Below are 115,343 nucleotides of genomic sequence, written 5' to 3'. Positions count from 1 at the left end.
TATCAACTCATCAGGATAGTGTTGTTTTTATCGTTAATAAACTAGATTTATTACCAAAGAAATATCACGCTGAAAATACAAACCATTTTGTAGAACAAACTTTAATGCATCATGGTTTTAAACATCCAAAAATTATTTATTCTTCAATCAAAAACAATTCTAGTATTAAACGAATTTTTAGTTTAATCAAAGACTATAACAAAGAAAAAAAGAAAACTATTTTTTTCGGTAAAAGTAATGTTGGTAAATCTAGCATCATTAATCATATTCTGAAAAATAACAAAGTTGAAATGCATCTTACCACTAATGCAAAAACAAACACTACCCTTAATATCAACAAAATTACCGTCGATCGTTGTCAAATTTTAGACTGTCCTGGAATTGTTTATAAGGACAATATCCTTAATTATGTTAATCCTAAGGATGTTGAACATTTAATTGCGAACGACATTAAAGTTAGTAATTATCAAATTGAAAAAGACCAATCCATTATGGTTTCTGGACTTCTTGCTGTGTCATTTAAAGAAGGAACCCCGACAACTTTCAGTTTCTATCTAAATCGAAATGTTGACATAAAAAGAGTTAAGAGTGTTAACTTAATGAAAAACTTTGAAAAGAGAAACTCTATTTTTAAATACAATTATCAAAAAGACATTGAGTTTACAACAACCGAAATAACCCTTGACGAGTCTAAAAAACATAATATCTCATTAAACGGTCTTGGTATGATTTCAATCAGTCCAGGAGCGAGTCTTATTATTATTCACCATCCAAAAAACATTAACATAAAACTAAATGCTTATGCCATCATCTAAACGATTTTTAAAAAAGAAAGTCATCCTTTTTCCTGGGATGTTTGATATGGTACATAGTGCTCATCTTGAAATGGCAAATGATGCACTTCGCTACATACATGCAAAAAACTGTATTTTTATCCTTTCAAACCACAAATTTTTTCGTCAACCAAAAAAATACGAAACTGAAGTTGAAAACTTCATTGAGATGAAAAAAAATGAAGTAGCACCACTTAACGATCGAAAAAAAATGCTCCACCTTGCTCTTTCAAATAAAAAGGTCTTCAAAGTTTCAACAATCGAAAAGAAAATGAATTTCAATTATACGATTGATACTATTAACTACTTTACTCGTCGTTATCAAAATATTGAATTTTATATGATTATCGGTCAAGACCAAATGGAATCTTTTCATAAATGGAAAGATTATCAAACAATTTTAGAAAAAGTTAAAATCATTTGTTATCAACGAAAACAAGAATGTTTTGTTTGTCATCAAACAATGTGTCATTGTTCATCTTTTCTCTATGAAAACCATAAGATTATTTATCGTAACTTAAAGAATTACCAGATATCATCAACTAATATTAAAAATAACTTTAACGGTAAATACCTTAATAAAAAGGTGTTTAAATACATTATTGAAAATGGACTTTATGCTGTCTATCTCCTTTACAAACATAATGTAAATCTAGGAAAAGGACGAACCCATTTTAGTCGTCTTGATCGTGTATATCACGGTTTTCGTGTTGGTTCTTATGCTCAAATGCTCGCTTCCATCCATTGTCCTAGATTAAAGAAGAAAGCATATGTCGCTGGTCTTTATCACGACCTTTTTAAGTCGTATGACGAAGAACAAACTAACTACTTCTATCAAAAATGAAATATTGAAAAATACATTACTGATGTTCCATCCTACAGGGTCTTGCACGGGTATCTAGCTAGCCACTATCTTGTTAACTATTTCAATTTGAAGGATCAAGAAATAATCAACGCAATTAAGAATCACACTATTCCGAATATGGAAAATCCTAGTATGCTTGACCAAATCTTATTCGTTGCTGACAAACTAGAGTGTAAACGAAATGTGGATGATTTCGAAAACATCAAAGATTTACGCATCCTTAGTAAAATTGATTTAAACTCCACTTATAATGAAATAGTAGCTTGTTTAAAGAAAAAGGATTTTAGTTAATATGATTGGAATGGTTGTCGCACTAAAAAGTGAAATTAAAAATTTTTTCGAAAATAAAATAAAGTCCAAAAAATTTTATAAAGAGGGTGGGATTGACTTTTATCTTTTTAAGGTAAAGTATTACGATAGGGAGCAAAAAGTTGTACTTTGTTTTAGTGATGTTGGTAAGGTCAATGCAGCCCATGCAACTTCCATTATGATTAATACTTTTAAACCTTTCATCATTCTAAATGTTGGTTCGTCATGTTCAATCAAAAAGGATGATCAACCACTTACCCTGTACTTAATTGAACAAACCAAATATCTCGATGTTGATGTCTCTGCATTCGGTTATGAACTCAACCAGGTACCACGTCAACCAACTATTTTTTGATGTCAAAAAGATGTCTTTTCTTTCGTTGACCCAATCTTAAAAAACTCTGGTGTTATTTTAAAATATGGGAATGTTGGAACTATTGACAAATTTATCCACAAGGATAATATTAGTAATCTTCCCTGTACTAAAAATATTGATTTAATCGATATGGAACTAGCTAGCATTGCTCAGGTTTGTCACAAAATGAACACCGGTTTTGTTAGTCTAAAAATGGTGTCTGACACAATTTATAACGATGAGAAAAGTTCTGATCAGTTTAACCAAAATATGGATGCTATTAATAAATGATTTGAGAACCATTTATTTAGCATTATTGAGGCCATCTCCGTATACAAAAATAAATTAAATTAAAACCTTATTTTATATTAACCGCTCCAGGAGCGGTTTTTTTATAGTTATCTTTAACAATTCTTAAACGAAACTTCTTCGCACCTATGTGAACAAAGAAAAATAAGAAACGATAAAAAATAATTAAGATAACAAAGGTTATCTCAAAAGTTATAAGTCAACTATATTTAAATTTGTAATATCTGTTCTTTTTTTCATCAAAACTTCTTTTGATATATCCGATTTATCAATGCCTATAACATACCTCTTTTTATTTATTCCAGCCAATAAAAAACTAGATGAACCACAAAAACAATCCATAATAATTGAATTTTCATTAGATGATTGCTCTACTATCATTGATAACATATCTAAATTTTTCTCGGTAGGATATATCGGATTCTGTGGGTCTTTAAAATTCATCCATATATCTTGCATTTTTTTTCCTTTATGCTCATCAGAGAACTTTTTTATTCTTGGAACACCATTTTTAGACCACTCTATTAAACCTTCATCGTCTAACTTATCAAGTTCTTTAGGACTACACCTCCAATGTCTCCCTTTTGGAGCTAACATCCCTTTCCAAACGCCACCGGTTTCTCCGTTTTTTGTTTCTCCCGGAGCATGACAAGGTACAGTGTTATATCTTCTTCCATTTTCATCAATCTTTGGAAATTTTTTTAATATTTCTTCATCACTTAAAGGAATAGTTATATTGTTGAATATGTTGTTTTGTGATTTCTTTGAATAGATATAAATAACATCTTTCTCATTTCCAAAAGCTCTTCGCTTAAAGTTTTTAGGGTTTGATTTTACTCTAGTAATATCATTTACAAAATTTTCCATTCCAAATATTTCATCAAGTATTAGTTTTATATAATGCCCTAATTTACAATCAATATGAAAATATAATGTACCTCTATCACTAAGTAATCTTTTTATTAAAATTAATCTTTCTCTTATAAATTCTAAATAATCACTTAATGACATTTTATCACTGTATGCTAAACTATCATTTTTAGATGAACTAATAGTTGATACCTTATCTTCATTATAGTAAAAATTAGAATTAGTGTTAAAAGGTGGATCGATATATACCAAGTCTATTTTATTTTCAAAGTCGTTTAATAACATAATCATAGAGTCAAAGTTATCTCCACTAATATATAATCCTTTTTCTTCTCCTTTAGAAATACTTTTTAACTCTAATTTTTTAAACTCAATAATTTTATCAATTTCCTCTAAGGACTTTTTATCCTTATAATCTAAAAACATATTATTTCCTCGCTAAATTGAATATAAGTAATCTCTTAGCAATACAGCAGATACTATTACTTCATCATTTGAAAAATCATTGCAGATACTACTATACATTTTATTTTTTGTTTTTATATACAATACTCCATCTAAAATTGAAATCACTTTAACATTATGTTCAGTATCTCTTAATGGTTCTTTCATTGTAGCAACTGCATCAGCAAATTGTGCATTTTGGTGTCCACCAAAATCTGTCAAAAATTTAGCTTCCCCTAAGATATAAGTATTGTTGAATTTAGCCATAAAATCTAAACCTTTATTTCTATCATATCCTAAAAATTCATTAGCAAAATTTTTCATACTTGCATCAGAACCATTGAAAACTATATTCTCTGTACTGCTGACAAACTCTTCTGTAGAAGTTGTTACTTTACAACCTAATGCACCCGTATCTATCCAATTTTTAAACATTGGACCTATTTGTCTATTTGTTTCTTTTGGCTCAGTTGTTTTATCAAAAATTTCATCAAGCCCTAATTCATATAATATTCCTGTTATTCTATTTACAGTATTTGGATTTCTATCTATAGCATTTTTATCTCTCTTTAAATATGCTACATAAGAATCTTTAATTGGAAAAATTTCTTGTGTCAATAAAACATTTAATAAATTTTTTGAATCTCTATTTTCAAAATAATGTTTAATATCTCTTATATCTTTTTCTTTTAGTTCTCTCCTTAAGTTGACAGACATAGGATATATCCTAAAAAGTAAATCCAAATAATTTCTTTGATTTGCCAAATCTATACTTTTTTTGTCCAAATATTCATACTTTAATTCTCATTTATTATCTCTATAATTTCTTCAATATTACAATTCAATGATTCACAAATTTTCGTAATATTCTTTAAAGATATATATTCATTCTTACCCATATTCGCAATACAATTAGTTGTTAAATTTGCTTTTTCTAGTAAATCTTTTTTCTTCATTTTTCTTGTTTTTAAAAGATTCCATAATGGTTCATATGATATGTTCATACCTTCCTCTTTCTACTTTTAACTTAACCTATTAAAACAAAAAAATTGAGTTTCCTCAAGTTTCGTTATCTTCTTATAATTCATCAAATATATCATTTAATAAGCTACAAGGACTATTCAAAAATTTTGTGTATATCATATCTAGTACTTTTTCATCATCAATTCCTTTTTCTATACTTACTATTGCCTTTACATAGTTTTCATAATCTTGCTTTTCTAATTCTTGTAATGTTTCTTTATACTGTTGCCATTTCATATTGTTTTTTCTCCTTTTCTTTTAGTTCTGATAACTTTATTCCACTTTTCTTTAGTGTTTTTAATTTCTCTTGTTTTAATTGTTCTCTTTTTACCTTGTATCTTTCTTCATATTATTTTTGTTTACCATTGGCTTTTCTTTTTAAATAATTATTGTGTATTTTTATTCTTCGTTCCTCTCTTTTTCTCTCTTCTTCTGCTAGTCTTAGTTTTTCTTCCTCTCTTAGTTCTTCTTGTGGTGGTCTATAATTGCCTATAAAGTTAAAGTAAATATCTACTTGTTGTGGCGATGTTGCTACTCCTGGAGCGACTTTTTTAATAATTTAGTTTTTTACTGCTAAATGTTTAACACAATTTACATTAATCTTTATTTTTATAAATTGTAAAAAACACCTTTTTTAGAATCTAGGTCATTATTACATCGACTCAATAAAACATTAATTTCAAATGTTCCGTTTATTATTTTTATTTTGTTTGTTTTCTGCTTTTAAGTCAAAAAAAAAAAAAAGAGTAAGTAACTTATCTTTTAAATTGTATTTTGCTCAAAAAGAGCATTTTACATAGAATGATGTAAGGTTATAAAAATATGAATGAAACAATGTCTTATTCTTCTACTTTTAACCAAAAGTTAGAAGAAAGCAAAGCAATGGCTAAAAGCATAAAGACCATGATTATCGTTGCTTTCGTATTAGCATGAGTACCGCTTATCGCGATGATTCTAAGTATCATAATCATTGTAAAAGCTGGAACACTTAAAAATACAATAAGCTTCTTACAAATGGAAGGTAGCAATATGGGGGATTCTTCAAAGAGTCTAGGTTTATTTGAATCTATTAATTCTTCAAGTAAAATTAGAACATGAGGAATTCTTCGTTTCTTCTCAATTCCTTTCGTTGGTCTTATTTCTTTCATTATTATTCTTAAAGAATCTAGCAAAATAATGAAGAACCTTGATGCTTACAGAATGATGTAATTTGCCTAAAACCAAATATATTTTCAAAAAAAGACCTACGGGTCTTTTTTTCATTTTAAGAAAAAAACAATAAGTTTAATTATTCCTTAAAATATAATTATTAATTAAAAAGGAATGTAAATGAGTCATAAGTTTAAAAGCATTGAACTTTTTGCAGGAGCTGGTGGTCTTGCTCTTGGACTTGAACAGGCTGGATTTGACCATATCGGTCTTGTTGAGATTGATAAAAATGCAGCTAACACAATCCGAGTTAATCGAAAAAATTGGAATATTTTATGTGAAAACATAGAAAATATTTCAAAGGAAGACTTGGAACAAAAATTCAAAATTGCAAAAGGTGAATTAGATTTGCTTTCAGGTGGTGCTCCTTGCCAAAGTTTTAGCTATGCAGGTAAACGTCTTGGTCTCGAAGATGCTCGTGGTACTCTTTTTTACCACTATGCTATTTTTTTAAAAAAACTACAACCTAAAATGATGTTATTTGAGAATGTTAAAGGTCTTTTATCTCATAATGGTGGTAAAACTTTAAAAATTATTCTTAGTATATTCAAAGAATGCGGATACAAAATTAAATACCAGATATTAAATGCATGAGACTACGGTGTTGCTCAAAAACGTGAACGTTTAATTATTGTTGGTATTAGAAATGATCTTTACATCAATGAATTCATTTTTCCTGAAAAATTAAAGTATAAACCGGTATTAAAAGATATCCTCTCTAATGTTCCAGAAAGTCTAGGGGCTAAATATTCAAAATATAAAGAAGAGATATTTAAATTAGTACCGCAAGGTGGGTACTGAAGGGATATCCCTATGGATATTGCTAAAGAATACATGAAAAGCTGTTGAGATATGCAAGGTGGTCGCACTGGTATTCTTAGACGTCTTAGTATGAACGAACCATCATTAACAGTACTTACAAGTCCTGGAATGAAGCAAACAGACCGATGTCATCCGCTTGAAACAAGACCTTTTACAACAAGGGAAAATGCCCGTATTCAGTCATTTCCCGATGAATGAATCTTTACTGGGACAATAGGATCGATTTATAAACAAATCGGTAATGCCGTACCAGTTAATCTTGCTAAGGAAATAGGTTTAAAAATTATTCAGTATCTGGAGAATTTAAAAAATGATAATAGAATATAATATTCCATTCATAAAACAAGAAGACTTCGAAGCACATGTTAAATCCACGATATCTCAATATAGTCAGTCGCTAAAATGTATTAACTTAAAAAGATTTAATTCTCAACTAATTGATCCTATTAAACTGCTCTTTGATAAAACTATTTTTAATAAAAGTTATGATGAAATCATCAAACTTGAAATCCATAGACAAAGAGATAAAAGTAATAATAATGTAATAGGTTATTTTCACCAAAATCTCTTTAAGTACATTAAAAATTGCACTGTACCAAAAAAAGGATGAGACATCATTTTTAAGAATGACAATCTTACATACTATATAGAGATGAAAAATAAGCACAATACAATGAATAGTTCTTCATCAGCTAAAACATATATAAAAATGCAAAGCCATCTTCTTAATGCAGTAGATAAAAACACAAGTATTTGTTCTCTTGTTGAAGTAATTGCAAAAAGATCTCAAAATATACCTTGAATCGTCTCAATTGACGGAGTTAAACAAACTCCTAATCCTAATCTAAGACGGATTTCTATTGATAAATTTTTTGAACTGGTAACTGGAATAAAAGATGCATTCAAAATTATTTGTATGCAATTACCTAACACTATCGAAAAAATTATTCTTCAAAACCAAAACTTATTAGCAAAGCAAGATACTGTCATCAATGAACTAAAAAATATAGATAATGTGACACTTGTCGCTTTATATAAGCTCGCTTTTGAGACATATGAAGGTTTCTCCTTTAAAATAAAAGAAGAAAATAAAGCAAATGAAAGAGAAGAAACAAAATAAAACTAATCCGAGAGATAAAGCAATCGCTTTTTTTCTAACTCTTAGCATAATGTTATTCATTATCAGTTTTAGCATCTCATTACCAATTTTAATCCGTCCTTTTTATTATTATCATCTTAATAATCTTGATATTAATAGTCTAACTTTTAAGGCAGGTAAACTGGATTATGGTGAGTTAAAAAGAGCATATGACGAACTACTTGATTATTTAACACTCGGTGGTTCATTTAAGATGGGACAGTTAAAATATTCAATTCCGGGAATGGAGCATTTTGTTGATGTTAAAAACTTATTTACCGCTTCATTTACATCGTTAGGAATTTCAAGTGTTCTTTCTTTTAGTTTGATTCTTACCATTAAATTAAAGAAGTATCAGGTTGACATCATAAAAATTGGTTTTATTGCGAGTATTATTCTTTTTCTTATCATAATCATTATCGGGATTCTTGTTTCCATTAACTTTGACCGAGCTTTTGAAGTATTTCATACCATCTTTTTTCCTGGAAAAGATAATTATGATTTTAATGGTAATGTTGATGAAATTATTAAGATTCTACCAACTGAATTTTTCCTAAATGTTTCTATTTTTATTGGAGTATTATTTATTTCGCTATGTCTATTCTTCATTATTTATCAAATCATAAATTATGCTATTAAGAAAAGAAAAGAGTGAAAATTAAAAGACAAAGAAAAGGAAAAAAAAATCTATAATCATCGTTTTTTCAACTATCGTTCTAAACTAATGGTGGAAGAAAAAACAAAATAAAAGTAAAGAAAAAACACCTTCTTTTGTCAGGTGTTTTTATTATTCACATTTTAGTTTTAAGTAAGTCCTAGAGCGACTCTTAGTTATTTAATGAGTCTTGAGTTTTTTGTCAAAGGACATAGTCGATTTTGTCCTTCTTATTAGCATTCGTTAAAGAATCGTTAATTCTCGCGATAATCTTATGTTTATCGATGTATCATTCATATTCTTTAATCCGGTAGGTTGAATATCCCCGATCTTCAAGGAAGTATTGACGATCAATGTCCTCATACATTACCTTAATACTATCATTTGCTTTTCATGTTTCAAGTAGAATTGTTTTCACAACTTCTTTTGTATCCTTTTTAAGGATGGCAAGGTCAATCTTCTTTGTACCAATATTTCAATTTGGGAATACTTGGTATTTATTTGAAAGTTTCTTAGTTAATTCGCTATAAATTTCTTTAACTAGGTCATTATCAAATTCAAGTTGAGTTTGTTCATCAAACCCTTTTAAAGTCTCAGAAAGACTTGATGATTCATTAATTTCATCAATGTATTCAATAAATTTCTTAAAAGTAATAGCATTCGTATTATTATGGTTGCTAACTTGAATTTGATGGCCATAAAGCGATTTAATAACAATTAATTTCGCACGAGCACGTGTGATGGCAACATTAAGACGGTTCGCACCACCTTTCGCATTTAATGGACCAAAATTATTTCGTATAACTCCGGTTGGATTTGGTCCATAAGCGACAGAAAGAATTACAAGATCTCCTTCATTCCCTTGTACATTTTCAAGATTGGTAATGATAATTTCATTACGGTCAATCTTTTCGACAAGTCCTTTTTCATACATATGCAATTGCTCAAGCAATAAGTTTTCAACCAGGGTAGCTTGAACTGCATTAAAAGTTACAACAAGAATTTTGTCGTAATACTTTCAATGGTCAATAATAGTAGCGACTGTTGTTTCAGCTTCAATTGGATTTCCCTTATCTCAAATCCCATTTACATTAATCACTTCAATTCCTTTATCAAAGCATCCTTGACGAGTTGCTAATTCAAGTTTATTGTCATAAATATATTTATTCGAAAATTCAATTAGTTCCTTCGTGTTTGAACGATAGTGATTTCTTAGATGAAACTCATTTCACCAACTAGTTTTCGCTCTTTCAAGTAAACTATCAACCTTATTAAAGTCATCAAGTTCATAATCAGCTTCATCAAGTTTATTAACAAAGAATGATGTTGGTTTTAACTGTTTATCATCACCAGAAACAACTTTGATGTTGCATCGATAGACAACAGGGTAGCTTCGTTCGATTGTCATCTGTGAAGCCTCATCAAAAATTCCGTAATCAAACTCATTTTCCTTAAGTGGAATAAGAGAAGCAACATTATCTGGTCTTGCTACCCAAATTGGAAATAATTTCTTTAATGCATTATAGTATTTGCTGACATACCGACTAACACTAGGTCATGTTTTTGACGAAGCAATACGAAGGGCGTTCGTAATTTCTTCTTTATCCGCTTGTGGCAATTTAGTCAAATATGATCTTAAATTGTTAATGTAACGACGGAAGGTAATTTCTCCTACAACCGATGCACTTCTCATCGATTCCTTGCGAAGTTGACTAACAATGTCTTGTAGCAATCTTCCTTTTGTTTCATTAAAAGTAGGTACCGCTTGAATGATGCTTTCCCAAAGGACAATCATCTTTAATTGTTTAAATTGTTCATTATTAATGAAAGTTGAAACTTGACTCATAATTGGTAATACTTTTTCAAGATCAAATAGGATTAATGGTTCAAGATAGAGTTTTCGTAAGTAAGGAAGAGAAAGTCACGACCATTCACGAATGATTTCCTGCATATTGGGTGTAAAAATATTTTCTAGAGTATACAACTTAGAAAGGAAATTAATATCTTGGTCTAAAAATTCCTTGTAAAGGAATAGTTCATCCATTCTCGGTTTTGAAAGGTAGTTAATGTTTTCGATATAGTCACGGAAAAGCTCAACAATTTCAGTTGCCTCTTTATTTGCTTGACGAATTTCTTTTAATGAAAGTGTGCATTCATCTGATGGATCGTGAGCCGTAATGATGTTTCGTTTCAAGATAAATTCTGCAAATAGAATTTGCTTGTTTTCGGTGTTCTGCACATCATATATTGGAAGGAAAGCGATAATCTTTTCCTTATTACGACGAATAAATTCGTATCATTCATTTTTAACTAGTAGTTTTCGGTGCTTGTTGAAAAAGATTTCACACATCAAAGAAATTTCAATCAATTCCTCAGGTGTTTTACTCGAAAGAGTAAAGTCTTTTTCAATCACTTCCTTACGAAATTTCAAGTAATTACCAATTTTCTCAATAAAAATCTTCTTTTCCTTAAGTGTTTTCTTATTAAAAGTTTCACTTTCACCTAGGTTGTTAACAAGCAGAAATTCATTGTAGTTATTAATTGCTCTTGTCACTTCTTTTTCGTTCATTAAAAATCTAGTAACAATATCGTTATGAACATTGATTTTATTTGTAATTACTCTAAGGTGTTTTAGAATTTCAGCATTACTATATGTATCATTTAGTTTGAACTTGCGAATAAAGGTTGTATAGTTGATATAAGCTTGAAATAAATCTTCGATTTTTAATAAGGTATATTCATTAAAAATAGTAGTAATTTCTTCAAATAGAGTTGAGTGCTTATCCTGACCTTCAAAAAATTGCTTAGGGGTTAACCATTCGTTAATAATTTGCTCTCCTAGACTAGTTTTTACACGATTATATAAGGCATAATCCATCTTATAAATCCCGTCTTGGTAACCTTCAATTTTTCAATGTTTTTCAACCAGTTCGACAAGTTCGTTATTCCAGTCACTATAGTTTTTTAGATACATTGATTCTTCAGGGGTAAACTTGATTGTCTCAAGTTCATTTTTCTTGCTTCCTCCCTTAATTGTTTCTCTATATCATTGTGTCCCAAGAAGGTCATTCAGGTTCGCGATTTTATTGTAGAAATTTTCCTTATTTGATGTGTCATAAACATAAAGAGCAAATTGACTTAATGAACCAATTCGTTCAGTAAGAACATCAAGCGCTGCTCTTTTCTCCGAAACAAGCAAACAAGTTTTTGACTTTAATAAGGTATTAAAAATAATGTTAGCAATCACTTCACTTTTCCCAGTACCTGGAGGACCGTAAATTAAAGTATTCTGATTAAGAGAACTTGCTACTGCATATTTTTGATAGATGTTCAAAGGGTGACCGATTTCAATCACCATTTGTTCTTTAATAACCTTGTCTTCATAAAAGGAAACGGGTTTATTAATTCCGTTTTTTGATTCTGTTTCAAACGGATCAATATCTTGTTCAATAATCTTATGAAGATCCTCTTTTAAGGCTCCACCATCCGGTTCAAAAACACCAAGGATAGAAGAAGGTTCGATTTCAAAATTAGTATAGCGATTTAGGATGTCTTGTTCACTCTCGTTGTTAAAAGGAACAAGTTCATCAGTTGGTAGTGCGATTTCATATCCGACAGTGTTTTCAATATTATTAATCACTTTATTAATATCACTAGTTGAAAGAAGTTCGGTTGCATCAATTTTGATTTCCTGATACATTTTCTTAAGAAAAATTTGCAGTTTTTCATTAACAACTGATTCATCTTGAATCTTCGCAAGATAAAGACGGTTAGCCTCTTCCCGAATTTCAACTTTAAAAAGTGTTAAGGGTGATTTAAAAGCTTCATTTGCAAGTACTTTTCCTTTAATAAAATTAAAGGCAAGATAAAGAGGTCAGACAGTTGTATCATCATAATATGTCTTTGCAAGACGATTAATGGCAATGAATTTCTTCCGAAACAAAAGAAGTTGCTCAATCGCATACTGGATGACCTTCTTTTTGTTATCCTTAAAGTTTTTATTAAGCAGATTAATACGAAATTCATTTAAATTAATCCCATAGGATGTACATACATTAATAAATTGATAAGAGTCGTCAGCTTTCTTTAATTCTTCTTCAAAAAGGTTGACATCCTGATTTGTACTAAGTTCAAGAATCCCGGTTTCGTTATAAACAAAATCAAGTAAGTCTTGCTTGTCAACATACTTAAATAAATCGATGTGTTTAGTTTGACTCAATCTAGTTAAAATCACGGAATCATTCGGATTTAAACTAACTAGGTTCATTAGTTTTTGCTTGATTGCTTTTTTCATATTCATCCTAAAAATTACTAGTAATTATTACCTTAAATCATACAACAAAAAACCACCATACCTTGGATTAACTTTCATATTCAAAAATAAAAAATATTAATTGCACATTAAATAGCATTATTGAAAAATAAACTTTATAATTTACTAATAAGGTTAAATATATAATAAGGTAAGAATCAATGTCGACAAACAATAGTGGTGAACTTGAGATTGAGAAATTAACAAAAACCCTTGTCTCAAAGCACAAAAAAGTTGTGGCTCTGCATGGTGTTAGTGAACAAAACACATACAAGGTTTTTAATGACTTGATCAACCTAATGGATGTTGAAATTCCCGACTGATCAAGTGTCTCAACAGCAAGTGAAGAGCAATGTATCTCAGACATTAAAAACTTTTTGCTTGCGAATGTAAGCATTAAAAATTTCAAGAATCTCCCAGGGGATGGTTTTCTTCTTAATTGATGAAAAAAACGTCGTCTTAAAACGATTATGGGAAAACTTGATGAACTTGAAACGATCCACCAAAATAAGGAGAATAATGTTCGAACTAAGAGTATTTTTCTCCCGATTTTAACCGCTTTCAGTGCTCTTGGAACAACGATTGCCATTCCGCTTATTTCGGTTACTTTGCTTCGTATTGAACCAATTATTGAAGTATGAGGAATTTCTGCTTTCCAAGCAATTATGGGTTTTTGTTTTACCTTAATCTTAATGGTAATTTTTTCAATCTTTGTAACCTTAATCAACAATGTCAAAAATAACAAACGTGATTACATTCTTGTTAATACCGCGAAAACATTAATGGATATTTACAACAATTATTTTACGAATTCAATGAGTAATGCTTACGAAGAAAAAACAACCATCTTTGGTCGGTTTTTCGAACGGAGTAAACTCGTTATAAATAATAATTACGTTTTCTTCTATGACTCGATTGACACTGTTAATAGCAAATATACAAACATCTTAAAGTACTTTAAAGTAATGAACGATATGGATAACACAGTTGTTTTTGATGCTTCAAGTTTTATCTATATTGATGAACGAAAAATCTTCCAAAATGTCTTTGATAACGACAAAACTGAGTTATCAGTTTTTAGTCGCTATAAAACAAAATCAAATGGTCGAAGACTAATGAATTTCATCTTCTATCAACTTTCTTTGATTGCAAATATAAATAGTAAACGTCTACTTGCGAATAGTCCAACTTTTGTTAATGTTCTATATAAATTCCTTGACTATTCAAAGACAAATCAGGAACTTATTTCGCTTCTCCTTGACATCAAAAACCACTGTGAAAAAAGGGAAATGACAACCGATAATGAATCACAACAATACTTCGTCGACTTTTTTAGTCTCCTTGTTTTTAAAGCACTTGATGAAACTGGTTTCGAACACTTATTGAACGATTTAAGTATTTATGGAAGACCGTGCGGTGTCAAAAATAACGAAAATTACATCGCTCTAAAGATTGACCAAATCCTAAATAATAATGTCAACACTTATAAACAGGCCTCTTTTGTTTTTAACCTTCAGGATTTCTTTATTGATAGATCTTCGACTAGTAAAAACATTTATAGTGATTTAACTAAATTAAATAAGTCAATTACTTTTAGTGTTGACAAACAACTTGATAGTATTACTAACTCCCTTCGTGGTAAAGGTTTTAACGTTGCTAATGATGAAGGAGAACAGTTAGGTAATCACTGGTACAACAAAAAATATGTTTCCACTTCTGAAGAAATTATTTATGTAAAAGTACTTGAATTAAACGAAGAAAAAACTTACGTTGATGAACTAAATAAGATTCTTGAGCAAGCTCTTGTTAATCATGTAAAAAATTTAATCATTATTGCTTATAATATTAAAATCATTTTCAGAAACATTAACAATGCTTTTGAAATTGTTAATGAAATTCTATTGTAAAGAGATGAACTATGACAAGCGACGAACGGAAATCATTTCTCAAAAATAATAAACTCATTATTTTTAATCGGATTAGATACTTCTTTTTTGAATGGACAAGTATGAAAGCATATGAAAAAATGCTTGTTCGGGAATCAGTAGTATCTTTTTTCTATCAACTTTCATTAATGGTAGTAGTTGCTTCAACATCCATGCTTTTCATTTTTAATAAGTTTGATCTTTCTTTTAAACTTGATGATATTCAAAAAGATCCTACCTTATTTAATGAAACTACAGTTTATTTTACAAGGTACTTTAAATTCTATTATGGATTTAATTTCATCTTTATGCTTGATTATTTCATTCGTCTTAGTTATGCTGATTATTCTTATAACACCATCTCACGAACGAAAGCTTTTCTACTTGCTCCATTAAGATGAAATAACTTGCTTGATTTAGCTAGTTTCATTATTGTTATTGTTGTTTATAATGTATCAATTAGTCAACACATTAACTTGATTAATGACGATACTTTATCTTTAAATACTCGTCTTATTCACTTCGATAGTCTTGTTTTCGATAAGACAGTTATGGGTGTTTTCCCTGGTGTTATACTTGCTAAGTTACTAGGGTTACATAATAAGATTATCCAATACACAATTATTTCAGGTGAAACGAAATTGTTCACCGAAGTTTTCAAAAGAAGATGGAAAATCCTTCTTTCGTCTTTTATGATTTTATTGACCATTTCCTTCTTTTTTGGTTTCATTTTATTCCGCATTGAACAAGACTACTATAGAGCACATCCCGAAATTCTCATTACGAGTCCGGAAGCAAAACAAAAAACTATTTTTGATACCTTCTGGTATGTTTTTGGAACAATAACAACTATTGCTTATGGTGATATTGTTCCACTCGCTGTTGTAGGTAAAGCATTTAGCATCGTCCTTGGTCTCATCGGGGTAACTTATTTTGGTTTCATTACTTCTCTTTTCGCCTCTGGTATCCTAGCTATTATTGGTGAGCGTCGTGAGCAAAGTGATAATCGTCGTTTAATTGCTTTTAAAAACGAAAACGAACGATTGATGTACGAATTCAGTGAAAAAATTAAAACGGAAATCGTCGCTGAACTTCTTAAACATAACATTGTTAAGGCTGATGACGAAAGCGATATTAAGACTGACTTAAACATTAATAAAGAACATCATCAACGAGTTAAACGTAAACGTAAACTTGCTGATTACTTTAATGAACTTTCCACATCGGTAAAAACTCTTACCAAACCAACCGTAAAAATTATTAAACCGAGAAAAAAGAAATAGTTTAAAATGAAAAAAAGTATTTATATTAACAAATATGATTACATTGGATACTATACAAAACCAAAGCAATCTTGGTTTTTTAGTAATGCTGAAATCAAGAGCAAACTCGCTATTCAGTTAAAAAGATATAAGAGCGAGATTGACGACGAAGATACATTTAATGACGATGACGAATCTAATGAATTCGATTCCCTTTCTTACTACAAAGAATTGAAATTCTACCGTGAACAAGTCAAGGAAAATAAAAATACCGACCAGAATGATCCAAAGATCCTTGAAGGTATCATCCTGGATGAAAAAAGTCGTTCTTTCATTATCGATGAAATGAAAAAGACATACGGAATCACTGAATTCTATGACCTTGAAACAGAAAATACTTTTGATCATTCTTATTTAATGAAAAAAACAAATGATTTGCTTACGAGTCACCCATCAATCATCCTTTTCCAACCGGTCTTCATCACCAATAACTTAATTACTAAACCAGATGCATTTGTAAAAATCGATGACAATAACTACCTTCTTATTGAAACTAAAGGTACAACAACTAGTAAGCGTCAATATTTTTTAGACCTTTATTTTCAATACCGAGTCCTAAGGGATTATCCAATACTTAAAAATAAAAATATTGATTTTAATCTTTGTATTGTAAAGTACGAAAAACTAAAAAAGAATGAAGTTTCTTTTTCATTAACTGAATATTTTAATGTTAAAAAAACTGGTGCAACAGTTAATGAAAAAGTTAAATCCAAGCTAAGTCAAAATTCATCCTTATCAAGTCTTTCACCGCTCGAAGAGGAAAAAGGAAAATTAAAACTGGGGTATATTTCATACCTACAAGTCAATGAAGATGAGCTTATTGATTACAATGTTGACGAACAATTTCTGCCTGGTTTTTCCTTTCTTGAATCATTTACTAACATTGCTTCTTTAGTCAAAGAAATCACTGAAGAATTATCATCAATAAATCAAAATAGATCCCTTAAAAGTTACAAAGAAACTGGTGATTTAATTATATTAACTATTAACCAGTTTGATAATGTAATAAAAGAGTTAACAGCGGTACTTAACGAAACGAGCCGTAACATCTATCAAGGAGAAATGCCACTTGACTTTCATCCTAATTTAAATGATGTCTCCGCCTGAAAAAACTGTGATTTTCTTAAGGAACTAAAGGAAATTTACATCCATCTTGGTTACCAAATTTACCAGTATAGTGGTAAGGTTATTAACCTGAAAAATTACTATAAAAAAAATTATTACCTTAATAAGTATCTCGACATCTTCAAGGAACCTGGCATCTTCAAAGGGGATGCTACAAAAGGAATTGACATCCGACAACTATTTAAAGATAACAAAAGTCTAATCGATAGTACTAATACCACTCGACTTTTTCAGTCAATTAAAAAGAAAAAAGTTTACTTTGACTTTGAAAGTATTAACTCTGCAATTAGGGTCTTTGACTACACTCTTCCCTTTACCCAAATTGTTACCCAAAATAGTTACATTATTGATGATGGTGAAACAAAAACTGAAGATTTTGTTTGTCATAATATGATGTGCGACCCAACAAAAGTAGATGTTTCTTTTTTCAAGGATATCATTGATGCTCTTTACCAAGGTAATGATGCATCCTATATTGTTTATAATGAAACTTTTGAGAAATCGCGACTAAAAGAAATGGCGAAGTATATTAATGAGGTTGAATACATTAAGAAGGTTGAAATCATTAACAAAAATGTGGTTGACCTTGCTAAATTCTTTACGGTTTCATCAAAAGGTTATTATCTTTTCTACCCGGAATTATACGGTTTTTATTCAATTAAAAAGGTTTTACCTTTAATATACAATAAAGATAATTCTGTTTATTTCGAAGCTAAATGTCTCGACTACAAAAAACTTGATGTTAAAAATGGTCTTGAGTGTCAAAATATGACGACAATGCGTTTTTTTAATCAAATGACTGGTGAGCAATGAATCGAGTTTATGAACAATGCAAAAGTATATTGTGAAAACGATGTAAGAGCGATGGTTGCTGTCTATCTTTTCATCGAGAAAGAATTAAAAAAACGAGGTTTAATTAATTAAAAATCCAACCAGAATTGGTTGGATTTTTGCTCGAAATAAAAAAGGTACTGATGCCCAGTACCAATTAGTTTTTCATTTTTAGTTCGTTAATTTTGTTAACGACTTCCTGATGTCGATTAATATCATCAAGAATAAAACCAGCGGAATGAAAGTGTCCACCTCCACCGAAGAAAGAAGCTACTTGTGAAACATCAAACATCTCTTTTGATCTTATTTCACCACGGTAATTTCCGTCTTTTTTCTTTAATAATAAGAAACAAACTCCAGATGAAGAAAAGGATGTAAAGAGTGCAGCAAGCGGACGAGCAATATCGTTAGTGACTAGTTCATTGACAAGTAAAACATCAATTCCATCAATCGTTTTTTTCATGTTTAAGTAACGAAAAATTTGAGTTTTTTCGTCGTCATTTAAACTTAGTTTACGGATTGTATCCTGGTAATTAAGACCATTTTGCATTAAATAAGCCATACAAAGGAAGGTTTGGTCACTGATGTTTCGTTCAACTAAGTTTTCGGTGTCAGTTAAAATAGCAACGGCTAGTGCAGTAATGATTTTAGGATTAACTCTTAAACCGATTTCGTTAATAAGAAGTACAAGCGCCTCACCGGTTGCTGGTCAAAAATCCCCACCAATCCCAAAAAGTCACTCCCCTTCGTTGTGGTGATGGTCAAATTTAATTGACTCTTCTGTTTTTACACGTTGATCGTATATCCGACGCTTTGTTGAAGTATCAACAACAACTTTTAAGGATTGTTGAAAAAAATCATCGGATACAAGACTGATTGGTTCATCAATAAGAAAACTAATGTTTCTTGGATAGTCACCACCAGAAATTTTTACATTTTTATCTTTTAAATTAAGATTAATTAATTCCTGTAAAGCAATCGCCGTTCCAAGCGTATCACCATCTGGTTCAATATGGGTACAAATAGTAATCTTGTCTGCTTTTTGGATAAAGTTCCAGAAGGTATTAAAATCTTTTTTTAATTGGTCATTAATCTTAAACATGATTGAATGTTACCTGTTCATTAAAGTAATGATTAATCGCATACATTTGCGACTTCTTAATTACTTTCTTTAATTTTAACGGAGAAAGATGTTGATCTTTATTATTAAGAATTTTCCACTTCACATTAGCTTTAATTTGAGCGATTTCCGATTTAATCTTTGTTAGGTGGAAGGTATATAACTTATGATAAAGTTCCCTTAAATAAATCACTTTCGAGAGATGGTTAACGGTCATTAAATTACCTTCACGGACAAACTTATCGTAAAGTACATCAAATTTAGCAGCACCATAAGTATTAATGAAATCGAATGTTTTTTTGTGATTATTAAAATCAATGTTTAAAGTACGAGCATAAGCAAGTGCACGGACTCCGTTATGGAACCGAATCAATTTCTTAAATCACACATCTTCTTTAAAGAAGTAGCCATCAAGGATACGTTTTCTTAAAAGTGATGAAATGTATTCAAGAGTGATAAGGAGAACGATGGTAAACAGTAAGTAAGAAGAAAGAATGTTTCAACTATCAGTATCACTTGAATAAATGTTTAATTGAAAACCAAAACGTGATGCCCCAACTGCACCGATTACCGTTGTACTCTTATAGTTAATCTCAATCCGGTAAAGGAAGTGAGACATTACGATTGGGAACACTTCCTTGAAGGTTTCCTTAAACTTAATAAAGACATTGCTTCCCATTGAATCAAGTGATTCAAAGAATTTCTTAGGAATTTTTTCAATCGCCTGTGTTGTAAGTTTTCCCATCATCCCAATGGAGTGAATCCCAAGTGCTAAGGTACCAGCAAAAACAACGGAATCACTCGAAAGTGTTCTAAAGAGAATAGCAAAGGTGAAGGCCGGTATTGCTCTTAAAACAATAATCATTAATTTAAAGATTAGTGAACCCCAACTTGTAATATTAAATGAAGCGAGAATCGCGACCGGAACTGCTAAAACAAGTCCGATTAACGAAGAGACGATAGCAACAGCAAGAGCTTCAAATCCAAGGTGGAACACATTTACTGAATTTTTAGGATCAAAGACCGACCAGTCAGGACTAAAGAATAATTTAATTCCACTTTTAAAGAAGGTGATACTTGCCTTATTAGCAAGTTGGAACTTAATTTGGAAAAAAGCAGCAATAGCCAGAGCAGTTATCCCAATAAAGAGAAAGACTTTTCACAAATAGGTTTTAGGTTTTTGTTTTTTTAGTGCTTTTAGATAATCGTTATAACCTAATTTTTCATCGACCTTAGGGTGTTTAGGAGTTGCTTCAAGAAAGAACTTCTTAATGATGAAATTTAAAATTTCAAGCAATACTACAAAGGTAATTAAAGTTCAAAGGACAATGGTAAGACCTCCAAACTTATCGACCTCTTGGTAGTTATCAACCGACTCACCAATGGTTGGAATACCAACAATAGAAAGGACAGCGGCAAAACGGACAACCATTTCAAAAGAATAAAAACCATATGCGAATATTCTTTTATTCAAATAAGGCATAATGGAATTTTTAAAAGCTACTAATTTCGTATTTCCAAAAGATTGAAGAGCTTGGTAATTTGAAGCATCATATGTATCAAGATCTTCATATAACCACTTAGCCATAATTGATGAAACAAAAATCGCAAGACTAAAAGTCGCCGCTAATTCTTTTGAAACTAGGAAGTTAAAGATAAAAGCAAAGACAATAGGTGGAACAGCACGCACCATTGACATAAAAATTCGCATAGGAATATAAACAATTGGTGTCTTAATAAAATTCTTCGAACAAAGAAGTGCCATTGGAATAGAGAGAACAATTCCAAGGAGTGTACCAAGAATCGAGAAGCTAATTGTACGTCAAAGATAACTAAGAGCATGCTTAAAGGTACCGAGCGGAGTATAATCGACACCAGCGACATTGATAGTCTTAAAATCAAAGAAGTTACCAATGTTCTTTCAGAAAAGATGGTGGCTGTTTGGATTACTCAAATCCGGTTTAACCGCTCATATTACAACACCGAAAATAATAATTCCAAAGAAAAGAGCACTAATGGAAAACCACGGAAATTTTTTTGTTACTTTTTGACCATTAATATCAATGAATTTAGGACGGAAAAAGTTATTAATTTTTTCAAAAAATAATTTACATTTTTCAAGTCGAACATTCGGTAAACGTGGGGGCTTTTTACAAAATGTTTTCATTTTTAATTTTTTCCTCGATATCACGTTGGATAATCTTACGTTTACGTTTTGTTTCAATGAATTGTTCTTCATCAAACTGTTCTAATTGTTCACCGTAGATCTTTTTCAAAATAGCTAGGTTAACTTCTTCTGACCGACCATCAAATACAATTCGTCCTTTTCTTACACCGATAATACGATCTGCATACTGAAGAGCGAGATCGACATGGTGTAGATTCGCAAGGATAGTAATGTTTTCTGATTTGTTAACAAGAAGAAAACCATCCATAACCGCTTTAGCCATAATCGGGTCAAGAGCACCAACTGGTTCATCAGCTAGAATGATTTTAGGGTTTTGTGCAAGGGTTCGTGCTAATGCTACCCGTTGCATTTGACCCCCTGAAAGGTCTTTTGCAAGGTCATATGCATTTTCAAGGATGTTAACCTTAGCAAGAGCACGATATGCAATATCATGATCTTTTTTAGAGTAAAGTCCAAAAAAAGCGCGGAAGGGATTAATAAGCGGAGCACGGGCCGTAAGAATGTTAGCTAAGACTGAAATATTTTCAATCAAATTATACCCTTGAAAAACAATACCAACTTTAGTTCTAAACTTGCGAAGAGCAGAACCTTTTAGTTTATTAACTTCATAGGGACCTACGGATAAAACACCATCAGAGATGGTGTTAATCTTATTTACGGTCTTAAGTAATGTTGTTTTTCCAGCTCCAGAAAGTCCGATGACAGCGACAAACTCACCTTGCTTGATTTTAAGATTAATATCGATTAATCCTTTAGTACCATTTGGATAAGTTTTACTGACATTTTGTCATTCAATCGTTCAATCATCGTTTAATTTTGGGAGAAGATTTTTATCTAAAGACATATATTCTATTTATTTTTTTCAGCTTCGAATGTAGTGAAACCTGTAAAGTGTTTTTGGAATCATGCTTCTGGGAAAGTATATGAAGCAGATGAAGTTTTTGAAGTATATCCGTATGTAATTAAGTTCTTAACTTCACTTCAAGGTAATTTTCAATCGTTACCTTGACTTTCAAGGGCTGCAAGCACTTTAGTCGCAAGTGGACTTCCTTTCTTTACATAAATATAAGAACGGTAGAAACCAACTGGACCAAGTTTTTTCGCATCACCATTCGCTTCAGTAGCAAGTTGGTCAACAACATCCTTCAATACCTTAGGATAACCTTTTGCTTCAGCACTCGGGTTCTTATCCTTAGAAGGATCAACATATAGATTCGCTGACTTTTCACCTTTGCTATTTGTTTGCACATTGAAAGTACGGTAATTGTTCATAGCTTCAACTAACACTTTTTCATCATTAATAGCTGGTGTAAAAGCAGAAGAAGTTGATTTATAAGGGTCGATAATTTGTACAGAACGACCTGCTTGAAGAATGAAGTGTGACTTACCTGCTTTTGTCGCTCATGTATCAGCTGGTAGGAAAGCTACATCAATTGTACCTTGACTTAGATTGCTCGCGGCTTGATCATAACTTGTTGAAACAGTAATTTCAAGGTTAGTTACACCAATCTTATCGAAATATGCTTTCATCTTATTAACAGCTAGTTGCACATTTTTAGGGTCTCCAGAAGGAATAAATTCAATTTTTAACTTCTTACTACCAGCCTTCGGAGTTACTTTATTTTCTTTGATTTCAAGGTAATCTGAACCAGCATCTGGTGTCTTTGAATAAACTTTTTTCTTGTCCCCGTGTGGGTTTGTAGTAATTTCGGCGTTTTTATCATTTAGTGCTGAATAACCTTCTTCATGATTGTAAACACTGAAAGCAGACTTTATTTTCTTCTTTCCCTTGTCTTCAATCTCAACAAGAAGGTCGTCTTCCTTAGTCGCACCTTCCTTCTTTTGGTTTTCATTAGCTACATTAATTGCATCGATGAATAATTTTTGAACTGCATCGATGTCACCTTGTTTTAATGTTTCACGAACTTGAACACCATCGTTCGCAATCACTGCTGTCGCACCAATAACGATTAAATCATCTCTTTGATTTTTACCATAAACAGAACCAGCATCACCTCATGCTCCTGTTACTGTAATTTCTTCTGCAAGTAATTTCTTAATAGCAGCTCCATAGTTCTTAGCATCTACAGCGATTTGACGTTGTTCTGTGCTACTACCATTGTTTGAGCCACCAGAGTTACCTGAACCACCAGAACCTCCGTTATTCTTGTCGCTTTCAGGTCGACAAGCAACAGCTACCGCGGAAATAGATGCACCAATTGCTAATACCGCTAGCGTCGAAAACAATAACTTTTTGTTTAGTTTAAGTTTTTTCATTGATTAATTATCCTTATATTCGCTTACCTAAAAAATGAGCCTATTTTTGCTCTCTATTATTTTAAACAATCAAAGTTTAAATTTAAAAGAAATTAAATATTTTTTTAATTGTTATTAGTTATCCCTTTAAATTTAAAAAAAGAAGATGAATAAAATGAAAAAAAGCAATTTTTTTATCTTTTTAGTTAATTTTCAACAAAAGTCCATGAAATTTAAAGAAAAAAGCTGGGTGAGCAGCTTTTCCTTATCTTTATTTATTAGTTATAATTCCATGTAGGTTTGTCATGCTTAATAAAGCATCACGAATTCCTTGGACACCGAAACCAGAATCTTTGACACCGAAGAATGGTAGAATATCAGGTCCTCGAGAAGAAGATTTATTAATATTTACAGTCCCAACCTCAAGCTTCATTGCTATTTCTTTTGCTTTTTTTACATTCTTTGTAAAAATACTCGCTTGAAGACCATATTCGCTTTGGTTAATTAAATTAATTGCATAATCTAGGTGCGGATACTCGAGAATAGGAAGAATTGGACCGAATGGTTCTTCTCAAGCAACACGCATGTATTGAGTGACATTATCAAGTAACACGGGTGAAAGAATGTTATGATCAAAATCAGTTCTTAATGTAGTAAGGAAAGAGGCATTTTGGTTGAAAGCATCCTGTAATAATTCAATATTGTAGTCCATTGACTTTCTCGAAATAACCGGACCAATATCCGGGTTATCAAGTGGAAGTCCTACCGTTAGTTTTTTAACTTTTTCAGCCATCATTAAAGCAAACTCATGGTGAATTTTCTTATCAACGAAAACTCGTTTAATTGCCGTACAACGTTGACCACTATAACTAAATGCTCCTTTAACAATTTCATCAGTTGCTTTTTCAAGATCAGCATCTTCCATAACAAGAGCAGCATCCTTGCCCCCGAGTTCAAGAACAAGGTTAATCTTACTTGTTTTTGAAGCAATCATATTTCCAACTTTTGGACCACCAGTAAAACTTAATGCTTTTATATGTTTGTTAGTAATTAAATAATCTGAATTTTTTCTTACATCAGTTGTGACACAGTTTACAACACCAGCTGGGTACCCAACATCATGAAGGAAACGAGCAACTTCAAGTGCTACAATACTACCTTGTGTTGCTGGTTTGAAAACAACAGAGTTTCCAGCAACAAGAGCAGGTGCTAATTTTGAAATTAAAAGGTTAAGCGGGTAGTTAAATGGTGAAATACAGCATACAACTCCTACAGGAATTCGGTAGTAGACCGCCTTCTTTCCTTTAATACCAAGTTTTTTCTCATCATAAGTTAATGGGTTAGAAACCATTTCTTGATATTCATTAATTGTTTGTTCAATGTATTCAACAGAACGATCAATTTCGCTTAGTGAATCCTTGTGACTTTTTGCGATTTCACGAACTAAGATTTCAGCTAATTTTTCCCGATGTTCTTTTAGTTTATCCTTGAATTTATTTAGCAAATCAATACGGTAGTCAACTGTCGTATCCTTATATATTAAATAAGCTTTATGAGCACTTTCGTAAATATAATCAAAAGCTTGCTTACCTGAAATATTTGGAATAAGAGCTAAGACTTGATTATTAGACGGATTAATAACCTCAATTGTTTCATCCGTTTTGATTCATTCACCATTAATTAAAGTTTTTAAAGATTGCATATATTCTCCTAACTATAAATATTTTATTAAAGTAAATGCACATTGTATTCTTTTAGGTATTTTTCTCGCTCTTTTTTCGGTCAAACACTGGCTTGGACTTCGCCGATATGACGCTTATTTAGTAAAAACATACATAGACGGCTTTGTCCAATACCACCACCGATACTTTGCGGAAGACAGTCAGCAAGAATTAATTTATAGTAACTATGCTCGTCATTATATTTCACATAATCGTCGTACCTTGTTTGACGAATAAAGACTTCTTTTGTTACTCGAATTCCCATTGAAGAGAGTTCAAGAGCATCATCAATCAGTGGATGGTAGACAATTAAATCACCGTTCAAGTCTCAATCATCATATTCTGGTGACCGGGGAGAGTGAACAATGCCGTCTTGTAAAGGACGACCAATTTGATACACAAAGAAAGCAAGATGCTCTTTCGCAAAAAGTCGTTCTCGTTCACTAGGGGAAACATCTGGATACTTTAAATACAACTCAGTTGTTGAAATAAAGACGAGTTCTTGTGGAAGAATTATCTGATTTGACTTATAAATTTTATTAACTTCGATTTGAGTTTGCCAGATGGCATTATAAATTTTTCTTACAATATTAAAAAGATAGTGAAGACTTCTGTCTTTTTCATCAATCATTAATTCTCAATCTCACTGGTCAACATACAAACTATGAGTATTATCGATTTCATCATCCTTCCGAATCGCATTCATATCAGTGTACAAGCCTTCATACTTGTTAAATCCATAGTTAAGAAGAGCAACTCTTTTTCATTTTGCGAGCGATTGCACAATTTCAAGGTCCATATCTAGATTTTGAGCATAAAAAGACACTGGTTTTTGTTTATGATCAAGAAAGTCATTTAATCCTTCTTCACTTTTAACAAAAAGCGGAGCGGTTACTCTCATTAAGTTAAGCGAATTTGAAAGGTAATGTTGAAATAAATTCTTAATGGTGACAATTGCTTTCTGGGTATTATTAATTGCTTTTTTAATCGATGACATTATGAACTTTTCTTTGTTGTTATTTTTCTCTGGAACTGAACTGTGTAAATCACTGCGCTAGTAATTGCGAAAATAGTTGTGATGTAAAGTGGAAGACTGATAACATGAATAAAATAAAGGTCAATTTGGTTAATATAAACAGGAACCGCAGACGGATTGTTCAGTAAATTAGGGTGTGTAAAACCAAATGGGTTAGCAATGAGAATAATAAAAATGCTAATAAACATTAACACCGTTCTAATTTTACCAATGATGTTCGCACTAACATCGACCTGACGACTTGCTTGGTAAATCCGCAGTGAACTCATATAAACATCCCGCAAGATGTTAATAATAACAAGGTAAGAAATAGCTGAATGGTCAATGGCAAGGACAATTAATACCCCGTTATTCAGGAACTTGTCAGCAATCGGATCGATGATTTTACCAAAAGTGGTAATTACTTTATATTTCCGGGCAATATAACCGTCAAGGAAATCAGTAATAGCTGCTATCAGAAATAAAATAAACGATGTAATTCGAAGAGCAGATACGGTATAAACAAGATGTACAACAACAGGAAATAATGATTTTGTCGTAAAAAATGATATCTGGTAAAAATAACCATAACCAACCGAAAGATAATGGTCAATTAATAAAAAAATGATAATGACAAGAGCAAGAACGATTCGAGTGATGCTAAGACCGTTAGGTACTTTAACTAACCGGTCTTTTGTCATTTTAAAACCACTTCCAGTTGAACGTCGTTCAGCATATGCACCAGTCGTTTTATTTACTTCCATACCATACTCCTTTATACTACGATTACTATATATATTAGTTAGAATATTAAAAAATTAGAAATAAAAAATTTTTTTATTAAAAACCGATTTGTGAGTGACTTCGAGGGAATGGAATGGTATCCTTGATGTTTGAAAGACCACATACATACATCACCAGTCGTTCAAAGCCAATTCCAAACCCACTTGACATATAATATCCATATTTTCTCAAGTCAAGATATCATTGCAAACTTTCTACCGGGAGATTTAAATCCTCGCATCGTGCTTTTAATTTAGAGAAACAAGCTTCCCGTTGACTTCCTCCAACTAACTCACCAATTCCTGGTACAAGAAGGTCGGTCGCGGCTACTGTATCAAGTTCATCATCATTTTGTTTCATATAAAAAGCCTTAATTTGCTTTGGATAATTATAAAGAAAAACTGGTGATTGGTAGTGATGTTCAACAAGGTATCGCTCGTGTTCACTAGCAAGATCTTTACCAAAGAACATTTCCTTGTCTTCGAAATCAAAAAGATTTTGTTCAATAGCGGTAGAAAGGATGTCGACAGCCTCTTGGTATGAGACTCGTTTGAAATCATTAGTAACGACATTTTTTAGACGAGCTAGCAATGTGTTATCGATTTTATCATTAAGGTAAGTGATTTCATCAAGATTATGTTCTAAAACATATGAAATAGAATATTTCACAAGGGCTTCGATGGTGTTTTGAAGACCTGTTAAATCAACAAAACTCATTTCTGGTTCTATCATCCAGAACTCAGCAAGATGACGATTAGTATGTGATTTTTCAGCCCGGAATGTTGGTCCAAAAGTATAAACTTTCCCGAAAGCCTGAGCATATGCTTCAGCATGCAGTTGACCAGTCACTGTTAGATGTGCTTTTTGATTAAAAAATTCAGACCCGTCAATTTTTTCAAGAGTAAATGTTTCCCCAGCCCCTTCAGCATCGTTCGTGGTTAGTAATGGACTTGCGACTCAAAGAAAATCGTTTTTCATCATAAATTCATGAATACTAAAAGCGAGAGCACTTCTTAATCGCATTATTGCTTGAAAAAGGTATGTTCTAGGACGAAGATGAGCTTCGTTTCTTAATGTATCAAGGGTTAATTTAGGATTGTTAATTAAAAAATCTTCATCACTATCTTTAAGTAAACTAATGGAAGTGGCAACGATTTCAAGTGGTTGCGGTTTATCAGGAGTTATCTTAATATTTCCTTTAATTTCAATCGCTGAATAAGTACGATAAGACTTTATTTCATCAAAATTAGGTAGGTTTTCCTTCTTGTAAACAACCTGCAAGTTCTTAAAAACGCTACCATCGTTGATATCGAGAAAACCAAGTTTGTTATTCGCTCGATTATTTTTAACCCAAGCGATAATACAGACTTCTTTTCCATCGTTAAACATTTTGTTTTTTAGAATATCCTTAATCAAGTACATATTTCCCCCTAATAGTAAATAAAACAAGTAAAGGTGACCAATTACTTGTTTTATTTGTAGTGAATTTTTCTTAAATTATTTCTTTTCCTTATTTTGTTCGAAGTTCTCAATCGCACTTTCCTTGTTTAAAAGGGTGTCTTTAACTAAGTTGAAAATCTTCCATCCAGCATCTGACATCGTAGTATTTTTCAGCTTCCGATACTTTACAGTTTCAAGGTTTTTTGCCTTCTTAGGTTTCATTTCTTTTTCTGTCTCAATGATTGTTTCAACCTTCTTTTCGACAATCTTTTCAACTTCAATTGGTTTTTCAACAATCTTTTCAACTTCAACTACTTTTTCAACATAAACTGGTTTTTCAACTTCAACAATCTTCTCAACAACCCGGTTACCACTAACATTTGATGAATCAATTTCAACGACCAAATCAAGCGGATAGTGCTCAACCACATTTTCCACATGTGACTGATTAAGACGATCACAATCATCATCAAATGATGAATTGTCGTAATACAACTCACTAACTCGTCGCTTTAAACGAAGTGCTTTATTACCAAGTTCTTTTAGTTCTTCAAGTTGACTAAGATAAGGATTATATTTAGTTTGTGGTTGCATTTTCCATCCTCAAAACTCTAATAAATAATTAGTAATATTATACATATAAATTGCAATGCATTTACTCAAATACTCCCGAAAATTATTTAGCACTCTTATCAATAAAGTGCTAAAATATTGATAATAGGTTTAATTGGGGGGGTTATTATGGAATTTAAAAATAAAAATGGTAGTATTCTTCAGGAAATTGGTCGAAATATCAACGAAGAAGTAAAAAACGGACAAATTGATCCTATCATTGGACGGGATGCTGAGATAAGAAAAACAATCGAAATCCTAAGTCGAAAACAAAAAAGTAATCCCGTTTTAATTGGAGAACCGGGTGTTGGTAAGACTGCTGTGGTTGAAGGACTTGCGACACGAATCGTCCATCGTGAAGTGCCGAGTAACTTACTTGACAAAGTAATTTATGAGATTTCGATTACATCGTTACTTTCTGGAACGATGTATATGGGAAGTCTCGAAGAGAAAATGCAGAAATTAATCAAAGAAGTTAAGGAAGCAGCAGGTTCAATTATCCTTTTCATTGACGAAATCCATATGATTGTTGGTGCTGGTAAAAATGGTATGAACAACATGGATATTTCAAATATGTTAAAACCGTTGCTAGCTCGCGGAGAATTAAAACTAATTGGTGCAACTACATACGACGAATATTCAAAATATATTGAATCTGATGGAGCACTTGAAAGACGATTAACTAAGGTTATGATTAAGGAACCAAGCGAGCTTGAAACACTTACCATAATGCGTGGTCTAAAAAGTCGATGAGAAACTTACCACGGGATTAAAATTCACGACAGTGCATTAGTCGCTGCAACTAAACTTTCCATTAGATATATTAATGATCGAAATCTGCCTGATAAGGCTATTGATCTAGTTGACCAGGCTGCAGCTAAACTAAAAACAGATATGAATTCAAGTCCTGTTTTCATTGAGGATATTAAGAAAGACCTTGTTCATCTACAAATGGAAAAAATCGCTCTAGAACAAGAAAATGATGAAAAAAGTAAGCAACGGATTCTTGAAATTAAGAAACTCATTAATGAAAAAAATGTGGTTATCGATAAGTATAATGAAGAATTAAAAAAAGAAAAAACGATCATTGATAACTTAAAGAAAAAACGACAAGAACTTGAATTAAAGCGGGAAAAAAGTAACATCCTAATTAACGAAAATAGATACGAAGAAGCCTCTAAAATTCTTTATCTCGACATTCCAAAAATGGAAAGGGAAGTCAGTCTCCTTGAAACTGAATATCAAAGTACTATGAAGGACAAAATTCTATCTGATTCCCTAACAGAAAAAGAAATCGCTACCGTTGTTTCTGAACGGACAGGAGTTCCTGTTGCTAACCTTCTTACAAAGGAAAAAGAAAAACTACTAACACTCGCTAAAAGAATGAAGGAAGAAGTTATTGGTCAGGATGAGGCTATTGATAAAATTGTTGCAGCGGTTCAACGAAGTCGGGCAGGGATTTCAAATCCTGATGCTCCAATCGGTACTTTCCTATTCCTTGGTTCAACCGGTGTCGGAAAAACAATGGTAGCGAAGGTACTTGCGAAGAATCTTTTTGATTCAGAAAAAACATTAATCCGTTTTGATATGTCTGAATTTATGGAAAAACACTCCGTTAGTAAATTAATCGGAACTCCACCTGGGTATGTCGGTTATGAGGAAAAAGGTGCTTTAACAGAAGCAATTAAACGTCAACCTTATTCCATTATTCTTTTTGATGAAATTGAAAAAGCACACAATGATGTATTAAACATTCTCCTTCAAATTCTTGATGAAGGTCGGTTGACTGATAACCATAAAAAAGAGATTAACTTCAAAAACACAATCATTATCATGACAAGCAATATCGGTCATGAAGCGATTCTTGAAAATAATCGGGATAAAGTAATTAAAACTTTAAATAAAACTTTAAAACCAGAACTAATCAACCGGATTAATGATGTCATCATTTTTAACCCTCTTGACAAGGAAGGAATTAACCGGATTATTGCTAACCAGTTGCATACCCTTGTTGAACGAGTAAAGGAAAACGAGTATCTTATTAACTTTAGTGATAAGATTATTAATTACATTAACAGTAATGCATACAGCTATACCTATGGTGCAAGAGCAATAAAACGGTTTATTACTTCAAATATTGAGAACCAATTAGCTCTTCTTATCATTAAGGGGGATTTAAAAAAGGATCACTGGTATCAAATTGACATCGATGAAGAGTCAAGAGAACTCATCGTCAATGACGAAACACTAGTCTAGGACTTAAAAAAATCAAGCATTGTGGCTTGATTTTTTTATCATTTTCCTAAAAAAGAGTAAGTTGTTCACTGTCAGGTAAACCTTCCAGAATGTTTAATTCCCGTAGGTTTTTAATGTCGGTTTTTGTTAACTTAGTCCTTGTGGTTAAATCTTCGATGGTGGTAAACATTTTTGTTTTCCGTGCTTCAACGACACTATTGGCCGTGTTTAGTCCAAGACCTTCAATACTAGTAAAAGGCGGAATAATAGTGTTTGTTTCAAGATCATAAATAAAAGTAGAAGCCTCTGATTTCGAAAGGATAATGTTACTGATTTTAATCCCTCTTGACAGGATTTCAAGAACGATTTCATAAACAGTATACTGGTCATTTTCCTTGACACTAACCTTAACATCCTTCCGGTTTCTCTTCCCACGTATCACTTTACATGTTTCAATAATATGGTTCTTACCTTTATTTATTACATTAAGGTCAAAATAATTTGCTTTGATAGAAAGAATAACACTATAGTATTCGAGTGGATAATAAATTTTATACCACATAAATTTATAAGCATGCATCACATAAGCACAAGCGTGTGCTTTTGGGAACATGTACTTGATCTTATTACATGATTCAATATACCAATCAGGGATGCTATATTCTTTTAAGATTTTGGAGTACTCTGGTTTAATTTTCTTCCCCTTTCTTACATCCTCCATCACACTAAAAGCTACTTTTTTCTCAACATTAAAGTTAAGTAGATAAGTCAGGATGTCATCACGACAGGCAATTACATCGCTAAGTTTTTTGTTCATATTTTTAATTAAACTTTGAGCATTGTTTAACCAAACATTTGTCCCATGGGACAAGCCTGAAATCCGAATTAGGTCAGCGAACGAAGAAGGTTTAGCATCGGTTACCATCCCCCGGACAAATTCTGTCCCAAATTCAGGAATGGTAAGACATCCTGTTACTTCGTTTAGGATGTCATTTCCGTCGATTCCAAAAATACTAATGTCGTTGAAGGCTTCAATTACCTTTTGGTCACCCATCGGCACATTTTTCTCATCAATTCCAGTTAGGTCTTTTAGCATTTTTAAAATGGTGGGATTATCATGTCCTAGAATGTCAAATTTAAGCAAGGAATCGTGCAGAAATTCAAAAGCGAAATGGGTAGTATATCATTTATCAACATCCCGGTTCGCAGGATAGTTAAATGGGCTAAAATCAAAAATTGAATATTCTTCAGGGACAACGATAATTCCACCCGGATGTTGTCCTGTAGTATTTTTTACATCGATGATTCTTATCGCATACTCTTGTATGGTACTTTCACGAATCACTTCTTCTGGTCTTGTTCGTTCGAAATATTTTTTAACAAGACCATAAGCATTCCGTCCTTGAATAGTTGAAATTGTACCAGCACGGAATGAGTGAAGCGGGCCAAACATTTCACGAATAAAATTATGAGCTTTCGGTTGGTATTCTCCACTAAAATTAAGGTCAATATCAGGTACCTTATCCCCATCAAATCCAAGAAAGGTTTCAAAAGGAATGTTATGACCATCTTTGATTAATGGAATATGACATTGACGACATTCTTGGTCAGGGAGGTCATAACCATCATCGTATTCATTCATAAAGCAAAAGTATTTACACTTCGGACATAAATAGTATGGTGGAAGCGGGTTAACATCGGTGATGTCAAGCAGGGTAGCAACAATTGATGAACCAACAGAACCACGAGAACCGACACAGAAACCATCTTCGTTTGACTTCTTAACAAGTAGGTGTGACATTCAATACACAACAGTGAATTTATGAGTAATAATCTTATCAAGTTCATAGGATATCCGCTCCTTGACAAGTGGATTCATATCCTTCCCATAAATTTCATAAGCACGGTTTCAAACATAATCACGTGCTAAGTTGTCAACATTCTTAATCATCGGTGGATAAAGACCCGTCTTAATCGGTTTAATGTCTTCATTAATCGAAGAAAGAACTTCATCCGGGAACCGATAAAGAATATCATTCACCCATTGTTCATTTTTTAGGTAACTTAATTCTTCTTTAATTTCAGTATTCGTTCGAAGATGTAGTTCAGGAAGACCTTTTTCCTTTAAGAATCGGTGCTTTTTACCTTCAAGGCCATCAGTCTTTACAAACACATCATAATATTTCTGTTCATTCTTTTTTAAGTAATGAACATATGATGAGAAAACTACTTTCTTATTCATTTGATAAGCAAGACTTACAAGTTTACTAAAAGATTTTTTGAGAGCATCGTAAGTGATTTTATGACTAGCTACAAGGTGATCAAAAGCATGGATACTCGGAAGAGTAATGAAGTCATAAAATTCCATTTCCTTAATAATATCGGTGTCATCGTTACTAAAAAGGAGGTCAAAAAGAGCACATTCATGAATGGAATTTGTTACAAGAAGATCATTTGTTTTTACTTGATTCACAAAGCTTTTGTTGATTGTTGTTCTTCCGTAATACAAATCAGTATGAGCGAGAGAAACAAGCTCATACATTTTTTTCGTCGCATCGTTATGTTTTATATAAAGATTAATATTATTTCCAAAGCTTCTTTGCTTTAAGCTTTTGGTCTGTAATTTTTCATTTAAATTAATTCACGATGTCAGTCCGAACTTGTCTTCGATGATAACAATCATCTTCTTAAAAACTTCAAAAAGAACCCTTGCATCATAATCAGCACGGTGTGCGATATCATCGTGATACGGGATACTGTATTTCTTACAAACCGCTCCTAGACGGTGTGATTTAAATCCTTCGTTAATTGCTCTTGAAATCAATAAGGTATCAATTGACATATTAGGTAACGGTTTTAATCCGTGCTTTTTCAATCTTGTATTTAGGAAATTAATGTCAAAACTTATCGCATTATGAGCGACTAAGGTATAGTCCTTAATATATTCTATAAACTCAATTAGTACCGTTTTTTCATCATCTTTATCAGCTAACATTTCGTTAGTAATGTTAGTTAAATTAGTGGTTTCTTCGCTTAACGGGATGGTTGGTTTAACGAACCGTTGAAAACTTGAAATTTCCATTCCGCGATGCATAATAATTGCCCCGATTTCAATGACTTCATCGAAGTTAGGGAAAAGTCCTGTTGTTTCAATATCAAAAACAACATAGTATTCATCATCAATCTTTTTATCAATTAGGTTAAGACCGAGAGGAATAACATCTTCAAGCATTTCCATCTCAATTCCATAAATGATTTTGACATCATTGTTTTTGTTTAACTTAACAAGTTCAGGATAACTTTGTACGACACCACGATCTGTAATTCCAATTGCTTTTAATTTTTCCTTGCGAGCAAAAGTAAGGAGTTCATCAAAACCGATAATCGAATCTCCAGCATTCATTTTAGTGTGAAAATTAAGTTCAATCCGGTCTTTATATAAATTTGAAGGTAGGTCTGGAAGTTCATTGATTGAAATAAAATTTTTAATTTTTCCTTTTGGTGTTGTGTTTGACTGACTCCCCTCACTTTCAACTTCGATAATAACTTCAATTTCATAATTTGTGTTGATTTTATTAATCGTTTCAGCTCGCGGACTATCTTTGTAGAGAAAGTAGCTTGTAAGTAGTGTTGATTCATCATCCTTGATGTAAAAAAGATAAAGAATTCCACCGCGAGATTCATTTTTTTCAACATGAAAAACTCGACCCTTAACACGTGCTTGATTCATCGCAACCGAAACATCAATTAGTGGAGAAAGTGGAATTTGGTTTTGGAAACGGTTGAATTGTTGTTTTTGCATTAAGTTCTTTTTTTCAAGTTCACTTTTTTCTTTTAGTTCTTTTTGAAAAATATACGCATCATTATTTGAATCAAGTTCCATTTGCTTGATCATCTTTTTAGTCTTCAATAGCATTTCAGGAGTTTCGTTAATTTTTAAAGTCTCAACCCTTAAACCGAAATTACACAGGACTTCTTTTAATTCATTAATTTTGTTTTTAATGTTGTAAAAAGTGTAATTATCAACAACATTTAACTCAAGCACATCATTAAGTATATTAATATCTTTGAACGAATCAATTGTGATTTTTTTTAATCATTCATAGTCGTCTTGAACACTAAAAACTTCATTTAAAAAAGGGGTAATGTTTTCATTATTAATGACATTTTCACCATAAAAATAACGAAAAGTAAACTGGTTTACTTCTCTTGGTTTTTTCAATTGTTTGAATTGGATGAAGGTTTTTGGATCTAGAACTTGATGAAAAATAAAATTAATTTCTTTTTTCTCATCAAGCACTTTTGTCTGCACTTTTTTTATTTGTTTAATAATCTCATTTTCTTCATTTAGACCAAAAAACAAACAAAGTCTTTTTTGTATCTCTTCCATAAAAACCCCTTTAAAAAGAAAATGTGAAACAAAGTTTCACATATCATTAATTATATTTTTTTAGTTCATCAACTTTATCTAATTTTTCCCAAGGGAAAGCAAGGTGGTCACGCCCAAAGTGACCATAAACAGCTGTCGGAAGGTATTTTGTATCAAGGAGATTAAGAGTGTTAATCATTCCCCTTACACTGAAGTCGAACGTTTTTGTAACCGCATCATAAATTTGATCAACAGGAATATGGTTTGAATTAAAAGTGTTAATGTATATAGCAACGGGTTTGGGACGACCAATGGCATAGGCAATTTGAATTTCACATTCATCAGCTAGACCAGAAGCTACAATGTTTTTAGCAATATATCTTGCGAAATAACTTCCAGATCGATCAACTTTACTCGGGTCCTTACCACTAAAAGCACCACCACCATGGTGAGCAAGACCACCATAAGTATCAACAATGATTTTTCGACCAGTCAAACCAGTATCGCCGATTGGACCACCAATAACAAATCGACCACTTGGATTAATAATGATATCAAAATCGGTATTAAGGTTATGTTTCTTCGCAAGGTCAATCATAATGTTAGTAAGGTCTTTTTCTAACTTTTTCATATCAACATTTTCAATATGTTGTACACTAGTAAGAAAAGTATTAATCTTTGGATTTTGCTTATCTGTATAGTCAATACTTACTTGACTCTTCATATCACTTTTAATGTAAGGAAGAGTCTTATTTTTTCTTTTTTGTTCTAAAATTTCAAGGAATTCGTTGGCAAGCACAACCCCAATTGGAAGATATGAAGGTGTTTCTTTGCATGCATAGCCAAAAACAATCCCTTGGTCACCAGCTCCGATTTCGTCATTTTCCTTAATAACACTTTGGGAAATATCTGGACTTTGGGAATTAACATTACTAATGATGGTAAAATCGTTTTCAGAATAACCAAGTGGTTTAATAATGTCTCATGCAGTTTTAATGACATCAACATAAGCCGATGTTGTAATTTCACCAGCGATGACAATAAGACGATTACAAGCCAAAACCTCGCAAGCGACTTTACTGTTTTTATCCTGACTTAAACAATCATCTAACACAGCATCTGAAATTTGGTCGCAAATTTTATCAGGATGCCCAGCTCCAACCGATTCTGATGTTATTATTTTTTTAAATTCCATATTAAATTAAAATACTCTCCTTACCATATCTATCTAAATAATAAGCATAAATACCTATCATCGCGGCATTATCACCAGTAAATTTCTTGTCTGGTAGATAAAGATTATTATAGTTTTCTTCGGATAACCTTTTTCGAAGAAAACTGTTCGCGGAAACTCCCCCACCAATAATTACATTATGGATATTGTATTTATCGCAATAATAATTAATTTTAGCAATTAGTTCGTTAACAACAGTTTTCTGAAAACTTGAACCAATTGCAATTTGATCAATCTTCTCGTTTTTTTGTTTTTTGTTATGAATGAAATTAATAATGGCTGTTTTAATACCCGAATATGAAAGTTGGTCATCGATTTTATTTTGTTTGCAAAAGATTAAATTCGCTTTTGCATCATCATAATTTTGGTCAATGACGGGTCCACAAGGATACTGGTACCCAAGAGCTCTACCGATTTTATCATAAGCTTCGCCGACAGCATCATCTGATGTTTTGTTTAATTCAGTAATATCATCAAAATCACGAACAAGATAAATGCAACTCTCCCCACCTGAAACAACTAGACCGATTAGCGGAAAAGTAATTTTTTGAGATAGTAAAGCACTAAAAATATGAGCATGAAGGTGGTTGATTGGAATTGGTTTTGTGTCAAGAAGACAAGCAAGAGTAAAAGCAAAAATCTTTCCAACATGAAGTCCGCCAGGTAAACCAGGACAAGCTGTATATGCAACTTTTTTAATGTCAAACAAATCAATTCCAGCCTGTCCTAGAGCGGTTTTAAGTGCTGGAACAATATTTTTTTCATGCATTCGACTTGCGACTTCAGGAACAACTCCACCGTGCTCTTTCATTAGATCAGAACTTGATGCGATAATATGTGCTTTTAATTCATTACCAAGGAAAATGGCAATCGAAGTTTCATCGCAACTACTCTCAATGCTAAGTAAATAATCCTTCATTAAACACTCTCTTTTAGATTATCGTTTTCATCAAGTAAGTTAGATTCTTTTAAAATCTCATAGCATCCTAAATCAATTTCGTCATTCTTCATTTTTTCAGGAGCAAAATAATTTCAACAACGAAGACATTTCTTGTAGTTCGCATTTACGACTTTAGTTTGGTCCCCATAAGTAACTTCAGCAACCATAAATCATTGCTTTAATAATGAAGGATAAAGTTTTAATTGATCATTAGTTAACATTTTTTCCGCGATGGTTAAATGAGCCTCATTATTTGTATTAATAACTCCGTTTTTTCTCGCTTCTTCAAGAACAGCATTAATCTCATCCTTAATTGAGAAAAAATTATCAAGCATTGATAATTCCTTATTTATAAAAGGAAAATCAGTGTCAGTATTAAAGAAATCTTCTTGACGAATCGACTCTTTCTTATCCTTAATCATAGTAAATGCTTGATATGCCTCTTCTGTAGAATGTGGGATAATAGGAGTTAAAGCAACTAGAAAATTTTTTAAAACAAAATAGACGGCTGTTTGGATTTGCTTACGGACAATGTCATCCTTATTAAGGCAATACATACTATCTTTAATGTACTCAAAATATCACGAACTCAAGTCTTGAGTGAATTTATTAATTAATTTAATAACATCATTGAACTTGTAAGATTCATATTTTTTGTTTATCTCAAGAAGGACACTCCGGGCATGATTTACAATGTAATAATCTTCATTTCTTAAGTTAATTTGGAAATCATTGTTAACATCAAAACCATCAAGGATGGAAAGTGAATACTTAATTAAAGTATTTCGCAGTTTTCGATACATATCAGATACTTGTTTTAGATGTTCATCACTAATCCTAACATCAGCCTGGTAGTCACTAATGGCAATTCACAGTCGAAGGATGTCAGCACCGTATTTCGAAACGACTTCTTGTGGATCAGTCACATTTCCTTTTGATTTCGACATCTTATTACCGTTTTTATCAAGAACCATACCATGAGCTACAAGTGTCTTGTATGGAGATTGACGATGAAGAATACACCCGGTAATAATACTTGAATTAAATCATCCCCGATATTGGTCATAACCTTCAAGATAGAGATCGGTAGGATAAGGAAGATTATGACGTTTTAAAATTGAGTATGAACTACCTGAATCAAACCACACATCCATAATGTCTTTTTCTTTAAAATATTTCTTACCATCATTCTTATATTGTGGAAGAAGAAAGAAAGAAACATCTTCTTTATATCAGCTTTCAATCCCATTTTTATCTAGTAATTCGATAGTGTGTCTTAATTGTTCATCATTATTAATCGGCTGCTTATTTTCATCAAAAATAATTGGAATTGGAACTCCCCAATTTCTTTGTCGTGAAATACATCATTCCTTCCGATTTGAGACCATCTCACGTATATGGTTCAACGATGCTTTATTTGGAGATGTAACATCATTTTCAAGGGAATTTAAAATGGTCGGTAGGGCATTAATAACACTCACAAATCACTGCAAGGTTGCTCGATACATTAAAGGTTTCTTGGTTCTTCAGTCATGTGCTACACTGTGGGTGATAGTTTCGTAATGAAGCAAATTATGGTTAGTTTTTAATTGATCAATAATTCCTTCATTAGCATCGGTATAAAAAACACCAACTAAATGAGGAAGAGCGACATTTTCGTTGAACCGGCCATAATCATCGATATTAACAATTGCATTAATCCCATATTTCTTGCAGGCATAATAGTCATCAAGACCAAAGCCAGGAGCATTATGAACAAGTCCAGTACCGTCGTTTGTAGAAACATATTCAGCAAGGATGATCGGATTCTCAAATTGATTAATCGGTGAGTGATAAATTACTCCTTCAAGCTCTTTCGGTGAGTAAACTTTACCCTTACGATAATCCTTAATTTCGACTTTTTCCATTACCTTATCAACAAGATTTTTCGCAATCACTAGTTGTTCATCAGCAAGTTCAACAAGTTGATAGTCTACATCTGGATTAATCGCAATTGCCTGGTTCGCAAGCAGGGTCCAAGGAGTTGTCGTTCAAATTACAAAACAAGTTTTTTTATTATTAAAAAGTGCAGTGTATTTGACATACATTTTAACAAAAATAGCAGGAGAAACTGCATCACCATATTCAATTTCGCTCTCAGCTAGAGCGGTTTGTGAACTTCATGATCAGTAAACTGGTTTAAAATCTTGATAGACATATTTTTGTTTATACATCGTTTCAAATAATTTAAGTTGATCAATCATAAAGTTATGGTCAAGAGTTAAATAAATATCACGGAAATCACTAAACATACCAAGACGCATAAATTGCTTCATTTGGATGTCCTTCTGTGTTCTTGCATATTCTTCACACTTCATTCACTGTTCAGGAACTGATAGGTCTTTTAGCTTAATCTTCTTCATTAATGCAACTTCAATCGGAAGACCATGTGTATCTCATCCTGGAATATATGGTGCATAATGTTGATTCATATTGAAATATGAAATAATAAAATCCTTCAGAATCTTGTTTAGGGCATGACCAATATGAATGCTACCGTTCGCATAAGGTGGCCCGTCGTGTAGCACAAAAGGTTTTTTATCCCGGTTTTTTGCAAGCACTTTTTGGTAAATATCATTAGTTAGTCAAAACTCTTGAACCTTAGGTTCATTAATTGCCAAATTAGCTTTCATACTAAAGCTTGTCTTTGGCATATTTAAAGTTTTTTTATAATCATTCATATTTCATCCTAAAATCTATATTAAAAATGATAACTGCACATCGCAATTATCATAGTATAAATATTAATATTATTATATTAAATAATATATAAGACAGGAAACGAATATGGAATTAAATTATGTGTTAATTGCAATGACTATCCTTTTCGCTTCCTTAATCGCTTTTTTTAACACTTATTTTAAAAGAACCAGACGGTTTAAATACCGATGAATTACAAAAAATCATTTTATCAACCTTAAATGAGTAATAAACATTATTATCTGTACCGGTTTTTTAATTTATTTTATAAGTCTTAGATATGTCTATAATGTCAATGATTTTATCCACCTAAAAGGTGGTGTTTACAACATTCCAAGTAACGATGTTGACCTATATTTCCGGTCAGCGACGATTTCAAAAACCTTTCTACTTGATTGATGTCCTTGGATGTCAATCTTAATATGTCTGGTTGGAATCATTGACTTTAAACAGGAAGTGCTCCCGCTTTTCGGATTCGCTGCTTTTGTCTTTGGAATCATTACTATTGTAGGTGGTCTTCTCTTTCAGGAAATAATTGAACGAGAAACCTTCAGTATGTACCTTTTTACAGGGATTGCTCCGAACCGCATATACTTTGCAATGCACTTTTTTATGGTTATTTACGGAATGTATACTTTTACTAATTTAAGAACCGTAAAAAGTCTCTCCCTACTCTTTTTTCATCTTATTTTAATCGGTTATATTATTTATGTAAATGCACTTGGGCATGCTCTAAAAGTAGTAAATAACCTGAGCGGTTTTGCAAGTGGTGACTACTATACTGGAATTTACCAACAGTATAAAACAATTGGTGATTTTTTAGGTCAAAATCCATTAATAAACGGATATATTATTTCGCTATTTGTGTATATTATTCTATTATTAGGTATATATATTCGGTTCAAAATAGCAAAATTAATTAGTAAAAAATTCGATATACATTATTATTAATAGAATTATTTTTATTTGAAATACGAAGAAGGAAATTCAATGTTAAATAAGATAAGTGAGGCTGATGTTGAAAATCTCGGGATAACTAATTTTCCCGAATGAGAGCAGCAACATATCATTCGTGTTATTAATGCTTACATTAAGATTTCTTCTAAAAAGGAATCTTTTCGGATTATTTACGAATTAATTCGTAACCACAATATGCAATTAACAAGATTGATAAGAGTTTTTGGTGTTTCAGTCTCTGGTTATTATAAATGACTTAATGCTCAAAATAGCGATATCGGTCCCATCAAACAAAGAAATAAAGACTTAATTAAAAGTATTTATCACAACAATAACCATCATATTGGATGTCGTAAGATTCAACAAATTCTCGAAACACAATACAACATCAAACTTAACTATAAAACTATAAACCTATACATGAACGAACTTGGTCTTTGTCGGGAATGTGACAAAATCAAGCACCAAAAGAAAAACGAAATACTACACCATCCACATAAAAATAAATGCGGATAAAAGAATCTTTAAATAAACGATTTAATTAACAAATTTAAGGATAAAAAAGTAGGAGAGAAAAATTAACTACTCTCTCCTACTTTTTTCTTATCTTAATTTATTTAAAGAAGTCCAGGACTTCTTTAAAATATTATTCTTCTCTTATCTGTTGTTTCAGTAGATTAATTAACACAGCAACTTCATCAAGTGATTTTAGAGTGCATCCAGAAGCTAAATCGTGACCCCCACCATTAAAATATTTAGCAACATTTCGGACATTGTACTTACTACTTCTAAGACTAGCTTTATACATTCCCTTGGTATCATCAAAATATGTGACAAATCATACTTTAATTTCATTAATGTTATTCATTAAGTAAACCTTATCGGATCAATTTGACACATCAGGGTACTTCTTTTTTGTTTCTTCATCAACAACTATATAACCAACACCGTCTTCTACATGAATTTGGTTGATAAGATAAGCATCAATTTTCACTTCGCTAATATTTCTTTGGTAAAGTTTTAAATAAAGTTTAGTGTGATCAAGACCTTGTGTGATGCATCAACCGGCAAACCCATGGGTTTTTTCAGTCACTTTGTCATAAAAAAAACGGTTACTGTCAGTAGTTGTCCCAACAAAAAGATATTCAAGACACTTAACATCAAAATTGAATGAGCTATTCATTAGAGCTATTCCAAGCATCTCACAAGTAGCAATCGATGATTCATCAATAAACCGTTCCGTAGTGTATTGCTCACACGGAACATGGTGGTCGACTAGTATTGATTTTTTAGCATATGTATGAAGACCGGTATGAACTCTTTCCTCGTTTGCGGTATCAACAATAAGAGCAAGACTATCTGTTACAAATTCTTCCGTTACCTTCTCATCATTAAAGTGGAAAAAGTTTTTATAATCGCTATCGTTTAATTCATCCATTCCAACGATTTTAACTTGTGAAAGATGAGTGTTTAACTTAATGAATCTTGCTAGAAAAAAAGCAGCACCTAATGCATCATGATCAGGATTGATATGGACAAAAATTGAAATTTTATAAAAACCCTCAGTTGCTTGTAGAATCATATCTAACAAATTATCTTTTTTCATTTAACTTTACCTTAGTAATCTCTTTTTTTAATGTGTGATCAATTAAAGTCTCTAACATTAAAAGTTTACTCTCGTAAGCTCTTGCTTTTTCTTTTTTTGGCTTTGTTGCTGGGTTTTTAGGTGCAAACAAACTACATGAGTCATCATATGGTAATATACTTGTCGCATAAGTGTCGTATTTAATTGCTAAATCGATAATTTCTTTTTTATCAAAAGCGATTAATGGCCGAATGACAATGAGATCAGTTAAAACCTCTTCGATGGTCGATAAGCTCTCTATTGTTTGTGAAGCAACTTGACCAATAGCTTCACCTGTTACAAGACAATGTGCCCCTACTCTTTTAGCAAGACGTTCAGCGATGCGGAAAAAGCATCGACGCATTAAAGTAATTTTGTACGACTCATTTTCTATATGAGTTAGCTCATCAAGGATTTTCGTAAAGTTAACAACATAAAGCGAAGCATTACATAAACGATTTTGAATGACAACTTTTTTAGCAAGTTCAATGACCTTATTTAAAGCAAGTTCACTTGTGTGCGGCGGAGTAATAAAAGTAATGAAGTCAATGGACAATCCTCGCTTCATCGCAAGTTTACTCGCAACCGGTGAATCAATTCCACCACTGAGTAAAGAGAGACAATGACCGTTTGAACCAACCGGTAAACCTGATGCACCATCGATTTTTACATTAAAGATAATCGCGTAATCATTTTTAATTTCAACTTTAAGAAGAAGATCTGGATTAAGGACATCAACGGACAAATATGGATGATTCGAAAGAAGATGCGAAGCAATCATCACTTTAAATTCATTTGACGGATGCACAAAGGTCTTATCAGTTCTTTTTACCTCAACCTTAAATGTAATTTTTTCTTTGCCTGCTTCATTTTTAAAACGGTTAACGAAGTCAGATGATGCTTGAAAAATACTCGGTACATCCTTACTAATTTGATAACCGATAACGATTTTAACAATTCCAAAAATTTGTTTAACAATGTCTAACACTGCTTCAAAATCATCCTGGTCAATATTTGTTAAGATGGTTGAATCAAGACGAAAATGATATTCGATGTTATTAAAATCGCTTAGTGCTCGCTTTATATTTGAAATTAACTTATTCGAAAATTCCTTCCTGTTTTTTCCTTTTAAACAAAGTTCACCAAACTTAAGATATAGAATCTTTTGACAATCTACTATTTGTTTATCCATGTATTAAACCATTCTTTATCAGCTTCACTTAATTTCGGGCTTCGACCGGTTATGATGTAATCCTTATACCATTTTTCAGCATACTTGATAACTTGTTCTTCAAATAAAGAACGATTAAGTGTAAAATTAGCAATCACAATTTCTCTTTTTGAAGGATCAAATTGTTCAGGATGCATATAATCATCAACAGTAAGGAATGCAACAGCAAAAATACCCTTGGTAATGTTTCTTAGATAACAATACAAGGCAAGTTGCAGTTGATAGTCCTTCGAGACAACAAGACTTCCATCGGTATTAAATCAAGAATCTCTTTTTTTACCCTTTTCCTTGATCAAGGGATAACCTTTTTCGTCTTTCTGTAGATAAAAAACATAATCGATTTGTTTATGCATAAACTTATCAATGCTTGAAGTTTTAATTTCAAGCATCGGACCTACATTATAGTCAACTTCACCTTGATCATTAATTGGTTCACCATCAGGAATACCACCAAAAATATCGTTCGATTTAAAGATGTCATAATTAATTGATGGTGGGTCATACTGGATATATTTAACCCCGGTCGCTTGTTCAACAAACTCCTTAATTTTTGGTTCAATAATGGTACCAGCTTGACTATAAATTGGATCAAACTCTTCTTTGTAAATACGGGTCATCGCACATCAAGTTCGGACATCTGATGAAAAATCTCCAACATTTAAAATCCCCCCCAGACGACTCCCGGTAATCTTTGGTGGATTAAAGTGTTGTTTGTAACTATCCTTTAATACAATCTGATTATCATCAAGGTAAAAATCAACATTATATTTTTTAATAAATGGCATATTCAATTTATAATTAACTCTAATATATATTAGTAAAAGTTTAACAAAAAAGGTAGTATGCAAATCAATATCTATGACGAACTAAAAGGATACCTTCATTCAGAAAAAATCAACAGTAAACTTTACGAAGAATTTTATGAAGATGATGTCAAAACTAAAATAGAACAAAACATTTTATATATGAACATTGCGATTATTGTTTTTGTGCTATGTGGTTTTGCACTTTTTGGTGGGGGGATTTATTGAAATGTAAAATTAATTGACAAAGAAACTTATCCTTCAACTATTATGATTGTCCTTGGAGTTTTTATCTTTCTCCTTTTTGTCCTTCCGTTAATTATTTATACCGTCAAAAACAATAATTACTTAAAGCGATGTCGAATCAATGTTGAAAAAGACATAGTTTCCTTTAAATATTTGAGAATGATTTCTAATTATTCAAAAAGTTTGCAAATAATCAATAAAGAAATCATTAAAAATGATGAATCGGTACTCTTTAAACTTCTTTACCAAAAAGAATCTTTAACCTTGAAGTATACACAGCATAGTGTATTACTCTTAAACGAAGATGGTAAGGAGATTAAGAGACTGAACAAAGAACAAAACATCACTTTAATTCCAAGAATTAAGATGAAATTTTTCGATGGGATAAGTAAATTTCTCATCGAGGACTACCTAGATCGTTATGGTCTTTTTCTTAAAAATTTAGCAAAAGAAATTTACGATGATCTTTATTCACTAATGAAATAGGAAGCTTTTATGGAACTAAACAACTTAATGAAAGAACTTTCTGCAAGACAACTCGCTATTCTTAATGCCATTGTTAATGAATACACAGAAACAGCAACACCAATTTCATCCCTTCTCCTTGTCCAAAAGTACTTTACTAACCTTTCAACAGCAACAATTAGAAACGAAATGGCTTTCCTTGAGAAAATGAACCTCATCGAAAAACCACATACAAGTGCTGGACGAGTTCCATCAATTCTTGGTTACCAAATTTATAACCTACAGAAACTAAGTGTTCCAATTGAAATAAGTGTTAAGGAGCGACTTACAAGAATCCTTCATGACCGAAGAAAAAGCATTGATGAAATTATTAACCTATCTCTTCAATTAATTAATGAAACAACAAGTCTTCCGGCTGTCATTACCGAAGACGGTAGCAATGAACTTTTAAAAAGAATTGATTTAATTCAGACCGGACCGCTTTCCGCTCTTATTATTATTGTTAGCTCATCAAATCGAGTGATACAACATCTGATCACTCTTGATCCTAAAATTAAATTTAACGATTTAGTTACTTGCATCAATGTTCTTGATGAGCGTCTTATTGACACTCCATTAAAGGAAGTTATTAAGAAACTTGATTTAATAAAAGACTTAATCAAAAATAAAATTTACCAATATGAATATTTCATGAGCGAAATTGTTAATAAAATTTTCTCTTATTATGAAGAGCGCAAAAACAATGTACAAACAGTTGGTGTAAAGTATCTTGTTAAGCATAATGAATTCCGCGACCAAGATAAATTAACTGAGCTCTTAAATTTACTTGAAAATACTTCAATTTGAGAACAAATTGCTCTTGAAAAAAAGTTAACTGGTAAGACTACAATAACATACGGCAGCGAGATTGGGAGCGAAAATCTTGCAATAGCAAGTACAACAATTAAGTTACCGACAATTAACAAACAAATCGCTATCGTTGGTCCAACTAGAATGAACTACAGTAAAATCAAAGCATTACTTGACTTTCTGAAGAAAGAGATCGAAATCATTTTTGGTACTAACAAAAATGAGTAATTTAGTTAAAATAAGACAATTTCAGTGGATAGTTTTTTTAATTTTTTATAATTAAATTACTAGGAAAAAATAGTAAAATAATTCAATTACATTACATAATATATGAAAAAAAACATCCCATACGAACAGTTAAGGTACTATAAACACACCAATCCTGATTTAACGAAAATCCAGAATCTCGACAATTTAAAAGAAGATGACCAAGTGATGGTTCATGCTTATAAATATAACGGATGACTTTATCGATCTTGATCAAACCCGAAGGTTGTTTTTAAGAAGGATGATATGTTCATTCTTTGTTCAACCAATGCTTATGTCATCTCCAGTGAAGAAAAATCAGTAAGATCATTCCCTTCATATAACAAAAAATTGACTTATTGATATTTTTTTAAGGATGAATGATTCAATATCATCGCAACGATTGAAAATAATGGCATTAAACTTTACATTAATGTAGCATCTCCTTTTATATATGAGGAAGGTGCTATTAAATATATTGACTTTGACCTGGACTTTACAATGTCGGTTGATGGTAATTGAAACGAAATTGATATTAATGAATTTATTGAAAATGCTCGTAAGTACAACTACGAAGATGCCTTAATTAAAAAAATAATTTTAACTGAAAAAAAGATTATCCATTGCTTTAAAAATAATTTATTCTCCCCTTTAATTAATAAAGAAAATCTCCTTGAACTACACATGAAATATGGTAGTCCGGAACCGGTTCAGAAACAAGTTTCAAAGCCAACGATAAAGCAAAATGTCAAAGCTAATTTTAAAACGAATCATCATCTAAAAGAAAACCGAAGAAAAAATGAAAAACGAAGAAAAAATCAAAACACAGATCAAGAAGTATTTTAATGATGTAAAAAAGGAAGCGGAAAAAGCCTTTAGTCGTAAGGACTATGGTCTTGCTCATCTCCTTCTTGAGAATGAATTTACAAACCCTTTAATCGATTTAGCGACTTTGGAAGATTTTAAAAATTTTGACAAAGAAATAATTAAAGAAATTGAACTTAATACAATCGATGAAAATGAATCTAATTTAAAAAAGGAAGATTATTACATAAAGATATTTAACCAGGATAAACACATAGTTAACGGTTCAATGCTTGATCTTTTCATCGTTAAATATATTAATGAACTAAATGATGTTGACTTCGCTTTTCTTAATATGATTCTCAAATCAAAAAAAGTAGGAATGCAGGATAAGATGCATGTCGTTGAACTTATTGCGACTAATAACCTTGTTTTTGATCTCCAACTTTATAACCAATATTTAGAACAATCAATGAAGATTGAAATTGCTAAATATAATCGTGGTGGAACTGATAATGTTAATATCATTACCGACCCCAAGATTTATCAAATTAACGAACAACTTGATAACCATTTTCACCAAAATCCATCATTTCTTAATCTATCGAAAGAATTGTTATATCTCTACTATACTTACTTTTTTCCTTTTGATACAGCATATGATGTTTCTAATGTCACAAATGCAATTATTAAATACATTAATGAATGTATGCATATTGAGCAGAAAAACTACACTAAGGAAGAAAAGAAAATTATAAACATCATAGGTAAAATGTACAACGAACTTGAGTAACAAAAAGAAGGGCTTCTAGCTCTTCTTTTTTAGCAACTCGGGATGCATATATTCTGTTGCTTTTTCAACAACTTCTGTCTGGTCGATAAGGTTTGGTTCAGCCTTTGTTGGTTTCGTAATTAATAGGGTAAATGAAGTAAGGATGTTTGAAGGAACAAAGAGAATTTTCTCATTGACATGCAGTTGTGGAAGGTGTAAATCAAAGAAGTAAAATTCGTCAAACATACCAGTATTTACAGGACTAACCTGATTATTCAGAATAGGAATGTGTGAATCATATTGTAAACGATATGTTAGCTTTTTTAGGTCATTTAAACTAGATACATCGCTCTTTTTAACAAAGAAACGAACAATATAAGAAGTAGTTATAATTTTACCGTTTTGTTCAGTATGCTTGAATAATGTGTATTTACTTGCATCAATCTGTGTTTTTTTTCTTACACAACTTGCTAGGGTAACTGGAATAATGATCAGGGAAGAAAGTCCAATTATTGATAGGACTCTTTTTAATGTAATTCGTTTTTTCATAGTCATTAATAAAGTATAACCGAATAATAAGTAACGAAAGAAAAAAAGTGCCCTAGGAGCACTTTTTCCTTCTCACACATTAACTCTATAACTATTTTTTTGATTTTGAATTTTTAAGAGCTTCATAACTTGCATCATCACGAGCATGTTTTCCTTCGATATGTTTACTTCCACGATCTTTCATGTTAAAGAAGTAAGCACCTGTTTCTACCTTAGGTGCATCTAGGTTTTGGTTAACAATTTTATTTGCTATATTAACAACACTTGAAGTAGTTCCAACGAAGGCAAGACCAGCATCATAGAATTCGTCTTTACTACTAATAAAGAAGTTTTTACCCACCTTAGGATTTTCTTTTAACATCTTCGTTAGATTGTAATCGTTTTTCTTATCACCAATACTATTAATAAAGTCAGTAATGGTCTTTTCAAAATTAAGAAGCGAAGCTTTTGAACCATCAAAACCTTCGACCTTACTCGGGTCATATACGAAAGTAACAACATCAACTCCGCTTTCAAAAGCATCAGCAATGTTCTTACCAACAGTTAATTGAGCTTCACCAGAACCTTTTAGTAAAGCCCTTCCACCAAACCATCCGAAGTCATCAACATATTGCTGAATTAATGTTAGGTTCTTCTTAGGTAAAGGGAATTGGTAACCAAGTCCTGGTGTGTATGGATCATCACTTGAAGCATACATAATTGGGAATAATGTTGGAATATAAGCATAGAAGTTCTTAGCAATGAAGTCCTTTTGGTCTTGGGTCTTAATTTCATTAGGGAAGACAGATTTATTACCATTATTAACAACAAGTAATGTTTTACCTTGAACTTTAGAAGCATTTTCCTTTGCTCATTTACTAATATTCTTTCGAGCGATATCAACATTAGCACGAGCAAAAGCTTCAAATGTCGTAAATCCTTTTTGACCACCGACTTCTGCATTCTTAATATTATCAAACTTCGAAGCATCATAAAGTTGGTCAAGCATTTGACCAGCATTGATAAGTGGTTCATAGCGGTCAAGATATCAATTAGGGTTACCAGCAAGTTCAATACTTTTACTCTTTAGATGTGGGTTACCAACTTTATATTTCTGAGTTGGGTCATTTTGATCCGCTCAGAAAAGTCAGTTAGGAAGTAGACGAGCAGGACGTTTACTTAAAATATCAGTACTTCGACTTTGTGCTACTCATCCAAAAACCTTCGGGTCTTGTTTAGTAAAGGATTCATAGTATCCACCAAGACGAGTTGTCGTTGTAAGGATAGTACCGATTTTATTTGTCGTTATGTCGGTTTGACTTGTTTTATCATTTTTGATGTTACCAACTCAAGTCTTCGATTCATCAGCAACAGCCTTTCAGTCGTGAAGGTAAACTGGAACATATTCAACCTTCTTTTGACCGTTACTTTGATATGTATGCTTAATTGCAGCATAGTGCGGAGCGATACCGAAGGCATATGCAATATCCATTTGGTCAATTGATCCTGAGTCTTTAGTTGTCGCAAACTTATTGTGGCCATTTGGATCGGTTACTTGTCTATAGAAATCCTTAGCACGACCTTTACTTAAGAGAGTTTCTGTGTATTCAGGAATTGTTTCGTGTCATTGTTTAGTTGTTAAATCAAGCAATGCTTTTTCCCGTTCGTTTAACTCGCGACGGGTTGGCAATCCGTTTTCTTCAACTTCCTTTGGAAGATCACTTGTTTTATAACCTGGAAAGAAGGTACTTCCTGAACCTGGCTCAAAGTGTTTTTCAACAATTACTTCATCGTTTTGTTTTTTAGAGTCTCCTTTGTTTCCTTGACCACTAGACTCTCCGGTATCATTCTTGTGGCCACCTTTAGAATTACCACCTGTATTACCACTATTAGGACGACAAGCGACAGCGACAGAAGCAATTGCTCCACCAATTGCTAGTGCTCCAAAAGAGAGCATTAATATCTTATTTAATTTTATTTTTTTCATATTTTAAATCTCCTTATGATTTAACAACGACCATTATGATGAAGATCGGAGCTACAAGTAAAGGTGTTAGAAGTGGTGGGTTAAATGGATACGATGTCGCTTTAACCACAATTGTTCCAAGTAGGAACTGACTGAACAACAAAAAGACCGTTGTCAGTAAACCACTAAATAAAGCAGCACGGTTTACACGTAGACCAAAAAGGTTATAAGCAATGTTAGCCGCTGCGATACCAACGAAGAGAATATTACCAGCGAGCGTATAAGCAATTCCTGATAATATCCCTGTTATGATAATTAATTCAAAAGTAACTAGTTTGGTTCTAATACCCAGTTGTCGAGCAACAACGGCATCAGAAAGAAAAATTTTATAAATAGGTGACCGAATAAAGAACCAAATAAGCGATGCACCAAAGAAAACACCAGTAAAAATTCATATATTATCGGTCATATGAGCATAGTGAGCTTCAAGTAATTCATCGATGTATTCGGCTGCACTACGATTTAATTGATCTTGCAGCGAAATCGACAATGTAATCGCAATGAAGTTAACGAACAAACCACAAATAATTAACTTAGCTGGACTAAAGTTCGTTCTTGTACGACCAAAAAAATAAAGAATAATGGTAATAAAGACTGCGAACGGGACGAATATATAAGGTAAATTTCGTGTGAAACTCGCTTGGTTTTCGATACTATCAAAGTTAAAACCAAAAGCAAAGATAACAAGTCCGATTAAGCAGAAGTTACCAACCCCTATCGTCGAGGTGTCAACTAACCGGTTACGGGTAAGTCTTTGAATGATAAAACCACTCACCCCAATACTGAACCCAGTCATAAAGACTTGGACAATCACTTTCGAAATTTCTTTAAATATTGCTTTATAGTTCGGATTTTCAACACCAATCGTGATGAAAGTCATTAACAACGAAAACAAAATGCACAAAAGGATTAAAGCGACCCATCACCATGGTTTCATTCGTTTATTGAAATGAACAAAAAGTCTTTTCATTCTTCCATTTTCAATCAAGTTTATTCCGCGATATAGCGGAGTTTTTATGTTATTCATATAATAAATTCCTCCGCTACCTAATTTTGGTTACCTTTAAAATGGCAATTAGAACTATCGCACTTATGATGGAAATTAGGAAGTTTGGACCAAATTTATATAATTTAAGTAAAAGTAAACTTACTTCAAGTAAGGCAAAAGCAAATACCATTGACATCGCAATCACAAAGCCGGGAGTGTGTTTGTTAAAGACACTTCTTACAATGTTAGGAATAATTAATCCAAGAAGCATAATCGGGTGAGAAATAACAACCGAACAAACGGTCATAATCATCGCAATAACCGATACAACTCAATAAATTGTATTGATTCTAATCCCAAGACTCTTAGCTAGCAAGAAGTCACGCTGCATAATCTTTAATTGCGGAAGCATTGCGAAAAGCCCAATGACACTTACGATAATCATCGTCCCTGATGCAGCAAGGAAGTATCAATTACCTTTGATTGAAAAAGAACCAGAAAAAATAGCACTTGGTTCTACAGTAGTCGGGAAAATAATAACAAGAACTGCTGCAATCGCTGTGATAACAACAGCAATTGCAAACCCAACTAAGACAGGACGGTAGTCACTACCTTCTGTTTTTCGCTTCGCATTTATTGCTCCGTTAATCGCCATAATACATAAGGCGATTCCAAAACCAATTAAGTAAGTTCACGGAACGTTTGGTTTGTTGATTGCCAGATTAGCAAAGAATGCTAGAGTAGCTGCTGGGGTATAACCAAGAGTTGAAGGCGAAGCAATTCGGTTTCTCGTTGTAATTTGAATAGCATAACCAACTGATGGTATCCCAATCGCAAGAAAAATTTTCGCAATCGGATCAAACCAGTAATCAATTAATGTTGCCGGCCTTGTAACCTCTTCTCATGTTCTTCAGTAAGTCGTAATCGATTGACCAGTTTCAAAATCAATTTCCCCTTCACGTTTTTCATACATTACAGTATAGAACAAGGCTCCTATACCAATAAAGATGAAAAGAAGAGTAAATAATCCAACGGAAGTTCACGACGACAGTGCTTTTTTTAAGCGCTTATGAAATGAAGAAAAGGCTTCGGCTATATTTTTCTGACTAGTTAAAGTTTTTTCAACAGTCATTATATTTTCCTCCTTTACCTTATAGTATAGTCTTAAACAGTTAGATGGTTGGGAAAGTACTACCAATAAAAGTAAAATAAAAAAATGCTAAATAAATAAGGTTAAAGAAATAAAAAAGATAACGGTAAATCCGTTATCTAATGAATAGTTTTTTGACTTATTTGATGTTCTATTAATGCTTTTTTATAACCACATAAAAGCTCTTTTAAATGGTTCAAATCCTTAATCTTAATAATATCTGCGATCCGCTTATCGAAGTTAACCTGGATAACCTGATGATAAAGGTCATTACTAAAATCAAGTAGGTAGGCCTCGAGTTGCTTAAACCCGTTTTTAGTTCCGACATAAATCATTGTTTTATATGTCTTATTTTTTATAAGAACACTTCCAAGATAAACTCCATCCTTAACTAAAGTTCCATTTTCATTAAGAATAATGTTTGCAGTAGGAAAATTAATTGTTATCCCGATTTGTTTCCCATAAACTACTTGACCTACAACATAGTAGTGATATTGAAGATGTTGGTTCGCTTTTTCAAGCTCACCATTTCTTAAGTATCCTTTAATTGTTGTAGATGAAATTTGTTGATTAATTTTTTTGATGGTTAGATTTTCACAATGTTGCATGAGAAAAACACTATCTCTTTGGTCATTGCCAAAAGTAAAATTTTCACCAACGATAATATTTTTAAAATTAGTTTTTTGAAGGAAATTACGAATAAAAGTAATTCCATCCCAATTAAGTTTCGATATGTCCCAGACAAGAATTTGAACAACTCCTGGAATCTTTTTTAATTGTCGAACTCGCTCTTCAAGATTGTAAATTTGATAACTCTTTTTTGGAACATTAATAAAGGTCAGAATACTAATCTCATTGTTACTTGGAAAAAGGGATAAATGACCGCAATGAAGTCCATCAAAATATCCCATTATAAGATGAAAGGTATCCTTAATTTTTTTAAAATCACTACTCTTATTAAGATAAACTATCTGGCAAGTCATAAAGTGAGATGCAATCCTTTTTCGTATAAGGTCCGACTTCGGTTCGTTGAAGATAGGTAATGGTTCCAAATGATCCAAGTTCCTTACCAAGGTCAAAAGCAAAAGACCTTACATAAAATCCTTTTGAAACATTTATTTCTATTGTTAATTCCTGTTCCTTCTCATCATAGTTAACAATTTCATAACCATATAGAGAAACTTCTTTAACCGGAATTTCGATTTCCTTATTTTGACGAGCATATTCATATGCTTTACGACCATTAATTTTAACCGCACTATAAATCGGAGGACGTTGTTTAATGTCACCAAGAAAAAAGTTATCTAAAGCATTCCTAATCGCTTCCAGAGTGATTTTTTTGTGATCTGTTTTTATTACCTTTCCCGTAATGTCATAAGAATCAGTTAACAAATTAAACTTAATTCGGGCTCGGTATTTTTTGTCATAATTAAGGCATTGGTTAAGACTTTTTGTCCCATTATTTATCCCTATGATAAGGATGCCAGAAGCAAGAGGATCAAGGGTACCACCGTGACCTATTTTCTTTATACCATAAACACGTTTTAAGATTCGTATGACATCATACGATGAAAGACCAGATGGTTTATAGACAGCAAAAACATTTAAATCAAACATAAACAAATTATAATAATATTTAAATTATAAAAAACAACATAATCAATATGAAATCTGTATTAATAGTAAACAAAAGTTACCAGCATCTCACTAAATTTAATAAGGACACCGTTCACGATTCGGGTGTTTTTACTCACAATGACCGTTATTTAAAAATCGTTCAAACTTCTTTTGATGACCACATTAAAAAGAAAAGCAAGCCGCTTTTTTATTTTATGAAGTGGTGATTTGAAAATACGAATTATAAATTAAATGAGGAGATTTCGACCAAAAAAAGATCGCTTCGCTATATCCTCGTCGAATCTTTCTTCATCATTTGTATTCTTGGTTTAATTTCTTGTATTTTAGCTGGAGTTGCCAAACCTTTTATTGATGCAATCATTAAATCAATTAACCTTACCCTTGGAAAGTTCAAGGGGGATTTAATAGTTAATGGACAAGAAATTGTCAAAGGCTTAACACCTGATGATCTCTCAAACGGAAAGTTTGAGCTCCAAATTCAATATGTCCCGAAAGTTTGAGAATATTCATTTAATTCATCTTCAGTTATCGTCCCCTTAATCTTTACACTTTTCTTTTTCTTTTTCACCTTTATTTATATTTATCGAAGAAAAAAAATTATTCCTAAAACTAATAAAATGAGTGTCGAAGATTTCTTGATTGCAAGAATGAATATGATTAATAGTTTTAAGGGGATTCTAAAAAGAAAAATCAAACTTATCCCTGGGGAAAAATCATTTAATCATCGTCTTATTTTTAATATGAATATCGACTTTAGTTTGCTTCGGATTATGAATTACATTTATTCAGGTTTAACCGAACTTAATGTTGTAATGGTAGTTAATCTTGATAGCGACCAAAAAATTATCGACTTAAAACAAACTTTAAACCAAGATTTTCAGAATTTAGGAATGATAGTGATTGAAGAAGAAAATATGAAAAACTTAAGATCACCATATATGAACGGTTTCTTTAATCAGGATATTGAGTTGCTTAGTCCAATAAAAGAAAACGAACAGAGCGATGCCAATCCTAAGGAACTTCTTATCGTTGAAGAGAAAGAAGACTAAAAAAGAGTTGTCCAACCGGATAACTCTTTTTTGATATTAATCTCTATCGTAGTGAAGAATAATAAGGTGGTTTTTACCATTATTAGCATTGATTGCGGCTTTCAATTCTTCGTAGGTTTTTGAAGCAATAATTTTTTGAAGAAGTGCTGAATCGGTTTTAAATTCCTTGGTTGACCGGTCAATAATTTGATCAGTTAGTTCAAGTCAATCGTTATTTTTAGTAATAAAACTATAACCATTGTAAACAATAGATTCTCATTCACTCGACGTGAATTTAACACTATTCATAATGTTTTTATCAACAACAATATAATACATTAATAGATAGAAAAGTTTCATTGTAAACAAATTATCGTATGTTTCGTTATTTGTACTTATCCCGGCAAGAGCCTTTTCTAACTTATCAAATTGTTCTTTTTCGCTTATATTACCAAAAAAATGATCTTTAAATAGCTTCTTAATCTTCGTTATTTTTTCATCTTGATTATTACTTCCTCAAAATTCATTCATTCGATTAGCAATTCTATCATTATATATTGCTGTATCTGAACTAAAATCAGTGATTTTAACATTAATTTCTTGTTTATTAAATTCTTCATCAAGAATCATATCGAGGAAGGAAGATGGAGATAATTTAAATTGACTTAACTCATCAAGAGTGTTTAGATTAGAGTATTTTATTTGCAGTCTTTCAATAATACCTGTGGTATCAATTCTTTTATACTTTATTATAATACCGTTGATTGTTTCCTTCGTAATTCGTATTAACTCACTTTCGGTTAAGATTGAATCATTATTCAAAAGCATTTTCTTATTTGTTTGATATCCATCACCTAATTGATAAAACTCATTAATAGCAATTGCTTGATTCTTTAATTTGTTATATTTTTCAATTAGCTTTTGCTTTATATTCTTAATTTCAAGCGGAGAAGTGTTCTTTAAATTACCATCATTAATTAAGGAAAGATAGTTTCGATAATAATCATCATTGGATGGATTAAGTAACTGAAAGTATCGCTGACTATCAATAATTTCCTTATGTAAATCAATAATTTCATTGATAATTTGCTTTTCAATAGTACCAAGTGACTGACCATCAGCTTCATCAATTTGCTTACGGTACTTATCATCAAGGAATTTATAAGAATCGATTAGTTTTTTAGATGCTTCCTTTCGATCATTTAAGTTACTAGAAAGCAATTCCTTATCTTTTTCAATTTTCTTTAATTCTTCTTTAAGCTTATTAAGTTGCTCTTCAATTTTCTTTTTTTCGTCTATTTTGTTAGTAACATCATCACTAATCGATGAAAGTTCCTTGATTTTTTGCTGAAGAGCCTTTTCCTTTGATAGTAATGCTTGTTCCTTATTATTTAATTCTTCATTAAACTTACTTGATTTATCACTTGCTTCTTTTAATAGATCGTTATTTTTTTCAGTTAATTGATTAATTAAATGTTCAAGTTCACGATTTTTAATTTCAAGTTCAGTTAAAGCTTCGGTAGAATCACTCTTATTTGAATTACCATTATTTAAATGCTCAAGATTTGCCTTCAACATCAAGTTTCTTTGATGAGTATGGTCGGTATTAGTTCTTGAACCAAAACCAATTGCAAGACCAATTCCAATCCCGGTAAGCGGAAGAAGAACGGAACCTAGAGCAATTAATGTTGTTCTTTTTTTATTATTCATAAAACCTCCGTCCTCATTTCTGTCGAAATAAAAATGATAAATATGTGTAATATTTTATGATAAGGGATTTATGGTTGTTTTATGATGGAAATTTCCTTTTTTTATCAAAAAAACGACAAAAGACAAAATAAGTGAGTAAATTTCTAAAAAAACCTGCTAGCTACTTTTTCGATTTAAACGCTGGTAAATTAACTAATTTGTTATTACGATAAAAAACTTCATTGTAAAAGTAAAGGTCTTTTGCTTGATCAAGCTGATGAAAATCAACCGTTAAAACCTTATTATTCTTTTTAACTGGGATAAAACGAAGGCCAGTATTACTTTTATCTGGGTTTAAAGAAAGACTATGATCATAGTTAAAACTGTTATTAAAAATAGAGTCAAGGTCAAGATAAGCTAGTGAGTAACGATTTTTATTTTCGACAATAAAATTAGTCAAAAAAAGGTTCTTAGGGACTTGATAAAAGGATACAACGATTAAGTCATTGTCAATGAAAAATTGATTATTATATTGTTCTTTGAGGTGTTTTATTGTCTCATTTGCCGTCTCTTGGTCAATATTTTCTTCTTTCTTTAAATTGAGAGAAATCAGAGAATTAAAAGCCTCTTCATTCTTAATAAGATGACCGATAAACGGTTCCTTTTCTACCGTTCTATATAAGTAAAAATAAAGAAGACCTTGTTGGTTATTTGCTACATCTTTTCTTATTGACTGAAAAGTACGGTGGAGATAATCATCTTGATGATTCTTTCCACTAACAAAAATAATAGGTGTAACGATTACACTATAAAGGGATATTCCAGCAACCACTCGGAAGATATTAGCACGAAACTTTTTATGGTTAACATAGGCTTGGTGTTCAGCATTATAAAGTTTAATTGCCATATTAAATTTCTTCTTCAAAGTTCGTAATCACTCACGAGATGTCATCATCATCGTCAGTTTGGTTAATGAACCTTACAAGTCGTTCCTTTTGAGTATCATCAAGTGAAACAAAATCATTGGGAATTAACTTTATTTCAGATGAAAGAATACTAAAACCATTTTTGTCAATAATTTCCCGAGCAATGTTAAATGATGAAGGTTCAGTAAGGATTTCAACGACATCCTCTTGTTCATTAACATCGATTACATTTGCTTCAACCAATAATAAATCAAGAACGATGTCGGTTAAGTTTGGTCGGTCATTCTTAAGTAGAATTTGCCCATACTCATTAAAGTTAATGATGACTGAATTTGGTTTCGCAAGTTGACCATTTAGTTTACTAAAATACCCACGGATATTTGAAATGGTTCGTTGTTCGTTATCAGTTAGCACCTTAATAATGACCGACAAACCATTAGGACCATATCCTTCGTAAGTTAACTCTTTTAGATTATCTTTATCCCGGGTCGCACCATTGATGTTTTTTTCAATTGAATCACGACTTAGGTTGTTGTTTAAAGCACGAGCGATAGCTGCTTTTAACCGGAGATTAGTCTCTGGATTCGTTCCTTGCTTAGCAGCTTGTTTAATTTCCTTCGCACACTTCATCCAAATCTTCGCTTGATTTTGTTGCTTTTTGTTAATTCCTGAGGCAATTAAATGTTTTCTTGGCATACCATTCCCCTATATATTACTGATAAAACTAATCGATTCGTCATTAACGACATTCTCATTAATAAGTATTCTACTTAGAAATTTAATGTCTTGGATGAAAAGATCATTTTGATGATTAAGAAAATGAACTTGAGTTAAATTTTTAAGAAAGCGATTATATCTTCGGTTGTTTGTAATATTGAGATAGTCAATATCATTAATGATTTTATTTTCACTATTTTTATTAATTTTACTTTTGAGTAATTTTAAATTATCAATCCGATTTAAATTCAACTTAAATCCAAGAATTGATTTGAACATTTTCGGAGTAAAAGAAATAAATGCGTCAGTATGGTCACTGTAATTAAATGTAAAAATATATCCCCGCTCAAGATCGTTCATCACAAAGACATCGGTAATTACTTTTGTTGAATGAAAATATGAATTTATTTTAGAAACGATGAACGGTAAGCTGCGACTAAGAAAATAGGAAGGTTTTGACTGACTAAATATAAGACTTTCAAAGTTGCTGTAATCATCATTGATTGTTTCAAAAATAAATTTAGTGTCTTTAATCATTAGGTTCTTGTCGCTAATATTGAAGTTATCAGTAATTCGTTCTGACTTAATACTTTCAATAGTTTTTTTGTTCTCTTCTTCAAATTGCTTAATTTTGTCATCAATTCATCCATCGAGTTCTATGTTCGCAATATGCTTAGCATAAAAATCAATTTTATCCTCGATTTCAGAATCAATCTTAATTTGATCGTTCTTATTAAGAAGTTCTTTAATCTGAAGTCGGTTATTGCTATAACTATTAAAAATTTTACTTAAACTACTGATATCGTTCTCAATTTGACTCTTTAAGTCGTGTTTAATTGGTTGAATGACCGAACAAGAAGCAACGAAAAGACTACCAACAAAAATTGTTGGTAAAATAAGCATCAGTTTTCGTTTAATATTCTTCTTGTTCATATATTATATAGTTTAAATAAAAAACAAACGCTTGTGCGTTTGATTTCAAATTACATAGGGTACTTTAGTTCTTCTTTTTTCTTTTTATAAGGTTTTGCATCCTTAATCATTGTAAAAATTTCATCAACTAAGTCGTGGTTACTATCCCAATGACGCGAGCGTGTCTTACCTTGATATTGACGTCAGTAGGTAATCATAAATAGGAAGTCAGTGTCTTGGTAATTTGATGAATTAGGATATGTGTATCCCCCTCATCAAGTGCTAGTTCCACGGTTACCAAAAATGTATTTTAGGATTAATTTGTCACGACGATTAAATTCATCTTGTTTGGTTCCCCGAACGATGTTAAGAACTCGTTTCTCACCAACAGAAACAAATCCTCACCATAAACTTGAGTCGCTGTTTTGGAAGAATGATTCGTGAGCATATCAAAGAGCGACAATACCAATTCGGATAATTGCCTCAGTGAATGGATTATCACTAATTAAGGTTGGTTTTGTCCCATCTTCTTTCTTAAATTCCTTCTCACTAGTTCACAGTTTTTCAAAGAGTTTTTTAAATTCTTCTTCTTGGTTAACGATCTTTAAGTTCTTGGGATTTGGTTTCTTCTTTGGGTTAAATGATTGGGTAATTGTTTGACTAAAAGGCTGTCCTTCTATACTTAATAAACCTTCAAAAAGTGGATATTTTCCTTCTTTTTTATCCATTGAATTCTTAATCTTAGAATATTCTGCAATTGGTGATTTGCTGAAGATGATGTTGATTAATTTTGTGAAGTTTAAAATATCAATACCTTTTTCATTATGCTTCTTATCAACAAGCAAATCAACTAATTTAAAGTAATTATCAAAATCGCTTAAGCCATAATCATTAATTGCTTTAGTAATTTCAGAAACACCTTTTGTTTCGATTTCTTCAAGACGATATTTTTTAAGGATGGTAAAGATTTCATCGATGAAACCCTTAACGAAGTCAAGTTGTTCATAATTGTCAATGACATCCTTGATAACTCGTCGAACAATTTCAACATCATCGTTGGTTGTATTTTCAAGTTTTAATTTATTGAACAATCCCTTAGCAATTGCATTTGTAACAAAATCATTTTTTATTAATGAAATACCAACAGCAAGGGTTTTGGGTTTAAGGATAGTATCAAATTGCTTTTGATAATAATGATTAATAATATCAAGAATGTTACTCTTTATCGCATCCCCATATTCGTTGTTTTCGTTATTAATTATTTGCTCAATAATGTCATCAAAAATATCTCGAATATCTTGATTTTTAAAGACAAAGTCAAATAACTGACGAACAAATGATTTTGATTCTTCTTCATTGAAACCAATTAGTTTTTCTAACATTGGAACAAGCTTCTTGTTAATGATTTGTTTTAAAACAATAATTGGTTTACTGTCATCAAGTAGATAATGAATGGAATCTTTAACTGTTTTCTTAATTAAATCCTTGATTGAAGAATCCTTTAATTCGTCTGAATTTAAAATTCCTTTTATAATGGCAATTCCGTAAGGTAAAGCATCTTTTTTTGTACCTTCAGCATTTAGGGTTTCATTACCAGAAGAAGCTCCTGGAGCGGTTTCCGTCTTATTTGATGAAGATTCAGGGGTTGAAGTTGATGATACATTATCAACTGTCGATTCTCTTTCATTACCATCACTGACATTAAAGATTGAAGCAAATCACTCATTGTATTTACTCTCAGGAATAAGTTCAATCACAGTCTTAACAAATTGAGTTAATTTCTCTCCATCATAGTGTTTTAGAATCCCAACAAATTTCCCGATTTGGGATGGACTAAACACTTTTTCCTTAATGTTTTTTTCAATAATGTTTGATAAATTCTTGCCTTCTTCATTAGGGTTGTAAGTTCGAATATCTTCTTCAAAGAAAGTCATTAATTGATTAAGCATTTCGTCAGTCGCTTCTAATTGACCAAGATGTTCCATTATTACTTCAACAGGGTAAATTAGTTTCGCTTTTTGTTCAGATGTTATTTCTTCAATATTAAGATAATCACGGAACATCGCAACAAGGAGATCGGTTAGTTTATGACCAAGAATACCGTTCGGTTTAAGAACAAGATCAATCATTTCTTTAATCGTTGTCTTAATTTCATTTTTCTTTGTAAAGAAGAATGTTGAAATAAATTCAATCGTGTTATTAACTGTCTTGTAATCATTTTTATTAAGAAGTAAATCCTTAACTAGTATTGAAAGTAGATTACTTAACTTAGTATAAAGTTCCTTGCTCTCAAAAATACTAGTAATTAATGTTTTAAACTCTTGTTTTAAATCAGCAAAAGCAGCAACGGATTTTGTAATTTGCTCACTCACAGAATCCGCTAATTTGCTAGCAAATTGATGAATAATACCATCTTCTTTTAAATGAACATCAATTAATTTACTTGCTAATAGATTAATAATATTCTTAATCTTATCTGGAGTTTCTTTCTTTAATGAAAGAGTTAGTAATTTTTGAACATACTTAAAAGTATTAGCATTATTTAACTTTTCAGCAAACTGATTAATTTGCATCGCGAAACTAGTTTGTGGAGTAGTTGGTGAAGGTGAAGGCTTCGCTTCTTTCTTAAAGTAGTGGTCAAAATCAAATAAGGTGAAGACGTCAAACAAGAATGATGCATATTCGTCTGCTGATATGTCATCATTTTCAACTAATTTAATTAGTTCAATAAACGATTCATAACCTTCAAAGTCAAATATTTTTTTAACAACAGAAAGGGCATCCTTCATATTTTTAACTTTTAGGAATTCAAGCAAAATTGACGGATTCTTATTATTATCTTGCTTCTTTAAAAGAAGACGAATCTTTTCATCAACCAAAGGAATCTTCGTTAGGTTAGTGACAAACTTTTTAATAAATTCCTTAATGTTAGAAGTTAAATTACCATCAAGTTCGTCGATTGTTCTATTAGGACTAACAAATTTAAAGAGAGCATTTGAAATAGCATCACTTAATCCATCTACATTAGCAACGATATTGATTAACTGTTTCAATATTTTAACTAACTCGTCGCGCTTACTATCAATAACCTTCTGTAAAGCACTTGTCAGGGTGTTTTCTTCTTTTATTTCGTTTGCTTTTGCTATAAATCCATCGACTAAGACAGTAACAAGATTGCCAAATAAATCTTTGTTTTCCTTAATCTTGTCTCCTAGATTGGTAAAAATCGAATCCTTAAGGTCAGTCGCTATACCAACTTGATTAATGAAATCATTAATTGCTGTATTTTCTTTTAACTGACTAACTAAACGGTCAACAAGACTAGTGTTTTCGATAGTTTTTGTAACCACTTTAACAAGGATATTTTTAATCTTTGTTTTATTTTCATCCTTCACTTTTGAACTAAATCGAAGAGCTAATTCCTTAACTAATGGTAGAAGATTCTTCTCAATATCAAATGACGATGAGAAAATTTCAGTTTCATCATCACTGGTTGGTTTAGTGTCATCAACCCGGTTAAAGAAGTGGTTAAAGTCAAGTATACCTATAACACTTAAAATAAAGTTTACGTAATCATCTTCAGTTAAATCATTATTCTCAAATAAGTGAATAAATTGAGCAAAAGATCCGTAATTTTCATAATTGAAAATTCGTTTCACAACTTGAAGAGCAGACTCTTTATCAGTAACTGTTAGGAAATCAAGAATTAGCGAACCCTGTTGTTTATCGTTAGATAATACCTTATTTAGGTTTTCGTCAACTAAAACATTTTGTTCAATATTTTCTAGTAACTTACTAATGAAGTTAGTGATGTTATCCAAGGCTTTAACATCGATTTCTTCTCTATCCTTAACGGGAGATACATAGTGAATAAGAGCCGTTGTAATAAGATTTTTAACTTCATCAATGTTAAAAACAACCTTAATTAAGGATTTAAGATCGTTAATTAAGATGTTTGCTTTTTCATCAAGAATAAGTTGCAGGATTTCTTTTAGAGTCGTCTTACCCTTGATTTCATCTGCATGATTAATAAAACTTTCAACAAGGTTAAAAGGAAGACTTGCGAGAGTCACATTATTTTCAATAATCTTCTTTTCAAGACTCTTGAAAAGTTGATTAATCGAAGTCTCATCGATTCCATAATTAAGAAGAGTATTCTTAATTAACGGAATGTTTTTAACCTTATTAAGACTAAATTCAATTAATGGTTGATATTTAAAGATAACATCGAATAAGTGTTTAGCAACTGCTTTTAATTTCGTTTTTTGGTCATTAGTACTTTGACTAATTCGGTTTGCAATTCCTTTTAATAATGAAGTAATTAATTCTAGAGTGGAATTACTATTTTCTTCTTTTGATTGGTTGATGTTTTTTATTGATGAACTTGAAGAACTGTGAGTATTAATTCAGTCTTCAAGATAGTTAAATGGTAAATACTTAACAACTAAATCAATAAATCGATTAAGGTCATCAGCAGTTAAATCATTAGTTAATAGAAGGTCAATTAACGAAGAGAAATTTTCACCAGATGGGAAAATATCACTTGCTAACTGTTGAATAAAACGGTTGATATCTCCATCATTAAAGAGATGTTCAAGATGAGATGAAAGACTTGTTTTAGCCTTTTCTAAGGTCTTTGTATAAAGTTCTTGTTTAGTAATATTTTTAAAGATTACATCAATAACTTTTTTTAAAAGTAATTGCTCATTCTCTTCAAAGGTTGCTTTAAGCTTATTTGGTAAAAAATCATTTAACAGATAATCAGTGATTAATAAACGAAGTTGATCGTTTTTTAATAACGAATCAACAATTTCCGTTGCCTTACCTATGACTTGGTCATAATGCTTATCAAATAACTTTTTAATAAAACTACCAAAGGTGTCAGCATCAGCTAAAACGCTATCACCATCAAGTGCAATATTAATAATTTCCTTGAGTAAAGTACTAACCTGACCCAGTAAATTATGATCATCAAGGACATAATCAACAAGTTTATTGAGACTCGTATTAACTTTATCTGTCTTCAACTTTTGGTTGATTAGATTAAGGATAAATTGCTTAATTCAAGTTCTTATTTCATTGTGGTAAGTACCACTGGCATTTTGTAATAAAACATCATCAATCAAGGTATGTAAAATTGACTTAATCTTATTTTTCGTCTCTGGTTCTGCTTTAAAAATGTCTGTATAAAGGATTTTAAGAGCACTAAAAACTTGGTCAAAAATCGGTTTAAGGTTTTCTTTAGTTTTACCCTTATTGAAAGTTACATCAAAATCATCAATATATTCTTTGCTATTAACTCTAGGTTCAACCAGGTTAACTCATCAACCTTCAAAAACCTCTACGATTTCTCTTGGATTTGATGGTGTTTTTAGTAATTCAATTAGGAATTTAGTAACGACATTCGTTGACTTTCCATTTTGGTCTTGATTGTTTGAAAAAAGTATGTCAAGGAATGGTTTTAAGTTACCATCAAACAATGCAATGGTATTTTCTTCAGCTGTTAATTTTTCAGCAATCTTTTCAATTAAACCATCAAATGCTTTAACATCTGAGAGATGTTTTAAGTTTTCTTTGAAAACTTTAATGGTTTTCGCTTTTAGGTTTTCTGGAAGTTCGTTAAAAGACTTTGATGGATTAATCAATGGGACAATGATGTTCAGCAAAATGGTTTGAACTTTTTCGTTCGTTAAGACTTCATTAATAATTGATTTAACATAAGCCTTAATTTCAGTTATTGACTCCTTCACTAAAGCAGCGATTACACTCTTTAAATCTGGTTTATCCTTCAATGTTGATGGTGAGTTAAACAAAATAGAAGAAAATTTAAGAAGTAAATTTTCAAGTTCGTTATTCTTCCCGATCACAGTCTTTCTTAAATGACGAATAAATTCAACTTTTTCTTCTTTATTTAATAGGTTAAAACCAAGATAGTTTTGACTTTCAAGACCTACCACGGTCGCTTCATCAATAAAGTTAAGAAGGTCATTAGCATTTAATAGTTTCTTGATGAAGTGGTCAGCAACTTCCTTCATATCAGAAGCTTTTCCTGGGTCACGGTGGAATACTTCGCTATTTGTTAACTTATTAATAATTTGGTAAATTAATTCACCAACATTCACTCTGCTTGCTTTTGAATTAGTGATGATGTTCTGGTCAATCTTTGACTCCAATTCATCAACTTTCTTCTCTTTTAAAATATTAAGGAAGTCTTTTTTTCAGTCAATATGATCAACGACAATGTCAATGATTTGTTTTAGATCATCCTTTGTGATATTAGGTAGGTCGATGATTTCAACAAGTAGTCCTAAGTTCGGGATTGAGCCATAAAGAGCCGATTTTAGTTCATTTGAAAGAATTTTAAGACCAACGGACGGTTCACGAACTAAATGTTTAATACTATTAGAAATAGCAAGAATAACACTGTTTTTTGTTTCTTCAAAAGCCTTTAACTTGGTTAAACCTTTGATGACCTCAAATGATATTTTCTTAATGTGTTTAATGTCATCATCTTTATTATATCCATCCTTAAGTGGGATAAATTCAAGCATAATTCCACTAGCAAGATTAGAAATTTGTTCAACAATTTCAGGTTTATTAACATATTCATTAATTAAATTATCAATAATCCGGTGAACATATCTTCCATCTCCATCAAGGAAGATTTTAGGTAAATCAAGGAATGATTTTTGCTCTGCATACACTTCTGGACGTTCAAAAAGATCATCGATAAAGTTATCGAAAATGACTGTATATTTATCAAGAGAAATAAAGTGCTTAATCGATGTTTTGGTTAGGTTAAAAAGTTCTTTTTGAAACTTTTTTATGACAGCTACATCAGAAGAAAGAATTAAGTCACCAACTTTATTAATTCCATAGTCGGCAATGAAACTAATTAGTTTTTGAATTCCTCTGGCTCCTGCAAATTTATTTAAAGAGTACTTAAATAAATCAGCAATATCCTTCTTCTCAACTTGATCAATTCCTGAACTCTTAATAGCTTTTAGGAAATTACCAAAAATGGAAAAAACATCATTTTTAATTTCGGTCTCAATCGCAACGCGACGACTTCTTGCTCGTCGTTCCTTACTCGTATCAGAACCTTTACTAAATTGTTTAATAAGCGAACCAACATCATTAATTTGGTTATTCAAAAAGTTTCTAACCGAAGGGATATTAAAGATTTCATCAATGATGATTTTCATTTCATCCTTCGTAATATTTTTCTCTTTATAAGTTTTAAAAAAACTCTTAAAGAAACTCTCGCTACCGATGTTAGTTAAATTAAGAATGGTTTCGGTCGCATTAAAAGGTTTCTCATCAAGAAGGTTAAGATAGGTAAATTTCGAAGTTAGTGCGGTATAAAGATTATTTTCAATTTCAAGGACAATTGATGTCTTCGTATTATTATTTGGTTCAAGGAACTTATAAATCAATTGTTTAATGTGATCATTCTTTAAAACACTCTTAAATTCATCGTTTGCGAGAAAACTAAGGACATCATAAACAAGGTCAAAACCTTCCTTCTTAACAAGAAGGGTATTAATGATTTTACTAATCACACTCTTCGTTCTACTTTCATTATCAGAAAGCACCTTGACGATTAAATCGGATAATCCAGTTAGATTAGTGTACTGTTCAGTATGATCAAAAAGAGCATCAAGAGCAATATCGGCAATATCCTGCACAACATTATTTGCTCTAATTTGTTTCATTATATTCGTCACTTTAGTACGAACAAATTCCCTTTTTTCTGTATCAAGATTCGATGTGCTAAAACCAAGGATTAGCGACAATACACTGTCATTGTTAATAACATCATTAACAAAAATCTTTAAGATTTTTTTAATTTGATTTTTGTTTTTCTTAAAGAAAGGTGTTTCTAACATTTCTTTAATAAAACGATATAAATTTTGGTCATTAAGAAGGTTTTTCTTAATTACTTTACCAAGAATGTCACTATTGATTTTTTGAACACCAGGCTTATTATTTTGATCTAGATCAAGTTCATTTAAATCACGTTGAATTCCACCAAGTACATCGTCGATAAAAGAAGTTGAAGCAAAAGCTTCAGCTAATTTATAGAGATTATTGTGACCTTGACTATCGACTGACGAGAGAAATTTACTAATCTCTTCATCGCGGTCAATTCCAAAGGTAGTTAGGACATTAGCGATGAGGCTAAGATAACCATCAAATGATGATTCGTTTGAGACTAATCAGTTTTTAATGACAGAACCAGGTTTTGGAGTGTTTAGAAAAAATTTCTTGATTCTTTCATCTTTCTGCAATGCATTTTCAATCATGAAAAGCGGAGCTAACTTTGGTCCAAGTACCTTAAAAGCAATCTGGGTGTTTGTAAGCGGAGTGTTTGATTGTTGATTAATAAAAACAATTTGTTGCTTATAACTATCAACATCGTTTAAGTAGTAATCCTTCGTTCAAAGCGGACTAATTTCTTCAATTTCTTTTAAGTTTTTGCTCTTATTCTTATCTTGACGGAAAGCCATTTTAAGAATTAGGTCTTGAGCCATTTTCTTATAACCAAGTTGACTCGGGTGAATATCATAGAAGGTGTTTGCATAAAGATCTGGATTATTCACTCAATCAACTTGGTTATAACTATCAATAAAATTAACATTCGAAGAGGATGCAGCATCCTTTATTGCCCCGTTTAGGATAGAGAGAATTTCGTTATTAAATTTACGATTTTCACCTAGTTTAAGAGCATTGTTAATAACATCTCCAAGACGAAGTAGCGGCATTGGATAACTAATTAAGTTAATTGAAACATCAGGATTAATCTTCTTTATTTCATTAACTAGTTTTTCAAGATTAACCTTAATTTGGTTAGCCGCTTCCACTAATGTTTGATGAATGACATTGAATTGTCGAATTCTTTCTTCTTCATTAAAAAAAGTTAAAGTAAGAATCTTTTTAAAGTCAAGATGGTATAGAAAGTCGTTTGCTCCAAGTGTAATGGTAAGAAGGTTTGCATCCTTTAACTTATTCTTAAAACCAACTAAATCTTTTTCGTTAATCGTTTCTCGAGTCAAAGGAGTATTATTTTCATTTAATCCAAAATGAGCAAAATATTGACGAAGTTCATCCTTAAATGGATTCCCATCGGACTGGTCAAGTCTTTGACTAAATTTAAAAAAGTTATATTCTTTGTTTAAAAGATAATCATCATTCGGATTTCCAAGAAGATAGAGTCAATCAGTAACTCGTGAACCTGTTAATCCAAGGTTCGTAAAGTCAGCAAGACGACCCTCTTCAATCGTATTAATATAATTCGCAAGAAAAGACGGAAAGCTTCACCCTGAAACTTTTCCATCCTTAAAATTACCCCTTACATCATACCCAAGAGCACCATCAAAACCTGCGGTAATTGAGTCACCGATCGCAAGGTACTTCACCTTGGTGTGTGGTTGAATTTTAACATGACCAAAATCAAATTGAGCTTGATTGTTACTACTTATCTCAGAATTGTTAATTTGATCATCAATCCCAAGAATATCAACCTGGTCCCCCTTGTCACGTGTGAGTCCAACGAGATCGTTTTGCTCTTTCTTTTTCTTTGTCCCGTAGTAGACAGATGGTGCGATAATCCCAGCGGCCGCTAATATGGTCACAAGTGAAATTGTCGCATTCTTTACTTTTTTATTTTTAATCATCAATGAACTTCCTTCTTGCATTAAGCAATAAAGTCGTTACCATTAAATGGTATGTAAAGGATATCTATATACTATAAGTATATACTCCTTCTAAATTAATATTTAGTACTATATAGTATTAAAATAACGAATAAAAAGCATTCTAAAATGAAAAAACTAGCTATTTATCAAGAAAAAAGTCCTTAAATAGCTAGTATGTCATCAATTTTCAACTAAAAATGTCTTTATCAGAATGATTTTTTCTTTCTTAAATCAAGGTCAAGTTGTTCAAGATCGAAGCATAAGTAACCTTTTGGATGCTTATCAAGATACTTTTGGTGGTACTCTTCTGCACGATAAACATTCTTCAGAAATTCAACTTCCGTGACGATTTTTCTTGTGTAATTTGCTTGGAGTTTCGCTACATATTGATGAACAAAATTAAAATCTTCAATAGTATCAACATATATTCCATTACGGTATTGTGTACCGATATCATTATGCTGAAAATTAAGAGAAAATGGGTTAACTACCTTGAAAAAGCAATAAAGAATGGTCACAAGGGAAACAACTGTATCATCATAGGTAAGAACTACAACTTCAGCATAACCCGTTTCTCCACTACATACATCACGGTAACTTGGATCTGGAGTGTTACCATTCGCATATCCGACATAAGTGTCAATGACACCCTTTAAATTACTATAATATTTTTCAAGACCCCAGAAGCATCCACCTGCAAGGGTTATTCTTTTATTCATTTTATTCTCCTGTATCGGGGTTAAAAATTTCAAAATCAACTTCAGAAAACTGGTTATTGATTTGATCAAAATATATTAAAAATTGGTGTAGAACTTCTTTTATAAACATTGGACGGTTTACATCCAGATAACTAAAGAGAAGACCGTAAAGTAAGTTCGTGTGAAAAGAAGATCAAGTATCAAATTGACTCTTTATGATTGTATAAAATTCCTTTTGAAATTCGAAAACTTCTTTTTCTTCAATGAATCCAAGGTCGTATCCGAGACGGACAAGGAGCATTAACTTACTAATTTCATAAGCATATAAAAAATTCGGATTAATCTTTGTTTGAAGGGTATTTATAAACAAAAATTTAATATCGGTTAGGTGTCGATAGTGGTTCATTTTTATGTACTCATTAAAGTCAGACAGGTTTTTCTCATCAACTTCAATTGATTGGTTAAGGGTTTTAAGGTAGTTTGGATAATCAGAGACAAGAAAAAGACGTGAAACTTCTTTTTCTTCATCCATCATCTTCTTTCTTGGAAGATATTTTTCAAATTCCTCTTTGTTATTAATATGAAAAAACTGGTGAAGGACTTTCATTTTTGTTTTAAAAGAAACAACATTATCAGCATGATCTAAATTAATGCCTGTTGGGTTGAAACCAATGGTGTACGAAATTCAAGAAGTAAGTCCAACACTAAACTCATTTAGTGTTAGTTTTTTAAAATGGTCAGGATTTTTCACATTTGGAAAAAGTTTGCTAATTTCATCATGAACTTCATTAATGATTGCTATGTGTTCCTGTATATTAGGAATTTTTTCTTCAAGGTAGATTTCATTATTGTTTTTCGTTACAGTCATTATTTTTAATTCCTAAGATTGCTAATTCATCGTCATTTATAACATTAGGACACTCAAGCATCATATCAATGCCATTGTTGTTTTTTGGGAAAGCAACAACATCTCTAATGTATTCTGTGTTAATAAGAATCATCATTAAGCGATCAAGACCGAGTGCGATTCCCCCGTGAGGTGGTGCTCCATATTGAAAGGCTTCAAGTAAATATTTAAATTTAATTTTCGCATCATCGACATCCATTCCCATTGTTTTAAACATCCGTTCCTGCACGGCCTGGTCAACAATTCGAATTGAACCCCCACCAACTTCATAACCGTTTAGAACGATGTCATAGTTACGACCGATTGCTTTTTCTGGAGTAAGGTCAAAAGTGGATAGTGACTCAGCAGATGGACTTGTAAAAGGATGGTGCATCGCAAGGTATCGTTTTTGCTCTTCATCATAAACAAACAAAGGCCAATTAACAATTCAAGCAAATTCAAATACGTCTGGTTTAATTAGGTTTAAAATATTAGCTAAATTCACCCGAACTAGTCCTAGAGCGGTTGTAACCATCTCATATGCTCCAGTGATAACAAGAATCGTACCGGTTTTTAACTTATGATGGTTAAAGATGGAAAGAAATTGAAGATGGTCAATATCGTTCTTCATCATTGAACCATCAACGATTTTTTCATTTTCAACCGTCATATAAAAAAGACCCTTTGCTTTTTTATCACGAGCATACTTTGTTAGAATTTCAATTTCTTTTTTAGTTAGTTTTTTATCAACTATTAAATACTTTATGGTGTCGTTATTTTGGAAGGCCTTTTGAAAAATATCAGACTTCATTTTTTGAAATAAAACAGCACCATCATGCAACCTTAAATCAAAACGTAAATCTGGTTTGTCAGAACCATATAAATCAATTGCATCCTTATAGTCAATTCTTCTAAAAGGTAAGTTAAGCTCAATGTTTTTTGTTGACTTAAAGATATCAAACATTAACTCTTCAATCAAGTTTTGAATGGTAATTTCATCGATGAATGACATTTCAATATCGACTTGGGTAAATTCAGGTTGACGATCACTACGTAAGTCTTCATCACGGAAACATTTTGTAATTTGAAAATACTTATCAAAACCAGCCACCATTAATAGTTGTTTAAAGATTTGGGGACTTTGTGGAAGAGCATAAAATTTATGACTACGTGTTGGAACAAGAAAGTCACGGGCTCCTTCTGGTGTTGTTTTAGCAAGTATAGGAGTCTCTGTTTCGATGAAATCTCTTTGGTGCAGAAAATCACGAATAATTTTAGAAACTCGTGATCTAAGATGAAAAGTATTTATGTTATTGATTCTTCTTAAGTCAAGATAGCGGTACTGCATTCTTACATCTTCAGTTGCATCGGTTTCTTCTTCAATAATTAATGGGGTTGTTTTTGCTTTATTTAAAAGTTGAGCACTTTTAATGTTGATTTCGTAGTATCCTGTCAGAAGATTTTCATTAATCGATTTTCGTTTTTGTACAATGCCGGTAATCATAACTACATCTTCACGGTCAAAATCTTGGATAATCGGAAAAACAGGATTATCCTTATTTATGAAGCATTGAACAATTCCGTATCGGTCAAATAAGTCAAAGAAAATTAAATTACCTAACTTACGAATTTTCTTAACTCATCCATAAATCGAAACTTCTGTATTATTTAGATTGACCACATCTTTTGTATATATGCGTGTATTCATCTTTGCTTCCTTAATTGATTTCATCGATATTAACAATTTTTTGTTCTTTCGTTAAATTATCTTTGATTATGACGCTATTTTCCGAAAATTCTTTCGAAGCAAAAATAATAGTATATTTTGCTTTATATGAATCAGCCATTTTAAAGATATTACTCATTTTAAATGATTGGAGATTAATATTAACTCTTTTTCCGTTATTTCTTAATCTTAAACATAGTCCTAGAGCGGGTTCAATGAATTTTGGTTCAAGTGCACCTATGACATAATCGAATGGTTTTTCAAGATTATTTCATTCGGTTTTTTCCTTTAATAACACAATGATTCGTTCAATTCCTAGACCAAATCCAACACCAATTGCATCAGGTCCACCCAATTCCTTAATTAGTGAGTTATAACGTCCTCCGCCAATTAAAGTTGATTGGCCAATAAGTAGGTTTGAAGTTGAAATAAATTCAAAAACTACACCTTCATAATAATCAAGACCACGAACAAGATTCTTATTCACTTTGTACTTAATTCCGTTTTCATCAAGAAGATTTAAAAAGGTATTAAATTCAGTTTTTTCATTTTCATCTAAATAATCATTAATGTTAGGAGCATTCGAAATTAATGATGTTTCGATATCTTTATCATCAAGGATTCGTAACACATTAGAGTTAATTCGTTCTTGATTTAGGGTTGAAAGTTGATCTTTTATCCCATTAAAATATGTTTGCAAATCCTTAATTCACAGAGTTCTTTTTTCTTTAGTTGAAATGTAATTTATTTCAAGCACATAATCATTAATTTTAAGTTTAGAAAGAATACTATTAGCAAGGGCAAGCACTTCAAAATCCATGTAAATAGAATTGACATTCAAGTATTCAACTCCAAATTGATGGAACATTCTTAACCGTCCTTTTTGTGGACGTTCATATCGAAAACAAGGTTCAAAATACATTGTTTTTAACGGATATGAGGTTTTTAAAAGTAACTTATTTTCAATGACCGCACGAAGAACTCCCGCTGTTCCCTCTGGTCTTAACGAAAGAGAACGATCCCCTTTATCTAAGAAGGTATACATTTCTTTATTAACAATATCAGATGTTTCACCACTAGACCTAGTAAAAAGTTCAGTGTGTTCAAAAACAGGTGTTTTAATTAAGTCAAAACCAAATAATTCGCCTGTTTTAAGGAGAATGTCTTCAAGTTTTTTTAATTGAAAGATATCATTCATATATCAATCAAGAGTTCCACGCGGTTTAATATAGCTATTTGACATCTTTTCTTCCTTCAAGAATTTGCTTAATTAAATTAATAAATAATGGATTCACTTTAAGTGGTTTTGAACTATATTGTGGTTCAAATAGAGCTAATGTTTCAAATCAGTGACTATCATTATTAACAATCAAAACTGGAGCATTATTTTCTTTCAACACACTAACAACCTTAAAGTGTTGGTCGTTTTTTAAATAGTCTGGGACAAGCATTTCTCTTGTTTTGAATCGTTCGCTCACGGTTTCATATTGGTAAATAGATCGACTTATACTATCGATATTTTGAATTTTGTAGGCACCGACATAATAGTGGTCAGTACTCTTGTTAATAAAAGGTAGGTTATAGATTGAATCAACTTTCATAAAATCTGTCTTTTTATCAATAGCAAGACGAATTAACGATGAATGACCAAGATAAAGTGTTCGTATTTTATGTTGTTTAATGACATCAACAACTTTTTGAAAATGATTAATCCCTTCCTTAATTGTTGTTTGTGAAGGAAAAATTAAAGCATCAAAACGTATTAATTCATCAACATCAACCTTAGATTCATCGGCAAGAGAAATGTATTCAGCATGTAGATTAGCATCATTCTCAATACATGCAAGAAAAAGCGATTCATAAACGCTTTTATATGCATCAGGAAGTGATGTATAGAGACCGACAATCCCGATTCTTATTTGTTGTTTCTTTTCTTTCTTAATTAGAGATGTAAACTTAATCCATTGATCAAAGTGATTAGTAAGGGGACAAATCCGAAAGTAATCAAAAATCGCATATTGAATTTTTTGCTCATATAAGATGTTTGGAACAAAATAGGTTGATTCAGCATCGTAAGCACAGAAAACATTGTCTTGGACAATACCACACGAAATAGCTAGTTTATCCTTTGTTTGTTGGTCAATTTTATAAGGTAAACGAAGAACAAGCAAATTGCACGAAAGCCCAAGTGAACGAAGGGTTTTAATACTATGCTGAGTTGGTTTCGTTTTAAGTTCACCAATATTCTGAAGGTCTATCAAAGGAGAAACATGAATATTCATGACATTGTTATAACCATAGGTATTTTTAAATTGGTAGATTGCTTCAAAAATAGGTGCGGATTCAATGTCTCCAACCGTTCCCCCAATTTCAACAATAACAAAATTTGGTTTTGTATCAGTGTTACATTTAATAAAATCAATGATTTTATTTGTCACATGTGGAACAATTTGCACCGTCTTTCCGTGAAAGTCGTTTCGACGTTCAGCTTGAAGGATTTGGTGGTAAATCTTACCCATTGTAATTGAGGAGTATTTCTTTAAATCAGTGTCAATGAAACGTTCATATGTTCCAAGGTCGAGGTCAGCTTCCTTCCCGTCACTTGTCACAAAAATTTCACCATGTTCGGACAATGAAAGATTAGTTGGATCAATGTTTAAATAAGGGTCTAGTTTTTGAATCATCACCTTGTATCCATATTCAACAAGGATACGGCCAATACTAGCGGCACAAACTCCTTTGCCAAGTGAAGAATAAACTCCACCGGTAACAAAGATAAACTTTGTGTATTCGTTCTTCTGCATTATATAATCCTCCATTCACTGATTGTGTTTCGCACATTCAATTCAAGAATTGCTCGCTCAAGGTGTTCGAGATCTTTAACATAAATCATAATTAAAGTGTCGTGCATTTTAGTAGCTTTATTCTTTTTAATATCAATTTTAACGATATTTGCCTTGGTTTTGGTCAAAGTTTGAGCCATCTGGTTACCGATTGATTCAGTTCATTTCCCTTTTACAGCAATCATTGCAATAAAAAATCGTGGTCGTTCTTGTAACTTCTTCATGCTTCATTCAATGACGATAATTTTAGCTTTTGAATTTTTTACTTTATGACAATCTGACCGATGGATTTCGACTTTGTTACGAACAATCTTTGCGACAACTGACATCCCAGGTACTTTTGTACAACATTTTGCGATTTCGAAATCAGTAAAAAAAAGATTCTCAAGTCCTTGAAAGTAAGAATTTCTTGTTAATCATTTTCAAGCTTTATTCTTAATTAAGGTAATGGCCTCATTTGAACGCTTCTTGTTCTCACTAAATACTTCATAAACAAGTTTTGAATCAATTTCAGCAATTTTTGTGTTTTCAATGAATTCCCCAATAGAAAGTACATTGAACTCTTTTTTAATTTTTTCTGTGATGTAATCAAGACTAGAAATCTTACCTTCAAGGTAAAATTCAGCATCATGTAGGAAACCAGTTAATGATGATTCCTGGTGTTGCAGGTACTTATCAAGGTGTTCCTTCATAAAGTTTCGAACCACTTCGTTGTTCGAAGCGGTTAATCAACTATTTTTAATCGTTTCGGTGTTATTTTCAGTGTAAGCAATTTTAATCGTATCTCCTGATTCAACATGGGTATCGAAGTGACTTCGTTCACCATTTCGGTAGATAGCAAGGATGTTAAAGAATTTATCCCGATCAAATTTGTAAGCAACATCAAGTAGAGTTGAACCATGTCCGACCGTTATTCATCGGTTATCGTTTAAAACAAGAACATCAAAGATGGTACCCATTGTAACTTCTTTAATTGACTTGATATCTTTTTCGGTTTTATTAATAAAATCACGAAGGAGTAGATTGTTAATGGTAAGACTAATTTCCTTGTTGTTAATGCTACCTTCTTTATATTTTCAGTGAGCAGCAAGACCATTGTTCGCAAAATAATCCATTCTCTGTGTTCTAATCTGGATTTCAGCTAAAGTATCTTCATAAGATATTGTCGTGTGAATAGACTGGTAGAGATTCCATTTAGGAGTTGAAATGTAATCCTTAAAAGTATTAATAATGTAAGTAAAATTAGTATGGATTAACCCAAGAGTGTGATAACACTTATAAACGTCATCAAGGATGACACGAATGGCATAAATATCGTGAATTTGTTTAATTTCATATCCACTTTCATACTTTTTATAGGTACTATAAATTCCTTTAATTCGGCTTTCGACACGTGCTTCAATGTTGTTTGCGGTGAGGATACTTTTAATTCTTCTAAGGATGGCTTCCCAAGTTTTTTGGTTCGTAGTTTGAAGATTATTAATAATGGAACTGGTTTTCTTAAAATTATCTGGATCAAGAATGGCGAATGACATATCAAGCAGAGCTGTTTTCACCTTATACATCCCAAGACGTCCAGCAATGCTAGCATAAATTTCAAGTGTTTCTTTTGCGATTCTTTTTGCTTTTTCCGGTTTAACAAAATTGATGGTCTGCATATTATGGTACCGGTCAGCAATCTTAATAATCATTGCCCTAATATCTTGACTCATCGACATAAATACTTGTATCGAATAATCTTCGACTAACTTTTCGACATCTAAATTTTTTCTTTGTTGTTTACTATAAAGACTTACTTTAGTTACAAACTTAACAAGTTGGTGGACATCCTTACCAAAAGCATTGTAAATCATTTCTTCGCTTGCTTCAGTATCTTCAAGTACGTCATGCAGCATTCCAGCTATTAAAGTATCAACATCCATATCCCATTCAGCTAGAATTCTTGTCGTCGCTATTGGATGAATAATATAAGGTTCACCTGATTTTCTTAATTGATTACCATGTCATTGTTTTGCGAACAAAAAGGCATCATAAAGCCTTTTTATTGCTGAGTCATCATACTTTTTTGTGGTTAATACATTTTCAAGTTCAGTTCAATATTGATTAATAATTTTTTCCATAATTTTTTTGTGTATAAAAGAAAAAACGACTAGTTTCGCTAGTCGTGGGCTTCCCTGATTATTTATTTATCAGTTTCGATTGTCTCAAGGACATATTCAGGTTCATCTTTGTCATTCTCAGGTTCATAGTTAGTTAGACGTACTGTGTCATCAACAGTAATTCCTGCACTAATAATTTCCTTAACCCCTTTAGTAAACACAAATTTAGGGACATTCTTTTCAGGAATAATGACATTTTCACCAGTTTTAGGATTAACCCCTTTACGTTCAGCACGATGTGAAATTTTAAACTTACCAAGATTACCAAAACGAGCTTCCTTACTAGTTGAAAGTTCAAGTAGTAAAAGCGATTCGTAAGTTTCCATAAACTTCTTAGCTTGTTTTTTATCGACTAGGAGCATCTTTGAAAGAGTGTCAATCATTTGTGCTCTGGTTTTAATTGGATGTTTTTCTTTTGACATTGTTGTTTACCTTTAATTTTAGAGAAGTCAAATTAAGACATTTTAATTGCGACAGAAAGAGCTAGTTCAACCATGTTTTTAAAAGTTGTCGCTCTTTCTTCTGGAGAAAGTGCCTCACCGTTTACAAGTGAATCAGAAACTGTTAGTAATGTTGCAGCTTTCTTGTTAAGGATGTGAGCATTAGCGAAAAGTCCGAATGATTCCATGTCAACACAACTTGATTTAGTTCGTTCGATGATGGAAGCTAGACTTTCAGCTCCATTGTTATAGAAAACATCACTCGCATGACAAGTACGAACTTTAACTTCTATCTCTTTTTCCTTAGCTGTTTCTTCAATTAGGTGATTTAATTCAGTCGACGGATAAATCATTCGTGAAGCATCTAGTTTATATCCGATGAGTTCAGCAAAAGTTGAATCAGAATATGAACGTTCAACAAGAATTACATCTCCAACTTTTAAATCATCTTTGTAAGCTCCGGTTGAACCTACACGAATGATGGTCTCAACATCATAAAACTTATAAAGTTCATAAGAGTAAATACCAACTGATGGAATTCCCATTCCGTGTGCCATAACTGAAACTCTTTTTCCTTTATAAAATCCTGTATAGCAAAGCGCTCCTCGAACATCATTTACAAGTAGAGCATCATCAAGAAAAGTTTCCGCAATTCATTTAGCACGAAGGGGGTCTCCGGGCATTAAAACTACTTTTGCTATTTCTTCCTTTTTCGCATGATTGTGTGGTGTCATAATTAACTTCCTTCTTTCTTTAAGTATATTTTAAACAAAAAACTAAAAAGCTACTTTAAAAACTTATCAAGTTTAAAAAACAAAGGTTTTTGGTCAAAAATAAGGAAAATTATTGGTATTTAATATCCATTAATGCTTTTTCATCAAAATTCATTAGGAATGTATAAATTAAATCAAAAGCAGCCTTGACATCATTCATTGAGCATACACCAACAGGGGCATGTAGATAACGTTGGGGAATACTAAAACCGATTGTTAAAGATCCTTCGTCTGCTCCATACTGAAGGTAAGCAGCATCTGTTCCACCACCTTTTGCTACATATTTATAGCAAGGGATGTTGTGTTTCTTCGCAAGGTCTGTTACATAATTAACAAGTTTGATATTGTTAATAATCCCACCATCCATAATTCTAATTGCAACCCCATTATCAAGACTGCAAGGTCCTTCAATTGAATATTCAGTGTCAAAAGATGCTGTGGTATCAATCACAATCGAAACATCAGCATTGTATTTTTTAGCAAGCACCTGTGCTCCGCGACAACCAACTTCTTCTTGGGTAGAACCTGCGAAATAAGTCGCGTTAATGTGTTTTTCGTTGTTTAATTTTTCCATTAAAAGTGAAAGAATGGCAACACTTACTCGGTTATCAACTGCTTTTCCAGCAAGTAAATCCTTGTTGTGAAAATTAACTTCTTGGTTCTTAAAATAAATTTCATTTCCGACAGAAATACTGTTTTTAATTGCCTCTTCTTTATTTTTAAAACCTAGATCAACATACATTTCCTTAACATCATAAGCTTTAGCTCTCTTCTCAGGGTCAAGGATGTGAATTGAAGTATGACCGATGACACCGTCATATGACTCACCCTTATCATTTATTAAAGTAATAGCGGAACCAATAGCAACATTCGGTCAAACTCCTCCTACATTTGTAATTTGTAATTGACCATTATCAAGGATGTTAGTCACAAGGTAACCAACTTCATCCATATGAGTTGCAATTAAGATTCGTGGTCCTTTTGGTTTGTCTTTAAAGCTAAAAGCGATGCTCCCTAGGTTGTCACGCTCATACATTACATTTAAGTTTTTTGCATCATTTTTTAATTCTTCAACAACACGGTCTTCAAACTTCGAAATCCCGTTAATTTTCATATATTTTAATGCTCTTTGTTTTAGTAAATCTTTCATAACTTCTCCTTCTATGAAATTCTTTTATTTTTAAAGGAAATATCCTTAACTGTTTCAATCCCTGGTAGAGATTGTTCCGCGATATAAGTAAGACATGCTGTACCCCCTGATGAAATAAAGTTCATATACTGATCTAAATCAAGAAATTCAGCATGGTTTGAAGTATCAATGTCAGCGAGAATGGTGTAAGCAATGTGTTCTGTTCTCCGTGCAAGTGTCTTCAAAATTTCAGTCGTCCCTTTTGAATAATTCCGGATATTTTCAATCATTCCAAAAGGACCATTAAATAAAATCGTTTTCGCTTTATTAATATGATACCTGATTAATTTAAGTGATCTTGGACCAATATCAAGACCATAAAGTCCATGAAGCCCTTCATCGATTTTTCGGTAAATTCCAGGAGTGTCACTAAAATCGGTGTTGCACTGAAAATCAAAACAAAGTAAAATCTTCTTTTCGTACTTCTCAAGCAAAGCAGAAATATCTTCAATAATCTCTTTATCAACCTTATTAAGACCGACATCATACCCTTGGGCATGGAGAAAGGTAAAAACGATTTGACCACCAATGATAACGAGGTCAGCACGTTGGCAAATAACATCAATAGCCTCGATTTTTTCACCGATTCGCCGTCCACCAAGAAGAGCGAGATAAGGTCTTTTTGGGAGGTCGAGTGCGATGTCAATGTGGTTCGTTTCGTTCATTATAGAGAAACCAATAGCACTATCTTTAGCAAATCGTGCCGTTTGAAAATTCGAAGCTAAGCGACGGTGTGAAATCCCGAAAGCATCTTCAACAAAACAATCTCCTAGACTAGCCCAGAATTTTCCAATGTCCGGATTTGAGAGTCATTCAAGACCAATATATTCGCCATCTTTCCAATCACAATAACGGGTGTTTTCAAGGACAAGGACATCACGTGGTTCCATTTTTGCAACCGCATTAATGACCTTTTTACCCGTGTTCTCTGGAAGAAAAACAACCCGGTTGGCCTTCTTTTGAAGACGGTTTCGAAGAGCATCAGCAACTGGTTTTAAACTATATTTATTGCTAAGGATATCATCGTAAGTTTTAATTTGACCAAAGTGAGAAAGAACGACCACCTTCGCATTCTTATTTAAAAGGTAAAGAAGAGTCGGAAGACTTGCTCTTAAACGCTTATCATTGATTAGTCGACCATTCTCAAAAAGCACATTAAGGTCAAGGTGACAAACGACAGTTTTATTCGCAACATCAAGGTCTCTTAAAATTTTTTTATTTAGATGGTTCATACTTAATACATACTATTATAAGGTAATATTTTTAAAATATTGAGCCCATTAGAAAGAATTTGCTTAACGGTTTTAATTAGGGTGTATCGTTGCTTTGAAAGAGATAGATTATCTAAATCAATGATTTTGCTATCCTGGTAGTATGTGTGAAGCATTGTAGCTAAATCATATAAGTAGTTTGTGATTAAATGGGGTTCAAAATTTTGAGTAGAGTTTACGATAGTATTCTCGTAGTAAGCAATGTGATTCAAGATTGAACGTTCGTGTTTATTCGTAAGAAGAGTCGCACTAAAATCAAGTTCCAGAGCAGTTTTCATTAAAATTTGATGACAACGTGCATGAGCATATTGAACATAATATAAGGGGTTATTGCTATCCTTACGAAGAGCGAGATCAACATCAATCACAACATGACTCTTCATCGAACTACTTCCAAGAAATCATCGCATTGCATCCTTACCAATAATAGCAATAAGATCCTTAATGGTAAGCGAATTACCACTTCTTTTTGATAGTTTAAATTCCTCGTTATTTTTAGTTAATTTCATAACCTGAGCACAAAGAACAATTAAATCTTCCTCTTTGTAACCAAGACAAGCATATGCTGTCTTCATTCTTTTAATATAACCGAGATGATCAGTTCCCCAAATATTAATTAATTGATCAGCATGATATGTTTTTTGCTTGTAATTATGGTAAATAATATCTGGTAGAAAATAAGTAAAGGTTTTATCAGTTTTAATTAAAACACGATCCTTATCGTCACCAAATTTGGTTGTTAATAACCAAAGGGCGCCGTCCTTCATTTCAGTGTGTGGAGCCAAGATTTTAAGGATTTCAGCGACACTCTTTTCATTTACAAGACTTTTCTCTGATGTGTAATGTTCGATGACAGTGTTCATACTTGCTAAATCTTTTTTAATTTCAGTTAGCATATAGTTTGTCGCAAAATCTTTGACAAAACAAGCAACATCCTTGTCAAGGATAAAACCATCATGAGAGACCGATGCATCCTTATATTGATCCTTTACTTGATGATAAAGAGCATCAGCTACATCATAAATTTCCTGACCGTGATAAGCATCGTCAATTAGTTTGACATCACGGCTTGTATACTTCTCAAGGTATCTTACAAGGGTCGAGTAAGCAAGTTTCTCAATTTGGTTACCAGCATCATTGACATAGTACTCAGTAATGACAGTATGACCGTTTAGTTGAAGAAGATTTTTAATCGTATCTCCGTAAATAGCATTAGCAGCATGAGCGATGTGAAGGTGGCCAGTCGGATTAGCTGATACATATTCAAGAACAATCGTTTTGTTTGTTTTTGAAAATTGACCATAATTTTGATTTAGTTCATTTACTTCATTCATTAACGAAGCATAAGTTGAAGAATGAAGATAAAAATTAAGGAAACCAGCACCTTGCACTTCAATTTGCTTGAAATGTGGAAGTAATTGTTCTTTAATGGATGATGCAATTTCAAACGGTTTTATTTTCAACTCTTTCGTTAGAATAAAAGCGATATTTGAATAAAAATCGCCATAGTCAATATTTTTTGCTTTATCAACAATAAATGATGGACAGTACCCGTAAAGGTCAACGACCACTTTCTTGATTTGTTCCTTAATTATTTCTGTCAACATATTTTTCTACCTTAAAGAATATTTTAAATAAAAAAATCAACCGACATGCAGTTGATTTAGCATAATTTAGTTTATTAATAAAGTTATTACTAATAACTACGATATTTACTAGCCTCTTTTGTTTTTTCTTTTTTACGTAGGCCTGGTCTTAAATAGTATTCGTGACGTTTTGAATCACGTTTTGTTTCATTAGAAATACGTTTAAATTTCTTTAACGCTTTTTCTAAATCACCTTCTACAAGGACTCCTCTAGACATTTATTCACCTACTTTTTTAACAAAGTCTTTTTAATTATACTAAATTATTAAGAAATATCTATAAAAAAATGATAGTAAATAGATATCTACCATCGGTATTCAATAAGATCGTCGGTATTCTTAGCTGGTTTCACATTCCATTTAGAGACATCCTGACCGTCAAGAAACATTAGTTCTGGTTTAATTTTTACAGTAATTTCTGTTAACGAATAACCAAGACCAAAGACATCAATTGCTGTTTGGTGTTTCTTAAACTTTCTTATATCTTCAAAAGTTAAATCACTTGCGACAACAATTTTAATGTGTTTACCTTCATTTCGGTCAAGATAATCCCGAATTAATTCGATCAAATAAGGACTCGTTCCAGCTATATCCATATTACGCTTATTATCAATTGCTATCTCAAGACCTTCATCGGTTAGCTCATCAGATAAATCAATTCGTACCGCATAAATGTCCTTAAAGTAATCACGAATATTCTCAAGCTCATTAATTACATTATTGCTAAAATCAATGATCGGGATAAGACGATTCTTTGGAAATTCAGTAAGGAAGGTATGACAAACTGAACTAAGTTCATTACTAAACATCGAAATCATATGGTAGGTCATACTACCACTTACATCAAATTTAGCACCAGAATCTTGAAGAAATTCAACCTGTTTTTCTGTTACAAAATTAGTGATTCCACCAACATATGCCGCATATCCATCATAAGGTTGCAATCGATAGTCATCGACATAATCAACCATAAAAACAATTTTCTGCTCATCATCAATTAAATTAAGTGCTTCGTGAGCATTAGTCGCGACACTGCTTCTTCTTGTAAGGATAGAGCTAATGATAGTAATTAAGTTACCGTAAATTTCATAAGGACCTTCAATTGAAAGTACCATTTCCTTACTTCTTATTACATACCCGTCCGGAACATATTTAATAGTTAGTTGTTTTAGTTCTTTTTTTGAAAGATAAAACTCAAGAAGACGGATTACTTCCATTGTTCCGCATACCATAATATTATTTTTATCATAGTTTAAAAACTGGGTGCAGACAGCGTGGTCGTCGATATACTCTCTCGCAAGAAAAGTTGTTTTTAAATCGTAACTAGGAGTATATCCATCATCAAAAAGTACTTTAGAGAACTTAAAGTCAATATCTTTTGTATTAAATTTCTCGAGTGGCATAGTTATTTATTTAAGTTTTGTTTATTGTCTTGTAAAGTCGGTTGCTTCATACCAAAAGTATTATAAAAAGTTTGACTAAAAACAGCAGCACCTGTTGCGATGACAAGAATTCAGTCACCTGCTTTTAGGACATTAAACTGGTCAGATCCATTAACAAGGAGAATATACTGTTCATTTGGATTTCGTGCTTTAATTTGCTCGTATTCATTAAGAAAAAGGTCGTATTGTGTAGTTGAAAGAATTGTTGATCAGATTCATCCTAGAATGATAAATCCAAAAAGAGCAAACATAAGTGCTTGTCAGATTAATTCTTTTCTTGTTCAATCTTTATTAAAAGTAATGATAAAGATTCGGTAAATCATTAAAGCGAGAGCAATCAGCATTGAAAGACTAGTTCCAATACCAATAATATATTTTGATGACTTAACATCAAAAGATCCAATTAATGAGCATGCGAAGCAAACAAAAACTAAGGCGATAATCACTAAGTTGACTATCTTCTTCATTCGAAAAGAAAGGTTGAATCCTTTTTTGACGGCATTATCCGCCATTTTACCAGCACTATTTTTTTCGACTAGATTTGTGTTGTCTTTTTCCATTACTGAAATATCTCCTTCAACAATTTATTTGGTTTTCAATGATTTAAATTAGATAAGGTTTTTAAATGAAATGAAAGTTCGGTCATGATTAAATGCTTCACCATTTCATCAGTGGCATCAAGGTCGTCTATTAACTTTTCAACATTAATCAATTCGGTTTTAATTTCACTATAATCTTCGATATTATCAACATAAGAACTAGTGACTTTAACCTTAAATTCATTATGATAAATACGATTAAGTTCATTATTAAAAACAACCGGTGGATGCTTATTAATGAGTGTGAGTATTCTAATTAAATATTTGTTTTTCATAAAATTATTAATATTATAATATTGTACATTAAGATTGTTTATATTAATAGTAGAGATTTAATTAACGATGAAATTTGACCCTAAAAATTCTCCGCGTGAGCGTTATTCAAAAACCATAATAGCGGATGAGTTAAAAGACGATGTCAAAATAAAAAATAAAGGCAAGAAAAAGTTGAATTTTCTTGCTAAATTTTTCATCGGTCTTTCCCTTGTTGTGATGTGTAGTCTTACCATCGTGCTACTCGTCTATACTCTAACTGAACTATTCCAGTATGCATAGCAATCGAATCTTTAGTAAGAAAACAAAACATCTTTACTTGCATGTTCCCTTCTGCAATCACATTTGTACATATTGCGACTTTAAGCGAATCCTGCGTAGTAACGACAATAAATCGTTGGTGCAAAATTATTTAGCAAATGTTGTTCGTTATTTTGACAATTTCAACGACGGTCAATTTTCTACTATTTACCTAGGGGGAGGAACCCCGAATTGTTTAACACACGATGAACTAGTTTTTTTGCTTGAGAAATTAAGTGTCAAAGCTGCTTTGGATTGTGAATTTAGCATTGAATGTAATCCGGATTTGATTACACAAGAGCAAATTGATATTTTTAAGAAGTTTCGTGTTAATCGAATTTCGATTGGAGTTCAATCAACAAATAATAGGATTCTTAAACAAATTAATCGAGTCCATACAATTGAAGATGTTTATCGGGCAATTGAGTTGCTCCACAAAAATCAAATTTTTAATCTTAGTCTCGACTTTATTTATAACTTAACAAATTTAACATATAACGATATCGATGATGTTTTTAGACTGGTTGAAAAGTATCAAATTCCACACCTTTCTTTTTATGCCCTTGAAATTAAAAGCGGTTCATTAATGAAAAAAATGGGTATTACCATTGATGTTGAAGAAGAAGAAAATCAATTGCTTTACATTAATCAACAGTTTGCTAAAAAAGGTTATCTCCGTTACGAAGTGTCTAATTTCGCTCGCTCCAAGAGCGACTTTTGTAAACATAACTTAGCTTATTGAAATATGAATGACTATGTCGGTCTTGGTTATGGAGCATATGGATTTGAAAATCAAATATCATACCATTTTGATAAACCACTTGATGAACCAAAATTAGTTATTAACGAAATTAGCAATGAAGAATATTACCAATATATTTTAATGATGGGATTAAGGTTAAATGAAGGAATTAATCTCGAAATTGAACGTAATACAAAAGCTTATCTCTTTTTTAAGGATAAGTTACAAGATGTATACATTGAAAACAACCACTTAAAAGCAGTTGATCTTAATTTACTCCATAATGCATTAATCAATATTTTCTAACTATCGCTTATGGTAAATACTTCCAAGGACAATACCAACAATTAGAATGGTTCCAAAAATAACAAGTAATCATCAGTAATTTCAGACAAACATCATATTAAAAATATACTTGGATTTTGCTTTATCCCAAGTAACTAGAATATAATGATTAAAAAGTTGTTTAAACCGGTTTAATTCGCTTTTTTTCTGATCATTTTTAATTAGAGCAAAAGCATCCTTACTGATTTCCTTGTTTTCTCTTCCTAGGTTTAAAATTTCTAAAAACTTATTCTCATAATCATCTCATTTAGTAAATAGTTTATGGTTATTTTTGACAATAAAACGAGCTAGTTTTTTGTAGGAAAATTGTTCTCCTTCTCTAGTGTAAATGTCTTCAATAATATAAGGAATGACGATAAAAAGAGCACATGCTTGATAGTAAGCATCAATAAGGGGAATGTCTTTTTTTTCTTCTTTTAAAAGTGAATTTAAAGTATCATTTAAAAATTGATATTTAGTGCTAATTGCTTTTATTTTTGCAGTGCTAATAATTTCCCTAAAAGATTTTTTTAAGGTTAGAATTTCTTCTTTTTGAATCTTATAGGTTGATTCGCGGGTGTCAACAGCTCCATTAAAACATAGATCCATAGCCTCATAGAAAGTCAACAAAATTACTCTCAACCGTTTGGTGATGTTCTCTAAGTTAACAATAATTTCTAGCTTTTTATTCATATTAGACCAAATAATATTTACTTAAACGCGATTTTTTAATCCGGTTTATTTTTTTTTTAACTTTTCATACACTGTGTCAATGGGCAACATGTTAGTTTCATCTTTATTTGCCTTAAAAACAAAGCCTACATCCTTGTTGTATTTCGGAATAATATGGATGTGGGTATGAAAAATAATTTGACCCGCCTGAGCATTCGTGTTTGAAAGATAATTAAAACCAGTAATATCAATAAATGTTTCTTCAAGATAAGTTGTCACATTTTTTACAAGTCGCATCATCCCATTTAAATATGTAATGTCAGTTAAACCAACATTCCGATAATGTTTTTTAGGAATAACTAATGTGTGACCATTACTCGCTGGGTTAATATCAAGAAAGGCAATGGCATGTTCATTCTCATCAATAATTTTTGCCGGGATTTGTTTTTTTACTATCTTACAAAATAGACAATCGATTGTTTGTTCAGCGGCCATTTTCCGTTCTCCCTTTTTCTATATTATAACTATTGATAGGAATTTTTTTGTCTTTGTTTAATAACATCCGCTTCAAGTAATTTTCCGTGCTTCTTTAAGTTATTCATTCATAGGGAAATTAAAATGACAACGATTAGTGCGGTTGAGATAAAGAAAATATGGAAGAGCGATTGAATAACGATAGCACCGACAATATACGAACCTTTCAAGTAGTTATCCTTATCTGGTTTAATTCCCATGTTTTGTTCATTCTCATAGATTGCTTCATTAACAATGTTAATTCGTCCCTTGATTCTAATTAATAGGATAAAATTAACAAAACTTGATATCGTGTATAAAATACCACCAAGTACCATTTGGCATATCCCAATAATATTAATAAGGAACGGACCAGAAATATTTTTAATTGAAGGATTAATAACTTCATTTTTAAAAGGAGTAATAACGAAACTATTTAATATTTCTTCAACCTTAGGTGAGATGTAAACAACATTTACTATATCATTACCCTGGTTGCTTGAAATCAAACCATTCTTTACTAAGAAATCGCGAAAGAAATTGTTAACCAAATTTTTATAAAGCAAGGAACTTCCTGTAATCAAAAATAGAACTAAACCAGCTAGAATTAGTAAGGCACCAAAAAGGTAAATAGCACCTGCTGCTTGAATTCCAACAGTGTCTTTTTTTAATCCTAAATAAAATCGTTTATTCATACTATTCTCCAATTGTAAATATCTTAAACTATTTATATGTGAATTTATAAAAAATAATCAAAATGAAGAGTAATATTCCAAAGAATTTTAATAGCACTAAAATCTGTGTTAATCAGAGTCGATTCCTTTCTTTCGTACACGGTGTAAAATCTGTTGATGATGTTAAAAAAATCATAAAAGAATACCGAGTAAAATATTATGATGCTACCCATGTTTGTTATGGTTACTGTATCCTTATCAAGAATGATTTAAGCTACTCTGGGAGCGACGATAACGAACCAAAGAATAGTGCAGTTATCCCTATTTTAAAAGCAATTAAGCAGTTTGATATGGTAAATACCCTAATAATCGTTATAAGGTATTTTGGGACTTCACTACTCGGTAAAAAACTTCTATCAAAAACTTATTATGATGTCTCATTTAAAGTGCTTGAATCACTTGAAAAACAACAAGTAACTAGAATGTATCACTATGAAATTAGTTTCAAAATTAATGACACTAAACTTTACCAAAAAATGATTAATCAAATTAACGAATTTACCATTATTAAAAAGGAATATAAGAGCGATTGTGTAAGAATTGAATTAAGAAGTAAAGACCAAATTAACTTCGATAATGATAAAATAACAATTAGATTGAAAGACTACGGATACTAAAATGACGAATCGTGATATCAACAAATATGTAAACCTAATTGAAAGTAGAAGTAAATATCGTTATTTCCGAGTAACAAAAATTTGTGCTCTATCCTTCGCTTGTATCCTTGTTCTTCTTATTGCTCTTTGTGTTATGAATACCGGGAATCATGGTCTTCTTTGGATTCATCTTGGAACACCAAAGTATGTCAGCATCATCGTTTTTTCCTTAATTGCTTCATTTCTTTTAATTGTGATTATCGTATATGTGCACCTAGTCAAAATGATTAAAAATTATAGCTATTTTTTGTTTTCTCATTATTCACAAAATAACGAGTATATCCTTGACGAAAAAAGAGTCATTAAGTTGCTTCTTTTCCTTAATCAGGTTGAATTTAGAATCGTTGATCTTAACCCAAAAATCATCGATCGGGAATTAAAAAAATACTTCAAGGACAAAGAACAATTCCGGCAATCAAACATAGATTTAACAACTCTTAATTAGTAATTAAGTTGATAATAATAAAGATATTTTTTTCGAAGAAAAAATAATCCTGGAAGCACAAATGCAATCACAACACTATTAAGAATGAAAGATATATAGCTAACAAGGGCATTAAAAGCAAGTGAGAAAGACCAGACTACTTTGTAGTATAAAACTCCTTGGATACTATAACTTAAATGGACACCAATATAAGAGAAAAAAGATAAAGCAATGGTCATTATTACCATAATAATAATCTTAATTTTTTGTCTAAAATCCCTTTTAAAAAGGCTAACATAAAAAATAAGATCAAGAAAAAGCAAAGGGAAAAAAGCGTAGTGCGGCAGAATGTAACCGAAAAAAATCTCTGATGAAAAACCAAAAATAAGCACTACAAAAGGGGTAATGATGAAAAACATTAGTTTGTAATAAAAATTCGGGATAAAGATTAAAGCAAGTGAAAAAACGGCCATCTGCAGTTGTCAACTATACCCATTTAAAAAGTCAAAATACTTTGTAATTGCTCGAGCAATGATAAAAATAGCAATGAACACACCACTTAAAGTTAAGTTAAAAATACTAGTCGAAGGACTCTTGTGAAATGTCTTAAAATAAAGCTTAATGTTTTCTCTCATCATAGTTATTTAATGGTAACTAAAAAAAGGTAACTTTGGATTTATTTTTCTTAAATTTTTTTTAAAAATAAAAAGTTAAATCTGTTATTTCATTTTATAAAAAGATATAAAACCTAAATTTTAAGGCGATGCACCACTTTTAAAAGTATGCAATTTTTTTAAAAAGTAATTAAATTCTCATCTTGGTTAACAACGGTTTTTAATTAGAAAATTAAAGTTTGTCATAAATAGGTAAAATATCATTACAAAAGTCGAATTAGGTAGGAATGGTAAAAATGAAAAATGAGTACGAAGTTGTATCGGATTTTACTCATAAAATAGGACTTAACAATCAAACTGATGGAACTGTTTTTATATATAAAAATAAGGAAAAAATGTCTAAAAAACCTGATGGATATTATTTTCTTGATGGTACTACATTCATCCTTGATGCTAAAGCTGAGGGAAAAAAATTTACCGGACAGTTAGAGGACTATATGAAGCAGGAGGCAAATCCTAACTTTATTGGTTTTAAATATAATGGCAATGTTTTTCAATGCTATGTTAAAGGGAAATTAATAGAACTCGAAACAGAAATAAAGCATGCAAGTTACTATGTAGAAACTTATTTTCCAAATAAGATAACACTTCCTGACGTTGTTAGTAAAAATGCAAAAATATTAGCAAACCGATTTAGAAATAGTGGAATTAACAAACAATATAACGTTCCTTTTATAGGAGCAGTTATGCTTTGTTTTAAATATAAGTACGAAATTAATATCGATAGTAGCACCACCAGTCTACTTAATTCTATTAAAGATGGAATAGAAAAAGTTATTGAAGACGAACCAATTTCAAAGAAGGAAAAAAAGACTTTTTTAAAATCAATTTTCGATGACGATACACTGCAAAGAGCAGATAATAAACATCTTGTTGAAATCGTTAAAATCATTTCTAATACTTATAATTTTATTAATGTTAGTGAACGCAGCGGGAAAGACACAATGAATGCTTTCCTAAAAGTTTTTAGAAGATGAAATTCATCAGATAGCCAAGAAAAGGGGGAAGTCTTTACCCCTGATCATATTGCTGAAGTTATGATTAAATTAATAAATTTAAACCATAACGACACTGTACTAGATCCAACATGTGGTAGTGGAACATTTCTAACTAATGCAATGTTTGAGATGATAAACCAAACTGATGATCTTGATAAGAAGAAAAGAATCAAAGAGAGACAAATAATTGGTATTGAAATCGATTCTTTTAATTCAACTTTAGCTTGCATTAACATGTTACTTCACGGTGATGGTTCATCGCAAATATACAAAGATAGCTGTTTTTCTAAGCTACCTTTAATCAACTCTACTTATAATAAAGTGCTAATGAACCCACCATTTTCACAGTCAACTCCTGAATTAGATTATGTCGAAGCCGCTTTAGATAATTGTCAAAAAGGAGGGTTGGTTGCTTCTATCATTCCCCTAACCGTAATTAGCGAATTAAAAAATCATCAAATTTTAAATAAACATAAAATTAGGTCAATCGTTAAATTAAATCGACAGGTGTTTCTTCCATCTGCCGCTGTTTGGACTGGCATTGTTGTTTTCGAGGCACATTCCCCACATAACAATGAAGATTATATTAAATCATATAATTTTGAAAATGACGGTTATGAACTAAGAAGGGGACAACACGGACGTATTAAAACTAACAATGTTGAATTTAAATTTGACAATTTTAATAATGTCAAAATCACTGATTCTGATTTGTTTTTCTTCGAAAAGAAAAACGGAAAAATAACCTTTACACAAGAAGTTAGAAGTTACTGTTCTTCCCTTTTGCTTAACGGTATTAAGGATGAAATTAAATATAAAATTAATAACGATGTAGAAGGTCTTGATAATAGTAACTGAAAAAGTTTTGAGATAAGAAAAATATTTAAGAATCTTTCTTCTGGTAAAGAAAAAAATAGCATCAATGACGGAAGCGGAACCATTTTTGTTTCAGCTAAAAAGATCAACGAGGGAATTGCTGGATTTAAATCTCACCCAAATAAAGTTTTTAAATGTGACGAAGACAATGTTTTATTAGCTGTCGTGACTCAAGGTGACGGTGGTTCTGGTATTACTTATCCTAAAAGCTATGATTTTTGTGCTTCTAACACAATTAGAGTGCTTGAACCAATTAACTTTAAAATGAATATATATACTGGATTGTTTATTGCTAAGTGCTGTAGTGTTGAATGATATAAAAAATATGGCCACGGAAATGTATGAAATTTTGAAAATGAATTCGTGCGTTTACCTACTGATAATAATGGGAATCCAGATTATAAATTTATGGAGCAATATATAAAGAATATTATGGTTAAGCATTAAGCATAATTATATTCTTTAATATCATATACTACTAATTAAAATCGCTATTTATAAACTAAAAATTAAGTGCATTAAGGTATAAATTAAGTTGATAACATATGGTATATGAAAATAAAGATGGCGGAAAAAGTAAACCATTATTACCCAATTTAGTCGACATTCCATTTCTTAATTAACTTTATAATCTAATGAAGATTTTTCAAGTCGAAGTCAATGCACTATTTGTTGTAAATAACGAAGTGATTGCTCGGTATCTATCTTCATTTCTTCCCTCACCTTTGTGAGTTATTTCTTCATCAAAAGAAAAAATTTTTTGCAGTGTTCTTCTTTCTTTTCATAAACAAGAACATTTTCAATCGTTTTGTTGTATGGTAAAATCATTTAATAAAAGGTTGGATTTCCACCTAAATTTAACATGGGATGAAGTATGGTAATTAAACGAGACTTTTATTTAAATAAAATCATTAGTAAAATGGGGAATAAACGAATAAAAATCATCACCGGAATAAGACGATGTGGTAAGTCGTATCTACTTTTTAACCTATTTAAGGATTACCTAATTTCATCTGGAATAAAAAATGAACAGATAATTAGTATTTCTCTCGATGAAATCGATAATATTGAATACCGAAATCCTTTTAAACTGAACGAGTACATCAAAAATAAATGCAACGATAAAACAAAGCAATATTACATTTTAATTGACGAAATCCAATTAGCAGATAGTATTAAGAATCCATATACCGACAAAGGAGAGCAAATCACTTTCGTTGATGTTTTGCTCGGTTTAATGAAAAACGAAAATCTAGATATTTATGTAACTGGTAGTAATTCACGAATGCTATCTTTTGACATCTTAACCCAGTTTAGAGACCGTGGTGATGAAATCCATATTCTTCCCCTTTGTTTCAAGGAAATTACATCACTTTTTCCTGATAAAGATAAAGCATTTGACTTCTATACAATATATGGTGGAATGCCATATATTTATAATCTTAAAACAGATGAGGAAAAAGGTCGTTATCTTAAAGACTTATTTGCTGAAACTTATATAAAGGATATCCTCGAAAGAAATAAAATCCAAGGCAATGGTATACTACTTGACATCCTAATTAACTTTATTGCTTCATCAATTGGTTCATTAACCAATCCAACTAAACTTGCCTATCGCTTTCTTTCAACCAATAAAATCAAAATCGCATCAAACACCATAAGCAATTATCTTTCTTATTTTAAGGATGCTTATGTTCTTTATCAAGCACACCGTTACGATGTTAAGGGTGGGAGATATTTTAATACACCAAGTAAATTTTATTTTTCTGATATCGGTCTTAGAAATGCAAGACTTAATTTTAGACAAATCGAAATTAACCACATTATGGAAAATATCATTTATAACGAACTAAAAAGGTATGACTACAATGTCGATGTCGGTCTTGTTGAATACGAAAGAAAAGAGGGCGAACAACGAAAAAAGGTGCAACTGGAAGTGGACTTCATTATTAATAAAGGACAAAAAAAGTATTATATTCAATCAGCACTGAATATTGATAATAACGAAAAGAGAGAACAAGAAATTAACTCATTATTAAAAATTAACGATTCATTCAAAAAAATTGTTATCGTTAAGGACAGTATTATTCCAAGGTATGATGAGAACGGTATTCTTTACTTAGGAATCAAAGAATTTCTTCTCGATATTAGTTTAATAGACTTTTAAACTAAAAATTACATCAATGATTATTTTAAGCTTGATTTAGAAAAGAAAAAGACGGTATAGACCGTCTTTAATTTGCTCTTTATTAAATGGGGCGATTAACGGGACTTGAACCCGCGAATACCTGAGTCACAGTCAGGCGTGTTAACCAACTTCACCATAACCGCCAGATTATTTACATATTTATATTATTATAACAAATGTTGGGCATTTGTTTAAGTAAAAACATTAGTTAACTAATTTTTTTAAAATTACAACTAATATATAAAATAACAACTAGTTTTGATAAGACTGAAAGAAAAATAAAAATGAAGAATAAGAAAAATCTAGAACATTTAAAAGCATTATGTGACTTCACTGATAATATCTACATCTCAAAAATGGGCAAGGAATATGTTCAAGCTTTAAATAGTGTTTTTAGTCTAGTCAATAAAAACGATCGTCCTTTTACGATTGAAGAAATACTTGAACAACCTACCCTTCTCGAGTTTTCTTTCGAAGGTAAAATGGACTTTAAATATATTTGCGATTTAAAGGCCAAACCGTTAATGATTATGGATGAAAAACGTGATAATGAAAAGATTATTGCAACTAATTTTGTCAATCAGAACGCAATCAAAATTTTTGAAGAATCATTAGGAGTTGCATATATTATTACAGCATTTATTGATGACACTGATTACATTGTCAAATTCGGTCAAACAAGAACCACATTTAAACTTCGATTAAATTCGTACAATTGCGGAGTTGTTAACAACTGACGAACAGCATCGACAACTAATATTAAGATGCTACAATCTATGGTAACTACTAGATTAACATTCCATCTTTATATTTTCGATTGCAGTGATGAACCATATATCCTTACATGATGTAATGAAACATCAACACCTTTCGCATCACCTAAATCACTCGCTGTAGAAGATATAATGGTGAATAAATTTATAGAACAATTTAAAAAAAGACCGCTTGCTAACATTCAAGCTAATGCTACATCAAAGAATTAATACTTAATTAATGATGTTAGTTTTTCAATTTCCTTTTTTTCTTTCATTTTCAACTTAACATTTTCTCCGTATCTAAGGTGCTTCATTACCATTATGTTATTAAAGTTTCCATATCTAGTAAGATGAACAATTAATTTGTAAACTGGTTGGATAATAATTTCAAGAAAATTTACAGCTTCATTCTTTTTGTTAAAAGCAAAATAACCAACTGATTGAGTAGTATTTACCTTCGTTTTAATGTAAGGAATATAATAAGTTGACAACGGAACAATAATTAACCACTGGTCAAAAATATCTTGTTTAATCTTCGAGTATCTTGTTTTTTTCGCAGTATGAATGGTCTCATATTGAAATTCATTATCTTTGATATCACTAAGTAAATCCTTACGAGTAAAGTTGTGTAAATCACAACGATAAGTAAATTTATTAACTTTATCAGTAATCATTTTAAGAATAATGTCTAAAATAGTTTGGCTAATGTAAAGAGGAATAAATTTTAGTTCTTTAGAAATTGACACATTTTCCTGTATATCTTTAATTAAGTAATTATTAATAACTTTTGTTTTGTTATCAAAAACACCTTTTTGTCAAACAAAGACTGTAAAAGAAGAACCAACACCAGTGAAATACTTCTTAACATCGTTGTCAATAACCAAAAAACTACCATTATTTAAAAGTTTATGTAATGTCTCATTATTATTGTTATATGTCATTCAATTATTAGGTGTGACAAAACAAAGATAGCCGCCATTTTTTAATAAGTCAATCGAATGAAAAATAAATTTATTAGACAAGCTTTGGTTTTTATTTCCTCCTCCAGAGTATGGAGGATTGGCCATAATAAGGTCGTATTGCAAATTAAAATTTTTTGGTAAATTAAAAAAATCACCACAATTAATATTTTTAGGATTCAATAGTTTTTTGCAGTTTTTAAATCTAACTTCATTTAGTTCATTGTAAAAAATATGATCGTTATTTGTTTTAGTCAAACAGTATGCGCCGAAATTGCCATTACCACAGCAAGGATCAAGTATTTTATGATTTTTTCTTTCCCAGAGTTCACTCGGAACATAATCTATCATCTTTTTTACACATAACATTGGTGTTGAAATATCATCGGTTGATTTAAAATGATAAGTTTCCTTATTTAAGTCGTTATAAAAAGAAAAAATTTCGTTCAAACTTTTATTTGCAATATAGTCATAGTTACACTCATAGTTACTCTCATAGTTGTCCTTGTTGATTTGAATATTTTTATTAACCTTTATTTCATTCGTATCGTCAATAATTAAATTTTTACTGAATAAAAAATCATTAATTTTCTTTTTAAGTTTGATGGTAGGGGAAAATTTATGGTTTTCTCATCGATTAATTGTTTCATACTTAACACCAAGGATATTAGCAATATCCTTTTGTGAAAGAAAAAGTTTTTTTCTTAAATTTTTAATAACAACTGAATAATTCATATATGACACTAATATGACATATTATAACTATTTACTGAACCTAATCATCATTAAAAACTTTTTGTAAAACTAAAAACTACTTTTTTAATCGCGACATTTTGTGCTACAAATTTCTTCTCATATTCGGTTTGAACATTGTTAATTAAATTCGGATTATTAATATCCTTATAAAGATCATAGGTTAAATAATGAATGTGATAAGTTTCCTTATCCTCCGTTAAAACATCATTAATTGTATATTCAAACAAACTATCGTTATCAGTCTTAAATTCAATTAGACCATTCTCTTTTAGTAAAGAATGATAAACTTCTAAAAACCTTGGATTAGTAAGACGTTTTTTCGTGTGTCTCTTCTTAGGTCATGGATCACTAAAATTTAAATAAATTTTGTCAATTGATGAAGGGGAGAAGTAAAGTGGTAGTTGTTCTGCATCAAGGGAAAGAAGAAGAATGTTGTTGAGATTTTGTTTTAGTAACTTTTTATATGCAATCAACATTACGGTTGGAAATTTTTCAATTCCGATGTAATTGATATTTGGATTAATCGTTGCTTTTTGAATGATAAAATCACCTTTTCCCATTCCAATCTCAATTTCCAAAACTTTATTTTGATTATTAAATAAACAATTTAAATTGTGGAGTAATGATAAATCATTGATAACATAACGATCCGCTTTTTCAAGCACCGGTTTCGCATTTTTATTGTTTCTTAATCTCATTAATCAAAATCCTTATGTGGTTCAAACTTTAGAAGGTCATTGAATCGATGTTGACGAAGAACTTCATATACAGCAATTGCAACCGTGTTTCCAATATTCATGCTCCGTAGGTTAAAAGACATTGGAACTCGTACTCATCGGTCTTGATAGAGTCTTAAAATATCGTGGTCAATACCTGTTGATTCTTTCCCAAAAACAAGGTAAATATCATTGTCTTTATAATCTGGATATTGAAAATCAGCTGGTGTTCTTGATCCGTATCGAGTATACAAGTAAAGTTGACAAGGACTAATATTATTTTTCATTATAAATTCATCAAAATCGTTATATTGAAAAATACTATTAACATCAAAATGGTTCGCAGAACTTCTTATGAAATCCTTGTCAAAACGGTCTTTATCAAAAATAAATCCGTAAGGACGAATAAGGTGCAGTTTACAATTAAATCCGATAGTAATCCGGGAAATGTTGCCTACATTAAGGACAATTTCTGGTTGAAAAAGGACAACGTGAATCATATTTTATTTTTCGTATTCCTTAATAGATGAGAGAAGAGTTTCCCTCTCCTTTTCATAAGAAGACAATTTATCCTTCTCTTTTTTAATTAAGAAGTCTTTTGCTTTATTAATAAAATTTTGATTAAGAAGAAGAGCATTCGCTCTTTCAATTTCGGCTTCAACAACTTTAAGACGGTCAACTAACCTTTGTTTTAACTCGTCGATATTAATGTTTTTTTCGTAAAATGTCTTAAGTTTAATCCCTTTAAAAATTAGTTCCAGATTGCTATTCTTGATCGGTTCAGTTGTTAAGACCGCATTCACTATTTTCAGTAGTTGATTATAAAGCGAAAGGATGTTATCGTTCATTATTTCATCATCTTTAAAACTAAAAATAAGTTGTACTTTATTACTAATATCCTGTTCTTTTCGTAGAACTCGAATCTTAGTAATAAGTTCCTTCAAGTCAAGCGGAAAACTTGAAACAGGAAGAGTTTGATAAGATGGATATGAGTGAAGAAGAATCGAATCCTTTATCTTAAAAATATTCAAATAAAGTTCTTCTGTAATCATCGGACAGAAGGGATGGAAAAGAATCAACATTTGAAGGAAAACAAATCTGAGAGTAGCTCTCGTTTCCTTTTGATATTGATCATCAAGGTTAAGTATCTTCGTTAGTTCAAGGTAGAATGAGGCAAAATCATCATAAACAAAATCATAGAAAATTTTAGTCGCAACATTAATGTTGTACTTATCAAGATTGTATGAAATGGTCTCGTAAATACTCTGGAAACGATTAAGGATATAAGCATTAATTGGGTGCTTAATCTGATCAAACTGAAATTGATCTTCATTACTCGTATTCTCGTTTACAAAAAGTGCTATGTTGTAGAACTTGTTCATAAAATTAGAAGCACTTCTAATTTTTTCTTCATTGTAATTAAGGTCTTCTCCAATCGTTGATGATGAGTAAAAGAATCAACGCATTGAGTCAAGACCGTGTTGTTCAATGATGTCAAATGGGTCGACTCCATTGTTTAATGATTTTGACATTTTTCGACCAATTGAGTCACGAATTAAACCGTGAATTAAAATATCATTAAATGGTTTTTGTCCTGTCAAATAAACACTAAAGTTAAGCATTCGACTAACTCAGAAGAAAAGAATATCAGAACCAGTCACCATACATTGGTTCGGAAAGTAACGATGAAAGAACTTATCATCCTTCATATATTTACTACAAAATAACGGTCAAATCCCACTTGAGAATCAAGTGTCAAGAACACTCTCATCTTTAATGTAATTTTCGATGTCAGCTGGTGGATTTACACCAACATAAACTTCTTTCGTTACCTTATGATGTCAAGCTGGAATTTCGTGTCCTCACACAAGTTGTCGTGAAATACATCAATCGTCAGTATTCTCAAGGAAGTTAAGAAGTTGAGTATCGAAACGGTTGGGATAAAAATTCGCTTTCTTTTTTTCGTTCTTTTGGATATTGATTGTTTCTTTCTTTAAATTATCCATCTTAATGAATCATTGAGTTGAAAGATACGGTTCAACAACTTCATCAGTTCGTTCACTAAACCCAACCGGTGATACAGTCTCTTCAATCTTAACAATATAGCCATTTGCTTCAAGTTCTTCAACAATATTTTTCCGTGCAACTAATCGATCAAGACCTTTGTACTTACCAGCATATTCATTAAGAGTACCGTCTTCATTCATAATGTTGATGTATTCAAGATGGTGCTTCTTCGCGAGTAAATCATCATTAAAATCGTGCGCTGGAGTGCATTTCATTACTCCTGTACCAAAAGTAATGTCAATGTAGTCATCAAGGATGACCTTCATTCTTTCCCCATTAACTGGGTTGATAAAGATTTTATCGTGGATGTTTTGATAACGCTGATCAGTTGGATTTACAACAAGATATCGATCTCCAAACATTGTTTCAGGTCTTGTTGTTGCGACTATAACGAAGTTTTTTTGATCTTCGGTAAAGTATTTAATATGGTAAAGTTTTTGATTAACATCCTTGTGGATGACTTCAATATTTGAAATTGCTGTCTTAAGTTTAATGTCCCAGTTAACAAGTTTAAGTGCACGGTAAATAAGACCATCATCGTACATTTTGACAAAAATCTTTTTCACTTGATCTCTTACATACTGATCAAGTGTAAAAAGGTAGTGGTGGTAATCAAAAGCAAGACCAATACCTTTAAATTGTTTCTTAATATACTCTTCTTGTTCGTTCTTTCAATTCGAAAGAAGACGAAGGAACTCTTCCTTCGGTAAATCATCTTTTCTTAGGTTCTTTGTTTCCTTTAGCACCTTTTCAAACTTAGTTTGAGTCGCTATCCCAGCATGATCGCTTCCAGGAATAATAAAAGCATCATACCCCTTAAGTTTCTTATAACGAACAAGAAGGTCAGGAAGACTAAAACCATATGCATGACCAATATGAAGGTGACCTGTCACATTCGGTGGGGGAAGAGTAATGACAAAGGGTGGTTTATCACTATCAATATCTGGACTAAAAAGTTTTAGGTTAGTTCAAAGATCCACCTTATTTAAACTCATCTGTTTGTGGTTGTATTTCTTCTCCATTGTTTTCCTTCTCCTTCTTCTTTTTTCTCTTCTTTCACCCGTCAATCAAGGGCAACTTTCTTCATTACTTTCTTAATTAAATCAATATTGACCTTAGTTTTTGTTGAGCAATAAATTAACTGGTCAAGTGAGACATTAAGTGCCTTTGCAATCTTTATTTTATTATTATCAAAATAAGATTTATTAGTTTTATCAATCTTATTTAAGATGACATAATGAAGGTAGTTCTGGTGTTGAAAAAAACGACTCATCTCCTGGTCAATATCGGTGATTACATTAATGTCAACGAGTTGAAAAACCGCAATCAAATTAGGACTCTTGGTCAGGTATGTTTCGATGATTCTTGTTAGTTCATCCTTCTTTTGTTTGTTAACTTTCGCAAACCCGTATCCAGGGAGATCAACTAGTCGAAAGTGGTCAAATTGAAAAAAGTTGATTAATTGTGTTCGACCAGGAGTGTTAGATGTCTTTGCAATATTTGAAGCAGCGAGAGCATTGATCAAGGAAGACTTACCAACATTACTCCGTCCAATAAAACAAATCTCTGGTGTCCTATCGGTATAAAAATGAGTTTCATTCGATGCTGATTTAAGAAATTTCGCCATAATTAAAGAAAAAACGCCGTCAAGCGTTTTTATTTGGTCCCCTTCGTTGCCCGGTGGTAAATTTCATTAACCTGCGCCTCAGTTGGTTTACGACCAACTTGGTTGTAAATCATTCTTATCGTATCCTTTGAAATAGGAGGATTCTTTTTCAATTGCGATTTAAAAAGTTTGACAGCAACAAAATAACCAATCACAAGCCCAGCGATTAAGAATAAAACAATTCCAACAGCAAGACCAATGATGGTAGGTTGAAAGGTGTTTTCAGCATCAGCGATGGCTTCCTGTTTAATTTTCTCGATATCCTCAGCGGCTGCATAGAGAAAAGATGTTACTTGTGAAAATGATAAAAATGACATAATAAACTTCCTTAATATTATTTAATTATAAATGAAAAAAATAACAAGATTTTAAAAAAATTTTTATATAAATTATAATAAATTCTTATATCAGTTAATGAGGTTTGATTTTGAACACCGTAAACAATAATGAAAACAATAAAGGTCTTCATCTCTACAAGACAGACAAGGAAAAAGGTCTGTCGTCTGATGAAGTTTCTTTGAACCAAACTAGGTTTGGTAAGAACAAAATCAAAGAAAAAAAGCGAGAGTCTGGTTTCGTTAAATTCCTAAAACAGTTCCTTGACCCAATGATTTTTCTTTTGATTATCGCTGGTGTTATTACCCTTGTGTTAGTCATTGCATACCCACCAGAGGAGACTATTGAACTTGCGGTTCAATATGCTGAATTTGGGGTAATTATGTTCATTCTTTTCTCAAATACCATCTTCGGTGCTGTCCAGGAGTGTAAAGCAGAAAAAGAAGCAGAAGCTCTTATGAAACTCGCAAGTCCAAAAGCTCGAGTCATAAGAGACGGACAAACAATCATCATAGATAGTGAAGATGTTACCATCGGAGACATAATCGTCATTGAAGCTGGAGACATAATCCCAGCTGATGCACTACTTTTTAATAGTAGTAATCTAGAAATTAACGAATCAATCATAACTGGTGAGAGTACGAATGTCATTAAGGATCACACGAAGGAAGTCGATTTAAACCTTCCCCTTGGCGACCAAATTCAACGAGTTTTTTCCGGTTCTCTTGTTGTTAATGGTACCGGAAGAGCGATTGTGACCGCCATCGGAAACGAAACCCAAGTTGGTTTGATTCAAAAAAGTATTAATGATGTAAAAAATGAAAAAACTCCACTTCAGAAGAAGATTGGAAAACTTTCAAAGATTATTGGTGCTTTTGCAGCTATGCTTTGTATTGCTGTTTTCTTCATTTATATCTTCCTTATCGGAAACGGTGACTGGGGACAGGCTTGACATCCTGCTTTAATTATTGCAATTAGTCTTTCTATTGCTGCTATTCCAGAAGGTCTTGTCGCTGTTATTTCCATTATTCTTAGCTATGGCGCTAAGAAATTAGCAAAACATCATGCTTTAATCAAACACCTACCTGCTGTTGAAACACTTGGTGGTGCAAATGTTATTTGTTCAGATAAAACCGGAACTCTTACTCAAAATAAGATGACCGTTGTTTCTGTTTATCAAAATGGGATGCTAACTGATCTTACAGATACTAGGGCAATTAAATTACTAACCTATGGGTCAATAGACACTAATGTTGGAATTAATATTAATTTAGACAACAATCTTGTTTTTGTAGGTGATCCAACGGAAACATCAATCGTCGAAGCACTATTTAAAAATAACATTGATAAGAGAGATTTAGATATTGAATACCAGCGTCTTCTTGAACTTCCGTTTGATAGTGAACGAAAGTTAATGAGTGTTGTAGTTAAGAAAAACGACCAATACCTTATGATTACCAAAGGGGCTATTGATTCCTTAGAACAAAGGGTCATTTCCGGATTTAATAACGATGTCATCGAAGCTAACCACACATATAGTAATCAAGCTTATCGTGTCCTTGGGGTTGCATACAAAAACTTAACAAAAGATGAAATCAATAATCTATCAACAATCAAAGAAGATAGTCTTTCTTTCCTTGGTCTCATCGCTATTATCGATCCATTAAGAGAAGAGGCTGTCGAAGCTGTCCGAGTCGCTATGGAAGCGGGAATTAAACCTGTTATGATTACCGGAGATCACTTAAATACTGCGGTCGCCATCGGTCGTCAGTTAAATATTCTTGAGAGCAAAGATGAAGCAATTACCGGAGTTGAATTGAACAAACTTAGTGACGAAGAGCTAAATGAAAAAATCGAACATCTTGCGGTTTATGCCCGTGTTAGTCCTTTTGACAAAATCCGTATTGTAAAAGCATGACAAAATAAGAATAAAATTGTCTCAATGACCGGGGATGGAGTAAACGATGCTCCTGCACTTAAACAAGCTGACCTTGGGTGTGCGATGGGGATAACCGGAACTGATGTCAGCAAGAATGCGGCTGACCTTATTCTTACCAATGATAATTTCGCAACCATTGTCCATGCCGTTGATATCGGTCGAAAGGTAATGGACAGCATTAAACGGGTAATTTGTCTTTTATTAACAACCAACTTCGCTGGTCTTATCTCACTCTTTTTTGGAATTTTAATTCTTGGGATAAATCCACACCAAAGTCTTCAAATTTTATGAATCAATGTAATCTCAGAAACATTACCAGGGATTGCGCTCGGTCTTAACTTCAATAGTTCAAACCTAATGAGCAATAAGCCGCTACCAAAAAACGCTCACATCGTCGATTGAAGAATGTGGTTGAAAATTTTATTGCTCGGATTCTTCATCGGGATGACATCAATTCTTCTCTTCTACCTTGGATCAAGTGCACAACTCGCTTTTGATTTCCACAAAATGCGTGAATTATTCAACTCCTTACCATTACTAAAAGAAGCATACAAATTAACACCAACGATTCATCTCAAGGAACAAATTGAACTAATCGAACAGTATGCTCGTGAAGGATCAACCTTATCCTTTATGTTTATGGGATTATCACTATCTTTTAATGCTATTTCCCTTCGAACAAACCATAGTATTATTTACGACAAAATAAAAGAAAGTCGCTTTGTTTACATAAGTTTCATTGTCTCACTTCTTCTCATTGCCTTTGTCACATATACCCCTGTTGTTAATAGCATCTTTAATATGTCACCATATACGATGAAGGAGTATAACTGACTTAATGTCCTTCCTTACATTTTCTTTATCATCCCTGTTTTCTTCTTTGAGTTCCTTAAGCTTAATAAGTATCTAAAACAAAGAAAAACTTTTACTTATAACGGATGAACATACCTTCAATACCAAACTGAAATAAAGAAAATAAAAAAGATGAAAAGAAATCAAAGAGACATTTCTCAGCATGATTTTTTAAACTCGCTCCTTCTTAATAACAAACTAAAATTGAAACTCCTAAAAGAACATTTAGTGTTAAACATTAAATAAAAAAAGTATTTCCTAACTCCTTTTTAAAAGGTGCGGAAATACTTTTTTCTCTATAAAGTTGAGTACTAACTATAATACTTCTCAAAGTAATCTTTTAATTTATCAATCGTTTTCTCTTTTTTCGTTACTCATGGACTTCGTTCCTCACCATCTTTTGCTATACGACTAACTGGTTTAATCACTTTAGTAATATCAGTCCCATACTCATTAAAGGTACCTGACATAAACTGTTTCTCAACGAACTTCTTGGTCTCCTCTTCTCTTAGGTCAAGTTCCTTAACAATCATACTTAGTTCACTTGTTTTTTCTTCAAGTATGAATTTATTTCAGTACTCATAAAGCAAGCTAGCGTCTTCTTCCTTCATAGTGTTAACCTGGTGTAAAAAACGCTCAATCAGATCCTTTTTTGATCGAAGAGAAGGACTTGAATTAATATACATTGGAATAAATAAAGTGATATCAATATTTTCTTGTTTCTCTACTTGTCCCTTCATGATATTAATAATATAGTCTATATTAATGTCGACAGACTTAATTAGTTCAAGCTCAAAAACAACATCATCAATCACACTCTCGCGACCAGGATGTTTTGCTCCCCGATATTTCTGGTGCAATTCAAGGTAAGTACTCTTATAGTCTTGTAGCCTCGAGTCAGGAAGGTATTGGTCGTTCTCAAACTCAATAAACTGTGACAATAAGTTACGGTATCGAAGAATCTCACTAAAGAGTTGGACAAATGCTTTTTCATCCTTCTCCCCGTTTCAATGATAATAAATGTGATCATTGAAACGAAGTCTTAACTCATCAACAAGTTCCTTATACCCTTTAACATAGTGACCAAACTCGTCATGGTAGCCATTATAATAATCATTAAAGTTTCTTAAAACGATAATTGCTGTATCAAGATTATCAGGGTTGGTAAACATTTGAATAGTATTATTAACAATTTCCTCAGATGTGGCAAAACAAACAACATTTCCATTAGACTTAACTTCGTTTAGTATCCGGTTTGTTCGAGACATCGCTTGCAATAAACCGTGATAATTAAGACGTTTGTCTAACCAAAGGGTATTTAATGTGGGTGAGTCAAACCCGGTCAAAAACATATTAACAACAATTGCAAGATCAAGCTGACGTTTCTTTAGTCGTAGACTAAAGTCTTTATAATAACCATTAAAATTTTCACCATTGGTTGAATAAGAAGTGTTAAACATCGAGTTGTAGTCATTAATCGCACCTTGAAGAAAAGCACGATCTGAACTATTCAAATTACTTGTATCTTCGTTATTTTCATCATCAAGAATATCGCAATCATCAACACCTTCGTTTGGTGAATAACTATAAATTAAACCAATCTTAAGTTGTTTACCACTTGGGTTATCCTTCATTTGCTTTCGAAATTCATCGTAATAGAGCTTCGCTGCTTTAATCGAAGAACAAGCTAGGATACTATTAAACCCATTAAGGTCACTCCGCACTTTTTCACCATTATCTATGTTCGTTGTCTTAGACGGACATCCTGCTTTTGTCAATCGGTCATAATCCTTTAGGATAAATTGAACATTTGACTTTATTCTTTGTTCATTCTCCAGGATTTCAAGTGTAATAATATTTGCAACTTCCTTATCCTTGATGTCCTCTTTCACCTTGATGGTATTAACATACTCAATCCGGAATGGAAGGACATTCTCATCCCGGACTGCTTTATCAATCGTATAAGTATGAAGACAAGCTCCGAAGACATCCTTTGTTGTTCGGTAAAGATGTTGGGTTAAAGAAGCATTACTATTTTCATCAAAAATAGGTGTTCCGGTGAAACCAAAAAGCAAATATTTATTAAATGCTTTTTTGGTAATTTTTTTATGGAATTCCCCGAATTGCGAACGGTGACATTCATCAAAAATTAACACAACATTTTTGTTATATACAGGATGATTAGGGTTATTTTCAATAAAGTTATTTAACTTTTGAATGGTTGTTACAATCACCTTTTTGCTAGCATCATTGCTTTCTAGATTCTTCTTTAATTGTTCTTGGTTTCTGCTCCCTAAAACACTATCTTCACAATAACGGTTATACTCCTGCATCGTTTGGTGGTCAAGATCCTTCCGGTCAACAACAAAAAGCACCTTATCAACATCAGGGTTTTCTTGTGCCAGAGTCGATGTCTTAAACGAAGTCAAGGTTTTACCTGACCCAGTTGTGTGTCAAATGTAACCACCTGCATCACGGGTACCTTGAAGACCAGTATTCAAAGATGTCGTAATCTTATTAATAATCTTTTCAGTTGCGACAATCTGGTATGGTCGAAGGACAAGCAGTTTATTTTCTGTTGTTAGAACACAATACTTAATAAGCACATTTAAAATGGTATGACGTGCTAAAAAAGTTGATGCGAAATCAATTAAATCAAAAATCAAATTATTCTTGGTATCAGACCAATACATCGTAAATTTAAAATTATTTGGAGCATTATTAGAAGAACTTACCCCACCTACAAGCGAATTTTTTCGAGTCGTATTTGAATAATATTTAGTATAAGTACCGTTTGAGATTACAAAAATCTGCACATAAGAAAAAAGATGATCAAAAGATTCACGATAACGTGTAATTTGATTAAAAGCTTCCTTTAGATGTACACCTCTTCTTTTTAACTCAATATGAACAAGGGGAATACCATTAACAAGAATCGTCACATCATACCGGTGTGATGTTTTACTATCATCATTAACGGAGCGATATTGGTTAATAATCTGTAAGTAATTATTATGAATATTTTGCTTATCAAGAATCTTAATATTCTTTGTAGTACCATTATCCAAAGTTAAGTTATAGACATAATCTTTCTGAATTTTAAAGGAATAATCAGCTAAGTTCTGATTTTTATTTAATAAGTATGAAGAGAGAAAAGTTTCATATTCAGCTTCACTAAATCGATAATTATTTAAACGTTCAATTTGTTTTCTTAAATTAATCTTTAAATCATCAATATGGTTAATGCTAAGATACTCGTATCCTTGACTAATTAATTGATCAATTAAAGCTTGTTCAAGTTCTCTTTCTGTTTCAAAATGACGATTATTACGAAATGTACTATCACTTTTAAATTCCGCAACAACAGTAGAATAATCATTCCAAGCGAGTGGTGTTTTCTCTTTCATATTAATCCTTTCAATTAGCATTTGAAATCAAATATTTTATTTAAATAATAACTATATTGTAACTTAGAAAAATCAATCAATTTAGGTAACCCATTTTTAAGGTCATTAACAAAGTTATTAAACTTGTCTAAAATAGAAACAATCTGCTTTTGTACTGTGATCGGTGGAACTATGATGTCAAGTTCAAGGACAAGAGACATATCTGGGTGTTTTACACTTGCTCCACGATAACACTCGCTAATAATATCAATCCTATTTAATAAGTAGTAATAAAGAAATTTAAGATTGATTGTAGAAGGGTCAATTAATGTCATAAGAATATTATTGCTATCGATAAAGTAACCTTTATGGTACTTAAGATAAGCCCTTCCCCCGGTTGGAATCGATACAACTTCTCCGTAGTTAATGTTTTTATCACTATCGATATATGTTGTATATCCATCAAATTGACCACTCGAAAGAAGACGAACTGTTCCATTTGTGTCTATTGGATATTGTTTCAATTTTTCATTTTTAATGTGTTTAAAAGGAAAGATAGTTTTTTGCTTATTCTTATCAATTCCTTTAAAACGTCTATCAAAATAAACAAGTTGGTAAAGTTTTTGAACTGTAAAATTATTTTTTATATGATTACTTTTACCGTTTTCTATTGTTATTTCATCTTTAGATAATTTAAATAATAAATCATCAATAAGACTTAGATATTTATTATTTAATAGCCCCCCCCCGCTTGAATTCTTATCAAAGTCTAACAACAGACTTTGATAAGATTCGTACTGTTTCTTTCTTAGATTAATCTCAAGCGGGAGACCAGTGGTGATGTCTTTTGAATAAGTTTCAAGTTGGTCGAGAATAGTAACTATTTTGTTTTGGATAGAAAGGGAAGGAACGGGGATTTTAATGTTTTCAACTACATTGCTCATTAATTTAGAATTAATACTTGATTTATTAACAAGTTTAGGAAAAACGATTTTGGCAACATAGGATAAATACTTTACATTTAAAACTGAAGTGTCCTTAATCTTCAGTATTCCGCAAACATTGGTAACCGAAAACTTGCCATTCCTATAAAACACAGTTCCAGCATAACCATCAGTTGTTCAGGTAACATATTCACCATCAAAATCATAAGTGCTAATCTTTCCAAGAACCCCATCATTTAATGTTTGTGATGAGTAGACTGGGAAAATACCTGGATTTTCTTTGATGTAAGGTTTTGAGTAAACTTTTCCTCGAGTGATATCGCAAAGTTCACCAATTTTATAAAGTCTAACTTCTCTATTAGATAACGAGAGTTGGATAGTTAATTTATTAAGGAGTTCTAGATAGGCATTATTTAATTCCCCCCCCCCCCGCTTGAATTCTTATCAAAGTCTAACAATATATTTTGATAATATTCGTATTGTTTCTTTCTTAGATTAATCTCAAGCGGGAGACCAGTGATGATGTCTTTTGAATAAGTTTCAAGCTGGTCGAGAATAGTAACAATTTTGTTCTGGATGGAAAGGGAAGCAACTGGGATTTCAGTTTCCATTAATTTTTGAAAATGTCTTGCATATTTCCCTGTTTTTTGATAAAAATTCATCAAAGCATAATAAAGAAATTTTGGGTTTATTTTCGTTTCATCGGCTTTTAATACTTTAATACCATCAGCACCTTGAAAAAACGGAAAATCTATGTATTTAAAAATTTCTGTATGATCACCAAAGATAATATATTTAGCTTCTTCAAAATTTCCTGAAATTTCATTAGTATATCCTGAAATATAATTTGCACCTTGGTCTACAACCGGAAAATTACCATTTTTTAAGTATTTGTTTTTTAAGATTTTCTTTTTGGCAGTAATGCATTTTATATAATCAATATCCTTGATCTTTATAAATTCAAAAAACATATTTATATTTTGATCAATAATTGGATTTGGGTAGTTTCCCTCTTCCGGTAAATACTTTAAAATCCGGTCTAAAAGATCAGTATTGTTATCAAAATCAAGGATTTTGTTTAAGTAGTAACTATACTGTTTGTCACGTAGTTCAAGTTCCTTTTCAAGTTCCTTTTCAAGTTCCTTTTCAAGTTCCGTAAATTTATCCAAAATTTCTACTATTTCATTTTGGATGGAAAGAGGAGGAACATTAACCATCATTTCACAAATTTGAGACATATCTGGATGCTGAATTGATGAACCACGAAAACAATTTTGAATAAAATTAATGCTATTAAGAAGGTAATAATAAAGGAATTTTAAATTAAGTTGATTGTTGTCTTTTGAAGACATAAGGATATTTAAACTATCAATAAAATATCCTTTGTGATATTTAATAATGGCTGAACCACCTGAAGGAATGGTGATAATTTCTCCAAAATTAATGTTAGTATCGTCTTCTTTAAAGTTTGTATACCCATCGAATTGACCAGTTGAGAGTAGTCTTACATCACCATCAGGTGTTAGTGGATATTGAGTTAATTCATTTTTGGATATATGTTTATAAGAGAGAATATCTTCTTTTTTTTGATGTTTAAAATCCTTAAACTTTTTATCAAAATTAACTATTTCATATAATTTGAATTTTTGATAATCAAACTTTGTACTTACTAAATTTTTAACTTTTTTCAAAAGTTCTATACTACTCATCTTCTCTACCTTCAAGCATCTCAACAATTTCGTCAATCCTTACTCGAAGGTCATTGATATTCTTCGCAACTTCTTTAAGTTTGCTATTTAAATCATTAATATTAATGTGTTCTTTTTCATCATCGCTTGAAACATAAAGATTAACTGATAAATTAAAATCGTTAGCTTTTATTTCCTCAAGGGAAACATAATGACTAAAATTATCTACATCGTTTTTGTTTCGTACAGCATCGACGATTTTATCGATATTTTTTTGAGTCAGTTTATTTGTTTTTGTTTCTTTGACAAACTCATCTTGAGCATTAATAAAAAAGACACCGGTATCCTTTTTGTTTTTTCTTAGAACAATAATACATGTCGAAATCTCAGTTCCAAAAAAAAGATTAGTTGGAAGTTGAATAACGGTGTCAAGTATATTGATGTTTTCAACAAGATATTTCCGGATTAACTTCTCACTCTTATTAACCCGGTAAAGAGTTCCAGGGAAGGAAACAATAGCAGCTGTTCCAGAAGACGAAAGATGGTTAACCATATGAAGAACGAAAGCAAAGTCGGCATATGATTTAGGAGCAAGCGGTGCGACAGCAAAACGCTCATCATTCGCAAGCAACGGATTGGTATCACCATCCCATTTAATGCTGTAGGGGGGTTCGAAACGATGGCGTCAAATGGTTTTTCATTCATATGTAACGGATTTAATAAGGTGTTACCAAGACGAATATTAAACTTCGAATAATTAATGTCATGAAGGAACATATTAATCCGTGCAAGGTTATATGTTGTCAAGTTAATTTCCTGTCCACTAAAGGATTCCTCAACATTATCTTTACCAAGGATTTTCGCATACTTAAGAAGTAAAGAACCAGAACCGCAGCACGGATCGTACACCTTATTAATTTTCTTCTTATCTCCTTTATTGGGATCATTAAAGTCAATTAAGGTAAGTCTTGCAAGTAGTTCAGAGACCTCTTGTGGGGTAAAAAACTCACCACCTGATTTCCCAGCTCTTGAGGCATACATAGCCATTAGGTATTCGTATGCATCACCAAAGACATCAATCGTATTATCCTTATAGCTTCCAAGTTTTAAATCTGCGATATGGGTAAGAATGTTAAGTAATTTCTTATTTCGCTCGTTAACAGTCGCTCCAAGACGATTATTATTGGTGTCAAGATCACTAAAAAGTCCACGGAAATCCTCTTCCGAAGGAGAACCAATCGCAGATGCTTCAATTTCACGGAAAACTTTATCAAGTGTTTCATTTAGGTTCTCATTTGTTTCACCATTCTTAACTACATTAACGAATAATGAAGACGGTTTGATGAAAAAACCTTTTTCATCAATAATCGAATTGACAAAATCCGAATCTAACACACGACTGTCTTCGATATCTTTGTAATCAAAATCAGTATTTCCAGCCTCGTGTTCTTGGTTATTGATATACTCGGTAATATTTTCTGAAATAAAACGATAAAACAGTGTAACAAGGACATACTGTTTAAAATCTCATCCATCGACAGCGCCACGTAGGGTATCAGCGATTTTTCAAATTTGGTTGTGAAGTTTTGCTCGCTCTTCTTCCTTTTTATTTTCCTTTATAGTTTCCTTTTCCATCCTTACTCCTTCTTATTAGATAAAACTATTTAACCTAGATAATGCATCATACTTAGTTTTTTTATCATTAACTAATATAATCGTATTATATTTATTCTTTTCTTTATCATAAATCAAACCTTTCCATATCAATCAATTATTCATACATAAATAATTGAAGTATCTTTATCAAAGAGATAAAAAATCTTACTTCTAAAGCATTTATTAACCATTAAAAAAGGACATACGATAAAAAGAATCATCCTGGAGACCTTACCTATCTCTTGTCTAGGATGAGAATAACTTCAAATCAAGCTAAAAAATCTTTCTAGGTAAACATAGCATTTACTTTAAGTTTGATTCACTGAAAGGATTCAAAAACTAAAAAGGATGAGAAAAATGTTTCTCATCCTAGACTGTTATTAATAAAAGGAATCTACTATTTTATTTCAATGTCAAAAAGGAACCTTGATGATGAACAGGATTTCGCTTTTTACTATTATGCTTCTTTAATATACTACTTACAATACAATAAACAATCATCGTAAATACAACTGGGGTTATTGAAAGAAGAGTAATAAAGATTTTTCCAACTGAATGTCTTACATACAGCGGTGTTTGATAAACATAAATAGGACTACCAACATATGAAATAATCGTGATAAGATAAATCAAAATAAGAAGGGATAAAATGGTGATTACAAAATAAATTTGATGCTGTTCTTTATATGTGACATAGTTCTTGATCATAAAGGATAGTAATAAAATAGCAATGAAAGCAAAGAAAACAAGATAGTAGTATCCAAGTGGAAAGAATCCCCAATAAGATATTAGTGTAAATTGTGTGTCGGGACTAAATTTCGGATCAATTGTTTTAACTTTTATATCTTTTAGAGCAAGAGAAAGAATTAAGACTAAAACAATATTAATAAAAATTATCTCAAGTGAACATCGTAGCAATTTTTTAATTTTTTCGTTTTGGATCATAAAAAGACTCTTAATTTAATCTTACTTGTAGATTAGAACCAAAGTGGAATCATTGACGATATAATCCCGATACCAAAGGTAGCGGCTATTTTTTTTTCTTATTATGCTCCTTTTAATTATGTTATATCACTAAAAAAATTAATGGTTTAGTTCTTGTAACCATTATTGTAGAAAAAGACAAAACTCCAGTTCCACCTAGCAAGAAGGAATTAGATTCATCAACAAGTAATCAGATTCCCGATGTCGATGATGACTACAAAGACCTTGATGCTGAAGATTTAAACGGTAAACTTGACCTTGAAGATCCTACGGTGGAAACCGAAGAGGATGCTCCTCCACCAACCGATGCTGATGAAAGTAAAACAATTCTTTACATTAGGAAAGTTAAAAAACCGATCATTCGGATAAGAATGAACGGAAAGACGGTTTCACTCCTAAGAATGAAATTTACTAGCCCTATGAAAGTCAAAGGGAAACAGATTAAAATCTCCCTTGTTGAGGAAGCGGAGAAAGACTCGATTGGTGATGTTTCATCCTACACTAGTGATCCAGCTACGGTCAAAGAAGACGGAAGTGTCGACTTTCCTTTTGATACCATGAAAATCCGAGTAACCTATAAGGTCGTTAAACTGGAATGTGTTGATGATCCTAGTATTAATGACCAAATAGATACTGATGAAAATAGTAAATCTATCCAAGCTCCACAGGAAAACCGACCAACCTTCAATACCTTTGATAAGGGTAGAGAAGCGGAGGAAATAACCGCTTCTGATGTGATTACTACTAACATCGTAACTGACTACGGAAAAGACTTTAAACTAAGTCGTCAGTCAGCATCCGGCTCTCGTCCTGGGTTTTACAATACTACTATTTATCTCTATAAAAATGGACGAGAGTTTACCAACTTAAATAAGAACTACCGAGTGACCGTTACCCTAAAACAACGACCAATCGGGAATGATACACGAACATACGAGGCCGAAAGTACGATTGACCGAAAACTGTACAAGGATACCCAGATATCTGGTCTCGTTCATGCGAACGGTGGTGCTCTTGTTAAATGGTACCTTCATAACAAATACGGTTCTTATATTGCGAACGAACGTTGGTTTGATTTAATTGCTGTCACCATCTATAAAATTGATCCGGAGAAAAACATCTTAAACAAGATTAAGACGATTGATTTAAAAGCTGAAGGAATTATTGTAAGAAGTCAAAATTCCCATGCTAACAATGAACACTTCCCTCATGCTTACGATCCCGATGGTGGATACCTAAACCCAACCATCAAGGGTCCACGGGACAACATTACTGATGAACAAATTAACGAAGTACTT

General features: G+C 31.8%; 87 protein-coding genes, 1 tRNA gene and 2 pseudogenes (1 of these 90 running past the window's edge). 27 read left to right on the top strand and 63 right to left on the bottom strand.

The window, feature by feature from the left end; all coding sequences use genetic code 4:
• The 3 genes in view from T416_RS0102525 to mtnN are tightly spaced (at most 1 nt apart) and all read left to right on the top strand, a layout consistent with a single transcriptional unit that may run on beyond the window.
• Window positions 1–815 carry the 3' portion of a GTPase gene (locus tag T416_RS0102525; protein WP_031489248.1) on the top strand. The gene continues 268 nt to the left of window position 1, outside the view, so the window shows 815 of its 1,083 coding nt (coding positions 269–1,083); its start codon lies beyond the left edge, outside the window; its stop codon occupies window positions 813–815.
• Window positions 802–1,989 carry a nicotinate (nicotinamide) nucleotide adenylyltransferase gene (nadD, locus tag T416_RS0102520; RefSeq protein ID WP_169737239.1) on the top strand — a complete coding sequence of 396 codons (1,188 nt, stop codon included), beginning with the start codon at window positions 802–804 and terminating at the stop codon, window positions 1,987–1,989. Before T416_RS0102525 ends, nadD begins: the two co-directional genes overlap by 14 nt.
• A 1-nt stretch (window position 1,990) precedes the next feature.
• Window positions 1,991–2,716 carry a 5'-methylthioadenosine/S-adenosylhomocysteine nucleosidase gene (gene mtnN / locus T416_RS0102515; protein ID WP_031489246.1) on the top strand — a complete coding sequence of 242 codons (726 nt, stop codon included), beginning with the start codon at window positions 1,991–1,993 and terminating at the stop codon, window positions 2,714–2,716.
• Window positions 2,717–2,863: 147 nt separating this feature from the next.
• Here the strand turns inward: mtnN and T416_RS0102510 are convergent, their stop codons facing one another.
• The 4 genes from T416_RS0102510 to T416_RS0102495 form a co-directional block, all read right to left on the bottom strand.
• On the bottom strand, window positions 2,864–3,967 hold the full coding sequence (locus tag T416_RS0102510; protein WP_031489245.1) for a site-specific DNA-methyltransferase: 1,104 nt from the start codon (window positions 3,965–3,967) through the stop codon (window positions 2,864–2,866).
• Between the two features lie 12 nt (window positions 3,968–3,979).
• Entirely contained in the window at window positions 3,980–4,771 is a 792-nt protein-coding gene (locus T416_RS0102505; RefSeq protein ID WP_031489244.1) for a restriction endonuclease, read from the bottom strand.
• A gap of 11 nt (window positions 4,772–4,782) precedes the next feature.
• Entirely contained in the window at window positions 4,783–4,989 is a 207-nt protein-coding gene (locus T416_RS0102500; RefSeq protein ID WP_031489243.1) for a helix-turn-helix domain-containing protein, read from the bottom strand.
• Between the two features lie 73 nt (window positions 4,990–5,062).
• Window positions 5,063–5,245 (bottom strand): hypothetical protein, encoded by a 183-nt coding sequence (locus T416_RS0102495; RefSeq protein ID WP_031489242.1) that lies wholly within the window; start codon window positions 5,243–5,245, stop codon window positions 5,063–5,065.
• Window positions 5,246–5,830: 585 nt separating this feature from the next.
• Between T416_RS0102495 and T416_RS0102485 the strand changes: the two genes are divergently transcribed.
• The 4 genes from T416_RS0102485 to T416_RS0102470 all read left to right on the top strand — a co-directional run bounded on the left by T416_RS0102485 (window position 5,831) and on the right by T416_RS0102470 (window position 8,925).
• A complete protein-coding gene (locus T416_RS0102485; RefSeq protein WP_031489241.1) occupies window positions 5,831–6,217 on the top strand; it encodes a hypothetical protein in 387 nt (128 codons plus the stop codon).
• A 120-nt stretch (window positions 6,218–6,337) separates the two neighbouring features.
• The gene (locus T416_RS0102480; protein WP_031489240.1) at window positions 6,338–7,366 is read left to right on the top strand and encodes a DNA cytosine methyltransferase; all 1,029 of its coding nucleotides are present in this window, start codon (window positions 6,338–6,340) and stop codon (window positions 7,364–7,366) included.
• Entirely contained in the window at window positions 7,350–8,159 is an 810-nt protein-coding gene (locus tag T416_RS0102475; protein ID WP_051675961.1) for an Eco47II family restriction endonuclease, read from the top strand. Before T416_RS0102480 ends, T416_RS0102475 begins: the two co-directional genes overlap by 17 nt.
• Entirely contained in the window at window positions 8,137–8,925 is a 789-nt protein-coding gene (locus T416_RS0102470) for a TIGR01906 family membrane protein (RefSeq protein ID WP_051675959.1), read from the top strand. The genes T416_RS0102475 and T416_RS0102470 overlap by 23 nt, the downstream gene beginning before the upstream one ends.
• Window positions 8,926–9,004: 79 nt before the next feature.
• Here T416_RS0102470 and T416_RS0102465 read toward each other — a convergent pair whose 3' ends face one another.
• Window positions 9,005–13,126, bottom strand: a complete 4,122-nt coding sequence (locus T416_RS0102465) for an AAA domain-containing protein (RefSeq protein ID WP_031489237.1) — start codon at window positions 13,124–13,126, stop codon at window positions 9,005–9,007.
• Between the two features lie 179 nt (window positions 13,127–13,305).
• Here T416_RS0102465 and T416_RS0102460 point away from each other — a divergent pair, with 179 nt between their 5' ends.
• From T416_RS0102460 to T416_RS0102450, 3 genes are read left to right on the top strand one after another with little or no spacing between them, the layout of a single operon-like run.
• Complete coding sequence (locus tag T416_RS0102460) at window positions 13,306–15,051, top strand: hypothetical protein (protein ID WP_031489236.1); 1,746 nt, start codon at window positions 13,306–13,308, stop codon at window positions 15,049–15,051.
• 11 nt (window positions 15,052–15,062) lie between these two features.
• Complete coding sequence (locus T416_RS0102455; protein WP_051675957.1) at window positions 15,063–16,352, top strand: potassium channel family protein; 1,290 nt, start codon at window positions 15,063–15,065, stop codon at window positions 16,350–16,352.
• Between the two features lie 6 nt (window positions 16,353–16,358).
• The gene (locus T416_RS0102450; protein ID WP_031489234.1) at window positions 16,359–18,440 is read left to right on the top strand and encodes a DUF2779 domain-containing protein; all 2,082 of its coding nucleotides are present in this window, start codon (window positions 16,359–16,361) and stop codon (window positions 18,438–18,440) included.
• Window positions 18,441–18,504: 64 nt separating this feature from the next.
• Here the strand turns inward: T416_RS0102450 and T416_RS0102445 are convergent, their stop codons facing one another.
• From T416_RS0102445 to T416_RS03980, 9 genes are all read right to left on the bottom strand, one after another.
• Window positions 18,505–19,449, bottom strand: a complete 945-nt coding sequence (locus tag T416_RS0102445; protein ID WP_031489233.1) for a DHH family phosphoesterase — start codon at window positions 19,447–19,449, stop codon at window positions 18,505–18,507.
• A complete protein-coding gene (locus T416_RS0102440; protein WP_051675955.1) occupies window positions 19,442–21,634 on the bottom strand; it encodes a PhnE/PtxC family ABC transporter permease in 2,193 nt (730 codons plus the stop codon). The genes T416_RS0102445 and T416_RS0102440 overlap by 8 nt, the downstream gene beginning before the upstream one ends.
• A complete protein-coding gene (phnC, locus tag T416_RS0102435; RefSeq protein WP_031489231.1) occupies window positions 21,618–22,499 on the bottom strand; it encodes a phosphonate ABC transporter ATP-binding protein in 882 nt (293 codons plus the stop codon). Before phnC ends, T416_RS0102440 begins: the two co-directional genes overlap by 17 nt.
• Window positions 22,500–22,504: 5 nt before the next feature.
• Window positions 22,505–23,932, bottom strand: a complete 1,428-nt coding sequence (locus tag T416_RS0102430) for a Vmc-like lipoprotein signal peptide domain-containing protein (protein ID WP_051675953.1) — start codon at window positions 23,930–23,932, stop codon at window positions 22,505–22,507.
• A 250-nt stretch (window positions 23,933–24,182) separates the two neighbouring features.
• Window positions 24,183–25,613 carry an aldehyde dehydrogenase family protein gene (locus T416_RS0102425; protein ID WP_031489229.1) on the bottom strand — a complete coding sequence of 477 codons (1,431 nt, stop codon included), beginning with the start codon at window positions 25,611–25,613 and terminating at the stop codon, window positions 24,183–24,185.
• Between the two features lie 26 nt (window positions 25,614–25,639).
• A complete protein-coding gene (locus T416_RS0102420) occupies window positions 25,640–26,629 on the bottom strand; it encodes an aspartate--ammonia ligase (RefSeq protein WP_031489228.1) in 990 nt (329 codons plus the stop codon).
• The gene (pgsA, locus tag T416_RS0102415) at window positions 26,629–27,411 is read right to left on the bottom strand and encodes a CDP-diacylglycerol--glycerol-3-phosphate 3-phosphatidyltransferase (protein WP_051675950.1); all 783 of its coding nucleotides are present in this window, start codon (window positions 27,409–27,411) and stop codon (window positions 26,629–26,631) included. The genes T416_RS0102420 and pgsA overlap by 1 nt, the downstream gene beginning before the upstream one ends.
• Window positions 27,412–27,487: 76 nt before the next feature.
• The gene (asnS, locus tag T416_RS0102410; protein WP_031489226.1) at window positions 27,488–28,852 is read right to left on the bottom strand and encodes an asparagine--tRNA ligase; all 1,365 of its coding nucleotides are present in this window, start codon (window positions 28,850–28,852) and stop codon (window positions 27,488–27,490) included.
• A gap of 75 nt (window positions 28,853–28,927) precedes the next feature.
• Window positions 28,928–29,464: a hypothetical protein gene (locus tag T416_RS03980; RefSeq protein ID WP_031489225.1), complete on the bottom strand. Its 537-nt coding sequence runs from the start codon at window positions 29,462–29,464 to the stop codon at window positions 28,928–28,930.
• Between the two features lie 147 nt (window positions 29,465–29,611).
• Here T416_RS03980 and T416_RS0102400 point away from each other — a divergent pair, with 147 nt between their 5' ends.
• The gene (locus T416_RS0102400; RefSeq protein ID WP_031489224.1) at window positions 29,612–31,738 is read left to right on the top strand and encodes an ATP-dependent Clp protease ATP-binding subunit; all 2,127 of its coding nucleotides are present in this window, start codon (window positions 29,612–29,614) and stop codon (window positions 31,736–31,738) included.
• A gap of 46 nt (window positions 31,739–31,784) precedes the next feature.
• On the opposite strand, the gene T416_RS0102395 is transcribed toward T416_RS0102400, so the two are convergent.
• The 4 genes from T416_RS0102395 to ileS are packed head-to-tail and all read right to left on the bottom strand — an operon-like array spanning window position 31,785 to window position 40,980.
• A complete protein-coding gene (locus tag T416_RS0102395) occupies window positions 31,785–36,107 on the bottom strand; it encodes a PolC-type DNA polymerase III (RefSeq protein WP_051675948.1) in 4,323 nt (1,440 codons plus the stop codon).
• A 46-nt stretch (window positions 36,108–36,153) separates the two neighbouring features.
• Entirely contained in the window at window positions 36,154–37,281 is a 1,128-nt protein-coding gene (metK, locus tag T416_RS0102390; protein ID WP_031489222.1) for a methionine adenosyltransferase, read from the bottom strand.
• A gap of 1 nt (window position 37,282) precedes the next feature.
• Window positions 37,283–38,239, bottom strand: coding sequence for a tRNA (adenosine(37)-N6)-threonylcarbamoyltransferase complex transferase subunit TsaD (tsaD, locus tag T416_RS0102385; RefSeq protein ID WP_031489221.1), 957 nt, complete (start codon window positions 38,237–38,239; stop codon window positions 37,283–37,285).
• Window positions 38,239–40,980, bottom strand: a complete 2,742-nt coding sequence (gene ileS / locus T416_RS0102380; RefSeq protein WP_038079761.1) for an isoleucine--tRNA ligase — start codon at window positions 40,978–40,980, stop codon at window positions 38,239–38,241. The genes tsaD and ileS overlap by 1 nt, the downstream gene beginning before the upstream one ends.
• A 106-nt stretch (window positions 40,981–41,086) precedes the next feature.
• Between ileS and T416_RS0102375 the strand changes: the two genes are divergently transcribed.
• Window positions 41,087–41,950 carry a DUF5378 family protein gene (locus T416_RS0102375; RefSeq protein ID WP_031489219.1) on the top strand — a complete coding sequence of 288 codons (864 nt, stop codon included), beginning with the start codon at window positions 41,087–41,089 and terminating at the stop codon, window positions 41,948–41,950.
• A gap of 39 nt (window positions 41,951–41,989) precedes the next feature.
• Complete coding sequence (locus T416_RS0102370; protein ID WP_051675945.1) at window positions 41,990–42,472, top strand: IS3 family transposase; 483 nt, start codon at window positions 41,990–41,992, stop codon at window positions 42,470–42,472.
• 130 nt (window positions 42,473–42,602) lie between these two features.
• Here the strand turns inward: T416_RS0102370 and T416_RS0102365 are convergent, their stop codons facing one another.
• Genes T416_RS0102365 through T416_RS0102355 form a run of 3 tightly spaced genes read right to left on the bottom strand, consistent with a single transcriptional unit; the run spans window position 42,603 to window position 45,596 of the window.
• A complete protein-coding gene (locus T416_RS0102365; protein WP_031489217.1) occupies window positions 42,603–43,562 on the bottom strand; it encodes a DHH family phosphoesterase in 960 nt (319 codons plus the stop codon).
• Window positions 43,549–44,772, bottom strand: a complete 1,224-nt coding sequence (thiI, locus tag T416_RS0102360; RefSeq protein WP_031489216.1) for a tRNA uracil 4-sulfurtransferase ThiI — start codon at window positions 44,770–44,772, stop codon at window positions 43,549–43,551. The genes T416_RS0102365 and thiI overlap by 14 nt, the downstream gene beginning before the upstream one ends.
• A complete protein-coding gene (locus tag T416_RS0102355; protein ID WP_031489215.1) occupies window positions 44,757–45,596 on the bottom strand; it encodes an MPN551 family DNA-binding protein in 840 nt (279 codons plus the stop codon). Before T416_RS0102355 ends, thiI begins: the two co-directional genes overlap by 16 nt.
• A gap of 57 nt (window positions 45,597–45,653) precedes the next feature.
• On the opposite strand from T416_RS0102355, the gene T416_RS03835 reads away from it, so the two are divergent.
• From T416_RS03835 to T416_RS0102335, 4 genes are all read left to right on the top strand, one after another.
• Window positions 45,654–46,346, top strand: coding sequence for a hypothetical protein (locus tag T416_RS03835; RefSeq protein WP_031489214.1), 693 nt, complete (start codon window positions 45,654–45,656; stop codon window positions 46,344–46,346).
• Between the two features lie 9 nt (window positions 46,347–46,355).
• The gene (gene hrcA / locus T416_RS0102345) at window positions 46,356–47,402 is read left to right on the top strand and encodes a heat-inducible transcriptional repressor HrcA (protein WP_031489213.1); all 1,047 of its coding nucleotides are present in this window, start codon (window positions 46,356–46,358) and stop codon (window positions 47,400–47,402) included.
• A gap of 102 nt (window positions 47,403–47,504) precedes the next feature.
• Window positions 47,505–48,266 carry a DUF402 domain-containing protein gene (locus T416_RS0102340; protein WP_084277163.1) on the top strand — a complete coding sequence of 254 codons (762 nt, stop codon included), beginning with the start codon at window positions 47,505–47,507 and terminating at the stop codon, window positions 48,264–48,266.
• Window positions 48,220–49,017 carry a DUF3196 family protein gene (locus tag T416_RS0102335; protein WP_031489211.1) on the top strand — a complete coding sequence of 266 codons (798 nt, stop codon included), beginning with the start codon at window positions 48,220–48,222 and terminating at the stop codon, window positions 49,015–49,017. Before T416_RS0102340 ends, T416_RS0102335 begins: the two co-directional genes overlap by 47 nt.
• Window positions 49,018–49,032: 15 nt before the next feature.
• Here T416_RS0102335 and T416_RS0102330 read toward each other — a convergent pair whose 3' ends face one another.
• The 6 genes from T416_RS0102330 to truB all read right to left on the bottom strand — a co-directional run bounded on the left by T416_RS0102330 (window position 49,033) and on the right by truB (window position 55,305).
• Entirely contained in the window at window positions 49,033–49,551 is a 519-nt protein-coding gene (locus T416_RS0102330) for a hypothetical protein (protein ID WP_156953979.1), read from the bottom strand.
• An 85-nt stretch (window positions 49,552–49,636) separates the two neighbouring features.
• Window positions 49,637–51,511 (bottom strand): Vmc-like lipoprotein signal peptide domain-containing protein, encoded by a 1,875-nt coding sequence (locus T416_RS0102325; protein ID WP_031489209.1) that lies wholly within the window; start codon window positions 51,509–51,511, stop codon window positions 49,637–49,639.
• A 13-nt stretch (window positions 51,512–51,524) separates the two neighbouring features.
• Entirely contained in the window at window positions 51,525–52,577 is a 1,053-nt protein-coding gene (locus T416_RS0102320; protein ID WP_051675942.1) for an iron ABC transporter permease, read from the bottom strand.
• 16 nt (window positions 52,578–52,593) lie between these two features.
• A complete protein-coding gene (locus T416_RS0102315) occupies window positions 52,594–53,670 on the bottom strand; it encodes an iron chelate uptake ABC transporter family permease subunit (protein ID WP_031489207.1) in 1,077 nt (358 codons plus the stop codon).
• A gap of 137 nt (window positions 53,671–53,807) precedes the next feature.
• Complete coding sequence (locus T416_RS0102310; RefSeq protein WP_031489206.1) at window positions 53,808–54,671, bottom strand: riboflavin kinase; 864 nt, start codon at window positions 54,669–54,671, stop codon at window positions 53,808–53,810.
• On the bottom strand, window positions 54,646–55,305 hold the full coding sequence (gene truB, locus T416_RS0102305) for a tRNA pseudouridine(55) synthase TruB (RefSeq protein WP_051675940.1): 660 nt from the start codon (window positions 55,303–55,305) through the stop codon (window positions 54,646–54,648). The genes T416_RS0102310 and truB overlap by 26 nt, the downstream gene beginning before the upstream one ends.
• Before the next feature lie 47 nt (window positions 55,306–55,352).
• Between truB and T416_RS0102300 the strand changes: the two genes are divergently transcribed.
• On the top strand, window positions 55,353–56,375 hold the full coding sequence (locus tag T416_RS0102300) for a hypothetical protein (protein ID WP_031489204.1): 1,023 nt from the start codon (window positions 55,353–55,355) through the stop codon (window positions 56,373–56,375).
• A gap of 36 nt (window positions 56,376–56,411) precedes the next feature.
• Here the strand turns inward: T416_RS0102300 and T416_RS0102295 are convergent, their stop codons facing one another.
• From T416_RS0102295 to T416_RS0102200, 20 genes are all read right to left on the bottom strand, one after another.
• On the bottom strand, window positions 56,412–58,064 hold the full coding sequence (locus T416_RS0102295; RefSeq protein WP_031489203.1) for a hypothetical protein: 1,653 nt from the start codon (window positions 58,062–58,064) through the stop codon (window positions 56,412–56,414).
• A gap of 160 nt (window positions 58,065–58,224) precedes the next feature.
• Entirely contained in the window at window positions 58,225–58,950 is a 726-nt protein-coding gene (locus T416_RS0102290; RefSeq protein WP_031489202.1) for a hypothetical protein, read from the bottom strand.
• A gap of 1 nt (window position 58,951) precedes the next feature.
• Window positions 58,952–59,665, bottom strand: a complete 714-nt coding sequence (locus T416_RS0102285; protein WP_031489201.1) for a YebC/PmpR family DNA-binding transcriptional regulator — start codon at window positions 59,663–59,665, stop codon at window positions 58,952–58,954.
• 9 nt (window positions 59,666–59,674) lie between these two features.
• Window positions 59,675–60,619 carry a hypothetical protein gene (locus tag T416_RS0102280; protein WP_156953978.1) on the bottom strand — a complete coding sequence of 315 codons (945 nt, stop codon included), beginning with the start codon at window positions 60,617–60,619 and terminating at the stop codon, window positions 59,675–59,677.
• Between the two features lie 50 nt (window positions 60,620–60,669).
• Complete coding sequence (locus tag T416_RS0102275; RefSeq protein WP_031489199.1) at window positions 60,670–70,275, bottom strand: SGNH/GDSL hydrolase family protein; 9,606 nt, start codon at window positions 70,273–70,275, stop codon at window positions 60,670–60,672.
• Window positions 70,276–70,499: 224 nt separating this feature from the next.
• Window positions 70,500–71,015, bottom strand: coding sequence for a peptide-methionine (S)-S-oxide reductase MsrA (gene msrA, locus T416_RS0102270; RefSeq protein ID WP_051675939.1), 516 nt, complete (start codon window positions 71,013–71,015; stop codon window positions 70,500–70,502).
• 1 nt (window position 71,016) lies between these two features.
• The gene (locus T416_RS0102265) at window positions 71,017–71,862 is read right to left on the bottom strand and encodes a DUF1266 domain-containing protein (RefSeq protein ID WP_031489197.1); all 846 of its coding nucleotides are present in this window, start codon (window positions 71,860–71,862) and stop codon (window positions 71,017–71,019) included.
• Window positions 71,840–73,588 (bottom strand): aspartate--tRNA ligase, encoded by a 1,749-nt coding sequence (aspS, locus tag T416_RS0102260; RefSeq protein WP_038079816.1) that lies wholly within the window; start codon window positions 73,586–73,588, stop codon window positions 71,840–71,842. Before aspS ends, T416_RS0102265 begins: the two co-directional genes overlap by 23 nt.
• 10 nt (window positions 73,589–73,598) lie before the next feature.
• Window positions 73,599–74,849: a histidine--tRNA ligase gene (hisS, locus tag T416_RS0102255; RefSeq protein ID WP_031489195.1), complete on the bottom strand. Its 1,251-nt coding sequence runs from the start codon at window positions 74,847–74,849 to the stop codon at window positions 73,599–73,601.
• Window positions 74,839–76,410, bottom strand: a complete 1,572-nt coding sequence (locus T416_RS0102250) for a CTP synthase (protein ID WP_031489194.1) — start codon at window positions 76,408–76,410, stop codon at window positions 74,839–74,841. The genes hisS and T416_RS0102250 overlap by 11 nt, the downstream gene beginning before the upstream one ends.
• Window positions 76,410–78,569 carry a RelA/SpoT family protein gene (locus T416_RS0102245; protein ID WP_031489193.1) on the bottom strand — a complete coding sequence of 720 codons (2,160 nt, stop codon included), beginning with the start codon at window positions 78,567–78,569 and terminating at the stop codon, window positions 76,410–76,412. Before T416_RS0102245 ends, T416_RS0102250 begins: the two co-directional genes overlap by 1 nt.
• A 62-nt stretch (window positions 78,570–78,631) precedes the next feature.
• On the bottom strand, window positions 78,632–79,030 hold the full coding sequence (locus T416_RS0102240) for an HU family DNA-binding protein (RefSeq protein ID WP_031489192.1): 399 nt from the start codon (window positions 79,028–79,030) through the stop codon (window positions 78,632–78,634).
• A gap of 32 nt (window positions 79,031–79,062) precedes the next feature.
• Window positions 79,063–79,782, bottom strand: a complete 720-nt coding sequence (deoD, locus tag T416_RS0102235; RefSeq protein ID WP_031489191.1) for a purine-nucleoside phosphorylase — start codon at window positions 79,780–79,782, stop codon at window positions 79,063–79,065.
• Between the two features lie 109 nt (window positions 79,783–79,891).
• Window positions 79,892–80,971 carry a M42 family metallopeptidase gene (locus tag T416_RS0102230; protein ID WP_031489190.1) on the bottom strand — a complete coding sequence of 360 codons (1,080 nt, stop codon included), beginning with the start codon at window positions 80,969–80,971 and terminating at the stop codon, window positions 79,892–79,894.
• A gap of 11 nt (window positions 80,972–80,982) precedes the next feature.
• Window positions 80,983–82,242: a phosphoglycerate kinase gene (gene pgk / locus T416_RS0102225; RefSeq protein ID WP_031489189.1), complete on the bottom strand. Its 1,260-nt coding sequence runs from the start codon at window positions 82,240–82,242 to the stop codon at window positions 80,983–80,985.
• 2 nt (window positions 82,243–82,244) lie between these two features.
• The gene (gene argS, locus T416_RS0102220) at window positions 82,245–83,888 is read right to left on the bottom strand and encodes an arginine--tRNA ligase (protein WP_031489188.1); all 1,644 of its coding nucleotides are present in this window, start codon (window positions 83,886–83,888) and stop codon (window positions 82,245–82,247) included.
• 89 nt (window positions 83,889–83,977) lie between these two features.
• On the bottom strand, window positions 83,978–84,145 hold the full coding sequence (rpsU, locus tag T416_RS0102215; protein ID WP_031489187.1) for a 30S ribosomal protein S21: 168 nt from the start codon (window positions 84,143–84,145) through the stop codon (window positions 83,978–83,980).
• Between the two features lie 86 nt (window positions 84,146–84,231).
• Window positions 84,232–85,329, bottom strand: a complete 1,098-nt coding sequence (locus T416_RS0102210) for a nicotinate phosphoribosyltransferase (protein WP_031489186.1) — start codon at window positions 85,327–85,329, stop codon at window positions 84,232–84,234.
• 2 nt (window positions 85,330–85,331) lie between these two features.
• Window positions 85,332–85,928: a hypothetical protein gene (locus tag T416_RS0102205; protein ID WP_031489185.1), complete on the bottom strand. Its 597-nt coding sequence runs from the start codon at window positions 85,926–85,928 to the stop codon at window positions 85,332–85,334.
• The gene (locus T416_RS0102200; protein ID WP_031489184.1) at window positions 85,928–86,242 is read right to left on the bottom strand and encodes a hypothetical protein; all 315 of its coding nucleotides are present in this window, start codon (window positions 86,240–86,242) and stop codon (window positions 85,928–85,930) included. The genes T416_RS0102205 and T416_RS0102200 overlap by 1 nt, the downstream gene beginning before the upstream one ends.
• 67 nt (window positions 86,243–86,309) lie before the next feature.
• Between T416_RS0102200 and T416_RS0102195 the strand changes: the two genes are divergently transcribed.
• Both T416_RS0102195 and hemW read left to right on the top strand, forming a co-directional pair.
• Window positions 86,310–86,522 (top strand): hypothetical protein, encoded by a 213-nt coding sequence (locus T416_RS0102195; protein ID WP_031489183.1) that lies wholly within the window; start codon window positions 86,310–86,312, stop codon window positions 86,520–86,522.
• On the top strand, window positions 86,515–87,588 hold the full coding sequence (gene hemW, locus T416_RS0102190; protein WP_031489182.1) for a radical SAM family heme chaperone HemW: 1,074 nt from the start codon (window positions 86,515–86,517) through the stop codon (window positions 87,586–87,588). The genes T416_RS0102195 and hemW overlap by 8 nt, the downstream gene beginning before the upstream one ends.
• Here hemW and T416_RS0102185 read toward each other — a convergent pair whose 3' ends face one another.
• From T416_RS0102185 to T416_RS0102175, 3 genes are read right to left on the bottom strand one after another with little or no spacing between them, the layout of a single operon-like run.
• Window positions 87,589–88,299, bottom strand: a complete 711-nt coding sequence (locus T416_RS0102185) for a hypothetical protein (RefSeq protein ID WP_031489181.1) — start codon at window positions 88,297–88,299, stop codon at window positions 87,589–87,591.
• 45 nt (window positions 88,300–88,344) lie between these two features.
• Window positions 88,345–88,773, bottom strand: a complete 429-nt coding sequence (locus T416_RS03560) for an HIT family protein (RefSeq protein ID WP_245600637.1) — start codon at window positions 88,771–88,773, stop codon at window positions 88,345–88,347.
• Window positions 88,774–88,802: 29 nt separating this feature from the next.
• A complete protein-coding gene (locus T416_RS0102175) occupies window positions 88,803–89,486 on the bottom strand; it encodes a hypothetical protein (protein WP_031489180.1) in 684 nt (227 codons plus the stop codon).
• Between the two features lie 62 nt (window positions 89,487–89,548).
• Between T416_RS0102175 and T416_RS03670 the strand changes: the two genes are divergently transcribed.
• Window positions 89,549–90,142 carry a YigZ family protein gene (locus T416_RS03670; RefSeq protein WP_051675935.1) on the top strand — a complete coding sequence of 198 codons (594 nt, stop codon included), beginning with the start codon at window positions 89,549–89,551 and terminating at the stop codon, window positions 90,140–90,142.
• Between the two features lies 1 nt (window position 90,143).
• The gene (locus T416_RS03665) at window positions 90,144–90,626 is read left to right on the top strand and encodes a hypothetical protein (protein ID WP_051675933.1); all 483 of its coding nucleotides are present in this window, start codon (window positions 90,144–90,146) and stop codon (window positions 90,624–90,626) included.
• Here the strand turns inward: T416_RS03665 and T416_RS0102155 are convergent.
• A complete protein-coding gene (locus tag T416_RS0102155; protein WP_051675931.1) occupies window positions 90,623–91,243 on the bottom strand; it encodes a hypothetical protein in 621 nt (206 codons plus the stop codon). The two genes, T416_RS03665 and T416_RS0102155, sit on opposite strands and share 4 nt — an antisense overlap.
• 263 nt (window positions 91,244–91,506) lie before the next feature.
• Between T416_RS0102155 and T416_RS03760 the strand changes: the two genes are divergently transcribed.
• Together T416_RS03760 and T416_RS0102140 are read left to right on the top strand one after the other, a co-directional pair.
• The gene (locus tag T416_RS03760) at window positions 91,507–93,600 is read left to right on the top strand and encodes an HsdM family class I SAM-dependent methyltransferase (RefSeq protein ID WP_084277157.1); all 2,094 of its coding nucleotides are present in this window, start codon (window positions 91,507–91,509) and stop codon (window positions 93,598–93,600) included.
• Window positions 93,601–94,027: 427 nt separating this feature from the next.
• Window positions 94,028–95,320, top strand: a complete 1,293-nt coding sequence (locus tag T416_RS0102140; protein WP_031489175.1) for an ATP-binding protein — start codon at window positions 94,028–94,030, stop codon at window positions 95,318–95,320.
• Between the two features lie 87 nt (window positions 95,321–95,407).
• On the opposite strand, the gene T416_RS0102135 is transcribed toward T416_RS0102140, so the two are convergent.
• A tRNA-His gene (locus T416_RS0102135) sits at window positions 95,408–95,484 on the bottom strand.
• A gap of 141 nt (window positions 95,485–95,625) precedes the next feature.
• On the opposite strand from T416_RS0102135, the gene T416_RS0102130 reads away from it, so the two are divergent.
• Complete coding sequence (locus tag T416_RS0102130; protein WP_031489174.1) at window positions 95,626–96,324, top strand: GIY-YIG nuclease family protein; 699 nt, start codon at window positions 95,626–95,628, stop codon at window positions 96,322–96,324.
• Here T416_RS0102130 and T416_RS0102125 read toward each other — a convergent pair.
• From T416_RS0102125 to T416_RS04040, 6 genes and pseudogenes are all read right to left on the bottom strand, one after another.
• Window positions 96,321–97,790, bottom strand: coding sequence for a methyltransferase (locus T416_RS0102125; protein ID WP_031489173.1), 1,470 nt, complete (start codon window positions 97,788–97,790; stop codon window positions 96,321–96,323). The two genes, T416_RS0102130 and T416_RS0102125, sit on opposite strands and share 4 nt — an antisense overlap.
• Before the next feature lie 50 nt (window positions 97,791–97,840).
• Entirely contained in the window at window positions 97,841–98,509 is a 669-nt protein-coding gene (trmB, locus tag T416_RS0102120) for a tRNA (guanosine(46)-N7)-methyltransferase TrmB (RefSeq protein ID WP_031489172.1), read from the bottom strand.
• Entirely contained in the window at window positions 98,509–99,027 is a 519-nt protein-coding gene (locus T416_RS0102115; RefSeq protein ID WP_031489171.1) for a tRNA (cytidine(34)-2'-O)-methyltransferase, read from the bottom strand. The genes trmB and T416_RS0102115 overlap by 1 nt, the downstream gene beginning before the upstream one ends.
• Before the next feature lie 3 nt (window positions 99,028–99,030).
• The gene (locus T416_RS0102110) at window positions 99,031–101,616 is read right to left on the bottom strand and encodes a valine--tRNA ligase (RefSeq protein WP_031489170.1); all 2,586 of its coding nucleotides are present in this window, start codon (window positions 101,614–101,616) and stop codon (window positions 99,031–99,033) included.
• Window positions 101,576–102,221 (bottom strand): annotated as a pseudogene (gene yihA / locus T416_RS0102105) (ribosome biogenesis GTP-binding protein YihA/YsxC). The gene T416_RS0102110 and the pseudogene yihA overlap by 41 nt, the downstream one beginning before the upstream one ends.
• Window positions 102,222–102,250: 29 nt before the next feature.
• Entirely contained in the window at window positions 102,251–102,577 is a 327-nt protein-coding gene (locus T416_RS04040; RefSeq protein WP_031489168.1) for a YneF family protein, read from the bottom strand.
• Between the two features lie 110 nt (window positions 102,578–102,687).
• On the opposite strand from T416_RS04040, the gene T416_RS0102095 reads away from it, so the two are divergent.
• A complete protein-coding gene (locus T416_RS0102095; protein ID WP_169737237.1) occupies window positions 102,688–105,633 on the top strand; it encodes a cation-translocating P-type ATPase in 2,946 nt (981 codons plus the stop codon).
• Window positions 105,634–105,698: 65 nt separating this feature from the next.
• On the opposite strand, the gene T416_RS0102090 is transcribed toward T416_RS0102095, so the two are convergent.
• From T416_RS0102090 to T416_RS0102070, 5 genes and pseudogenes are all read right to left on the bottom strand, one after another.
• Window positions 105,699–108,794 (bottom strand): type I restriction endonuclease subunit R, encoded by a 3,096-nt coding sequence (locus T416_RS0102090; RefSeq protein WP_031489166.1) that lies wholly within the window; start codon window positions 108,792–108,794, stop codon window positions 105,699–105,701.
• Window positions 108,795–108,808: 14 nt separating this feature from the next.
• Window positions 108,809–110,083, bottom strand: coding sequence for a restriction endonuclease subunit S (locus T416_RS03660; protein WP_281169484.1), 1,275 nt, complete (start codon window positions 110,081–110,083; stop codon window positions 108,809–108,811).
• Between the two features lie 47 nt (window positions 110,084–110,130).
• Window positions 110,131–111,426: a restriction endonuclease subunit S gene (locus tag T416_RS03655; RefSeq protein ID WP_031489164.1), complete on the bottom strand. Its 1,296-nt coding sequence runs from the start codon at window positions 111,424–111,426 to the stop codon at window positions 110,131–110,133.
• Window positions 111,419–113,040 (bottom strand): annotated as a pseudogene (locus T416_RS03545) (type I restriction-modification system subunit M). The gene T416_RS03655 and the pseudogene T416_RS03545 overlap by 8 nt, the downstream one beginning before the upstream one ends.
• Window positions 113,041–113,463: 423 nt before the next feature.
• Window positions 113,464–114,006, bottom strand: coding sequence for a hypothetical protein (locus T416_RS0102070; protein WP_031489163.1), 543 nt, complete (start codon window positions 114,004–114,006; stop codon window positions 113,464–113,466).
• A 311-nt stretch (window positions 114,007–114,317) separates the two neighbouring features.
• Here T416_RS0102070 and T416_RS03540 point away from each other — a divergent pair.
• A partial coding sequence (locus T416_RS03540; RefSeq protein ID WP_038079743.1) for a hypothetical protein occupies window positions 114,318–115,343 on the top strand: 1,026 nt, incomplete at its 3' end.

Source organism: Ureaplasma canigenitalium ATCC 51252 (assembly GCF_000712165.1).
In the GTDB taxonomy this organism is placed as follows: Bacteria; Bacillota_I; Bacilli_A; order Mycoplasmatales; family Mycoplasmoidaceae; genus Ureaplasma; species Ureaplasma canigenitalium.
The sequence above is the reverse complement of the archived record's forward strand: the minus strand, read 5'-3'. Positions and strand labels throughout refer to the sequence as shown.